Source organism: Blautia faecis, from assembly GCF_020554845.1.
GTDB lineage: Bacteria > Bacillota > Clostridia > Lachnospirales > Lachnospiraceae > Blautia_A > Blautia_A faecis.
Genome location: NZ_JAJCIA010000010.1, coordinates 1 through 104,843, shown reverse-complemented (window position 1 = coordinate 104,843; position 104,843 = coordinate 1). Strand labels below are relative to the sequence as shown.

At 42.6% G+C, this 104,843-nt stretch carries 85 protein-coding genes, 2 tRNA genes, 1 other RNA gene and 6 pseudogenes; 76 read left to right on the top strand and 18 right to left on the bottom strand.

Features of this window, described 5'->3' with window-relative positions:
• Positions 1 to 173 precede the first annotated feature (173 nt).
• Positions 174 to 523, top strand: a transfer-messenger RNA (tmRNA) gene (gene ssrA, locus LIZ66_RS07200).
• Positions 524 to 537: 14 nt separating this feature from the next.
• On the opposite strand, the gene LIZ66_RS07195 is transcribed toward ssrA, so the two are convergent.
• Positions 538 to 678, bottom strand: coding sequence for a hypothetical protein (locus tag LIZ66_RS07195; protein WP_195983318.1), 141 nt, complete (start codon positions 676 to 678; stop codon positions 538 to 540).
• 190 nt (positions 679 to 868) lie between these two features.
• Here LIZ66_RS07195 and LIZ66_RS07190 point away from each other — a divergent pair, with 190 nt between their 5' ends.
• Genes LIZ66_RS07190 through LIZ66_RS07180 form a run of 3 tightly spaced genes read left to right on the top strand, consistent with a single transcriptional unit; the run spans position 869 to position 5,684 of the window.
• A complete protein-coding gene (locus LIZ66_RS07190) occupies positions 869 to 2,011 on the top strand; it encodes a Fic family protein (RefSeq protein WP_118700151.1) in 1,143 nt (380 codons plus the stop codon).
• Between the two features lie 27 nt (positions 2,012 to 2,038).
• On the top strand, positions 2,039 to 5,011 hold the full coding sequence (locus tag LIZ66_RS07185) for an HsdM family class I SAM-dependent methyltransferase (protein ID WP_118700150.1): 2,973 nt from the start codon (positions 2,039 to 2,041) through the stop codon (positions 5,009 to 5,011).
• A 4-nt stretch (positions 5,012 to 5,015) separates the two neighbouring features.
• Positions 5,016 to 5,684: a hypothetical protein gene (locus LIZ66_RS07180; RefSeq protein WP_118700149.1), complete on the top strand. Its 669-nt coding sequence runs from the start codon at positions 5,016 to 5,018 to the stop codon at positions 5,682 to 5,684.
• A 200-nt stretch (positions 5,685 to 5,884) separates the two neighbouring features.
• Here LIZ66_RS07180 and LIZ66_RS18550 read toward each other — a convergent pair whose 3' ends face one another.
• On the bottom strand, positions 5,885 to 6,016 hold the full coding sequence (locus tag LIZ66_RS18550) for a hypothetical protein (RefSeq protein WP_255610623.1): 132 nt from the start codon (positions 6,014 to 6,016) through the stop codon (positions 5,885 to 5,887).
• Between the two features lie 390 nt (positions 6,017 to 6,406).
• Positions 6,407 to 6,715 carry a helix-turn-helix domain-containing protein gene (locus tag LIZ66_RS07175; RefSeq protein ID WP_148461842.1) on the bottom strand — a complete coding sequence of 103 codons (309 nt, stop codon included), beginning with the start codon at positions 6,713 to 6,715 and terminating at the stop codon, positions 6,407 to 6,409.
• Between the two features lie 159 nt (positions 6,716 to 6,874).
• Between LIZ66_RS07175 and LIZ66_RS07170 the strand changes: the two genes are divergently transcribed.
• Both LIZ66_RS07170 and LIZ66_RS07165 read left to right on the top strand, forming a co-directional pair.
• Positions 6,875 to 7,081: a hypothetical protein gene (locus LIZ66_RS07170; protein WP_118584274.1), complete on the top strand. Its 207-nt coding sequence runs from the start codon at positions 6,875 to 6,877 to the stop codon at positions 7,079 to 7,081.
• A gap of 126 nt (positions 7,082 to 7,207) precedes the next feature.
• Positions 7,208 to 7,480: pseudogene (locus LIZ66_RS07165) on the top strand (transposase domain-containing protein); the annotation flags it as partial.
• Between the two features lie 141 nt (positions 7,481 to 7,621).
• Here the strand turns inward: LIZ66_RS07165 and LIZ66_RS07160 are convergent.
• Complete coding sequence (locus tag LIZ66_RS07160; protein ID WP_118584275.1) at positions 7,622 to 7,855, bottom strand: hypothetical protein; 234 nt, start codon at positions 7,853 to 7,855, stop codon at positions 7,622 to 7,624.
• Positions 7,856 to 7,911: 56 nt separating this feature from the next.
• Between LIZ66_RS07160 and LIZ66_RS19150 the strand changes: the two are divergent.
• Positions 7,912 to 7,992 (top strand): annotated as a pseudogene (locus LIZ66_RS19150) (DUF6783 domain-containing protein); the annotation flags it as partial.
• On the opposite strand, the pseudogene LIZ66_RS19145 reads toward LIZ66_RS19150, so the two are convergent.
• Positions 7,954 to 8,034: pseudogene (locus LIZ66_RS19145) on the bottom strand (DUF6783 domain-containing protein); the annotation flags it as partial. The pseudogenes LIZ66_RS19150 and LIZ66_RS19145 overlap by 39 nt on opposite strands.
• A 183-nt stretch (positions 8,035 to 8,217) precedes the next feature.
• On the opposite strand from LIZ66_RS19145, the gene LIZ66_RS07155 reads away from it, so the two are divergent.
• From LIZ66_RS07155 to LIZ66_RS07130, 6 genes are all read left to right on the top strand, one after another.
• Positions 8,218 to 8,895 (top strand): response regulator transcription factor, encoded by a 678-nt coding sequence (locus LIZ66_RS07155; protein WP_118584277.1) that lies wholly within the window; start codon positions 8,218 to 8,220, stop codon positions 8,893 to 8,895.
• Complete coding sequence (locus LIZ66_RS07150) at positions 8,895 to 10,412, top strand: sensor histidine kinase (RefSeq protein WP_118584278.1); 1,518 nt, start codon at positions 8,895 to 8,897, stop codon at positions 10,410 to 10,412. The genes LIZ66_RS07155 and LIZ66_RS07150 overlap by 1 nt, the downstream gene beginning before the upstream one ends.
• Before the next feature lie 309 nt (positions 10,413 to 10,721).
• Entirely contained in the window at positions 10,722 to 11,339 is a 618-nt protein-coding gene (gene hisH / locus LIZ66_RS07145) for an imidazole glycerol phosphate synthase subunit HisH (protein WP_195591202.1), read from the top strand.
• A 2-nt stretch (positions 11,340 to 11,341) separates the two neighbouring features.
• Positions 11,342 to 12,100 carry an imidazole glycerol phosphate synthase subunit HisF gene (hisF, locus tag LIZ66_RS07140; RefSeq protein WP_173717557.1) on the top strand — a complete coding sequence of 253 codons (759 nt, stop codon included), beginning with the start codon at positions 11,342 to 11,344 and terminating at the stop codon, positions 12,098 to 12,100.
• A gap of 645 nt (positions 12,101 to 12,745) precedes the next feature.
• Complete coding sequence (gene ung / locus LIZ66_RS07135; RefSeq protein WP_148461839.1) at positions 12,746 to 13,432, top strand: uracil-DNA glycosylase; 687 nt, start codon at positions 12,746 to 12,748, stop codon at positions 13,430 to 13,432.
• Positions 13,433 to 13,435: 3 nt separating this feature from the next.
• Positions 13,436 to 15,055, top strand: coding sequence for a putative polysaccharide biosynthesis protein (locus LIZ66_RS07130; RefSeq protein WP_227200730.1), 1,620 nt, complete (start codon positions 13,436 to 13,438; stop codon positions 15,053 to 15,055).
• A 181-nt stretch (positions 15,056 to 15,236) separates the two neighbouring features.
• Here the strand turns inward: LIZ66_RS07130 and LIZ66_RS07125 are convergent, their stop codons facing one another.
• A complete protein-coding gene (locus LIZ66_RS07125; RefSeq protein WP_227200731.1) occupies positions 15,237 to 19,490 on the bottom strand; it encodes a 2-hydroxyacyl-CoA dehydratase in 4,254 nt (1,417 codons plus the stop codon).
• Positions 19,491 to 19,945: 455 nt separating this feature from the next.
• Between LIZ66_RS07125 and tgt the strand changes: the two genes are divergently transcribed.
• The 7 genes from tgt to LIZ66_RS07090 all read left to right on the top strand — a co-directional run bounded on the left by tgt (position 19,946) and on the right by LIZ66_RS07090 (position 28,682).
• Positions 19,946 to 21,103, top strand: coding sequence for a tRNA guanosine(34) transglycosylase Tgt (gene tgt / locus LIZ66_RS07120; RefSeq protein ID WP_227200732.1), 1,158 nt, complete (start codon positions 19,946 to 19,948; stop codon positions 21,101 to 21,103).
• 117 nt (positions 21,104 to 21,220) lie between these two features.
• A complete protein-coding gene (yajC, locus tag LIZ66_RS07115; protein ID WP_118584184.1) occupies positions 21,221 to 21,520 on the top strand; it encodes a preprotein translocase subunit YajC in 300 nt (99 codons plus the stop codon).
• A 239-nt stretch (positions 21,521 to 21,759) separates the two neighbouring features.
• Positions 21,760 to 22,842 carry a 3-isopropylmalate dehydrogenase gene (leuB, locus tag LIZ66_RS07110; RefSeq protein WP_227200733.1) on the top strand — a complete coding sequence of 361 codons (1,083 nt, stop codon included), beginning with the start codon at positions 21,760 to 21,762 and terminating at the stop codon, positions 22,840 to 22,842.
• 133 nt (positions 22,843 to 22,975) lie between these two features.
• Positions 22,976 to 24,649: a dihydroxy-acid dehydratase gene (gene ilvD, locus LIZ66_RS07105; RefSeq protein ID WP_227200734.1), complete on the top strand. Its 1,674-nt coding sequence runs from the start codon at positions 22,976 to 22,978 to the stop codon at positions 24,647 to 24,649.
• Between the two features lie 108 nt (positions 24,650 to 24,757).
• A complete protein-coding gene (ilvB, locus tag LIZ66_RS07100; RefSeq protein WP_227200735.1) occupies positions 24,758 to 26,440 on the top strand; it encodes a biosynthetic-type acetolactate synthase large subunit in 1,683 nt (560 codons plus the stop codon).
• The gene (serC, locus tag LIZ66_RS07095) at positions 26,437 to 27,519 is read left to right on the top strand and encodes a 3-phosphoserine/phosphohydroxythreonine transaminase (protein WP_148461832.1); all 1,083 of its coding nucleotides are present in this window, start codon (positions 26,437 to 26,439) and stop codon (positions 27,517 to 27,519) included. The genes ilvB and serC overlap by 4 nt, the downstream gene beginning before the upstream one ends.
• On the top strand, positions 27,519 to 28,682 hold the full coding sequence (locus tag LIZ66_RS07090; protein ID WP_118584301.1) for a phosphoglycerate dehydrogenase: 1,164 nt from the start codon (positions 27,519 to 27,521) through the stop codon (positions 28,680 to 28,682). Before serC ends, LIZ66_RS07090 begins: the two co-directional genes overlap by 1 nt.
• Before the next feature lie 488 nt (positions 28,683 to 29,170).
• Here LIZ66_RS07090 and LIZ66_RS07085 read toward each other — a convergent pair whose 3' ends face one another.
• Positions 29,171 to 30,145 (bottom strand): carbohydrate kinase family protein, encoded by a 975-nt coding sequence (locus LIZ66_RS07085; protein ID WP_227200736.1) that lies wholly within the window; start codon positions 30,143 to 30,145, stop codon positions 29,171 to 29,173.
• Positions 30,146 to 30,360: 215 nt separating this feature from the next.
• On the opposite strand from LIZ66_RS07085, the gene glgB reads away from it, so the two are divergent.
• Entirely contained in the window at positions 30,361 to 32,643 is a 2,283-nt protein-coding gene (gene glgB, locus LIZ66_RS07080; RefSeq protein ID WP_227200737.1) for a 1,4-alpha-glucan branching enzyme, read from the top strand.
• 181 nt (positions 32,644 to 32,824) lie between these two features.
• Here glgB and LIZ66_RS07075 read toward each other — a convergent pair.
• Positions 32,825 to 32,897 (bottom strand) — tRNA-Thr (locus LIZ66_RS07075).
• Positions 32,898 to 33,025: 128 nt separating this feature from the next.
• Positions 33,026 to 33,511: an ureidoglycolate lyase gene (locus LIZ66_RS07070; protein WP_227200738.1), complete on the bottom strand. Its 486-nt coding sequence runs from the start codon at positions 33,509 to 33,511 to the stop codon at positions 33,026 to 33,028.
• A gap of 201 nt (positions 33,512 to 33,712) precedes the next feature.
• Between LIZ66_RS07070 and LIZ66_RS07065 the strand changes: the two genes are divergently transcribed.
• From LIZ66_RS07065 to LIZ66_RS07020, 10 genes are all read left to right on the top strand, one after another.
• Entirely contained in the window at positions 33,713 to 33,934 is a 222-nt protein-coding gene (locus tag LIZ66_RS07065) for a hypothetical protein (RefSeq protein ID WP_227200739.1), read from the top strand.
• A gap of 198 nt (positions 33,935 to 34,132) precedes the next feature.
• Positions 34,133 to 35,281: an ABC transporter ATP-binding protein gene (locus LIZ66_RS07060; RefSeq protein WP_227200740.1), complete on the top strand. Its 1,149-nt coding sequence runs from the start codon at positions 34,133 to 34,135 to the stop codon at positions 35,279 to 35,281.
• Between the two features lie 152 nt (positions 35,282 to 35,433).
• On the top strand, positions 35,434 to 36,258 hold the full coding sequence (locus LIZ66_RS07055) for an ABC transporter permease (protein WP_195392015.1): 825 nt from the start codon (positions 35,434 to 35,436) through the stop codon (positions 36,256 to 36,258).
• Positions 36,259 to 36,377: 119 nt separating this feature from the next.
• Positions 36,378 to 37,160 carry an ABC transporter permease gene (locus tag LIZ66_RS07050; RefSeq protein WP_227200763.1) on the top strand — a complete coding sequence of 261 codons (783 nt, stop codon included), beginning with the start codon at positions 36,378 to 36,380 and terminating at the stop codon, positions 37,158 to 37,160.
• A gap of 124 nt (positions 37,161 to 37,284) precedes the next feature.
• Positions 37,285 to 38,328 carry a spermidine/putrescine ABC transporter ATP-binding protein gene (potA, locus tag LIZ66_RS07045; protein WP_195379445.1) on the top strand — a complete coding sequence of 348 codons (1,044 nt, stop codon included), beginning with the start codon at positions 37,285 to 37,287 and terminating at the stop codon, positions 38,326 to 38,328.
• Positions 38,328 to 39,149, top strand: a complete 822-nt coding sequence (locus tag LIZ66_RS07040) for an ABC transporter permease (protein ID WP_148461825.1) — start codon at positions 38,328 to 38,330, stop codon at positions 39,147 to 39,149. The genes potA and LIZ66_RS07040 overlap by 1 nt, the downstream gene beginning before the upstream one ends.
• A 9-nt stretch (positions 39,150 to 39,158) precedes the next feature.
• On the top strand, positions 39,159 to 41,006 hold the full coding sequence (locus tag LIZ66_RS07035; RefSeq protein ID WP_227200741.1) for an extracellular solute-binding protein: 1,848 nt from the start codon (positions 39,159 to 39,161) through the stop codon (positions 41,004 to 41,006).
• 73 nt (positions 41,007 to 41,079) lie between these two features.
• Positions 41,080 to 42,108 carry a polyamine ABC transporter substrate-binding protein gene (locus LIZ66_RS07030; protein ID WP_227200742.1) on the top strand — a complete coding sequence of 343 codons (1,029 nt, stop codon included), beginning with the start codon at positions 41,080 to 41,082 and terminating at the stop codon, positions 42,106 to 42,108.
• 282 nt (positions 42,109 to 42,390) lie between these two features.
• Positions 42,391 to 44,091, top strand: coding sequence for a phosphoenolpyruvate--protein phosphotransferase (gene ptsP / locus LIZ66_RS07025; protein ID WP_173716825.1), 1,701 nt, complete (start codon positions 42,391 to 42,393; stop codon positions 44,089 to 44,091).
• Between the two features lie 90 nt (positions 44,092 to 44,181).
• Positions 44,182 to 45,489, top strand: a complete 1,308-nt coding sequence (locus tag LIZ66_RS07020) for a DUF362 domain-containing protein (RefSeq protein WP_227200743.1) — start codon at positions 44,182 to 44,184, stop codon at positions 45,487 to 45,489.
• Positions 45,490 to 45,623: 134 nt separating this feature from the next.
• Here LIZ66_RS07020 and LIZ66_RS07015 read toward each other — a convergent pair whose 3' ends face one another.
• Positions 45,624 to 46,505, bottom strand: coding sequence for a homocysteine S-methyltransferase family protein (locus tag LIZ66_RS07015; protein ID WP_227200744.1), 882 nt, complete (start codon positions 46,503 to 46,505; stop codon positions 45,624 to 45,626).
• 314 nt (positions 46,506 to 46,819) lie between these two features.
• On the opposite strand from LIZ66_RS07015, the gene LIZ66_RS07010 reads away from it, so the two are divergent.
• Positions 46,820 to 48,466: an LCP family protein gene (locus LIZ66_RS07010; RefSeq protein WP_227200745.1), complete on the top strand. Its 1,647-nt coding sequence runs from the start codon at positions 46,820 to 46,822 to the stop codon at positions 48,464 to 48,466.
• A 178-nt stretch (positions 48,467 to 48,644) separates the two neighbouring features.
• Positions 48,645 to 49,025, top strand: a complete 381-nt coding sequence (locus LIZ66_RS07005; protein ID WP_227200746.1) for a hypothetical protein — start codon at positions 48,645 to 48,647, stop codon at positions 49,023 to 49,025.
• Between the two features lie 340 nt (positions 49,026 to 49,365).
• Here the strand turns inward: LIZ66_RS07005 and LIZ66_RS07000 are convergent, their stop codons facing one another.
• The gene (locus tag LIZ66_RS07000) at positions 49,366 to 50,508 is read right to left on the bottom strand and encodes a tyrosine-type recombinase/integrase (protein ID WP_227200747.1); all 1,143 of its coding nucleotides are present in this window, start codon (positions 50,506 to 50,508) and stop codon (positions 49,366 to 49,368) included.
• 374 nt (positions 50,509 to 50,882) lie between these two features.
• Here LIZ66_RS07000 and LIZ66_RS06995 point away from each other — a divergent pair, with 374 nt between their 5' ends.
• The 26 genes and pseudogenes from LIZ66_RS06995 (at position 50,883) to LIZ66_RS06870 (ending at position 77,440) form a co-directional block, all read left to right on the top strand.
• The gene (locus LIZ66_RS06995; protein WP_227200748.1) at positions 50,883 to 52,061 is read left to right on the top strand and encodes a transposase; all 1,179 of its coding nucleotides are present in this window, start codon (positions 50,883 to 50,885) and stop codon (positions 52,059 to 52,061) included.
• Positions 52,062 to 52,326: 265 nt separating this feature from the next.
• Positions 52,327 to 54,396 carry a nucleoside-diphosphate sugar epimerase/dehydratase gene (locus LIZ66_RS06990; protein ID WP_227200749.1) on the top strand — a complete coding sequence of 690 codons (2,070 nt, stop codon included), beginning with the start codon at positions 52,327 to 52,329 and terminating at the stop codon, positions 54,394 to 54,396.
• A gap of 45 nt (positions 54,397 to 54,441) precedes the next feature.
• On the top strand, positions 54,442 to 55,650 hold the full coding sequence (locus tag LIZ66_RS06985; protein WP_227200750.1) for a DegT/DnrJ/EryC1/StrS family aminotransferase: 1,209 nt from the start codon (positions 54,442 to 54,444) through the stop codon (positions 55,648 to 55,650).
• A 16-nt stretch (positions 55,651 to 55,666) separates the two neighbouring features.
• The gene (locus tag LIZ66_RS06980; protein WP_227200751.1) at positions 55,667 to 56,131 is read left to right on the top strand and encodes a sugar transferase; all 465 of its coding nucleotides are present in this window, start codon (positions 55,667 to 55,669) and stop codon (positions 56,129 to 56,131) included.
• Between the two features lie 365 nt (positions 56,132 to 56,496).
• Positions 56,497 to 58,452: pseudogene (locus LIZ66_RS06975) on the top strand (polysaccharide biosynthesis protein).
• A gap of 45 nt (positions 58,453 to 58,497) precedes the next feature.
• Positions 58,498 to 58,761: a hypothetical protein gene (locus LIZ66_RS06970; protein WP_087273338.1), complete on the top strand. Its 264-nt coding sequence runs from the start codon at positions 58,498 to 58,500 to the stop codon at positions 58,759 to 58,761.
• 34 nt (positions 58,762 to 58,795) lie between these two features.
• The gene (locus tag LIZ66_RS06965) at positions 58,796 to 59,998 is read left to right on the top strand and encodes a DegT/DnrJ/EryC1/StrS family aminotransferase (protein ID WP_087273379.1); all 1,203 of its coding nucleotides are present in this window, start codon (positions 58,796 to 58,798) and stop codon (positions 59,996 to 59,998) included.
• A gap of 27 nt (positions 59,999 to 60,025) precedes the next feature.
• The gene (locus tag LIZ66_RS06960; protein WP_087273340.1) at positions 60,026 to 60,709 is read left to right on the top strand and encodes a sugar transferase; all 684 of its coding nucleotides are present in this window, start codon (positions 60,026 to 60,028) and stop codon (positions 60,707 to 60,709) included.
• Positions 60,710 to 60,718: 9 nt separating this feature from the next.
• On the top strand, positions 60,719 to 61,471 hold the full coding sequence (locus LIZ66_RS06955; RefSeq protein WP_087273341.1) for a glycosyltransferase family 2 protein: 753 nt from the start codon (positions 60,719 to 60,721) through the stop codon (positions 61,469 to 61,471).
• Positions 61,472 to 61,481: 10 nt separating this feature from the next.
• Positions 61,482 to 62,261: a glycosyltransferase family 2 protein gene (locus tag LIZ66_RS06950; protein WP_087273343.1), complete on the top strand. Its 780-nt coding sequence runs from the start codon at positions 61,482 to 61,484 to the stop codon at positions 62,259 to 62,261.
• Positions 62,236 to 63,285, top strand: coding sequence for a polysaccharide pyruvyl transferase family protein (locus LIZ66_RS06945; protein ID WP_087273345.1), 1,050 nt, complete (start codon positions 62,236 to 62,238; stop codon positions 63,283 to 63,285). The genes LIZ66_RS06950 and LIZ66_RS06945 overlap by 26 nt, the downstream gene beginning before the upstream one ends.
• Positions 63,286 to 63,287: 2 nt before the next feature.
• On the top strand, positions 63,288 to 64,397 hold the full coding sequence (locus LIZ66_RS06940; protein ID WP_087273347.1) for a radical SAM family protein: 1,110 nt from the start codon (positions 63,288 to 63,290) through the stop codon (positions 64,395 to 64,397).
• An 8-nt stretch (positions 64,398 to 64,405) separates the two neighbouring features.
• Positions 64,406 to 65,587 (top strand): hypothetical protein, encoded by a 1,182-nt coding sequence (locus LIZ66_RS06935; protein WP_227200752.1) that lies wholly within the window; start codon positions 64,406 to 64,408, stop codon positions 65,585 to 65,587.
• A 2-nt stretch (positions 65,588 to 65,589) separates the two neighbouring features.
• The gene (locus tag LIZ66_RS06930; RefSeq protein WP_227200753.1) at positions 65,590 to 67,050 is read left to right on the top strand and encodes a lipopolysaccharide biosynthesis protein; all 1,461 of its coding nucleotides are present in this window, start codon (positions 65,590 to 65,592) and stop codon (positions 67,048 to 67,050) included.
• A complete protein-coding gene (locus LIZ66_RS06925; protein ID WP_227200754.1) occupies positions 67,047 to 67,910 on the top strand; it encodes an esterase-like activity of phytase family protein in 864 nt (287 codons plus the stop codon). The genes LIZ66_RS06930 and LIZ66_RS06925 overlap by 4 nt, the downstream gene beginning before the upstream one ends.
• Before the next feature lie 15 nt (positions 67,911 to 67,925).
• Positions 67,926 to 69,164: a nucleotide sugar dehydrogenase gene (locus tag LIZ66_RS06920; RefSeq protein WP_087273381.1), complete on the top strand. Its 1,239-nt coding sequence runs from the start codon at positions 67,926 to 67,928 to the stop codon at positions 69,162 to 69,164.
• 3 nt (positions 69,165 to 69,167) lie between these two features.
• A complete protein-coding gene (locus LIZ66_RS06915; RefSeq protein ID WP_087273355.1) occupies positions 69,168 to 69,803 on the top strand; it encodes a TRADD-N-associated membrane domain-containing protein in 636 nt (211 codons plus the stop codon).
• A gap of 24 nt (positions 69,804 to 69,827) precedes the next feature.
• On the top strand, positions 69,828 to 71,696 hold the full coding sequence (gene glmS / locus LIZ66_RS06910) for a glutamine--fructose-6-phosphate transaminase (isomerizing) (protein ID WP_087273357.1): 1,869 nt from the start codon (positions 69,828 to 69,830) through the stop codon (positions 71,694 to 71,696).
• Positions 71,693 to 72,022, top strand: a pseudogene (locus LIZ66_RS06905) (SIS domain-containing protein); the annotation flags it as partial. The gene glmS (LIZ66_RS06910) and the pseudogene LIZ66_RS06905, both read left to right, overlap by 4 nt.
• A gap of 81 nt (positions 72,023 to 72,103) precedes the next feature.
• Positions 72,104 to 73,492 carry a phosphoglucosamine mutase gene (glmM, locus tag LIZ66_RS06900; protein WP_227199041.1) on the top strand — a complete coding sequence of 463 codons (1,389 nt, stop codon included), beginning with the start codon at positions 72,104 to 72,106 and terminating at the stop codon, positions 73,490 to 73,492.
• Positions 73,493 to 73,706: 214 nt separating this feature from the next.
• Complete coding sequence (locus tag LIZ66_RS06895) at positions 73,707 to 74,399, top strand: hypothetical protein (RefSeq protein ID WP_187566195.1); 693 nt, start codon at positions 73,707 to 73,709, stop codon at positions 74,397 to 74,399.
• Positions 74,386 to 75,321 (top strand): nucleotidyl transferase AbiEii/AbiGii toxin family protein, encoded by a 936-nt coding sequence (locus LIZ66_RS06890; protein ID WP_187566196.1) that lies wholly within the window; start codon positions 74,386 to 74,388, stop codon positions 75,319 to 75,321. The genes LIZ66_RS06895 and LIZ66_RS06890 overlap by 14 nt, the downstream gene beginning before the upstream one ends.
• Before the next feature lie 316 nt (positions 75,322 to 75,637).
• The gene (locus tag LIZ66_RS19900) at positions 75,638 to 75,808 is read left to right on the top strand and encodes a hypothetical protein (RefSeq protein ID WP_330608504.1); all 171 of its coding nucleotides are present in this window, start codon (positions 75,638 to 75,640) and stop codon (positions 75,806 to 75,808) included.
• Between the two features lie 70 nt (positions 75,809 to 75,878).
• Entirely contained in the window at positions 75,879 to 76,328 is a 450-nt protein-coding gene (locus tag LIZ66_RS06880) for a hypothetical protein (RefSeq protein ID WP_187566197.1), read from the top strand.
• Positions 76,329 to 76,719: 391 nt separating this feature from the next.
• A pseudogene (locus LIZ66_RS20330) lies at positions 76,720 to 76,878 on the top strand (AAA family ATPase); the annotation flags it as partial.
• Positions 76,879 to 77,059: 181 nt separating this feature from the next.
• A complete protein-coding gene (locus tag LIZ66_RS06870) occupies positions 77,060 to 77,440 on the top strand; it encodes a hypothetical protein (RefSeq protein ID WP_227200755.1) in 381 nt (126 codons plus the stop codon).
• Between the two features lie 85 nt (positions 77,441 to 77,525).
• Here the strand turns inward: LIZ66_RS06870 and LIZ66_RS06865 are convergent, their stop codons facing one another.
• The 4 genes from LIZ66_RS06865 to LIZ66_RS06850 form a co-directional block, all read right to left on the bottom strand.
• On the bottom strand, positions 77,526 to 78,119 hold the full coding sequence (locus tag LIZ66_RS06865; RefSeq protein ID WP_227200756.1) for a hypothetical protein: 594 nt from the start codon (positions 78,117 to 78,119) through the stop codon (positions 77,526 to 77,528).
• Positions 78,120 to 78,242: 123 nt separating this feature from the next.
• Positions 78,243 to 79,010 (bottom strand): CpsD/CapB family tyrosine-protein kinase, encoded by a 768-nt coding sequence (locus tag LIZ66_RS06860; protein ID WP_227200757.1) that lies wholly within the window; start codon positions 79,008 to 79,010, stop codon positions 78,243 to 78,245.
• Positions 79,010 to 79,759 (bottom strand): YveK family protein, encoded by a 750-nt coding sequence (locus LIZ66_RS06855; protein ID WP_227200758.1) that lies wholly within the window; start codon positions 79,757 to 79,759, stop codon positions 79,010 to 79,012. The genes LIZ66_RS06860 and LIZ66_RS06855 overlap by 1 nt, the downstream gene beginning before the upstream one ends.
• Before the next feature lie 75 nt (positions 79,760 to 79,834).
• Positions 79,835 to 80,845 carry an LCP family protein gene (locus LIZ66_RS06850; RefSeq protein ID WP_227200759.1) on the bottom strand — a complete coding sequence of 337 codons (1,011 nt, stop codon included), beginning with the start codon at positions 80,843 to 80,845 and terminating at the stop codon, positions 79,835 to 79,837.
• Between the two features lie 448 nt (positions 80,846 to 81,293).
• Between LIZ66_RS06850 and LIZ66_RS06845 the strand changes: the two genes are divergently transcribed.
• From LIZ66_RS06845 to selB, 3 genes are all read left to right on the top strand, one after another.
• A complete protein-coding gene (locus tag LIZ66_RS06845) occupies positions 81,294 to 82,676 on the top strand; it encodes a sugar transferase (protein ID WP_173717140.1) in 1,383 nt (460 codons plus the stop codon).
• 24 nt (positions 82,677 to 82,700) lie between these two features.
• Positions 82,701 to 84,539: a glutamine--fructose-6-phosphate transaminase (isomerizing) gene (gene glmS / locus LIZ66_RS06840; protein WP_226838087.1), complete on the top strand. Its 1,839-nt coding sequence runs from the start codon at positions 82,701 to 82,703 to the stop codon at positions 84,537 to 84,539.
• A 153-nt stretch (positions 84,540 to 84,692) separates the two neighbouring features.
• Positions 84,693 to 86,324 (top strand): selenocysteine-specific translation elongation factor, encoded by a 1,632-nt coding sequence (gene selB, locus LIZ66_RS06835; protein WP_227200760.1) that lies wholly within the window; start codon positions 84,693 to 84,695, stop codon positions 86,322 to 86,324.
• A gap of 99 nt (positions 86,325 to 86,423) precedes the next feature.
• On the opposite strand, the gene LIZ66_RS06830 is transcribed toward selB, so the two are convergent.
• Positions 86,424 to 86,520: transfer RNA gene (locus tag LIZ66_RS06830), tRNA-Sec, on the bottom strand.
• A gap of 261 nt (positions 86,521 to 86,781) precedes the next feature.
• Here LIZ66_RS06830 and plsX point away from each other — a divergent pair.
• From plsX to queA, 13 genes are all read left to right on the top strand, one after another.
• Positions 86,782 to 87,807 (top strand): phosphate acyltransferase PlsX, encoded by a 1,026-nt coding sequence (gene plsX / locus LIZ66_RS06825; RefSeq protein ID WP_118578869.1) that lies wholly within the window; start codon positions 86,782 to 86,784, stop codon positions 87,805 to 87,807.
• A gap of 79 nt (positions 87,808 to 87,886) precedes the next feature.
• Positions 87,887 to 88,570, top strand: coding sequence for a ribonuclease III (rnc, locus tag LIZ66_RS06820; protein ID WP_118578867.1), 684 nt, complete (start codon positions 87,887 to 87,889; stop codon positions 88,568 to 88,570).
• Between the two features lie 18 nt (positions 88,571 to 88,588).
• Positions 88,589 to 92,149, top strand: coding sequence for a chromosome segregation protein SMC (smc, locus tag LIZ66_RS06815; protein ID WP_226838089.1), 3,561 nt, complete (start codon positions 88,589 to 88,591; stop codon positions 92,147 to 92,149).
• 14 nt (positions 92,150 to 92,163) lie between these two features.
• On the top strand, positions 92,164 to 93,105 hold the full coding sequence (gene ftsY, locus LIZ66_RS06810; RefSeq protein WP_173717145.1) for a signal recognition particle-docking protein FtsY: 942 nt from the start codon (positions 92,164 to 92,166) through the stop codon (positions 93,103 to 93,105).
• A gap of 29 nt (positions 93,106 to 93,134) precedes the next feature.
• Positions 93,135 to 94,346 carry a threonine ammonia-lyase gene (ilvA, locus tag LIZ66_RS06805; protein WP_118578861.1) on the top strand — a complete coding sequence of 404 codons (1,212 nt, stop codon included), beginning with the start codon at positions 93,135 to 93,137 and terminating at the stop codon, positions 94,344 to 94,346.
• A 181-nt stretch (positions 94,347 to 94,527) separates the two neighbouring features.
• Positions 94,528 to 95,589, top strand: coding sequence for a tryptophan--tRNA ligase (gene trpS, locus LIZ66_RS06800; protein WP_118578859.1), 1,062 nt, complete (start codon positions 94,528 to 94,530; stop codon positions 95,587 to 95,589).
• Between the two features lie 460 nt (positions 95,590 to 96,049).
• On the top strand, positions 96,050 to 96,373 hold the full coding sequence (gene ylxM, locus LIZ66_RS06795; protein WP_118578857.1) for a YlxM family DNA-binding protein: 324 nt from the start codon (positions 96,050 to 96,052) through the stop codon (positions 96,371 to 96,373).
• Positions 96,374 to 96,376: 3 nt separating this feature from the next.
• On the top strand, positions 96,377 to 97,729 hold the full coding sequence (gene ffh / locus LIZ66_RS06790) for a signal recognition particle protein (RefSeq protein ID WP_118578855.1): 1,353 nt from the start codon (positions 96,377 to 96,379) through the stop codon (positions 97,727 to 97,729).
• A 54-nt stretch (positions 97,730 to 97,783) separates the two neighbouring features.
• Complete coding sequence (gene rpsP / locus LIZ66_RS06785; protein WP_117852013.1) at positions 97,784 to 98,029, top strand: 30S ribosomal protein S16; 246 nt, start codon at positions 97,784 to 97,786, stop codon at positions 98,027 to 98,029.
• Between the two features lie 160 nt (positions 98,030 to 98,189).
• Positions 98,190 to 98,420, top strand: coding sequence for a KH domain-containing protein (locus LIZ66_RS06780; protein ID WP_021926512.1), 231 nt, complete (start codon positions 98,190 to 98,192; stop codon positions 98,418 to 98,420).
• Between the two features lie 104 nt (positions 98,421 to 98,524).
• Entirely contained in the window at positions 98,525 to 99,028 is a 504-nt protein-coding gene (gene rimM, locus LIZ66_RS06775) for a ribosome maturation factor RimM (RefSeq protein WP_226838090.1), read from the top strand.
• Positions 99,029 to 99,793, top strand: a complete 765-nt coding sequence (gene trmD, locus LIZ66_RS06770) for a tRNA (guanosine(37)-N1)-methyltransferase TrmD (RefSeq protein ID WP_204452991.1) — start codon at positions 99,029 to 99,031, stop codon at positions 99,791 to 99,793. It abuts the gene before it with no gap.
• Entirely contained in the window at positions 99,780 to 100,805 is a 1,026-nt protein-coding gene (gene queA / locus LIZ66_RS06765; protein ID WP_227200761.1) for a tRNA preQ1(34) S-adenosylmethionine ribosyltransferase-isomerase QueA, read from the top strand. Before trmD ends, queA begins: the two co-directional genes overlap by 14 nt.
• A gap of 54 nt (positions 100,806 to 100,859) precedes the next feature.
• On the opposite strand, the gene LIZ66_RS06760 is transcribed toward queA, so the two are convergent.
• Positions 100,860 to 102,092 carry a CapA family protein gene (locus LIZ66_RS06760; protein WP_227200762.1) on the bottom strand — a complete coding sequence of 411 codons (1,233 nt, stop codon included), beginning with the start codon at positions 102,090 to 102,092 and terminating at the stop codon, positions 100,860 to 100,862.
• Between the two features lie 119 nt (positions 102,093 to 102,211).
• Positions 102,212 to 103,585 carry a sodium-dependent transporter gene (locus LIZ66_RS06755; RefSeq protein ID WP_204452993.1) on the bottom strand — a complete coding sequence of 458 codons (1,374 nt, stop codon included), beginning with the start codon at positions 103,583 to 103,585 and terminating at the stop codon, positions 102,212 to 102,214.
• Between the two features lie 369 nt (positions 103,586 to 103,954).
• Between LIZ66_RS06755 and LIZ66_RS06750 the strand changes: the two genes are divergently transcribed.
• Positions 103,955 to 104,788 carry a deoxyribonuclease IV gene (locus tag LIZ66_RS06750; protein WP_173771390.1) on the top strand — a complete coding sequence of 278 codons (834 nt, stop codon included), beginning with the start codon at positions 103,955 to 103,957 and terminating at the stop codon, positions 104,786 to 104,788.
• The last annotated feature ends 55 nt before the right edge of the window (positions 104,789 to 104,843 follow it).

Below are 104,843 nucleotides of genomic sequence, written 5' to 3'. Positions count from 1 at the left end.
ACGCGCGGCGGTGAATATACATTGTGAAATCGCGTCCGGAATAACGACCAACACACTAAATAGCAAAACACCATCTTGACAACTTTGCAAAAAATGCATATAATAATATCTCAGCGAAAGCACAATTACACAAACTTCGTCTGCGCACCAGCAATACCTATTATATACGATTAGGGCTTGTACTGGTTTCGACGGGGGTTTTGAAGTTGTGGAAGCCATCCGCAGTCTCCCGAACTGCGTAATAACGGGAAATTCTAAATATAAACGCTGACGATCAGTTAGTAATGGCAGCCTAAGTGCTGCCCGTCAGTCCTGTTGCACTCACACTTCAGGAGTCTGGTGTCGACCTTGTGAGAAACCTTGCCGGGTAAGCTTTGCCCCGGTAGATGTATCATGAAGCTACTGAAGCAGTAAGCCTGTCGGTGGGCGTGCTGTGGAGGGAATGTTAATACAGCGACTGTGATGGGAGATGCCGCAAGGGATAGACTTTCGGACGCGGGTTCAATTCCCGCCAGGTCCATAGTGAAAACGCCGTATTTACGGCGTTTTTTCTTTTTCGTGTTGCATAGTTGTGAAATGCGAATTAATTTTATCTGTAAATTTCTTTTGCTCATCGTTGATCACATTTCTGTATACAGCCTTTAGAACGGTATCTGTTTTCCATCCACCTCTTGCCATAATGTACTGATCCAGAATACCAATCGCGTGCATGATCGAAGCAGAGTAATGCCTAAGTCATGAAAGTTAAATTAGTTATTTTATTTCATTTTTTTAGCGCATTATTGAAATTAATACTGTGATGTCACTTTTATTGTTTTTAGTTATCTGCTATAATTGAAATAAATAAAATAGATACTGAGGGATAAAAATGCATCCATATACAGGAGATTACACCGAACAAAGAAAAAATGGAAAGTTGAATTTTATATACTATACTTTCACACCGCGTCCATTGAAAGGTAATACATTTTTCAAAATAGATGATGAACTGATGGCGCTTTTGATTGAGACATATCACACTCTTGGATTATTAGAAGGGTTGCTTCAGTATGCACCAAATAAAAACTCATTTTGTGAATTGATGCTCTTAAAGGAATGCACTTATTCCAAAATGATAGATTATTATGGTGCATTAGATTTTAGAAATATATTAGTTAAAAGAGAGGCTGGAAAGGGTAATATAGAGTCTATAAAAAATTTAATGTCAGCTTATAAATCAGCCGTAGATATGCAGTTTGCAGCTCAGGAATATAGCAAAATATGTAGCATCGCTTTATATGGTGATAAAGCAGAACAACAAATAAGTATACGCAACACCCAAACATTTTTACAACGCGCAATATCAAACTTAAAAACCTATAACCCAACAGCTCCAGAAGATGTTTTGCCATCATTGGCCGATATTTCTGCTTACCTCTATGACAGTGAGGATGATCCTTTGATTCAAGCTGCGTTAGTACACTATCAATTTGAAATGATACATCCATTTGAGAAATATAATGGAATTGTTGGACGTATTCTAATATTCATGGTACTGAAAAAAATTGCAGGCAAAGCGTTATCTGGGCTGTGTCTATCTGAGCACCTATTCTTTAATAAAAACGAGTATTTTGATATACTCAGTTCAACGCAATACAGCGGCGGTTACGTGCGTTGGATCAAGTATTTCATACGGATTATCAATGAAGCAACTCAAACTAGTGTAGATCTGCTCAAAAAATACGAAGAAACAATTAAACTAGATGAGGAAAAGTTAAGAGCCAAAGTACCGAAAACAAAAAGTGTTTGGAGTGTGTATGAATACCTTAAAGTATCTCCTGTTACCAGTATTCCTATTACAGCAGAGCATTTAAACTTATCATATAATTCAGTTTCTAAGGCATTTGCTACATTGAAAAAATATAATATAATTATGCAAAGAAACAATAGCACGAGAAATCGAATATGGGAATATACTTGTCTTGATTTTATATTTACTTTACCAAGTATCAATCAAGTAACATGTAACTAGTTGGAAAAATAATGTGGAGGCAGAAATATGAGTGAATTACTAAATGGCATATTCGAATGCCTTGATATAAATAGCGGTACTGGTTTGGCTACAGAAGACAATTTGCAGAGCATGACTTCCTTTCAAAGACTATTTTATACACAAGTTCATGAAAAGATAGGAATTGACGCTGTATATTTTCTTCGCGATGTAAACGGAATTGCTAAAGTTCCGCTTATCTATTTTTCCGTTATTCAAAAATATGATGCGAAACAAGTCGCAGAGTTACATCGTCTTTCTTGGAATCTCGGAGAGGCTCCGTTGTTATTCGTGGTGACTCCAGATGAAATTTTGATTTATAACAACTATGAAACACCGCAAGTCATTGAGAATGGAAATCTTGATCCTACTGCAGGGATAATTGAAACGTTAAGTTTAACAGATGGATTGGTTTCACAGCAACTTGCCTTAAAGAAGTATCATCGTTCCTTGCTTGAAAGTGGCGAATACTGGCGTCAAAGCATGACGAGGTTTAATGCTCAAAATCGAGTTGATGCCACACTAATATCAAATTTGAGAATAATGCGCAGAACATTGATCAATCAAATCAGTAAAAGATGCGATAAGAGCAAAGAAATAATTACGGGTGTAGTTCACGCTTTGCTCAGCCGGTCGATTTTTATTAAATATCTGGAAGAACGAAAAGATTCAAACGGAGAAACCGTATTTCCACAAGATTTTTATTGCAATTTTATGGAGTCAGCGAAATGGTATACTGATGTGCTGAACAGTAAAGAAGCAACTTATAACTTATTTTTAACACTTAAAGACAAATTTAATGGTGATACGCTGCAAGTCTCAGAAATTGAAACAGAGATCATTACTCAAGATGATTTGGATGAGCTTCGCACATTTATTTTAGGTAACAGCGAATTGGAGAGCAGACAACTTACCTTATGGCCGCTTTATAGTTTTGACATTATCCCCATTCAGTTAATCAGTAGTATCTACGAGTTATTTTTTCATTTGTCAGACGAAGAGGATGAGAAAGGAACATATTATACACCTCTCCATCTTGTCAACTTGGTCATGGATGAAGTGTATCCTTGGGAAGGCGAATATAAAGATATATCATTTTTTGATCCATCATGCGGTTCGGGCATTTTTTTAGTTGAAGCATATAGAAGACTGGTTTGTAGATGGATGTCACAAAACGCTGTTCAAGCAATCACCTGTGATCGACTAAATCTTCTCTTGAAAAATAGTATTTTTGGTGTAGATATTAATGAAGAGGCAATTCGAGTCGCCTCGTTTAGCCTTAGTTTAGCAATGTGTGACTTCCTAGACCCACGAAGCATCTGGGATAAGCTTTCATTTCCTTCTCTATTAGGTAAGAACTTGATTTCAAGTGATTTTTTCGATGAGGATAAGTCTTTTAATAAAGAAAGATATGATGTCATTGTTGGTAATCCACCTTGGCAGAGTAACATTACCGAAAAAACGAAAGAGTACTTGAAGAAAGTAAATCGTGTTATAGGTGATAAGCAAATTGCACAGGCATTTTCTATCAAGTGTTCAGAGTTGTGCAAACAAAACGGAATTATCTGTCTCCTTATGCCTAGTAAGGGATTGCTTTTTAATAGGTCTGATAAAAGTAGGATGTATAGAGCAAATCTTTTTTCGGATAACAATGTTCTAGCGATTATAAATTTATCAGTATATAGAAAATTTTTATTTGATCACGCTAGTGGACCCGCTGCTGCCATTATCTATACTCCCAAAAGGGAAGAGCTCAAGCAACCAATAATTTATTGTACACCAAAGCCAATTTATACAATTGAAGATACCAGGAAGTTTTCTATTGATCCTACCGATATATGTAGAATTCCGCATGACATTATTGATGACGATAGAATCTGGAAAATTGCAATGTGGGGAGCACCTAGAGATCTTGAATTAATAGGAAAAATGCAAAGTACTTTTGCACCTATGGCATCATTTATTGAAGAAAATCACATGACAACTGCTGAAGGGTTCAAAAGAGGAAATCGGAAACATCAATGTTATGACTTCACAGGTCTTCCATTGATAGAAGCAAAATCCTTTAAACCATATTATGTTTCATCCGACGAACTTCCGATAGTTGATTTCCATGACTTTGAGTGCGTTGTCAAAAATGCTAGAGAGATTTTTGCTGCTCCACATTTGATAATTAAACAGAGCCATAAAAATGGAACATTTCTTTCAGAAGTGTTGGATTATGATGCTGTGTTTAACCATAGCCTTTTGGGAATTCACGGTGAAATTGAACAGCTTAAGTACTTGAGCGTGATAATAGGTTCAAGAGTATTTTCGTATTATCATATACTTACAAATAGAAAGTGGCTAGTAGAACGGGACGAGTTAGAGGCCGGGGACATTTGGCAGACGCCAATCCCCAAACCCAACGATGCTGAACTCACAGAAGCTTGTAACATCTTTGATAAATTAGTAAACTCACCAAAAGAGAATTACCTGTTGGAACAGTTTGCACGAAATATGTATCGTTTAAAGGAATATGAGTGCTACCAAATAGATGATGTTATTGACTATGTTTACGACTATTTTAAAAATAAAAATCGTTCAGTATCTTTTTTCAGACCGAGCATTGATAACTACAAACTATATTACGCTTCTCTAAAAGGGATACTGACTAGGACATTTGGAACTGGCATGGGCTTTTCTGGCGACCTATATTTTGGCAATGCTCCACTATCTGTTCTTGTGTTAAATGTTGAGCATTCCACCACAAAGGATCTAAATGTTATAACCAACAATGATCAGCTTAATGAAATACTCCTAAACTTGGACCGTTCATTGGTCGATAATCAACAAATGGTTTTCGTGAGAAGAAACCTCCGTATTTATCAGAGAGAAAAGATTTTCATTGTTAAACCAGCGCAACGCAAATATTGGACATATTCTGCTGCCTGCAGAGATGCAGATGAAATATTCGAAGATATTTCCAAAGCATGGAGGTGATTTTATGAGCAGTATAAGAAATATAACAGCATCTTCAGCTGTGCCGGACGATTTGGCAAAGCGACTTGGTCCTGCTGGTATCAACGAAATATTATTGACTCTATGGCAGGGGTATCATGACATGATTGCCGATACAAGCATTACCATCACTGAAAACACTGAAGAAGATGATATTACACAGGAATGGTATGGGAAAATATCGCTACGATGGACCAGTGAAAATAGAGCTACTATTCTACGAATAAACAGCATTGGCCCAGTACATCAATATCAAGATCCTACATTAAAAAAGAAGCGTGGATATAAGCCCACCATTGATTTTTGTTTTCGTGATTGGGATACTTCAAACAGTTATTTTGGCGCAGAATGCAAGAATCTATATAATCATAAGAAAGATAAAATCAAAAGATATGTTGAGACAGGAGTTAAAAATTATATCTCAGGACGGTATGGTTCACAGTCATCAGAATCTTCAATTATTGGGTATGTGTTAAGTGGCAAGATTCCAGAAATTGTAAACGAACTTGTTTCTGAAATTGCAAAAGTTACGCCAGTAAGCAATTTGTCCCGCGAGTTACGCTATATGGAACCGCAGTACTCTTCACAGCATATGCGGAATCTTGATAATCAGGAAATAACCATACATCATTTGTTTTTTGATTTTTCTCATTAAAATATATGTGTTTTGTTTGAAGAATAATGTTTCTGCCTATTATGTTCTACTCGTATAGATAGTGAGTAAAAAGTAGCGATTTCAAGCTATCAAATCTATGTTGGTAGCTTGGATTTCTGCTTTTCAGAATTATATTTTTTGTCTTGGGCTTGACATACGGGTGTCGGAGATCATGAAAACGGAATGGTATAACCATTCCTTCAAATGGACTTATTGATTGTTACAGTGCTGTTACAATATAAGCCTTTTATGTTTGGACTATTAAATTTATAGTCCATTACGTCTATACCGTCCGCGCAGGTCTGGTCTTGTAATTCCTCATATGTGCTCATGTAAACACCTCCCGCTTTAGTATATCTCAATACGTGTACAAAAATCTGTACAGTTGCTTCCACAAAAAGAAAATTGACAAATATTTCGGAGTGACATATAATATATTTAACAAGAGAACCGTTGGTCAGTGCACACCTGACCGCCGGATAAAGCATCAGCTAAAAATAGCGCCTTACTTTACCAGAGCAGGGGCGCTATTTTTTATGCGAAAAAGTAATAACAAGAGTTATGACTGCACAAAGCATAATTACAAAAGTAAATAAATCACTGTATGTAACCATCAGCACCAGCCTCCTTTCACAAAAGTGTCCGGCGGCTGACATAACACCCCAACAGTTCCCTGGGTAAATATATTATATTGTCAATGTACATTCTGGCAGATATGCCGATTATTTCCTTTTGTTTTTCACAAATTCAGCAAACTGGCGAATTTCATTCAATTCGTCTTCGGTGTATTCTTTGCCATCAAAATGAGCGGCAAGAGTGGTAAGTTCGTCATTAAGTCCGAGGAGAGTATCAGCAGAAACATTTAAGCAATCAGCAATTTTCTTTATTGTATTTACGTTTGGTTCTCTATTTCCACTCTCATATAATGAATATGTAGATTTTGCTACGCCAATATTTTCTGCCACTTCTTTCTGGGATAATCCAGATCTTAAGCGAGCTTCTTTTAAATTGTCATTAAAATTGTCACCCATAATTGGTACCTCCTGATAATTCGATTATAGTTGCATATTGAAAAAACTGTCAACAGAAAAGTTTGCAAAATGAAAAGAAAAGTATTGATAAATTTGCAAATAGAAATTATAGTATAATTTCAGTTTGCAAAACGCAAATAAGCGAAAGGAGGAAATGAGATGTTTAGAAATTTAGAAGCGGAACAAGCCAGATTTGGTTATACAAATCAGCAGATGGCAGACAAGTCAATGATGTTTGCAACTGACAACGAACCAAGAGAGAAAGGAGGTGACAACGATCGTAATGACGGTTATTTTTGGTTATCAGTGTCTTCGGTCGATTTGGAATTATCAGTACCTTCTTCAACAGGTGAGCATGTGTCTTGAGTCTGTGAATACTGTTTATGCAGCTCTTCGACAGTTTCTTTTAACTATGACATTTTTCTTGAAATATGTTAAGAGCACATAACTAAGTTCGGCACATAATTACGGTTATGTTCTTAAGCACATAACCGTAAAAACTGGCTGTTCTGTGACACACCAAGCGGAGCCCAGGCCAGCGCTATTGTGTACACAATGGTAGAAATGGCAAAAGCCAATGGAGTAAACGTCTATCATTATCTTACCTATCTGCTGGAAAAACTGCCTGATGATTGGATGAGTGATGATGAATTAGAACTTCTGGCGCCATGGAACGAAACTGTCAAAGCTGAGATCGAACGTCGTGCAAACGAATCAAATCAATCATATGTGAATTGTCAAGGTGCTCCGGCTACTGAAAAGTAGTCGAGGATTTTTCTTACAGAGAATATTTAAATAAATATGATGTAAACAAAGACGCATGAGTGTGGAGTGTGTGATTGAGAAATTTCAGAAAAAGTGAAAATCAGTCAGGGCCCCCTTTGGGGAGTCCCTGACTAAATGTAGCTATTCCTCAAATTCCGCAATCACCACATACCCACTAAGCGGTGCCTTTTCCACACTGACAATGGTTCCTTCCTTTGCCTTGATTCTCTGTGAGTTCGGATAGCAGCCGGACATGGCTACAGCAGGCTCAATGATATAGCTGTAGTTCATGTAGGACTGATATTCCGTGATCTGAATCTTATCTCCCGGTTTCACCAGTCCCGGACGCTCCATTTTAAAACTTTCCTGACGCATGTGAATTCCCTCTTTTCAAAAATTGATTTATATTTTACACTGTACTTAGAGCGTGTTTGAAAAATCATTCCCGCAACCTGCACGCCCCACTTTGCGGGAGATTTCACCCGAATTCGGTTGCCGTAGCCCGCTACGGCGCCCTCATCCGAGCGAAATCTCCCACAAATTGTGACGCACATCTTGCAGAAAGCCTTTTTTAAACACGCTCTAGCATAGCACAAAACAGAAAAAAAGTCATCTGTAAGAAAATGTGCTGGCGTTCACAAAATCATCATACCCCTGTGTTAAGATACAGGTAAATCGTACAAAAAGGTATAAAAACCATGCGATAAATGAGGTTGACCAAAAAGGGAGGACAAGATATGGATACATTAAAAATCCTTGTAGTGGATGATGAAAGCCGAATGAGAAAGCTTGTAAAAGACTTTTTAACAAAGAAGAATTTTCAGGTGCTGGAAGCAGGAGATGGCGAGGAAGCCATGGATATCTTTTATAAGGAAAAAGATATTGCCCTGATCATCCTGGATGTAATGATGCCAAAGATGGACGGCTGGGAAGTATGCCGTGAGGTGCGCAAGAATTCTAAAGTACCGATCATCATGCTGACAGCAAGAGGAGATGAGCGTGATGAGCTTCTTGGTTTTGACCTGGGTGTGGATGAGTATATTTCCAAGCCATTCAGCCCGAAGATCTTGGTAGCCAGAGTAGAAGCTATCCTTCGCCGTACCGGACAGACCGGAGCGGAAGATGTGCTCAGCGCAGGGGGAATTGTGATCGATAAGGCTGCCCATCTTGCAACAGTCGATGACAAGCCTATGGATCTTAGCTTTAAGGAATTTGAGCTTCTTACTTACTTTTTGGAAAATCAGGGAATTGCTCTTTCCAGGGAAAAAATCCTTAATTCTGTTTGGAATTATGATTATTTCGGAGATGCCAGAACCATTGACACACATGTGAAGAAATTAAGAAGTAAAATGGGGGATAAAGGTGAGTACATCAAGACCGTATGGGGAATGGGTTACAAGTTTGAGGTAGAGTGATGAAGAAATCAAAGAAGCCAAAGAAAATCCGCTCCATAAAGCACCAGATCACGTTTACATTTATAGGTCTTTTATTCCTTTCCATTCTCACGATTTCCATGATCAACGGAGCATTTCTGGAAAAATATTATGTGTCAAAAAAGACGGAAACTCTTCTGGAAGCAAGGGAAGTGCTGAGTCAGATCAACACGGATTCTATGACAGAGGACGATGTGGAAAGCGAGCAGGAAGAATTGTCTTCTGAGATCATTCAGGAAAGCTCCAGGAATAATCTGACCTGGGTGGTTGTCAATGAGGATAATACGAAATATCTGTGCTGGCCGGAGAATGAAGATCAGCTGAGAAGCAAGCTGTTTTTTGGTTATGCCAGTGATCTTGACATGGATAACGGAAAAGGCACAATTCTGAAACAGACGGATAACTGTGTGGTTCAGCAGGTATATGACCGTTTCGTGGGTATGGATTATGTAGAGTGCTGGGGGAAATTTGACAATGGCAATTATTTCCTGATCCGAAGCCCTCTGGAAAGTATCCAGGAAAGCGCAAATATTTCCAATAAGTTTTATTTCTTTGTAGGAATTGTCATTATTGTTATAAGTGGAATGTGTATTATGGCAGTAACCAGAAAGCTGACCAGACCTATTTCCGAGCTGACGGAGCTTTCCCGTAAGATGACAGATCTTGATTTTGAAGCCAGATATAAAAGCAAGGCCGGCAATGAAATTGATGTGCTGGGAGATAATTTTAACAAGATGTCCAGTCAGCTGGAGCATACTATTTCCGAGCTGAAATCTGCAAACAATGAGCTGCAGAAGGATATTGAGAATAAGGTGAAAATCGATGAAATGCGAAAAGAGTTTCTGGATAATGTTTCCCATGAGCTGAAGACACCCATTGCTCTTGTGCAGGGGTATGCAGAAGGTCTGAAGGAGAACATTAATGATGATCCGGAAAGCATGGATTTTTACTGTGACGTCATTATTGATGAAGCTGCCAAGATGAATAAGCTGGTAAAGAATCTTCTTACGCTGAATCAGCTGGAATCCGGAAAAGACGCAGCTGTTATGGAGCGTTTTGACCTGACTGCATTGATCAAAGGCGTTCTTTCCACCATGGATATCATGATCAGGCAGAAAGAAGCCCGGGTGATTTTTAATGAGACAGAGCCTCTTTATGTCTGGGCAGATGAGTTTAAGACAGAAGAAGTTGTGACGAATTATGTAAGCAATGCCTTGCATCATCTGGATGGAGAAAAAATTGTGGAGATCAAAGTCCAGAAACAGGAAAACAGAGTGAAAGTAACGGTATTTAATACTGGAACCCCAATCCCGGAAGCCGATCTCCCGAATCTGTGGAACAAGTTCTACAAGGTAGACAAAGCCCGCACCAGAGAGTATGGCGGAAGCGGAATCGGACTTTCTATTGTAAAGGCTATTATGGAAGGTATGAATCAGCAGTACGGTGTTCAGAACTTTGATAACGGGGTGGAATTCTGGTTTACCCTGGATCGGAAATAAAGTAAAAATAGTCAATCTTCAGGCTGGAAATCTGGTGCTTGAAAGAGAAGATAATTGTAATTTTTCATAAAAAAAACAGTGTTAATCTGGAAAGACAATACAAACTAACAAAACAGGCGGCAGCATGGAATTAGCTCTTTGCAACCGCCTGTTTTTGCGTTATACTGTAAGAATATGAAAGTGTATGTTCAGCAATATTGTGCTTTGGGAAGGCAGTATTTGCTGATTAAAAGCATTTATATGATGGCAGAAAATGCTGCACACAATAGACGCAGTATTGACGAAAAACAGACAACAGGAGGAGCCCGAATGATAGCAATAATTGACTATGATGCAGGCAATATAAAAAGTGTGGAAAAAGCCCTTCATTACCTTGGAGAGGAAACTGTAGTTTCCAGAGATCCTCAGGTATTACTGAGTGCAGATAAAGTAATTCTTCCAGGTGTTGGAAGCTTTGGAGATGCCATGAATAATCTGAATAAATTCGGACTTGTTCCTGTGATCCGGGAGCTTACAGAGAAAGAAACTCCATTCCTTGGAATCTGTCTGGGTCTGCAGCTCCTTTTCGAATCCAGTGACGAAACTCCGGGAGTGGAGGGACTTGGAATTTTGAAAGGTAAGATCGTGAAGATTCCCCCGGCCCCTGGACTTAAAATTCCTCACATGGGATGGAATTCTCTTCACCTTCAGAATGATGGCCGCCTGTTTAAAGGAATTCCGGAAGAGACTTACGTCTACTTTGTTCATTCCTACTACCTTCAGGCAAAAGAACCTGAAATCGTGAAGGCGACTGCGCAGTATGGCGTAACTATTCATGCCTCCGTTGAAAAGGACAACATATTTGCCTGCCAGTTCCACCCGGAGAAGAGCAGCAAGTACGGTCTGAAAATACTGGAGAATTTTGCGAAGCTTGGGAAGGAGGCATAATTATGTTTACAAAGCGAATTATTCCCTGTCTGGATGTAAATAATGGACGAGTAGTGAAAGGTGTTAATTTCGTAGACCTGAAGGATGCAGGAGATCCTGTGGAAATTGCGAAAGCATACGACGCAGCAGGAGCAGATGAAGTGGTATTTCTTGACATTACAGCTTCCTGTGAACAGCGTGACACAGTAGTAGATATGGTGCGAAAAGTTGCAGCCAACGTATTCATTCCATTTACAGTTGGCGGCGGGATCCGTACTGTAGATGATTTCCGGAAGCTGCTCCGCGAAGGTGCAGACAAGATTTCTGTAAACTCCGCAGCCATTGACCGTCCGGAATTAATCCGTGAGGCAGCAGATAAATTCGGCAGCCAGTGTGTAGTAGTTGCCATTGACGCTAAGCGTCGTCCTGACGGCGGCTGGAACATCTATAAGCATGGCGGTCGTTTGGATACAGGCATTGATGCCATTGAGTGGGCGAAGAAAGCAGAAGCCCTTGGTGCAGGAGAAATCCTCCTTACCAGCATGGACTGTGATGGTACCAAGGCTGGCTACGACATCCCATTAACCCGCGCAGTATCTGATGCCGTATCCATCCCGGTCATCGCTTCCGGTGGTGCCGGTACCCTGGAACACTTCTACGAAGGCCTTACCGACGGCGGTGCCGATGCAGTTCTGGCAGCTTCCCTGTTCCACTATAAAGAACTGGAAATTTCTCAGGTGAAGGATTACCTGGCTGAAAAAGGTGTTCCGGTAAGACGATAGAATATTAAAATTGCTATTTAGTGTGTTGGTCGTTATCCCGGACGCGATTTTACAATGTATATTCACCGCCGCGCGTCGCAACGTTCCGGCAAGCTAATGACTAACTACGACTAAGACGCTCAGGAAAGCCTTCGCGCCTAAGTCTCCGTAAGTCATGGATCTCGCCTCCACTAAAACCGCTCCTAAAATGCGCGGCTTGCGAATATACATTGCAAAATCGCTGGTTACTGGAAAGGGAAGAAAGAAACAGTAACGACAACAACGCGGGTGGGGTGAAGTAGTTGGTATCCCGCAACTTTATTGTTTTTTGCCAATCTATCATTGCCAAGAAAGTATCGGGAAACCAATCACTCCCCCTCTGTCGAAAGTTCCTATGAACAAATAAGTCCCAGACAGTACACAGCATTCGGGCAATGGTGATTGCTCTAGCGAGCCATTTCAGGCGCGGTTTTAGCGTAGGCGAAATCCACTGCTTACGGAGACTTAATCGTGAAGGCTCTCCTGAACGATTTAGTCGCAGTTAGCAGTTAGTTCGCTGGAGCGTTGCGCCGGCGAGTGAGCAATCACCATTGTCCGAATGCGTCCGCCTTGAACAACTTTCAACACACTAAATAGCAAAATACAAAAGATGAGGTGACAATTAAAATGGGCCAGATAACAGGAGACTGGCAGGCCGCGCTGAAGAATGAATTTCATCAGCCCTATTATGCCAAACTATATAAAACAATAATGGAAGAATACCGCACCAGAAAAGTATTCCCACCGCCCCAGGATATGTTTAATGCTTTCGAATACACACCGTTAAACGATGTAAAAGTAGTTATTCTGGGTCAGGATCCTTATCATAACGATGGACAGGCCAACGGCCTTTGCTTCTCTGTAAGAGAAGATATAGACATTCCCCCGTCTCTGGTAAACATTTATAAAGAACTCCACAGCGACCTGGGCTGCTATATTCCTGACAATGGCTGCCTGGAAAAATGGGCAAAACAAGGCGTATTTCTTCTGAACACAGTATTGACCGTTCGCGCCCATCAGGCATTTTCCCACAGAGGAATCGGCTGGGAACAGTTTACCGATGCGGTTATCCAGACCCTGAATGATCAGGACCGCCCGATCGTATATCTTCTCTGGGGAAGACCTGCCCAGATGAAAAAAGCAATGCTGAACAATCCGAAGCAGCTGGTACTCACAGCTGCACATCCAAGCCCGCTGTCTGCGTCAAGAGGATTTTTCGGATGCAGGCATTTCAGCCAGACCAATGAATTTCTGGAGAAAAACGGGCTTGCCCCCATTGACTGGCAGATTGAAAATATCAAAAAGGAACAATAAGAAATGGGGAAAAAGAACGATAACACACTTGTAAAAAATGCTTCATTCCTGATGATCGCGGCATTGATCTCCAAGATCATCGGAATGCTCTATAAAAGTCCGCTTTCCAATACTCTTGGAAATAACAGTATGGGTCTTTTCAATTATGCCCAGAATGTTTACTTTATCCTGCTGATGATCGCTTCTTTCAGCATTCCGCAGGCAGTATCCAAGATTATGGCAGAAAAGCTGGCTTTTAAACGTTACAGAGACGCCCAGAAGGTATTTCACTGTGCGCTGTTATATGTAATCATAATGGGAGGCGTAGTAGCACTTTTTTGTCTTTTCGGTTCGTCCATTCTGGTGCCGGAATCCATGTCCGGAGCCAGACTTGCACTGAAAATGCTGGCACCAACCATTTTCCTGTCAGGAATTCTTGGTACCTTCCGAGGCTATTTTCAGGCATATCGAAACATGCTCCCTACCTCATTGTCCCAGATTGTGGAACAGTGTTTTGTAGCGGTTTTTGCAATCCTGATGTCTACTGTCATGCTGAATAAATTCAGCGGTGCGGAGGAATCTGTACGAAATGCCTGGGGTGCTGCCGGAGCTACTATGGGAACCGGTGCCGGAGTTGCATCAGCATTGCTTTTTATGCTTTTTGTATATTGGGTAAACCGAAAGAATATCAAAAAGAGACTGGCAAGGGACACTCATTCCCGTGATGAAGCTACCGGCGAGGTTATGAAGAATATCGTTCTCATTGTAATGCCGATCATTCTCAGCTCTTTTATTTACAATGTAAACGGTTTTATTAACAGTTATATGTATTCCGGTATTCAGGGCTTTAAGGGAATTGACCATGACACTATTACAAGCCTTTATGCGGAATATGGTTATTATATGACCCTGATCAATATTCCCCTTACGCTTGCAAGCACAGCCCCCACATCCATGATTCCGGAGGTTTCTGCCCAGTATGCCAAGAGGGACATGGACAGTGCCAGAGATAAGATCGACCGCGCAACCTGGATCAGTATGTTTATTTCCATTCCATGTGCAGTGGGACTTGCAGTTCTTGCAGGTCCGATCACAAGACTTCTGTTCCCACGGACGGAGGGGGCAGCAGCTCAGTTGATGATGCTTGGTGTCATTACCATTATTCTCAATGGAAATTCCAATATTTCCAATGGTGTGCTTCAGGGAATCGGAAAGCCCAATATCCCCATGATCAATGCCGCAATTGCTCTGGTAGTGGATGTGATTGCCATGGCAATCCTGCTGTTTGCAACTGACCTTGGTGTATATGCCATTGTAGTGGCAATGATTATTTATGCAGTAGTTATGTGCCTGCTGAATGAGCGGGCGATGAAACAGTATATGCAGTACAAAAATCCATGGAGAAGCGCTTATCTGAATCCGCTTCTGGCATCCGTACCAATGGCTGTAGTGGCAGGCTTTTCCTATTATGGAATTTATAAGCTGATCCATTCCAATTTCATCAGCCTTGGAATCGCAGTGGTTCTTGGAATGGCTGTCTATTTTATTGTATATCTGGCAGTGAGCAAGCCATCTGATGAGCAGTTTGCCATGATGCCAGGCGGAGCCTACCTGAAGAAAATTGCAGGGAAACTGCCGTTTTAAAATATGGTTTTTAAACATGCTATTAAAATTGAAAATATAGTATATTGATTTTTAGATATGCATATGCCACAATGCCATCAGGCAAAAAAAGAAGCGATATGTTCAATGTATGCAACAAGAAAGCCCTCAGAGCGGCAACTCTGAGGGCTTTCTTTTGCTGTGATTTTTTGGAATATGACTGCTAGTTGTTATTTTTTGCCTCTTCTTCTGCCTTCAAATTCTTCTGTGCAGTAGAAAGCATCAATTTAATTCGGTTCAGCTGGTTTACTTCACTTGCACCTGGGTCGTAGTCGATGGCTGCAATATTTGCCTTCGGGTACTGACGGCGGATCTCTTTGATAACACCCTTACCAACAATGTGGTTCGGCAGGCAGCCGAACGGCTGGATACAAACAATATTCGGAACATCATCATGGATCAGCTCCATCATTTCACCGGTCAGGAACCATCCCTCACCGGTCTGGTTACCCTCGGAAACAATGGGACGTGCCATCTTCGCCAGATCACGGATATCTGCAGTAGGATGGAAATGACGGCTTTCCGCAAGTGCCTCATTTGCAGTCTTACGAACCCAGTCGATTGCCTTAATACCTATATTTCCAAAGAATGCCTTGGATTTCTTAAATCCAAGATTGTCGACCTTGAAATTCTGATTGTAGAAGCAGTAAGATATAAAGTCGATCAGATCCGGTACCACAGGCTCAGCCCCTTCGGCTTCCAGAAGCTCTGCAAGGTGATTGTTTGCAGCCGGAAGGAATTTAACCAGAATCTCACCTACAATACCAACACGAGGCTTCTTCTCATCACTGATCGGGATGGTATCGAAATCGTGAACCATTTCCCGGCACATTTTCTTAAACTGGCTGTGGCTTAAGGCGCTTCCGGAAACAAATGCAATCACACGTTTTTCCCAGATCTTGTGCTTGCGGTTTACAATGCCCTTCTCCAGCTCGTATGGGCGCATGCGGTAAATACACTTCATAAGAATATCACCAAACACAGCGGCATACACAACAGCCTTCACCAGCGGAAGAGTAAGCTTAAATCCAGGATTGCTCTCCAGACCGCTAAGGTTAAGGGAGATAACCGGAACCTGCTCCATTCCTGCCTTCTTAAGGGCACGGCGGATAAAAGCAATATAGTTGGATGCACGGCATCCGCCGCCTGTCTGGGACATGATAACTGCAGTCTTGTTCAGGTCGTATTTGCCTGATAAAAGAGCGTCCATAATTTGTCCGACAACGATCAGGGAAGGATAGCAGGCATCATTATTTACATATTTCAGACCTACATCAACAGCATGCTTATTGTCATTTGGAAGCACCTCCAGATGATAGCCGTTTGCATTAAAAGCAGCTTCAAGTAAGGAGAAGTGTACTGGTGACATCTGCGGGCAGAGGATAGTGTAATCCTTGCGCATCTCCTTAGTAAACGAAACCTTCTCAATAGAGGATGGTTTAATGGTGCGCTCCTTTTTCTGTGCATCCTTTGCACGGAGGGCTGCAAGAAGGGATCTGACACGGATCCTTGCGGCACCAAGGTTGTTTACCTCGTCAATTTTCAGACAGGTGTAAATTTTGCCGCTGCCATCCAGAATTTCGTAAACCTCATCAGTGGTGACCGCGTCAAGTCCGCAGCCAAAGGAGTTCAGCTGGATCAGATCCAGATCGTCACGGGTTTTCACAAAGTTTGCTGCTGCATACAGTCTGGAATGATACATCCACTGGTCATTGACACGGATCGGGCGCTCAACAGGTACCAGATGGGAAACAGAATCCTCAGTGAGAACTGCCACTCCATAGCTGTTGATCAGATCCGGGATACCATGATGAATCTCAGGGTCAATATGGTAAGGGCGGCCTGCCAGAACGATGCCCCGGCGGCCTGTCTCCTTCAGATACTGAAGCGTCTCCTCACCCTTTTTCTCAATGTCCTTATGTACGGCAGCCATTTCCTCCCATGCCTTATGGGTGGCTTCCTTCACCTCAGATGCCGGGATATCCGGGAAAATCTCAGTCAGTCTCCTGGTAACGATCTCCTCAGAGGTCAGAGCCAGGAATGGATTCATAAAGGTAATGGACGGATCGTGAAGCTCGTCCACATTGTTCTTAATATTCTCTGCATAAGAGGTAACGATAGGGCAGTTGTAGTGGTTGACTGCGTCCGGGAATTCATTTCGCTCGTAAGGGATACACGGGTAGAAAATGAATTTCACACCATTTTTGATCAGCCAGGTCACATGTCCGTGGGCAAGCTTGGCCGGATAGCACTCGGATTCACTTGGAATGGATTCAATGCCCAGCTCATAAATCTTTCTGGTGGAGGTAGGAGAAAGCACTACCTGATATTTCAGCTCAGTAAAGAAAGTATACCAGAAAGGATAATTCTCAAACATATTCAGAACGCGGGGGATACCTACCTTTCCACGCACTGCCTTATCCGGTGAAAGAGGCGGATAGGAGAAAAGCCGTTTGTACTTGTATTCGTAAAGGTTGGGGATATGATCCTTATTCTTCTCCTTACCAATACCGCGCTCACAGCGGTTGCCGCTTACAAACTGACGTCCACCGGTGAATTTGTTGATGGTAAGACGACAGTTATTGGTACATCCGTGGCAGTTGGCCATGGAGGTAGTGTATTTCAGCTCATTGATCTTTTCAATGGAAAGCATGGTAGTCTCACGGCCTTCTGCATGGTAGCGCTCTTTGGCAATGAGGGCAGCGCCGAAGGCTCCCATAATACCGGCAATGTCAGGACGAATAGCCTCACAGCCTGCTATACGCTCAAAGCTTCGAAGTACACCATCGTTGTAGAAGGTTCCGCCCTGCACTACAATATGACGTCCCAGCTCTTTGGCATCGGAAACCTTGATAACCTTGTAAAGCGCATTCTTGATAACAGAGTATGCAAGACCTGCGGAAATATCAGCTACGGATGCGCCTTCCTTCTGGGCCTGCTTTACCTTGGAGTTCATAAATACGGTACATCTTGTTCCAAGATCAATCGGGTGTTCTGCAAAAAGAGCAGCCTTGGCGAAATCCTGTACGGAGTAGTTCAGAGACTTGGCGAAGGTTTCGATAAAGGAACCACAGCCAGAGGAACATGCCTCGTTCAGCTGTACACTGTCTACAGTCTGATTACGGATCTTGATACATTTCATATCCTGTCCGCCGATATCTACGATACAGTCAACCTCAGGGTCAAAGAAAGCAGCCGCATAGTAGTGGGAAACGGTCTCAACTTCCCCCTCATCCAGCAGCAGAGCAGCCTTCATCAGTGCCTCGCCGTAGCCTGTGGAACAGGAAAACGCAATGTGTGCATCCTCAGGAAGAATGCTGTAGATCTCCTGAATGGAGCGGATGGCAGTTTTAAGCGGGCTTCCGTTATTATTGCTGTAAAAGGAGTAAAGCAGAGTTCCGTCCTCACCTACAAGAGCGGTCTTGGTGGTGGTAGAACCTGCATCAATACCCAGATAGCAGTTGCCGTGATACTGGGAAAGGTCGCCCTTCTTTACCTGATAGGCGCTCTGACGCTTATTAAATGCTTCATAGTCTTCCTCTGTGGCAAAAAGAGGCTCCATACGTTCCACCTCAAAATCCAGTTTGATGGAGTTCTTCAGGCGGTTTGTCATATCCGTAAGGGAAACTGTTACTTCATCCTTTGCATTCATGGCAGAACCCATGGCTGCGAAAAGATGGGAATTCTCTGGTGTGATGGCGTGTTCATCATCCAGCTTCAGGGTACGGATAAAGGCAGCCTTCAGCTGATCCAGAAAGTGAAGGGGACCACCGAGAAATGCAACATGGCCGCGAATCGGCTTGCCGCAGGCAAGACCGGAAATGGTCTGGTTTACAACTGCCTGGAAAATGGAAGCGGAAAGATCCTCCTTGGTGGCACCATCATTGATCAGAGGCTGGATGTCAGTCTTGGCAAATACACCGCAGCGGGCTGCGATGGGGTAAAGCGCTTTGTAATTCTTCGCGTATTCGTTCAGCCCGGTGGCATCTGTCTGAAGCAGGGATGCCATCTGATCGATGAAAGAACCGGTACCTCCTGCGCAGATACCATTCATACGCTGTTCAATATTGCCGCCTTCGAAGTAGATGATCTTGGCATCCTCACCGCCAAGCTCGATGGCAACATCAGTCTGGGGTGCAATCTTCTGAAGAGAAGTGGATACCGCAATTACCTCCTGTACAAAAGGAACGCCAAGGTGGTTGGCGAGGGTAAGTCCGCCGGAGCCTGTGATTACCGGATGAAGGGTAAGCTCTCCAAGTTTGCCGTAGGCTTTCGCCAGAAGCTCTGCCAGTGTTTCCTGGATGTTGGCGAAATGACGCTGGTAATCTGCGAAAAGCAGGGTGTCGTTTTCGTCAAGTATTGCAATTTTGACAGTGGTGGAACCAATGTCAATTCCTAATGTGTATTTGTTGCTCATGTAAAGAATATGCCTCCTCATCTGTTGCATATGTGCTTAAATCGTTACTGTTCACTCCGTTCACAGTAACGCGCTTCGCGATGCACAGAAATCATGCATTCGCATGATTTCGCGCCGCATTTCTCGGGTTTTCTGTGAACTTTGTTCACAAAAAACACTTCGCGGAACGTTACCAGTGAACAGTAATCTTAAATCTTCTTATTTATATGTGAAAAATTCAAATGCAAATATTCCGTAATATTATACGATACCCCGGCTTAAATGACAATGTAAAAGTTTAACAAGGATTCTTCGCACAAGTGTTGAATTTTCGGTTATTTCGGGCTATAATATATGGAGTTTTCTGCTGTTGTTTTACACTCTTTGGTAAGTGTAAAAAAGAAAAATGCCTTTGCAGGGCTGCAGAAACAGGAATTTTTTTGAAGATAAAGACTTAAAAAAGAAAGGATTCACATATGGCAAAATATACACTTATGAAAACAGAAGGCCGTGCCAAGCGTGCCCAGTTTGAGACTGTACATGGAACCATCCAGACACCTGTGTTTATGAACGTGGGAACTGTTGGCGCCATCAAGGGTGCAGTATCCACCATGGATCTGAAGGATATCGGAACCCAGGTTGAGCTTTCCAATACCTATCATCTCCATGTAAGAACAGGAGACAAGCTGATCAAGGAATTTGGCGGACTTCACAAGTTTATGGTCTGGGACAGGCCGATTCTCACTGATTCCGGCGGCTTTCAGGTGTTTTCCCTGGCAGGACTTCGTAAGATCAAGGAAGAGGGCGTTTATTTCCAGTCCCACATTGACGGTCATAAGATTTTTATGGGACCGGAGGAAAGTATGCAGATTCAGTCTAATCTGGGATCCACCATTGCCATGGCATTTGACGAATGTCCAAGCAGCGTGGCAAGCAGAGAATATGTACAGGCTTCTGTAGACCGCACTACCAGATGGCTGGAGCGCTGTAAGGCTGAGATGGCCAGACTGAATAGTCTGCCGGATACAGTGAATAAAGAGCAGCTGCTTTTCGGAATCAATCAGGGAGCTATTTATGCAGATATCCGTATTGCGCATGCAGATACCATTTCCAAACTGGATCTGGACGGCTACGCAGTTGGCGGTCTTGCAGTTGGGGAAACTCATGAGCAGATGTATCATATTCTGGACGAAGTCGTGCCTCACCTTCCGCAGAACAAACCTACCTATCTGATGGGAGTAGGTACTCCTGCCAATATTCTGGAAGGAGTCGCAAGAGGAATCGACTTCTTTGACTGTGTATATCCAAGCCGTAACGGACGTCATGGACATGTTTACACCAATCGCGGCAAGCTGAATCTGTTTAATGCGAAATATGAATTGGATCCGTCCCCAATCGAAGAGGGATGTCAATGTCCTGCCTGTCAGCATTACAGCAGAGCCTATATCCGCCACCTTCTGAAAGCGAAAGAAATGCTGGGAATGCGTCTTTGCGTGCTTCACAATCTTTACTTCTACAACCACCTGATGGAGGAGATCAGGGATGCGCTGGATCAGGGCAATTTTGCAGAATATAAGGAAATGCGTCTGGCTGGTTTTGAAGAGGGAAAAATCAACAGCAGATATAGTAAATGAAATTAATATAAAAAATCGGAAAAATACTTGAAGAATCAAATTATTTTGTGTATTATATACTATAATGCGCTGGTGAAAAAGACAGGGCGTGATAGTAAGATACAGGAGGAATAGCAAATGGACGCATCAAGCGGAATGAGTATGGGATTTACCATCGTATGGCTGGTTGTACTTTTCGGTATTATGTATTTTCTGATGATCAGACCTCAGAAGAAAGAGCAGAAGAGAGTACAGGCGATGCTCAGCGATATGGCTGTAGGTGACAGTATTGTAACTACAAGCGGTTTCTACGGTGTCATCATCGACATGACAGAAGAAGACGTGATTGTAGAGTTCGGTAATAATAAGAACTGCCGTATCCCTATGAGGAAACAGGCAATTGCCGAAGTTGAGAAAGCAGAGCAGGCTTCTGCATAATCAGATTCATCCGAATATGACAGAAACTAAGAACAGGCTTCATTCCATAAAGGGATGGGGCCTTTTTTCTTCCGTGAATGTTTTTTGAGAATGGGAAAAAAGGCAGTTTTTTGACAGTTTTTTACTTTAACATGTTGAAATATTAAAGAAAGTGCGTTATTATAATAACAATTATCCATTGGTGTCAGGCGAGAGGTGATTTTCCGCTGGCATTCAGAAACGAAGGAGAGGAAATTACTATGAATTACAACATTTCACTGATCCCCGGAGACGGAATCGGTCCGGAAATCGTTGCAGAAGCAAAAAAAGTTCTGGACAAAGTATGTGAGAAATATGGACATACTTTTTCTTATTCTGAAGTACTTTTAGGCGGAGCTTCCATTGATGTACATGGAGTACCGCTTACAGACGAGGCAATCGCTACAGCGAAAGCTTCTGATGCAGTTCTTATGGGCTCTATCGGTGGAGATGCCAAGACATCCCCATGGTATAAGCTGGAGCCATCCAAACGCCCGGAGGCAGGACTTCTTGCCATTCGTAAGGCACTGAATCTTTTTGCAAACCTTCGCCCTGCATATTTATACAACGAACTTCGTGCAGCATGCCCACTTCGCGATGAGATCATTGGAGACGGATTTGACATGATCATCGTAAGAGAGCTTACAGGCGGTCTTTATTTTGGCGAGAGAAAAACAGTAGAAGAGAACGGTGTAAAGAAAGCCATCGATACCCTTTCCTACAACGAAAACGAGATTCGCAGAATTGCTATCAAAGCATTTGACATTGCTATGAAACGCCGCAAAAAAATAACAAGCGTTGACAAGGCAAATGTTCTGGATTCCTCCAGACTTTGGAGAAAAGTAGTAGAAGAAGTAGCGAAGGATTACCCGGAAGTTACTCTTGAGCATATGCTGGTTGACAACTGTGCAATGCAGCTGGTAAGAGATCCGAAGCAGTTCGACGTGATCCTGACGGAGAACATGTTCGGTGATATTCTTTCCGATGAGGCAAGTATGGTTACCGGTTCTATCGGAATGCTTTCCTCTGCCAGCCTGAACGAGACCAAATTTGGCCTTTACGAGCCAAGTCATGGCTCTGCACCTGATATTGCAGGCCAGAATAAGGCCAACCCGATCGCAACCATCCTTTCCGCAGCCATGATGCTTCGTTTTTCCCTGGATCTGGATGAGGAAGCAAATGCAGTTGAGGCTGCTGTACAGAAGGTTCTGACTGCCGGATACCGCACTGGTGACATTATGTCTGAGGGATGCACTCTGGTTGGAACGAAAGAGATGGGTGACCTGATCGCTAAGGAAATTTAGAATTCGAAAGAAACAAAATGATTTATCAGCAGTGGAAAATGCTTATCCAGGAAATTGCATGAGCTGGGTGATATCCGCTTATAAGCAAATGGATCATTTTTTTCCGGCTATGAAGCAAAAGGAGATACAAGTTATGAAAAGTGACGCAGTAAAAACAGGCACACAGCAGGCACCTCACCGTTCCCTGTTCAATGCCCTTGGAATGACAAAAGAAGAAATGGAGCGCCCATTAGTAGGAATCGTTTGTTCCTACAATGAGATTGTACCAGGCCACATGAACCTGGATAAAATCGCACAGGCTGTAAAGCTTGGCGTGGCAATGGCTGGAGGAACTCCGGTCATGTTCCCTGCAATCGCTGTCTGTGACGGTATTGCAATGGGTCACATCGGAATGAAATATTCTCTTGTAACAAGAGATCTGATCGCAGATTCCACAGAGGCCATGGCACTGGCTCACCAGTTTGATGCCCTTGTTATGATCCCGAACTGTGACAAGAACGTCCCAGGACTTCTGATGGCAGCAGCCAGAATCAACGTTCCTACCGTATTCGTAAGCGGCGGCCCGATGCTGGCTGGTCACTTAAACGGACACAAGACAAGTCTTTCCAGCATGTTTGAGGCTGTTGGTGCTTACGCAGCAGGCAAGCTTACAGAGGAAGGACTGACTGAGTGTGAGAACAAAACATGTCCGACCTGCGGTTCCTGTTCCGGTATGTACACTGCAAACAGCATGAACTGCCTTACTGAGGTTCTTGGTATGGGACTGAAAGGAAACGGAACAATCCCGGCTGTATATTCTGAGCGTATCCGTCTTGCAAAGCATGCAGGAATGCAGGTTATGGAAATGTACCGCCGCAACATCCGTCCAAGAGATATTATGACGAAAGAGGCACTTCTGAATGCCCTTACTGTAGATATGGCTCTTGGCTGTTCTACAAACAGTATGCTTCATCTTCCGGCAATCGCACATGAGATTGGCTGGGATTTCGATATCAGCTTTGCAAATGAAATCAGTGCAAAGACTCCGAACATCTGCCACCTTGCACCTGCAGGCCCTACTTACATGGAAGACCTGAACGAAGCAGGCGGCGTATACGCAGTTATGAACGAGCTGAATAAAAAGGGACTCCTTCACACAGAGTGCATGACTGTAACCGGAAAAACAGTAGGTGAGAATATCAAGGACTGTGTAAACCTGAACCCGGAAGTAATCCGTCCGATCGATAATCCATACAGCACCACAGGAGGACTTGCTGTACTTCGGGGCAACCTTGCACCAGACGGAAGTGTTGTAAAACGTTCCGCAGTTGTTGCTGAGATGATGGTTCATGAAGGACCTGCAAGAGTATTTGACTGCGAGGAAGACGCGATTGCGGCAATCAAAGGCGGAAAGATCGTAGAAGGTGACGTTGTTGTCATCCGTTATGAGGGACCGAAGGGTGGTCCTGGAATGAGAGAAATGCTGAATCCTACCTCTGCAATCGCAGGTATGGGACTTGGTTCTTCTGTAGCACTTATTACAGACGGACGTTTCAGCGGTGCATCCAGAGGCGCTTCCATTGGACATGTTTCACCGGAGGCAGCAGTAGGCGGTCCCATCGCCCTTGTTGAGGAAGGTGATATCATCAGCATCAATATTCCGGAGCTGAAACTGGAACTGAAGGTTTCTGATGAAGAGCTTGCAGCAAGAAAAGCAAAATGGCAGCCGAGAGAGCCGAAGGTTACAACCGGATATCTGGCAAGATATGCAGCAATGGTTACTTCCGGAAACCGCGGTGCGATCCTCGAGGTTCCAAAAGCGAAATAATAAGATTCTTATCCGGACAATAACTGTGAATGGAATTATGGTTCATGAAAGTATGGTTCTTTCATAGCAAATGTCCTGGATTTTTACAGTATAATATACCAGGAGGAAATGAAATTGCAGCTTACAGGAGCGGAGATCATCATAGAATGTTTGCTGGAGCAAAGCGTGGATACCGTTTTCGGTTATCCAGGTGGAGCTATTCTGAACGTTTATGACGCCCTTTACCGATACAGTGATAAAATCAAACATGTACTTACTTCCCATGAGCAGGGAGCTTCCCACGCAGCAGACGGTTACGCCCGTGCGACAGGAAAGGTCGGCGTGTGTCTGGCAACTTCCGGCCCAGGTGCAACCAACCTGGTAACCGGAATTGCCACCGCGTGTATGGACTCTGTTCCTGTGGTAGCAATTACCTGTAATGTTGGAACTGCCCTTCTTGGAAAAGATTCCTTCCAGGAAGTTGATATCGCAGGCATTGTAATGCCTGTGACAAAACACAGCTATATTGTCAAAGATGTAACAAAGCTTGCAGACACCATCCGCAAAGCTTTTATCATCGCCAAAAGCGGTCGTCCTGGTCCGGTACTCGTAGACGTGCCAAAGGACGTAACCGCAGCAAAATGTGAATATATCCGTCACACCATCACAGCCGTAGAGCCGAAGGTTGACACCATCCGTCCGAAGGATGTGGATACAGCAGCACAGATGATCGCAGCAGCAAAGAAGCCATTTATTTTTGTTGGCGGCGGTGCTGTGATCGCAGATGCATCTGAAGAAGTCCGTGCACTTGCCCACAAGATCCAGGCTCCGGTCTGCGACAGCCTTATGGGAAAAGGGGCTTTTTCCGGAGAGGATGAGCTTTACACAGGCCCGGTTGGAATGCATGGAACCAAAACTTCCAATTACGCAATGTGCGAGTGTGACCTTCTGATCACTCTTGGTGCACGTTTCAGCGACCGTGTGACAGGAGATACAAAGACCTTTGCACCGAAGGCAAAGATCCTGCAGATCGATGTAGATGCAGCTGAGATTAACAAGAATATTGTGGTTGATGCCTCTGTGATCGGAGATCTGAGGGAAGTGCTGAAGCTTCTCCTTGAGAAAATTCCGGAGAAGCGCCATGATGAATGGGTGCAGCATATTCAGGATATGAAAGAAAAATATCCCTTAAATTACGATCATTCTCAGCTTACCGGACCCTACGTGATCCAGAAGCTTTATGAACTGACAGGTGGAGATGCAATCATTTCCACAGATGTAGGACAGCACCAGATGTGGGCTGCCCAGTATTTCAAATTTAAGGAGCCGAGAACCTTCCTGACATCAGGAGGGCTTGGTACCATGGGCTATGGCCTTGGCGCAGCAATCGGAGCAAAGATGGGCTGCCCGGACAAAACCGTGGTAAATATAGCAGGAGACGGCTGTTTCCGTATGAACATGAACGAGATCGCCACAGCGGTTCGCTGCGGCAAACCTCTTGTCCAGATCATTCTGAACAATCATGTTCTGGGAATGGTACGCCAGTGGCAGACTCTGTTCTATGAACAAAGATATTCTCAGACCATCTTAAATGATGGTGTGGACTTCGTGAAAGTTTCTGAAGCAATGGGAGCAAAAGCAATCCGCGTTACGAAGATGGAAGAAGTAGAGCCTGCACTTAAGATGGCGCTTTCATCAGAGGGTCCGATAGTTCTCGATTGCTGGATCGACCAGGATTTAAGCGTATATCCTATGGTTCCTGCAGGAGCAAGTTTAGACGAGGTATTTGATGAGGAGGATGTGAAGAAATGAGCAGAGTGTACAATTTTTCCGCAGGACCGGCGGTCCTTCCGGAAGAGGTGTTGAAAGAAGTCGCAGATGAAATGATGGATTACAATGGTACCGGTATGTCCGTTATGGAAATGAGCCACAGAAGTGCTGCATTTCAGGAAATCATCGACACAGCTGAGAAGGATCTTCGTGAGCTGATGAATATTCCGGACAACTATAAGGTACTTTTCCTTCAGGGCGGCGCTTCCCAGCAGTTTGCCATGATCCCAATGAACCTTATGAAAAATAAGGTGGCTGACTATATTGTAACCGGTCAGTGGGCAAAGAAAGCATATCAGGAAGCACAGAAATACGGAAAAGCAAACAAGATTGCTTCTTCCGAGGATAAGACCTTCTCTTACATTCCGGATTGCAGCGATCTGCCGATCAGCCCGGATGCAGACTATGTTTATATCTGTGAGAACAACACCATTTATGGAACCAAGTTCAAAGAACTTCCAAATACAAAGGGCAAAACACTTGTGGCAGATGTATCCTCCTGTTTCCTTTCCGAGCCGGTTGATGTAAGCAAATATGGTATTATCTATGGTGGCGTTCAGAAGAACATCGGACCTGCAGGTATGGTAATCGCCATTATCCGCGAGGATCTGATCACAGAAGATGTTCTTCCGGGAACACCTACCATGCTTACCTATAAGACACATGCAGACGCTGGTTCTCTTTATAATACACCGAATGCATATTGCATCTACGTATGCGGTAAAGTTTTCAAATGGCTGAAGAAAATGGGCGGTCTGGAAGAGATGAAGAAACGCAATGAGGAGAAAGCAAAGATCCTCTACGATTTCCTTGATTCCAGCAAGCTTTTCCATGGCACCGTTGTTCCGAAAGACCGTTCTCTTATGAATGTTCCTTTTGTAACAGGAGATAAAGAGATGGATGCGAAATTCGTTGCTGAGGCTGCCAAGGCAGGTCTTGTGAACCTGAAAGGCCACAGAACTGTTGGCGGTATGAGAGCAAGCATTTACAATGCAATGCCAAAGGCTGGCGTGGAAGCGCTGGTTGCATTCATGAAAAAGTTTGAGGAGGAAAATGCCTGATGTTTCAGTATCATTGCCTGAATCCTATTGCCCAGAAAGGCCTGGACATTTTTGATGATAATTATAAAAAAGCAGATACTCTGGATGACTGCCAGGCAGTTCTTGTAAGAAGTGCCAAGATGCATGACATGGAGCTGCCGGAGAGTGTTGCTGTGATCGCACGTGCCGGTGCCGGAGTCAATAACATTCCGGTGAAAGAGTGTGCAGAGAAAGGTATCGTTGTATTTAATACTCCTGGAGCCAATGCAAATGGTGTAAAGGAGCTGGTTCTTGCCGGTATGCTTCTTGCTTCCCGTGACATTGTGGGAGGTATTGAGTGGGTACAGAGAGAAAAAGACCAGGAAGATATTGATAAGCTTGCTGAGAAACAGAAGAAACAGTTTGCAGGCTGTGAGATCATGGGCAAAAAGCTTGGTATCATCGGTCTTGGTGCTATCGGAAGCATGGTGGCAAATGCAGCAGCTTCCCTTGGTATGGAGGTCTATGGATATGATCCATACATTTCCATCGATGCAGCATGGAACCTTTCCCGTACTATTAAACACAGCAAGAGCTTAGATGAGATTTACAGCAAGTGCGATTATATCACTGTACATGTACCGCTTCTGGATTCCACAAAGAAGATGATCAACAAAGAAGCTTTCGAGAAGATGAAAGACGGTGTTGTACTTCTGAACTTTGCCCGTGACCTTCTGGTTGACGAGGATGCGCTGATTGAGGCGCTGAACAGCGGCAAGGTGAAAAAGTATGTAACAGACTTTGCCAACCATACAGTTGCAGGTCATGAGGGCATTCTGGTAACTCCTCATCTTGGAGCATCCACAGAGGAATCTGAGGAGAACTGTGCAGTTATGGCTGTGAAGGAGGTTCGTGATTTCCTTGAGAATGGTAATATCAAAAATTCTGTAAATTTCCCGAACTGTGATATGGGTACCTGCGTAGCAGTTGGACGTATTGCCATTACACATAAGAACATTCCAAACATGATCAGTCAGCTGACCAAGATCCTTGGTGCTGAGGGCCTGAACATTGCAGATATGACCAACAAGAGTAAAGGAGAGTATGCGTATACTCTGATCGATCTGGAGAGTGCAGCTTCCGCAGAAGCGCTGGATGCACTGAAGGCCATTGAGGGTGTTTCAAAGGTTCGCGTGGTGAAATAAATTCGAATATAGATAATTGACATTAAGACAACAGAATGTTAATATAAGTATAGAAAAAGAGTGTTGCCGATAGACGGTTAGCCCATATACTGGTTAGCAAAAATTGCCGCTTAGTTTACAGACAGGGCGGCTATTTTTGTGTATTATTTACATCTTTACCCAATGTGTATCCTATTGTAAAGCAGGTTAAGCCGAAGCTTACAACTGCTATAAGGTCAACAATACTCATTGGCTTAGCCCTCCTTTCCACTGAATTCCCTTACGGGTTTCTATGTAATCAGAGGGTCACAGTCCCTCTGTTGAAGGACTAACCGCCTACCGTTATGGCAACACCCATATAATAATTATATCAGCTTTGGTAAGGAAACACAACCTGGATATTTAACAATAGAATAAAAAATATTTTAATAATAAAAACAGAAACACCTAATTCGAAAGAATTAGTTGTTCCTGTTTTTATTGTTTATATGTTTTATTTTTTATGTGGATTATCTGCCACTCTTTGCAATAAATTCCTCAACCTCTTCGCGAGTTGGCATCACGCGGAGAGCACCCTTGCGGGTAGTGATAAGAGATGCGCCTGCGTTTGCGAAGGTAAGCATTTCCATCAGGTTCTCGTCGGAGAGGTCTTCCAGACCGTGGTCGAGAACATAGTTCAGGATGCTGGCACAGAAGGTGTCTCCGGCACCTGTGGTCTCAATGGTGTGCTCCTGAAGGAATGGAGCGCACTCTACGCGGCGTCCCTTGTAATAAGCGCGGCTTCCGTCTTTACCCAGTGTAATGAGAACCAGCGGGATGTGATATTTCTCTTCGATCAGTGCAGCACCCTTGTCGTAGTCGGTGGTATCGAAAAGGAATTCCACTTCGTTGTCAGAAATCTTCAGAACGTCACATTTGGTAAGGCCGTATTCAATCTCGACACGGGCATCCTCAAGGGATTTCCAGAGTGGCGGGCGCAGATTGGGGTCAAAGGTGATGATACAGCCGGCCTCTTTTGCCACCTCAATGGCATGACGTGTAGCTTCACGTACGCCCTCATGGGTAGAAGAGAGAGTTCCGAAATGGAAAATACGGGAGTCGCGGATCAGGTCATCCGGAACCTCATCCTTTGTCAGCATCATGTCAGCACCTGGATTACGATAAAAGGAGAAGTCTCTGTCTCCATCCGGATAGGTGTGGACAAATGCCAGTGTGGTATGTACTTCTTCATCCATAATAAGAGCTCTTGTATCAATTCCAACTTCTTCCACAGCGGCCTTCAGCTGGTTTCCGAACATATCCTTTCCAACTTTTCCGATAAAAGCGGTCTTCTTGCCAAGGCGCTCAAGCATAGCCAGAACATTACATGGAGCTCCGCCTGGGTTCGCTTCCATGATCGGGTTGCCCTGTGCGCTGGTTCCATTCTCTGTGAAATCAATAAGAAGCTCGCCAAGTGCAGTTACGTCGTAGTTTCGATTACTCATTGAAAAATCCTCCTTAGGTGTTTTCAAAATTATATACCAATAATTTAACGCAGAGGGGTGTATTTGTCAAACAAATTTCTTTCTTTTTCCTGCTTAAAATGGTAAAATAGAACTATCAAAATTGTGGTCGGATTGACGGGAAAATTATAACAATATTAACATATTTTCTAAAAATCCGACAGTCCGTGAAAATTGGCGGGGAAATGGAGAGACTTATGAGCAAAACAGTATATGATTATATGGACTGGCCAGAAATTGAAGCGGTTGTATACGGGGAAGAGACAGCGCCAAGAGATGTGATGGGACCGAGACTGACACCGGATGGTGTGCTGATACAGGGCTTTTTTCCGGAAGCCAGAGCTGCGGCAGTGGTTACAGGGCGCACGAAATATGAAATGGAGCTGGAGGACGAGGCTGGCTATTATGCAGTGCTGATCCCAGGCAGAAGAATTCCGGATTATGAATTTCAAGTAGAGTTTGAGAAGGAGACGAAGAACTTTAAGGATGCCTACGCATTTGGCGGACTTCTCACAGAAGAGGATGAAAGAGCCTTCCTTGGCGGCGTATATTATGAAGCCTATAAGAAAATGGGCGCACATCCCATGGTGATGAATGGGGTAGCAGGCACTCATTTCGCAGTGTGGGCACCCAATGCAGTTCGGGTAAGTGTGGTTGGCGAATTCAATAATTGGGATGGCAGAGCACTCCCCATGCATAAGATGCCCATGTCAGGCCTTTTTGAACTTTTTATCCCGGGAGTAAAGGCGGGAGATGCCTATCGTTATGAAATTAAGGCGAAAGGGGATGTGCTCCTTCAGAAGGCAGATCCTTATGGAAACAGAACCCAGCCTGCACCGTTGTGGAATTCTGTTGTGGCAGATGTTTCTGATTTTACATGGAACGACAGCGGCTGGATGGCTGAACGTAAGAAATACGATGACCGCAGGCAGCCGGTTTCCATTTATGAGACAAGTCTGGGACAGTGGAAATCAGGAAAAGAGCTGGTGGCTTTTGCGAAAGAAAAGGGATATACTCATGTGGAACTTCATCCGGTTATGGAATTTCTGGAGGATGGCTCAGACGGATACCCTACATCTGCATACTTTGCAGTCAGCACACGTTATGGCACACCAGCAGAATTTGCAGCGCTGGTAGATGAGCTTCATCAGGTGGGAATAGGCGTGATCCTTGACTGGTCACCGGCTCAGTTCCCGAGATACGCAGGCGGTCTGGAGAAATTTGACGGAACGTCTCTTTATGAAGTGAAAGACCCGGAAATGGCTGTCCACCCGATGTGGGGCACCATGCTTTATAATTATGACAGTCCTATGGTAATGGATTTCCTGATTTCCAATGCCTGTTTCTGGCTGGAGGTTTTCCATGTGGATGGACTTCGCATGGATGATGTGGACGCCATGCTATATCTGGATTATGGCAGAAAAGATGGTTGGACACCGAATATGTATGGCTCCAATGAGAACCTTCATGCTATTGAATTTCTGAAGCATCTGAATTCTATTTTGAAGAAGCGTGATCCAGGAGCACTTCTGATCGCACAGGAGGATGGTCTGTGGCCGGAGCTGACAGACAGTGTGGAGAATGACCACATTGGATTTGATTATAAATGGAGTGGCGGATGGACAAGAGATTTCCTCTTTTATCTGTCTGTGGATCCGATCTTGCGGAAGAATTATCATGATCAGCTGACGTTGTCCACTTTATATGCATATTCTGAGCATTATATTCTGACTCTTGGAAGCAGAGATGTGGGAAGCCTGGATGAGTTTATGGCAAAACTTCCGGGGGATGAGAAGCAGAAGCTGGCACAGGTGAGAGAGGCTTATTCCTATATGATGGTGCATCCTGGTTGTAAGATGATGGCACCAGGGGCTGATATGCCTGAGGAACTTGGGAAATGCATTCAGGCATTGAATGCTCTTTATAAGAATTCACCTGCACTTTATCAGATGGATGATGAGTATGACGGATTTGAGTGGGTTCAGCTGATGAAATATGAGGAGAATGTGATCACCTTCCTGCGTAAGACAGAGAAACCAGAGGAAACTCTGCTTGTAATCTGTAATTTCGCCGCAATTCCCTACGAGAATTACCAGGTGGGCGTGCCCTTTGCTGGAAAATATAAAGAAATCTTTAATAGCGATGCAACAGAATTCGGCGGCGAGGGTGTAGTAAATTCTCGTGTGAAGACAGCAAAAGCAGAAGAGTGCGATGAACGGGAGCATTCTATTAAGGTGAAACTGCCGGCACTTGGTGTAAGCATCTACAGCTGCACTCCCGGGAAAGCCCCAGCCAGGAAGAAAGTGACCGCAGCGAAAACTGCGAAAGATAAGACTGCAGGAAAACTGGTAAGGACTGTGAAGGCAAAAGCTCCGGCAAAGAAGTCAGTAAAGGAAGAAAAAGCTGCGAAAGCAGAAGAAGCTGTCAAGGCAGAGAAAAAGGCAGAAACAGTGAAGAAAAGAGCCACAGCAAAAAAATGACAATAACAAAGCAGACAGAAATAGCAAATGAGAAATAAATAGCCAATAAGTAATAAAATAGCAAAAAAGACTGCATTTACATATCTGAATTTCAGATGTGAGGAATGCAGTCTTTTTGAATCTTTTTACAATAAGCAAGTAGCGAAGCGAATCTGGAATATCCGTTTGATCAAATAAAAAAAGCTGGAAATGAGACTCGAACTCACGACCCCTTCATTACGAGTGAAGTGCTCTACCGACTGAGCTATTCCAGCTTATGGAATGATAAGTGTATAAAAATTTATACACTTATCAGACACAAAAAATATTTTAAGTTATAAGCAGCCATTTGTCAAGAAAATCTTGGGTAAAAATTCTGATTTATCGTGGGAGAAAATTCTGATTATACGATTTTAAACCAGTCTTTTTCCTCAAACTCAACTACCGTACAGTCATTTGCATAAGTACATTCCGGTAAAATGATCATTGCATGAAGGACATCGTTGTTTACCGGCAGAGGACATAAATGCCAGATAGCAGCATTGATCTTTACCATATGTCCTTTGGGAACAATGAAGGCCTTTGTAAGTTCCGGGACTGGCGTACCGGCAGATGCAGGAGCAACATGAATGATCATATCATCATCCAGAGCTACAATGCCTTCCCAGGTGGTTGTGTGGTATTCTGCCATCTTAACGATTCGCTCATCTTTGCGTACGGCAATGGGAGAAAATCCCATACTTCCCATACAAGTACCTGAGATACGATCCGGATAAAATTTGTGGATTTCGCCCTGTAAAGGATAACCTTCCGGCTCAGTCATGGAACAGTAGGTGCCAAAGGGAGCAAAATCTGTTGGATTAATTTTTACAGCTGTAATTTCTTTCATGGAAAACCTCCTCAAATGTAGTAAAAACCCTTAAAGCTATTGTATCATGGTGTTGGAAAAAGCTCAATAAATATCATAAGGTAAAATAGCATTTCACAAAACATTTCACAAAAGTTTTATGCCAATGGGAAAATAACTGTTTTCAAATGATTCATTCTATGATAGAATACACTTTGATTGCAAACAAAGGAGATGAGGTACATGTCAGGTTATTCCGCCCCAGGCTTTTTTGAAAAGAAAATAGAGAGAGAGACTGCAGCAAGAGTTGCAGCTTTTTTAGGCGGGCTTGGAAGAGGTTCCGAAAATCTTGGAGCTACCGGGGTACGTTCTGACTGGATGGAGCAGGACGGACCTGCTGTTGTTGTACCTTTTTTTGAAGAATTATATGGGAATACGGGTTACCGATATAGCAATATACAGTAATGGCGCTGTATAAACATGCACCGTGTTTATACAGAGATTTTCTGAATGTATGGCTATAGGGGTATCCCGTATTTTTTTCGTACTTCACTTAACATTACAGCAGAGCGTGTTAAAAAAGGCTTTCTTCAAAATGCGTGTCACAATTTGTGGAAGCCTGCAGGAATATTTTTTAAACACGCTCCAGAAAGGGGGAGACAAATGTCTGACTCATTTCTTGAATTAAGAAATCTGAAAAAAAGTTTTACATCAGAAGAATATGTTCTACAGGGAATCAATCTGCAAATTGATCAGGGGGAATTCGTCACCTTGCTGGGTGCTTCCGGCTGCGGAAAGACGACCACTCTTCGCATTATTGCCGGACTGGAGCAGCCGGATAGCGGAAGTGTATGGCTGGAGGGGGAAGATGTGACGAATCTGGAGCCAAACCAGAGAGATGTGAACACGGTATTTCAGAACTATGCCCTTTTTCCCCATATGAACGTGGCGGATAACATCGGGTATGGTCTGAAAATACGAAAAGTACCAAAAGCGGATATAAAGAAAAAGGTTAAGGAAATGCTGGAGCTGGTTCAGCTGGAAGGCTTCGAGAAACGAAAACCTGCGGAGCTCTCCGGCGGACAGAAGCAGCGTGTAGCCATTGCAAGAGCATTGGCAAATAATCCACGTGTACTGCTTCTGGACGAGCCTCTCGGAGCTCTGGATCTGCAGCTTCGGCGGACGATGCAATTGGAACTGAAGCGACTGCAGAAGAAGCTTGGAATTACCTTTATCTATATCACCCACGACCAGGAAGAGGCCATTAATATGTCCGACCGGATCGTGGTAATGAATCAGGGGCAATTTGAGCAGATCGGCACTCCGGATGAGATTTACAACCATCCGAAGACAAGTTATGTGGCAACCTTTGTGGGAAATGCCAATATTTTAAAAGGAAAAGTTGTAGAAATAAATGGTTCTTATGCACAGGTTCAAATAGGTAATGACACTGTTTCCGTTTATACAGAAGAGATTGTAAAGGTGGGAGAGCAGCTTACCCTGGCTGTGAGAAGCGAAAATATTCTGCTGGATGAAGCTGAAATGGAAAATGTAGTTGAGCAAAATGAAGCTGAGGGAACTGGCAGACATCTTCACGCAACTGTGAAGGAGAAGAATTTCGCTGCAGGTCAGCTGCGAGTTCTGCTTGCTTTGGCTGACGGCACAGAAATCACAGCCAGCCGGTTTGGCATGAATGCAAACATTCAGCCAGGTCAGCAGATAAAATGGTATTTTGATCCGCGAAATGCAATTGTAGTAGATCGGGAGTTTAAGACGAAAGAGCCTGCTGATATGTCAGGAGGAATTCAGTGATGGGCGGTCTCAGTAACAGCCGTGGCAACAGCCGGAAATTTGCACCTGTAAAGAACAGCCGCGGCAACAGCCAGGAATCTGCGCCTGTAAAGAATATCCGCGGCAATAGCAAGAGTGCTGCATCCACCAGGCATACCCGCGCCACCATCTGGATGATTCTGCCACTCTACATTTTTACCCTGATTTTTGTGGCTTGTCCTCTTATCTATATGGTTGCCTTAAGCTTTGCCACTCCCGGAGAAGTCCACGGTGTACAGTGGATTTTTACACTGGATAATTACAGGAATATTTTGGAACCAGTGTACCTGGACACCTTTGTCCAGTCCTTCCAGCTGGCCATTACAAGTACTGTTTTTATCACCCTGATCGGATATCCCTTTGGCTATTTTATGGCGAAATTACCAGCAGGCGGTAAAAAGAAAGCTATGCTTCTTCTTATGCTTCCCTTCTGGGTAAATTCCCTGATCAGACTTTACGGCTGGATCATCATCCTTCAGAAAAAAGGCGTTCTGAATTTTGTGCTGAAAAAGCTTGGCCTGATCGAGAAGCCGCTGAAAATCATGTACAGCTACCCGGCAATCGTCATTGGTATGATATATGTGTTATTGCCATTTATGATTCTGTCAGTATATTCCAGTGCGGAAAAACTGGACTGGTCACTGGTAGAAGCTGCCCGTGATCTGGGGGCAGGTAAGGCGAAGGCCTTCTGGACAGTGAGCTTTAAGCTGACCCTGCCAGGACTTTTGTCCGGTGTGATCCTTACCTTTATTCCATCTATGGGACTGTTTTTCATAGCAGATATCCTGGGCGGAAACAAAGTTGTGCTGGTAGGTAGCCTGATACAGGATCAGATGACCCGGGGAAATAACTGGCCCTTTGCGGCAGCTCTGGCAGTGATCATGATGATCCTTACCACTTTGATGATTCTGCTATACCGCAAGGTCACCAATGCGAAAGAAGTGGAGGGGCTGGGATGATAAAAACACAAAATAATGAAATAGAAGTGCTGAATCCGAAAATGCAAGGTGAAGGCGCCGAGGCTAAAAACGGTACATTAGTTAAAAAGTTTGGAAAGAAGAGAAATACAGGCTTTGGCATGAAACGGAGCACCCGCTTTGAGAAGATATACCTTGGTATCATTTTCTTCTTAATGTACCTCCCAGTAGCCGTAGTCATCATTTTCTCCTTCAATGAGTCCAAGCTGCCTGTCCGTCTCACCGGATTTTCCCTCCAGTGGTACGAAAAGCTTTTCGCAGACAGTGCCATGATGGAAGCACTGGTAAACAGCCTGATCCTTGGCGTGGCCAGCTGCGCGGTTTCAGCAGTTATCGGAACTTTAGGCGCTGTAGGCCTGTCACGGATTCACTGGAAAACAAAAGGCGCATTGGAGTACATTTCCATTTTGCCCCTTATGATACCGGAAATTATTCTGGGTATGGTGCTGATGGCATTTTTCTACATGCTGAACCTGCCCTTCGGAATGCTTACTCTGCTGATCGGACATACGGTATTTTGCATTCCTTATATATTGATGGAAGTAAAAGCCAGACTTGTGGGCATGGATCCTTCCCTTGAGGAAGCTGCCCGGGATCTTGGAGCTACTTCCATGAGAGCCTTTCTTGACGTTACGCTGCCACTGATCATGCCAGCTGTTGCGTCCGGCTCATTGCTTGCCTTTGCCATGTCCATGGACGACGTGGTAATCAGTATTTTTATTAACGGTCCGAGATTGTCTACCTTGCCAATTAAGGTGTACACTCAGATCAAAACCGGTGTTACGCCGGAAATCAATGCCTTGTGTACGATTATGCTGGCTTTTACGGTAGGAATTCTGCTTGTATATTCCCTTGTGAAAAAGCTGCGCCGGAGATCGCAGTAGATTTGCGGATTGAATATTTCTTACTGGACTGTATCCATGGAATCAAGGCGAGATCAGATACATTCCGGGGAATGGAAAGGGTTGCTGAACGTTATGCAGACAGTGACCGGAAAGGAGCACACGAATGAACAAACTCATAGAGTTGAAAAACCTCACAAAAAACTTTGATGACCAGCAGGTTCTCCGCGGAATCAATCTGGACATCTATGAGAACGAGTTTCTCACCCTTCTGGGACCAAGTGGCTGTGGAAAGACCACAACCCTTCGTATTATTGCAGGCTTCGAGGAGCCAAGCGGCGGCGAAGTATTGTTTAACGGAATTGAGATTTCCAAGCTGCCTCCATATAAGAGAGAGGTAAACACCGTTTTCCAGAAATATGCCCTTTTTCCCCATCTGAATGTGGCAGAGAACATTGGATTCGGTCTGAATCTGAAAAAAGTGGACAAGGACGTGATCGCCCAGAAAGTCACCAGAATGCTGAAAATGGTAGGTCTGGAGGGTTTCGAAAAAAGAGATGTCACCTTGCTCTCCGGCGGACAGCAGCAGCGAGTTGCCATTGCCCGTGCTCTGGTAAATGAGCCGAAAATCCTTCTTCTTGACGAGCCTCTTGGCGCCCTGGATGCGAAAATACGAAAACAGATGCAGATCGAGCTGAAAAAAATCCAGCAGGAGGTTGGAATTACCTTTATTTATGTTACGCATGACCAGGAGGAAGCCCTTTCCATGTCTGATACCGTGGTCGTTATGAATAACGGTGAAATTCAGCAGATCGGTTCTCCTACCGATATTTACAACGAGCCCGAAAACCGTTTCGTAGCAGGCTTCATTGGAGAGTCCAATATTATAGAAGGAATTATGATCAGAGATTATCTGGTTCAGTTTGACGGATTTGAATTCGAATGTGTGGACAAAGGCTTTGAGGATAATGAAGAAATCGAGGTTGTGCTTCGTCCTGAGGACCTTGACATTGTGGAACCATCTCAGGCGAAAATCAACGGTGTTGTCCGAAACGTCACCTTCAAAGGCGTTCATTACGAAATTCTCGTAGAAACAGAACTGCGCACCTATAAAGTTCAGACCACCGATTATGCGGAAGTGGGCCGCCAGGTAGGACTGAAATTCGGACCGGAAGACATTCACGTCATGTACAGAATGGGAGCTTATTGATGAAACAGTTTAAGCGACTGATCATTCCTTACTTTATCTGGGCAATTGTTATCCTTGTGATCCCACTGTTTCTCATTGCCCTGTATGCGTTCACCACAGAAGGAAATGAAGTAATGACACTTTCCTTCACCTGGGGGAATTTTGCCAAATTCCTGGAAGCTACCTACCTGAATGTAATCCTGAAATCCTTCTGGCTGGGACTTCTCACCACCTTTATCTGCCTGGTGCTTGGCTATCCCCTTGCCCTGATCATTGCAAGATGCTCTGAGAAAGTCCAGGGACTTCTCATTATGCTGGTAACCATCCCAATGTGGATCAACATGCTTCTTCGTACCTATGCATGGATGAATCTTCTTGCAGATAACGGAATCATCAACAATCTTCTGGCAAAAATCGGACTGGGACCTATCAGCATGATGTATACGGATTTTTCCGTAATGGTAGGTCTGATCTGCAACTTTATGCCCTTTATGATCATTCCTATCCATACTTCCTTAAATAAAATGGACAAATCCCTGATCGAGGCAGCCTACGATCTGGGAGCCAACCGTTTCCAGACCTTCTGGAAGGTAATCTGGAAGCTGTCCCTGCCAGGGGTGGTAAATGGTATTATGATGGTTTTCCTTCTTGCCATTTCCTCCTTCGTTATCCCGAAGCTTCTGGGAGGTGGACAGTACATGCTCATCGGTAACCTGATCGAGTCCCAGTTTATCTCAGTTGGAGACTGGAATTTTGGAAGTGCCATTTCCATGATTCTGGCGGTGATCATTTTGATCTCCATGAGTCTGATGAAGCGGATGGACAAGGAAAAAGGAGAGTAGGAGAGTATCATGCAGAAAAAAACAAGCTTTTTTCAGAGATTTTATGTGGCCATCTGTCTGGTATTCTTTTACCTGCCAATCCTGGTGACCATGATTTTTTCCTTTAATTCCTCCAAATCCCTGACCAGGTTTACGGGATTCTCCATGAGATGGTATACAGAGCTGCTGCACAATACAGAAGTCAGCAAAGCGGTTTACGTGTCTGTGACCATCGCCATCCTGGCAACTGTGATCTCCACAGTGCTGGGAACCATCACTGCAATTGGTCTTTCCAAGTCCAGGAAGGTGTTAAAGGAAACACTTTTAAATATCAACAACCTGCCCATTTTGAACCCGGATATTGTTACTGCAATCGGACTGATGCTTCTGTTTTCTTCACTGGGCTTCCGGAAAGGGTACTTTACCATGCTGCTGGCGCACATTTCTTTTTGTACGCCATATGTGATCACCAGTGTTTATCCCAAGGTGCGAAGCCTTGATCCGAACCTGGCAAATGCAGCCATGGACCTTGGAGCAACTCCGTTCCAGGCATTGACCAAGGTAATCGTGCCCATGATCAAGGATGGCATTTTCGCCGGTGCGCTGCTGGCGTTTACCATGTCCTTTGACGATTTCGTAATTTCGTACTTTGTATCCGGAAACGGTGTAAAGAATATTTCCATCGTGGTTTACAACATGACCAAGCGAATTAACCCTACCATCAACGCTTTGTCAACCATCGTAATCGTAGTCATTGTGCTGGTAATGGTTTTCGCAAATGTACTTCCGAAGATCCTGGAAAAGCATGCCAGCAAGCATGCGAAAAAGATTCAGCGTGTGATCGCCCTTCTGCTGGTTTTTGCCCTTGGCTTCGGACTGATCAAGTGCGGAGGCGGTGCAGCGGAGAACCATGTCCTGAAGGTTTATAATGCAGGAGAATATATGGATCTGGATCTTCTGACACAGTTTGAGCAGGAATATAATTGTACAGTAGTTTACGAAACTTTCGAATCCAACGAAATGATGTACACCAAGCTTTCCGGCGGTGAGTCCTATGATGTGCTGATCCCTTCGGATTATATGATCGAGCGTCTGATTAAAGAGGATTACTTACAGTATATTGACTGGGATCTGATCCCGAATAAGGGCAGCCTGATGGATGAGGTCATGAATAAAAGCTATGATCCGGGAAATCGTTATTCCTGTCCATACTTCTGGGGAACGGTTGGTATTCTTTATGATACGACTGTGGTTGATCCGGCAGATCTTCAGGAGGGCTGGGATCTTCTCAGGGATACCAAATATAAAGGAAATATTTACATGTATGATTCTGAGCGGGATTCCTTTATGATCGCACTGAAGGCTCTTGGATATTCCATGAATACTACAGATGAGAATCAGATTCAGGAAGCTTACCAGTGGCTGGTTGACCAGAGAAATACCATGGACCCGATTTACGCAGGTGATGACGTCATTGACAATATGATTTCCGGAAACAAGGCTATGGCAGTTGTTTATTCTGGAGATGCTTCTTATATTATAAGCGAAAATCCGAATATGGATTACTTCACACCGAGCCAGGGAACCAATAACTGGTATGATGCAATGGTTATCACGAGGGACTGCAATGAGACAGAGCTTGCCCATCAGTTTATTAATTTTATGCTAAATGAAGAATCTGCTCTTTCCAATACGGAAGAAGTAGGTTATACTTCTCCTGTAAAGAGTGTTTACGAAACTATGATCACCGGAGAGTATGAGGGCGTTTCCTCCTACATCCCGGATTTTGAAAATCCAAACAGCGAGATCTTCCGTTATCAGGAACCGAAGATCAAGCAGAAATATGCGGAGCTGTGGACGAAGATCAAGGCAGAGTAAACATGGAAATTTATAAAAACGGAAACGTGGCTGGCAGAAGCCGGCTGTGTTTTTGAAGAAGAGGAGAATGATTATGAAGAAAAAGGTATTTGCGGTAATTCTTGCTGCAACAGCAATCTGTGGCAGTCTGTCACCTGTATACGCAGCTGACTCCGAGCTGGTCCTCTATACCTGGGAAGGAATGTTCCCGCAGGAGGTTCTGGACGGATTTGAGGAAGAAACCGGCTGTAAGATCGTATATTCCAACTTTGACACTGACGAAACCATGCTGGAGAAAGTTTCCATGGCAAAAGGCGGAGACTATGATGTGGTAATCGCAGATGACTACATTCTCGAGAAAATCGTGGAAGAGGGTCTTGCTACCAAGCTTGACAAAGACAAAATCTCCAATTGGGGAAACATCAATCCTCTTTATCAGGGACAGTTCTATGATGAGAAGGACGAGTACACCGTACCATATGGTGCAGGTATTCCGCTGATCGTATACGATCCGGAGGAGGTTGATCTTGACATTAAGGGCTATTCTGATCTGTGGGATCCGTCTCTGGAGGACAGCATAGCGCTGATCGGCAACTACCGTGTGATCAACGGCATTGCTCTTCTCACCATGGGTAAGAGTATGAATGAAGAAGATGTGGATACCATTGCAGAAGCTGGTGAAAAGCTGGTAGAGCTGGCACCCAATGTGCGTATGATCCAGGATGACAACACCCAGAACGCACTGCTGAACGGAGAGGCTTCTGTAGCATTCCTTTACACCTCCCAGGTAACTGCAGCTCTGGCAGAGAACCCGGATCTGAAGGTGGTTTATCCGGAGGAAGGTCTTGGCTTCGGTGTTATGGGAATGTTTATTCCAAGCGAGGCTCCAAATGCAGATGCAGCTTACCAGTTTGTAGATTATATTTTAAGACCGGAGGTTGCTGCACAGTGCTTCAATTATATCGGTTACTACTGCACCAACAAGGCAGCAGACGAGCTGGTAGACGAGAGCCTGGTGGTTCCGGACAGTGTAACAAGCGGTGAGAGTATTAAGAATGTAAGTCAGGAAGCTGAGGAACAGTATAATAAGAACTGGACTGAGTTTAAGGCTGCCTGCGATTAATTGAATTAATTCAGTAAAAGGATAACATCAGGAAAGAGCCTGTGAGTGAACCATTCGGGAGAAAAACGGATAAATCACTGTGCAGGCTCTTTTTTTATGTAATAGAAAAGTCCTACCGGGCAGGATTGCACTGCGGAGAAAGGAGAGAGGTCGCTGGAGGTGGAGAATGCTTGCACATATATGTTTCCGGGGCCAGAGCGAACAACACGGATATTGACAAAGCTTCGCCAGTGTGTGATTATTATTTACAGAAATAAATGAGTTTTTTAGAGGAGAAACAAAATGGAAATATACAAGGGAGCTTCCGCCTTTGCGGGGATTGCCATTGGGAAAATCAGGTTTTATCGGAAAGGTGAATATCAGATCCGACAGCATCAGGCAGATGATGTAAAAAAGGAACTGAAGAATTTTGATGTGGCTCGTCGGCATGTGATGCAGACTTTGAAGGAAGAGTATGACAGAATGTCAGAAAAGCAAATGGACACAGCTGATCCTGAATTGGATATGGAACCCCAACCTTTGGATAGAATTGTGAAAGTGAATGGGGAAAATGGAACAAACCAGATCCTGGAGCAGGCAGAGCTTCTGGGCTCTGGCAGCTTTCTCCGTGCGGTACAGAGTATGATCACAGGGGAAAAGGTGACTGCTGCTTATGCAGTGCAGACCACAAGAGATGAGATGCAGAGTACTTTTTCCAGGCTGAACGATCCGACCATAAAGGAACGAATCCACAATGTAAGCCGCATCTCCAGTCTCCTTCTGGAAATTCTCGGGGAAGATGAGAACAAAATTGATCTGGGAGAGGAACCAGTCATTCTGGCAGCAGATGCCCTTTCTCTTGCAGAACTGATGGAAATGGATAAGGAGAAGCTTCTGGGTATTGTCACCCGCAAAGGTTCTGCTACCTCTCACGCTGCAATCCTTGCGAAAAATATGGATATTCCCTGTGTTACAGGTATTGGGATTCCACAGTCAGAAGAAGAGTGGGAAGACAGCATTGCCATTATTGACGGATATACGGGAACCATCTATCTGGAGCCGGATAATGAGGTACGAAAAGAATACGAGATTCGCCGAAAAGCAGATCTGGTAGAGCGGGAATCCCTTTTGAAGCTGAAAGACAAGGGCGATATTACGAAAGATGGACGTGAAGTGGGAATCTACGCGAATATTGGCAGTCTGGATGATTTAAACAGCGCCCTTTATTATGGAGCAAAGGGAATCGGACTGCTGCGAAGCGAGTTCCAGTATCTTGGCAGGGAGAATTATCCCGGGGAAGAAGAACTTTTTCAGGCATATAAAAAAACTGCTGAGACTATGGGCGACCGCCTGGTAGTTATCCGCACTGCCGATCTCGGGGCTGATAAGCAGGCTTCCTACCTTGAAATTCCGGTAGAAACCAACCCTCTCATGGGTAATCGCGGAATCCGTCTCAGTCTGGACCGGAAGAACCTGTTTAAAACCCAGATCCGTGCCATTTACCGTGCAAGCTGGTATGGAAATCTGGGGATGATGTACCCTATGATCTGTTCGGAAGAGGAAATGGATGAGGTTGAAGCTCTGGTGACGGAAGTAAAAGAAGAGCTGAAGGCAGCTGGTGTACCATTTAAGGAAATCCGGACTGGAATTATGATGGAGACTCCGGCAGCAGTGATGATTGGGGAAGAGCTGGCGAAACGTGTGGACTTTCTGGGAATCGGAACCAATGACCTGACTCAGTACACCTTGGCCATGGATCGTCAGAATCCGCTTTTACAGAAGAAATATGATGATCATCATCCTGCAATTTTGAAAATGATAAAGATGATTGTAGATGCAGGACACGCGCAGAATTGCAAAGTATGTCTCTGTGGGGAACTGGCGGCGGATACCAGATTGACGGAGACTTTTTTGCAGATGGGGGTAGATGCATTGTCTGTGGTACCGGCATGTATATTGCCAGTGCGGAAGGCACTGAGGGCGGTTTGCATCGCAGAAATGTGATCTTAGCTTATCCTCTGCGACTGTATTAAGGCGTGCATGTATGTGTGAAACATTGCAGAATAATTACAAAATAAAACGAGAGCACCAGACATGCAGATCCAGATTACAGGCTGTATGTTTGAAAATATGGGTAGAAACATGAACACAAAAAGCAAAGTAATTGTACTTCCCTGTGAAGCTTACAACGAAGAACGAATTTATACACTTATGAAAAATGGTCTGTCTCAGCTGGGAGGTCTGGACAACCTTATAAATAAAGAAGAAAAAATCCTTTTGAAGCCTAATCTTTTGAAAAAAGCAGAAGTGGAGAAAGCGGTCATCACGCATCCGGTTGTGGTGGGTGCCTTTGCCAGGATTCTACGTGAGGAAGGTTATAAGAATATTGTGCTTGCGGATTCCTGTGGCCACGGAACTACGAAACAGGTGATTCAGGGCACCGGAATGGACACTTATCTGGAAAAGTACCAGATCCCGGCCATTGACTATACGAAGGGCGTGCGTGTGGAAAATCCGGAGGGTATCCAGGCGAAGGAATTTATCCTTCCGAAAGAACTGCTGGAGGCAGAGTGTGTGATTTCTCTTTCCAAAATGAAAACCCACGCTCTGGAGCGAATTACAGGAGCAGTGAAGAACAGCTATGGATTTGTATATGGGAAAAATAAGGCCATTGGTCATACCAAATATCCCAGCGCAGACAGCTTCGCCCGGATGCTTATTGATCTGAACCAGTATGTGAAGCCGAGACTTTACATTATGGATGGAATCACTGCAATGGAGGGAAATGGACCGGGCTCCGGAGACCCGGTAGCCATGAACCTGATTCTGATGTCCACAGATCCGGTGGCACTGGACAGTGTGTTTGCAAGACTGGTTTATCTGAAACCGGAGATGGTTCCTACCAATTACCATGGGGAGAAGATGGGACTGGGAAATTACAGGGAAGAAAATATTGAGATTGTGGTAGTTGAGGAGAATCTTTCGGCATCAGTAGTGCGTGATGAAGGAAGTGAAATAACTGGGCGAGAGAAGCAACACCAGAATGCAAATGTCTCTGTAGATAAAAAGCAGATTGGTATTGATGTGGTTTGTAATGTGATTTCGATGGAAGCCTTAATAGAAAAATACGGCAATCCCAATTTCAACGTAGACCGCACGAAAGTACGAAACAATGTCTGGACAAAGCTTGCCAAGGCTCTGAATATTTTCCAGAAGAAACCATACATTGAGCCTGACAAATGTATCCGTTGTGGAATCTGTGTAAACAGCTGTCCCGTGCCTGGAAAAGCAGTAGATTTTCGAAATGGCAAAAATAATCCGCCTGTTTATGATTATAAGAAGTGTATTCGATGCTTCTGCTGTCAGGAAATGTGCCCGAAGAAGGCAATTAAGGTGAAGTGAGTGTAAAATACTCCGAAGGGAATATCGGAGAAACATCGGAGAAAATATCGCATCAGAGGAATTTCGGAGATAAAGAAGAAAAGCCACTACTGAGCGTCAACTAAGTTGTGACGTTCTATAGCGGCTTATGTATTTTATCGTCCGATCATCTTCGCCACTTCCCTGATATATTCCGGTGTAGTACCGCAGCAGCCCCCTACAATACCAGCGCCTGCATCAATCAGAGCTTTCACATGTCTGGCAAAATCCGGCGCTTTCATGGAATAAACGGCGTTTCCATTATCATCAATGAACGGCATGCCGGCATTCGGCTTGGCAATGACCGGGATGGAGACATTTTCTTTAATATTGCGGATAACAGAAACCAGCTGATCCGGACCAACAGAGCAATTCACGCCCACAGCATCTGCACCTGCAGCCTCCAGGGAAACAGCAGCCTCGATAGCATTTCCACCGCTGAAAATACTTCCGTCTGCGTCTACCGTCATGGTACACATAATCGGCAGCCCGCAAACTGTGGAAGCAGCATCCACAGCGGCCAGAGTCTCTTCGATATTGATCATGGTCTCAGCAACGATCAGATCCACGCTGGAATCCTTCAGAATTCCAATCTGCTCCTGATACATTTCGAAAGCTGCCTCATAGGTCATCTCCCCGGCAGGAGCCATCATTTTACCACTGGTGGTAATATCCGCAGCAACGTAAACCTTATGGTCTGCCGTATCCGCGACTTCTCTTGAATAGGAAACCAGAGTGCGGTTGATCTCCTCCATACGGTCCTGCAGACCATGCATGGTAAGGCTTACACGGTTGCCGCCAAAAGTAGGAGCGTAGATAATATTGCTTCCCGCTTCGATATAAGCTCTCTGAAGCTTCTGGATCACATCCTTATGTGCCAGCACCCATTCCTCTGTGCATACACCCTTCGGCATACCGGTAGCCATCAGGTTGGAACCTGTAGCGCCGTCCAGAAGAACAATATTCTGTGTCAGTTCCTGAAACTCTTGTTTTGTCATATTGTAATTCCTCCTTAAATTGGCAGAATATTGCATTCAAAAGATATTTGCATAACATGCCGCCCATTGTGGTCTGCAACCATCTGGCGAACATTTATCCTGCCGGATACGGTTGATTTCGTCATATTCCTGTCCGCGTCCTGGAAGTTATAACGTTTTCATAAAAAAAATTTTATAAATCTTTCGTATTATAACACTATTTAACTTGATTTTCCAGTTGTCAGCGTATAAAATATAAGATATGCTTTTGATGGGGCTGGCTATAAAGTAAGCAGCAGCCCTTAATGACAAAAGAAATAAAAAGGAGCTAAAAGATGAGTAGAAGGAGAAGAAGAAACGACTGGATACCAGGCGCGGTGATCACCATCATCGTCATTATGCTTTCTGTTGTTTTTATGGGACTTCTGGCAATGACCAAGATGGTTCCCACCATTTATATGCTGATTATCGGCATTGTACTTGCGGTGATCGCAGCGATAATCTGGCTGCTGGTATGGCATACCAGATACACAGGCCGCTTTATTGGCGGAACTGTTTTGGCAGTGATCATGATTGCCATTCTGGCATTTGGCGGTTTCTATATTAATAAGACAAGATCCGCCATCAGCAATATTTCCGGTGAGACCACTGAGGTCACACAGATGGCTGTTTATGTAAAGAACGATGACGCCGCTGATTCTGTTGAGGCAACTGCCGGATATACTTATGGTATTCTTTCCTCACTTGACCGTGAGAACACAGATGGCGCTGTAGCACATCTGAACAGCGAATTCGGCACAGAGGTACAGACGAAAGAGTACGCAGGTCTGACCGAGCTTGCTGACGGAATCCTAAACGGTGAAGTAAATGCCATGCTTCTGAACAGCGGATATCTTAGTGTATACGAGGATATGGACGGATACACAGATTTCAGCACCAAGATAAAAGAGGTTGGAACAGTAGACGTTGAATCCACAATTCAGTCTGCAGAAGAGTCCACCCCTATAGAGCCGATCACCACTGCTAATGGCGGTAAGGTTTACACCATCTATCTCAGTGGTATTGATACCAGAGGTGAGATGACAGCTAAGAGCCGAAGCGATGTAAATATTATTGCCACTGTGAATACAGATACACATGAGATCCTGCTGGTTTCCACACCTCGTGATTACTTTGTACCGCTTTCTATTTCCGGAGGTGCACCGGATAAGCTGACACATGCCGGTATTTATGGAATCGATGTGTGTATGGATACTCTGGGAATGCTGTATGATATTGACATTAATTATTACTTCCGAATTAACTTCGGTGGATTTGTGAAGGTAATCGATGCACTTGGCGGAATTACCGTTAATTCAGATTATGATTTTGATTCCAAGAATATTCTGGGTTATCATTTTAACAAGGGTGAGAATTATGTGAATGGTGAGCAGGCGCTTATCTTTGCAAGAGAGCGTTACGCATTCCAGGAGGGTGACCGCCAGCGTGGTAAGAACCAGATGGAGGTTATCCGTGGTGTTGTGAAGAAGGCTCTTTCTCCGGAAATCCTTACCAGCTATTCCTCCATTCTTTCCAGTCTGGATGGATGCTTCGGTACTAACATCACATATGAAGAGATCGCACAGATCCTTCAGCAGCAGCTTACCAACGGCGGCGACTGGACAATCGTTTCCTACAGTGTAAATGGTACCGGTGCTACTGAGAAGCCATATTCCATGAGCCAGAAGGCATATGTTATGGTTCCGGATTATAACACTGTTGATAAGGCTAAGAGCCTTATGGAAAAGGTTCGCAACGGCGAGGTGGTAACGCAGGATGAGGCTGATGCACCGGTTAGTGGAAGCACAAGCACTGACAGCACCTCCACAGAAGCTGTGACCGAGCCAGGTACAGTAGCATCTGAGACACAGGCTGCGACAGATACCACTGCAGCAGATGGAACTACAACCGAAGGCACAGCTGATACTACTACACAGCAGTAAAGAGAATGAGATTCCTCTGGTGAGAGGGATATCAATATAGAAAGAAGCAAATCATTATATAACGTGGTTTGCTTCTTTTTTTGATAAATTTATAAACTTTTAAGATGATTTTTATATTACATTGTGATAAAATGGGGATATAGAAGAAGGAAAAGCGGGTGAATCTGAGCTTACATTCTTGGATTTTACAGAAGATGACATCGCACAGCTTAGTATGACACCACTTATGGGTGGCCAGATGAGCCGTAAGGATAAGATTAAAGAAGGAATTCTAATAGCGAAAGAAGAGCATAATGATATGGCGGATAAAGTGATGGCTATGTTGTATACTCTGGCAGATAAGTTCTTGGATGGAGCAGAACTTGATGAGATTAAGGAGGCGATGACAATGACGAGATTGGGACAGATGATAGAGAAAGATGGACGTGAAAAGGAGCGTATAGCCTTAAATACGCTGAATAAAAAATTACTTTCTTCCAATCGCATTGAAGATTGTATAAAAGCTACAGAAGATGAAGAATATCAGAAAAAACTCATGAAAGAATTTGGTATAAAATAAATAAAACCTGGCCGGGACATCACTTACCTGATCGTTCCCGGCCCTAACTATGTTAGAAACATATAGAAGCAAATTTGAATAACCCACCACCCAACCGGAAACAATAAAAAAAGATGACCTCCAAGTCGCATTATTTCAGTAATGCGTATTTGCGCTGCAAACGCACAGAAAATCAGTACAATTTGGACTATCGACCACGAATAAAGACCCCTTATTTTAGAAATTGAGATTTTTCAGTATCCGGTCACCTTTTCCAGACAGCAAAAAAGACAGTCACACCAGAGCTCTCTCAAAAGAGATTTCTCTGGCATAACTGCCTTTTCTGAAATTGTTCATTCTGTTATATTGCCTGCTCCATCATCTGATTCATATACTGTCGCTTCGTTTCCGCCTGGATATGCACATACAGATCCAGTGTGGTTCGCACGGAAGTATGTCCAAGTATTTCGGACAGGGACTTGGTATCGAAGCCATGCTCTACCCAGCGACAGGAAAACTGATGCCGGAGAGCATGGATTTTAATGGGGGGAATTCCACAGGTTTTTAGCAGTGCTGCATATCTGCGCTGGATGACCCGCGGCTCCATGCATCTGGCAGTTCCAGACAAAATATATGCGGAGCCATCTTTACGAAAACGTTTCGCATAAAACAACAGCTTGTCTGGCAATGGAATTTCCCTGTTGGAATGTTCTGTCTTCGGCGGGCCTATATACAGAATGGTTTTTGGGATTTTTCCAGTGTCCGGATTGGCGGTCTGATCCAGATTTTTGATACGGATCACAGTACGCTGTATGCGGATTTTGTGCTGGGTGAAATCCACATCTTCCCAGCGCAGGCCGCTGAGTTCGCCTACACGGATGCCGGTATGCATGCAAAGCAGCAGACCGAAATGGAAATCACTGATATTGTCAATAAGAAATTTCTCCAGCTGGTTATAGTTTGTAAGCTTCATAATCTGCACCTTCTGGCTGGTGCCAGCCAAATGGGGGTAGCGGATTGGTTCACTGGTATAGGCGCCTCCCTTTGCTGCAAAGTTCAAAATGCTGTGGAGTACGCTTAAAATTACATGAATGGTTCCTGCAGACAATGCCAGCTCTTTTTTCTTATGAATAAGCTGCGTGATCTGAGAATTGCTGATTTTCCGTATCTGGGTGCTGCCAAGCTCCGGAAGAAGCTGATTCTTCAAGATCGCTTCATAATTGGAAAAAGTACTGTCCTTGATGGTATAGCGGATTTCCTGTTTCCAATGTTCTGCGGCTGTTTCGAAGGTAGCCTGATAATTTAAAATGCCAGAATTTCGCACCAGATGTCCATAGCCTGGCACTTCTGCAATTTTTTTGTTTCGTTTGTCCTTTACTTCTCCATATGTTTTGCCATAGAGGGAACCGTAGTGGATTTTTCCCTCCGGATCACGGTATTTGATATAACGGGCTTCCCAGCGCCCGTCCTTGCGTTTGCGTATGTTTTCACCTTTTCTGCACATAGCTGCCTCCTTATTCTATAAGTATGTACCAATTATATGACCACGCAATTATTTTATATCAAAAAAATCCCTTTGAAAAACTAATGGAAAAAGGTGAATTTGGAACAAATTATGGTATAATTCGACAAAAAGAGTCTATAGTCGCTATAATCGGTTGACTTTCCCTGTTATTCGCGATAGAATGTAAAACGACGATGGGAAAGAAAGCAGAAAAACTGCCTGGATGACCGTCGCATTACTGAAATATTACGAAAGAAACTAGTACATCGAATATTAAGTAACTGCCATATTGACTTGTCTGATTTTTCATCTGCTGCGCCAATATAGCAGAAACTTAATTTTCGATGTACTAGCAGAAATCACAGACAAAATTTATGAAAACAGGATACAGCATCCGAACCTGGCGCATGCGCCTGGTTTGTCCGGAGCCTATATGGCTGGACAGAACAGAAGAATATTTTCAGAACGTGGTGGAGTTTTACTACCACCTTCTGAGACAGCATGAAGAACTGTGGAACAGCAGCCTCTTCGACATCCAGCGCAGTCTGGAGCTCCTGACCCTGGCCGGTCGGGACGGCAGACAGCCCACTAACCCCTTACCAATGGGAAAAGTACCTGTCTACCTGAGACGCGCAGCCATTAACAAAGCATCTGCCACAGTAAAAAGCACCCAGGAGCTTCAGTCCGGATTCCCTGAGAAGCTGGAAGCCAAGGTTACCTTTTTTAAAGGAATGTATTCCGACCTCACCGACAGATCCATTTGCCTGAAGCTGTGGAACGGTGAGAAATGGATCTGGACAGACTGCAAGCTGAAAGGACGCCCCTTTCCCCAAGATGGTCAGCTGATGTCGCCCACCCTGGTAAAGGAGGGCAGGCGCTACCTGCTGAATATCCCGGTGAAACAGGAGAACAGCGACGCCCGCACTGCCAAAGAACGAATGGCAGAAGGCACGAACCTGTGCAGTGTCCGCTTTACAAACACAGACACCTTCGCAGTGTGCTGCATTCTGGATGAACAGGGAAATCAGCTGGCTGTACACACCTGCCGGGGCGGAGATGCGTACCGTCACCGCTGCAAGCTGCTGGAGACCAGAATACAGAAATCCAGACCAAACACAGTGGGAGACAATAGTCCCCAGCCAAATCGGAAGTACTACATGCACCTGAAGAACCTGTCGGAGCACTACGCCCATCAGGTTAGCCGTGAGATCCTGAACTTCTGCAAAGAGAATCAGGCAGGAATCATTGTCCTCCCCGATTACGACCAGAACTTCACCCGGATGGCAATGGTAAAAAGCGGCAATTTTTCCCCGCTTCACTTAAGCAGTAAGATCCGGACCAACCTGCAGTACAAAGCCTGGGCAGAAGGAATTCTGGTACTGGAAACCAGAACAGACGGACTGAAGGACAAATGTGCCATCTGCGGCGGCAAGGTTCGCCGGAAGGGAAATGAATTCCTCTGTGAAAATGGTCATCAGGGAAACCGCTTCCTGAATGACGCCAGAAATCTTGGCAGGAAATGCCAGGACAGTTTTTTCGCGGAAGTAGAATAAAATAATTATTGACAACAAAGATAAAAATGATAATAAGCAGCGTTACGAACGCGCTTATCTATAAAACCGGGTAACCGGGCAAAGAGGCTGCGCCAGTGACGCAGGCTTTTCGGCAGACCACCGCCGGTGCGGGTTCCGGACTTCCCCAAGATATCTTGGGAGTCGCCGAAGCACCAGACAGGAAGCTATCTGGTAAGTGGTCAAAGTTATGAAAAAATGGGAGGAAAGGACTGGGGGGGGGTAACTCCGTCCATATGATTAAGAAATGACAACGAAAAAACAAAAAATCGAACGCAAAAAAAGAAAGTTAGAGCATTGGCAGGTAATCGCACTTTACCTGATGATTTATGATGTGATCGCCGTAAACGCCGCATACTTTCTCGGACTGTGGTTCCGCTTTGATTGTACATACTCCGCAATACCCGGAGAATATTTGTCTGCCTATCTGAAATTTGCACCATGGTATACAGTATTCTCTGTTTTTGTCTTTTGGGCATTGCGTCTCTATAACAGCGTATGGCGCTTCGCAAGCTACAGTGAGCTGTTAAGAATTTGCTTATCTACTGTAATTACATTCTTGTTCCAGATAATTGGAATCACATTTGCCATTCAGAGAATGCCAATGTCCTATTATCTCTTCGGAACCATTATTCAATTTTGCCTGATTACAGGAATCCGTTTTTCATATCGATTTGTTCTTCTGGAAAGAACACGGAAACAGAAGGAAGAGGAAGGTCCGCTGCATCACATTATGCTGATCGGAGCCGGACAGGCAGGACAGATTATTCTCCGCGACGTTGAACGTGCCAAAGAGCCGAAAGGAAAGGTCTGCTGTATTATTGACGATAACCCCAACAAATGGGGACGTTATATGGAGAGTGTGCCCATTGTAGGCGGTCGTGATGACATTCTTGCAAGCGCAAAAAAATATAAAATTGACCAGATTCTTCTGGCAATTCCAAGTGCAAGTGCGGCAGAGCGAAGAGATATCCTGAACATCTGCAAAGAAACCAAATGTGAAATGAAAATCCTTCCAGGCGTATATCAGTTCGTCACCGGAGAAGTGTCCCTCAGCAAAATGAAAGACGTGGCAGTGGAAGACCTTCTTGGAAGAGAGCCTATCAAAGTAAATATGGATGAGATTTTCCGCTACATCAGTGGAAAAACCATTCTGGTAACTGGTGGCGGCGGTTCCATCGGAAGTGAGCTTTGTCGTCAGATCGCAGCCCACGCTCCGAAACGCCTGGTAATCTTCGATGTCTATGAGAACAATGCATACGACATTGAACAGGAGCTTCGCTCCAAATATCCACATCTGGATCTGGTGGTACTGATCGGTTCCGTGCGCGATACCAGAAAGATTAATGATGTATTTGAAACATACAAGCCAGACATTGTTTATCATGCAGCTGCACATAAGCATGTACCACTTATGGAGACAAGCCCATGTGAGGCAATCAAGAACAATGTGATGGGAACCTATAAAACTGCTCATGCAGCTTTGAAAAATGGCTGCCAGCGTTTCGTACTGATCAGTACAGACAAAGCTGTGAATCCAACCAACATCATGGGTGCCAGTAAGCGTCTCTGCGAGATGGTCATCCAGACCATGGATAAGATCAGCAGAACTGGAAGAGAAGATTTGCTTCCGTTACTGGGAAGCCACTATGAGGATAGTGAGGAAGCACTCGCTGAGGTGGCAGCTACTGCTGATAATGCAGGGGAAAATGGTGAGAGAAAATTCAGAACGGAATTTGTTGCGGTTCGTTTCGGAAACGTACTGGGAAGTAACGGATCTGTTATTCCACTGTTTAAGAAGCAGATTGCAAAAGGCGGTCCTGTGACTGTTACCCATCCAGATATCATCCGCTATTTCATGACAATCCCAGAAGCAGTAAGTTTGGTACTTCAGGCTGGAACCTATGCAAAGGGCGGAGAGATTTTTGTACTTGATATGGGAGCTTCGGTGAAGATTGATACACTGGCTAGAAACTTGATTAAGATGTCTGGTTTGACTCCGGATGTGGATATTAAAGTGGAATACACTGGTTTGAGACCTGGTGAGAAGCTTTATGAAGAGAAGCTGATGGCAGAGGAAGGCCTGACAAAAACAGATAATGATCTGATTCATATTGGGAAGCCGATTCCGTTTGATACGGATGAGTTCCTGCAGCAGATGGAGAAACTGGCTGTGGTGGCTTATGGAAATGATCCGAATATTAGAGGTTATGTGGAAGAGATTGTGCCGACTTATCATGCGGCGAAAGATGATTTGAAGCTGCATGGGGAGACATATAAGAAATTATTCAATAAAGCAACTGAAAATAATCATTAATTTATTTGAGCATATATTATTAAATTTAAAGAGAGGCAGAGAACAATGAGAATACCATTTTCACCACCAGATATTACAGATGCAGAGGTTGAACAGGTCGCAGAAGCACTTCGTTCCGGTTGGATTACTACCGGACCGAAAACAAAAGAATTAGAGCGTGAAGTTGCTGATTTTTGTGGCGTCAACAGAGCAGTATGTTTGAATTCACAGACAGCCTGTGCGGAAATGACACTGAGAGTTTTAGGAGTAGGAGAAGGTGATGAAGTAATTACCTGCGCTTATACCTATACAGCAAGTGCATCTGTAGTATGCCATGTAGGTGCAAAGCTTGTATTAATTGATACACAAAAAGATTCTCTTGAAATGGATTATGAGAAACTTGCAGATGCAATTACAGAAAAAACTAAAGTAATTATTCCTATTGATCTTGGTGGTGTACCATGCGATTATGACAGAATCTTTTCTATAGTTGAAAGTAAGAAACATCTGTTCCATCCGTCAAACGATATTCAAAAAGCAATAGAAAGAATTATTGTAATGACTGATGCAGCTCATGCGTTTGGAGCAGAGTGGCATGGCAAAAAGGTTGGAAGTATTGCTGATTTTAGTAACTTTAGTTTTCATGCAGTGAAAAATTTTACAACTGCAGAAGGCGGAGCTGCTACGTGGAAAGATATTGAGGGAATTGATAATGAAGAATTATATCATAAATATCAATTGCTTTCCCTTCATGGACAGTCAAAAGATGCTCTTGCTAAGACTCAGCTTGGTGCATGGGAATATGATATCGTCGGTCCATGGTATAAATGCAATATGACAGATGTTGTTGCAGGGATTGGTCTTGCACAGATGAAGCGTTATAAAGGCTTACTTGCCAGAAGAAAAGAAATTATTGGAAGATATGATGATGCATTTAAGCCATTAGGAATTGAAGTCCTGAATCACTATGCAGATGAACATCAGTCATCAGGTCATCTTTATATTACAAGAATTCCGGGGATTACTTTGGAACAGAGACATGAGATTATTGTAAAAATGGCGGAAAAAGGAATTGCATGTAATGTACATTATAAGCCATTGCCAATGATGACTGCATACAAGAATCTTGGGTTTGATATTAAAGATTATCCAAACGCTTATAAGAGATTTGAAAATGAAATTACACTGCCACTTCACACTAAATTGACCGACGAAGAAGTGGAATATGTAATTGAAAATTATTGTGAGATTGTAAAGAACTATATTGAAAAATAATTAGGAGAAACAGCTAATGATTTTGAAAAAATGGGATGACCTTCCTGAATTTATGAAATGTGATGAAGTAAAAGTTTATTATGATATTTTATCACGAAAGAAAGGAAGTCTGGTTCTGAAACGGATTTTTGATATTGTAGTGGGGGTTATCCTGTTGATTCTCCTGGCTATACCTATGTTGATTATTGCATTGATGATAAAAATGGATTCAAAAGGGCCTGTTTTTTATCGTCAGGAGCGTGTGACCAGATATGGCAAAAAATTTAGAATACATAAATTCCGTACTATGGTTAATAACGCTGATAAAATTGGATCTGCTGTAACAGTAGGTGGTGATTCAAGAATCACCAAAGTGGGAGCAAAAATTCGAGATTATCGGTTGGATGAGTTGCCGCAGGTTTTTGATGTGTTAAGTGGAGATAGCGGTATAATAGGGACAACCAAGAAAAACCTTGATTTTACAAGGGTTTCGCTGGCTTAGTCGAATCTGGTTATGATGATTTTTCTGCATGGTTGTGTCGGTTAAGCTAGGAAATTATGTACAAATAAATGGTTTCTTGGATGCTTATTTTGACCCACACTATAAGCCGAAAAATTATGATAAGGAGGTTTGACCTAGCCTGCGGATGCTCTTCAAAAAAGAACATTCACAGGCTAGTTGTCGTGTTAAGGACTCCAAAATTGTTGGGGGGGGGTAATGGACTATATGAAAAGGAAAAATTGTGAGAATGAATATGAGAAGCAAGTAAGAAAAATTATCTTCATTGAACGATGAAAATTTAAGTTTTTAACAAAAAAGAAAATGCAGGAAAAGTAAGATTAAAACCTGCGGATGGAGAAATACAAATGAAATATAAGAAGCGTAATGTTCGATGGATGCTGGTTGTATATGATTTGCTTGTGTATGAATTATCAGCGGTGTTGCTTTTAGGACTTTATGGTGGAAATGATAAACTTTCCATTTCAGGTATGTTGCAACAGATGGTTCTTGCACTGTTATGTGTATTTTCAATTAGATTGATTGGAAATGTATATGGACAGATTTGGAGATATGGCGGTATTCAGTGTTATATTCGACTGTTATATACAGATGCAATAGCATTTTTTGTCTATTTGATTTTAGAACTGGTTCTTCCAGTTGAGAAAATTACATTTGCGAGAATGCTGTGTTTGATCAGTATAAATCTCTTAGGCGCATTGGCGTTAAGGATGATGTACAGATATGCATATAAATGTAGCAATCAGGAAACGAAGCAGGGGAGATTTTTAGCTTCCTTATTATACACATTCGGTAGAGTAAAGAAAGGAAATGATAAAGAAGTCCAGAAAATAAAAATAGCAATAATTGGAGCTGGACGTGTAGGAGTAAGTTTTGCGGAAGATCTTCTGAATAGTGATGAAGCGGCATACATTCCGAGATGTTTTATTGATATTAATGAAAATAAAGTAGGTCGTGAAATTCAGGGATTACCGGTATGGTCAGAAGATGAAGCAACATTTAGAAAATTGAATGAGTATGAAGTACAGGAAATTGTATTTGCTATACCGTCAATGGATGCAGAAAAGAAGAAAACATTATATGAATACTATAAAAATGCTGGATATAAATTAAAAGTTTATGATTATCCGACTGTTTATGCGGCAGGAGGAAAGCGACATTTAAGAGAATTTGATATTGAGGAATTACTGTTCAGAAAGCCATTGGTGGTATCTGATGAGCATACAAATGAATATTACAAAGGCAAAGTTGTTTTGATTACAGGTGGTGGCGGTTCCATTGGATCGGAGCTGTGTCGTCAGTTGGCAAAGATGCAACCGAAACAGATTGTTATTTTGGATATTTATGAAAATGGCGCATACGATGTTCAGCAAGAATTAAAAATTGCATATGGAAATACTTTAAATCTTCAGATTGAAATTTGTTCTATTACACACAAGAAAGCACTGGAACGTGTATTTGCTAAGTATCATCCACAGATTGTAATTAATGCAGCAGCACATAAGCATGTGCCTTTAATGGAACATAACTGTATCGAAGCCATCTATAACAATGTATTTGGAACACAGAATCTGGTAGAACTTTGTGAAAAATATGAAGCGGAACGTTTCATGATGGTGTCAACGGACAAAGCGGTTAATCCTACGAATGTTATGGGGGCTACCAAGAGAATGTGCGAAATGATTGTACAGAGTGCCAGTACGCATGGAAAAGTGAAGTACAGTGCGACACGTTTTGGAAATGTATTAGGTAGTGCGGGTTCAGTTATTCCGTTATTTAAACGTCAGATAGCTAATGGAGGACCGGTTACAGTTACTGATAAGCGAATTATCCGATATTTTATGACTATCCCAGAAGCATCACAGCTTGTACTTCAAAGTGGTGCTATGGCAAATAATGGAGAGCTTTTCGTATTGGATATGGGACAGCCTGTAAAAATAATGGATTTGGCAGAGAATATGATTCGATTGTCTGGTGTATAGGGAATTGAAATTGTGGAAACCGGATTAAGACCGGGAGAAAAGTTATATGAAGAATTGTTGGTTAAAACAGAAGAATTAGATAAAACAAGTAACAGTATGATATTTATTGAGCGTGATTCAGCATTAAGTGCGGAAGAAATTAATACTCGTCTGAATATGCTTAGAGAAGTTTGTGAAACAGGAGATGATTCACAGGCAAGAGAAGTATTAAGAAAAGCTGTACCAACATTTAAAAAGCCGGAAGAAGTTAATCGAGCTGCTGAATTTGCCGTACATCAAAAAAAGAGCGAGCCTGAAAGGGAAGAAGCAGTAGCTATATAAAATATAACAAGATTGTATTTTTACAAAAATACGGGAAGGACGCATATGCATTACGAAACAAAATCAATATTAGACAAAATTAAAGGTTCTATTATTTTGGCAACAGAAGAGGGCGAACAGGAATATGCAAATGTTGATGCAATTCCAGAGAATCTATTGGATGCTGAAATGATTGTTAGTGCTATTGAGGCAAGAGATAGCAAAATTGTTCTTTATTTGAAAAAGAATGAAATAGTTAAAAATGATCTGAATGCAGATTGGGTAAAAGAAGAGGTAGGAAGAACGGGTGTTGAGCCAGGATTTTTCTAAAATAATCAGTCAGATAAAAGGAGAAAACAATATTATGAAGATTCCATTTTCACCGCCAGATATAACAGAAAAAGAAATTGAACAGGTGTCAGAAGCATTAAGATCTGGATGGATTACAACTGGGCCTAAGACAAAAGAATTAGAGCGAGAGGTTGCAGATTTATGTGGAGTAAATCGTGCAGTTTGTCTTAATTCGCAGACAGCTTGTGCAGAAATGACTTTGCGCTTATTAGGAGTTAAAGAAGGCGATGAAGTCATTACATGTGCGTATACATATACTGCAAGTGCGTCTGTAGTATGCCATGTAGGGGCAAAACTTATTTTAATTGATACTCAGAGAGATTCTCTTGAAATGGATTATGAGCAGTTGGAAAATGCGATTACTGAAAAAACAAAAGTAATTATTCCAGTAGATCTCGGTGGAGTGCCATGTGATTATGATAGGATTTTTTCTATTGTAGAACGTAAGAAAGGCTTATTCCATCCGGCAAATAAAATACAGGAAAGCATCGGCAGAGTGATTGTTATGGCAGATGCAGCACATGCTTTTGGTGCAACCTGGAAAGAGAAACCAGTTGGAAGTATTGCAGATTTTTCAAATTTCAGCTTCCATGCAGTTAAGAATTTTACAACTGCAGAAGGTGGTGCTGCTGTTTGGAAAGATATTGATGGAATTGATAACGAAGAAATTTATCATCAGTATCAGTTGTTATCACTTCATGGTCAGTCAAAAGATGCACTTGCGAAAACGCAGCTTGGGGCATGGGAGTATGACATCATTGGACCTTGGTTTAAATGTAATATGACTGATGTTGTAGCTGGAATCGGACTGGCACAGATGAAGAGATATAAAGGTTTGCTTGAACGTCGAAAAGAAATCATAGGAAAATATGATGCAGCATTTAAGCCAATCGGAATAGAGGTATTAAATCACTATACAGAAAACCACCAGTCATCTGGTCATTTGTATATAACAAGAGTTCCGGGAATTACGTTGGAGCAGAGGCATGAGATTATTGTGAAAATGGCAGAATCAGGCGTTGCCTGCAATGTGCATTATAAGCCGTTGCCAATGATGACTGCATACAAAAATATGGGATTTGATATTAAAGATTATCCTAATGCATATAAGAGATTTGAAAATGAGATTACTTTACCGCTTCATACAAAACTTACAGATGAAGAAGTGGATTATGTGATCGAGCAGTTTAGTAGAATCGTGAAAGAATATATTTAAATGTGATAGAAGAAATAGGAGATACAGATGTTACGAGAATGGGAGAAATTACCAAAATTTATGCAGACGGAGGAAGTTCGTCCATATTATGACAGTTTAAAAAAGAAAAAAATTAGTTTGGCTTTAAAAAGAGGATTTGATGTATTTGCTGCATCTGTTATGCTCGTAACATTTTCTCCTGTATTAATTACTATTTCAATTATGATTGTAAGAGATTCTAAAGGAGGAGTGTTTTATCGTCAGGAGCGTGTTACACAATATGGAAGAAAATTTAAAATATTTAAATTCCGAACAATGGTTGCTAATGCAGATAAAATTGGCACCCAGGTTACCGTATCCAATGACAGTAGAGTTACAAAGGTAGGCGAAAAACTTCGTAAATATCGTTTGGATGAATTGCCGCAGTTAATAAATATTATTTTAGGCGATATGACGCTTGTAGGAACCAGACCGGAAAGTACGCATTATGTAAAGAAGTATACACCAGAAATGTATGCTACGTTGTTATTACCGGCGGGAGTTACATCTGAGGCGAGTATAAAATATAAAGATGAAGCAGAGTTATTGGATAAAGCAGACGATGTGGACAAAGTATATGTAGAAAAGGTTCTTCCTGAGAAGATGAAATACAATCTTGAAAGTATTAGAAAATTTAGTTTTATACATGATATAGGAACAATGATAAAAACAGTTTTTGCAGTGATTAGGTAGGGAGTGTGTATGGAAAAAGGATTAGTATCAGTTATTACGCCGACATATAATTGTGCGAAGTTTATAGGGGAAACAATTGAATCTGTTCAGGCACAAACGTATCAGCAATGGGAAATGATTATTGTTGATGATTGCTCGACAGACAATACAAAAGAAATTGTCGATAAATATATAAAAGAAGATAGTAGAATAAAATATTTTTGTTTAGAAAATAATTCTGGAGCTGCCGTTGCAAGAACAAAAGCAATGGAATTGGCAAATGGGGAATATATGGCTTTTTTGGATTCTGATGATATTTGGCCAGAAGAAAAATTGAAAAAGCAATTAGCATTTATGAAAAAGCATGATGTTGCATTTTCTTGTACAGCGTATGAACAAATTGATGAAAATGGGAAATCATTAAATAAAATTATAAAGACAGTACCAAAGGCTGATTATAATCGAGTGCTTTTAGATTGCCCGGTAGGAAATTCTACGGTTATGTACAACGTAGAAAAGATGGGAAAATTTGAAGTACCTAATATTAGAAAACGAAACGATGATGCTTTGTGGCTTCGAATGTTAAAAAAAGAAAAGTACATTTATGGTATGAAATCGGTGCTTATGAAATATCGAATAAGACAGAATTCTATTTCAAGTAATAAATTCAAAGTGATTAAATATCATTGGATTTTATATAGAAATATAGAACATCTTAGTATAGTTAGAAGTGTTTTTCATATTGCATATTGGTGTGTGATTAAATTGCTAAAAATTAAGTAAGGAAATAAATATGAAAATATCAGTATTAGTTCCTACGTTAGGAACAAGAGAAAAGGAAATTAGACGATTATTAGAAACACTGGAAAAACAGTCATATAAAGACTTTGAAATTATATTTGTAACACAGGATAATCATGAAATTGTAAAAGATATAATTTGTAAATATAGTAATTTGGATATAAAGCAAATTGAAATGAGTGTAAAAGGATTATCACGAGCTAGAAATAGAGGATTAGAGCAGGCATTAGGCGAGATAGTAGTATTATCCGATGATGATTGTTGGTATCCTGCAAATGCATTTGAAATTATTGTAAATGCATTTAAAAAAAGACAATGTGCTAAAATTGTATTATCACAGATTTTTGATCCGGAAAAAAATATTCCATATAAAAATTATACTTCCAACGAAGAGTATGTAAGAAACAAATTACAGCTCATGTCAAAATCGTCTATTGAAGTTGCATTCAAGAAAGATTTAGTGCTGAATAAAAAATTTGATGAACGGTTAGGTTTGGGAAGCGAATTTGTTTGTGGAGAAGAAGTGGATTTCCTTTTAAGTAATTATGAAAAAAATGCAATCTTTTATATACCAGAGGTAACGGTTTATCATAAAAAGAAAGAAAATGGTAGTAGCAACAAACAAATTATTGCTAAAGGGGCAATTTATGGAAAGAATTTTAATATATTTATTTGTTTATTAGTTTTACTTAGAGATTTGATGTTAAAAAAAGAAAATAATTTTAAATACTTTTTTGAGGGATATAATGAATATTTTAAAAGAACAAATTAAACTGTCAGTAGCTTATCCTGGATGGCGTTCGGCAATAAAAAAATTAAAATCAAATAAAAATAAAAAGATTTTTTTATTTGGAACACCTATGCATGGTAATTTGGGGGATCATGCAATCGCAATCCAAGAACAATATTTTTTTGAGGATTTTTTCCCGGACTATGAATATTTTGAAATATTGATGCCTATGTATCATACACAAAAAGAAATAATAAAAAATACAGTAACACCTGAAGATTTAGTTGTAATTTCGGGTGGTGGATGGATGGGGAACTTATGGATACATAATGAATGTGTTATACGTGAGATTGTGCAGAACTATCCCAATAATAAAATTATTATTCTTCCACAAACAGTATATTATACTTCAGACGAACTGGGAGAGAGGGAATACAGAATAACAAATGAAATATTAAAAAAACATAGTAATTTACATATTTTTGTAAGAGAAAGGAAGTCTTACAATTTTATAAAACAAAAATTTGAATTTACAGGAAACTCGGATGTATATTTAGTACCAGATATGGTTTTGTATGGGAAAAATATGATAACAAAGGAAAAATGTACTGGATATGAGAAAGTGATAAATGTATGTATTCGAGAGGATTGCGAATCCGAGCAAGAAAATATTGATGATTTCTATGAAAAAATAAAACAAAATTATAATATTAGAAAAGTTAGTACTGTTATAAAATCGCCAGTTGTTTTAAGAAAGCGAATAAGTGAGTTGCAAAAGTCGTGGGAAACTTTTGAAAATGCAGAAATTACTATAACAGATCGTTTACATGCAATGCTGTTTTCTGTATTAAATGGGACTCCATGCATTGTTTTAAATAATAAAACTGGTAAAGTTTTTGGAGTGGCAGATTGGCTTGATGATACAAATATGATTGTAAGAGCTAATTCGTTAAGTGAAGTGCTTGAAAAATTAAAGAGAACAACTATATGGGAACATAAAAAATATGATAGAGAAAAATTGCTAAACTATTTTGAAGAAATGGCAGACGTAATACGAAAGGATTAAGTATGGAAATTAAAAGATTGTTAGTTATCAATGTACCAATTAAAAATTGTAATCTTAAATGTGAATATTGTTATATTTCAGCATTGAAAGAAAATGAAAAAGGAGCAGCTAAATTTTTATATACTCCAGAGCATGTTGGCAAATGTCTTTCAAAAGAGAGGTTAGGAGGCACTTGTATTATAAATCTAACGGGAGGAGGAGAAACTCTTATTCCGAAAGAAATGCCGCAATATATTTACCAATTATTATTACAAGGACATTTTTTAGAGGTTGTAACAAATGGAACATTGACAAGTCGATTTGATGAAATTGCTGAGTTTCCAAGAAATTTGTTAGAGCATTTGGAATTCAAATTCTCTTTCCACTATGCAGAGTTAAAGAAAAAAGGATGGCTAGATAGATACTTTTCAAATGTGAAAAAGATGTGGGAAAAGGGATGTTCGTTTACTGTTGAGTTAATGCCTTATGATGGATTGATTGATGATATTGATGAAATTATAAATCTTTGTAAATCAGAACTAGGAGCAGCATGTCAAATTACAGTAGGACGAAATGATTTGACTGAGAAAAAAGATCTTTTGACATCTATGTCAAGAAAAGAGTATGAGTCTGTTTGGAGAAAATTTGATTCTACAATGTTTGATTTCAAATTGGATATTTTTCAGAAAAAAATAGATGATTTTTGTTATGCGGGAGCTTGGACTTTGTACGTTGATTTAGGAACTGGGGCTGCTAAGCCATGTTATGGACAGCTTAGTAATCAAAATATATTTAAAAATCCTGAACAACCAATAATCTTTAATCCAGTGGGAAAACATTGCAGACAGCCATATTGTTATAATGGGCATGCATTTTTAACCTTGGGAGTAGTTCCAGAATTAGAAACACCAACATACGCTGATATTCGTAACAGAGTATGTGAAGATGGTAGAGAATGGTTATCGAAAGAAGTTAAAGATGCATTTTCACAAAAATTAGCTGATAACAATGAAGTATGGGATGAAAAGAAAAAGAATAGTTATGAAAGAAAGTATCCGTTTATATTTTTTAAAACGGCATTATATGACTGGAAAGAAATATATAATAAAGTTATAAGAAAACGTAAGAAATAAGGTGCAATATGAGTAATGGACAAAGAAATATAAAACAGAAAAGTACAATACTTGCAATTATATTGGTGATATATATTTATGTTCCATACTTTGCGAATATTTTAGAAAACACTTTTAAAATTTCATCGTTATATGAATATATAATTTATATGATGCTTGCGATAATAGCAATAGGAACGACAATGAGCATGAATAAACGTGTGCTTATATTTTTGTTTGTCTTTTGTTCTGCGATAATCATTAATTATATAGTAGTGCCTTATCGGTATTATGTATTTATAGAAGGTATACAAGCGTTGGTTGGCATAGCAGTTCCATGTTTGTGTGTTTCAAATAATATATTTGATTTAAGAATATTTGTTGAAAAATGGTGGAAATTTTCTAAATTAAATTTACCGTTGGTATTAGTTGCAGTTGTCTTACTTAAACAAGGGCTAGTGCATTATTCAATATTTACAAGTATATGTGTACCAAATGTATTTATTGGTTCTTACATGGTACTTCAGGGAATTGAAAAAAGAAAATGGTTATATATTAATGTTGCCATTAATATTCTTGTGACTGCTGTTTTGGGTGGACGTATGTCTGCAGTAATATCAGCGTGCATGATTTTATTTGCATATGTATATTCAGGTAAAATAAAGTTATGGAAGAAATTAATAATTATTGTAGGACTGGTAGTATCGGCATATATTTTGCTAAACAATTTAATAGATATTTTATATTGGGTAAGCCAAAAACTAGCACAATATGGAATGCAATCTCGAAGTGTTACTTTGTTGATAAATCAAATAAAAAGCAATGAGATATACTTGACCAACAGAGATTATATTTATACGGCATGTGTAGAGTATATAAGAGGTAGAGTCGGTTTGCCAGGAGGATTTGGAATTCCGCTATATATTACTTCGGGTGAATATTATTATGCGCATAATGTTGTTTTGCAATTTTTGACATTTTTCGGAATATGGGGAACTATCATTATTCTTGGAATTACATTGATTCGTGCAAGAACGATAAAGTATATTGCACCTTTAAAGTGTAAAAAATTTATGTATTTTATGCTGCTATGTTATATAGGCATTGGAATGACAGGATCGAGTATATGGATTCATTATTTATCAACTATTTTTATTGCTATTTTCTTTTTTGGAAATAGCAAGATTTATCAGTCAATAGAAGTGAGTTAGATATGAAACTTTTTCTTAAAAAAATCATAAAAAAATATAGAGATATGTCAGTAGAAATGAAAGCTGCGTCTTGGTATGCAGTGGGAAATATAATACAAAAAATTGCGCCTTGGTTGGTAATGATTATACTGACGCATTACTTAGCTACTGAGGAATATGGAATATATAGTATATTTATGTCCTGGCTAGAAATATTTGAGATTATTATAACATTGAGAATATACAGCAATGGTTATGTTGCAGGATTAGTAAGGGACGATGAAAATAGGACAATATATACAGCAACTATGCAATCGTTGAGTATTGTATTGATTGTGATTTGGACGTTAATGTATTTAATGTTTCACAAGGGCATTAATTATATTACTGGAATAAGTACTCCGTTAAGTATACTGATGATATGTTCTTTTATAGGAACTATCAGTTTCGGATTGTGGTCATCAAGACAAAGAGTTGATAACCAATATAAGAAAATGTTATTTGCAATAATTGTATATGGTCTTATCGGACCTATCGTTGGTGCATTAACCGTTTTCCTTAATTTAGATAATCCTATATTTTATGTTATAGCTACAAGGACAGTAATCCAGTTAGGGGTTGCAATTCCGTTTTTTATATCAAATTATAAAGGTACGTCCACATTATGGAAAAAAGACTATGCAATAGATGCATTGAAATATAATTTGCCATTGATGCCATATTACTTATCGATGATATTATTAAATCATTCGGATCGTTTAATGATACAAAAAATTGATGGTTATGAAGATGCTGCTTTATATAGTGTATCATATAGTGCAGCCATGGTCATCTTTGTTATAAGTGGTGCCTTGAATTTATCTTTACAGGCATGGCTGTTTAAGGAATTAAAATTAAAGGATTCGTCGAAAGATAAAAGTAAATTGATAACAGTCGGTACAATTATAGTTGCTTTTTGCGCTATTGCGGAAATTGTGATGGCTCCAGAAATAATTTTGATTTTAGGAGGGAAAAAATATTTAGAGGCAATATGGGTTATGCCACCATTAGCAATTAGTGTTATTGTTATGTATATATATCAACAATATGTAAATATCTTGTTCTATTATAAAAAGACGAAATTTATTTTGTTTGCGTCAGTATTTGCAGCAGTGTGTAATATAATTTTAAATGCTATTTTTATTCCGATTTTTGGATATGTTGCTGGTGGATATACGTCATTAGTAAGCTATTTAATAGTCATGATTTTATATTTTGTATTAGCAAGAAAAGAATGTATTGATAATGAGATACAAATGAAAAATTATTTTAATACAAAATTGCAAATGACAATACTTATAGGTACGAGTATTGTGGCATTGTCTATGGTTGCTGTATATAAAAATGCAGTTGCTAGATATTTGTTGGCTTTAATGATGTTTGTATTATTGGTTGCAACAAGGAAAAAATGGATACCAGAACTGAGAAAAGGAAAGAAAGTATGAAAAAGAAAAAACAATTAATTTTTATGTTATTTTTTCTCATAATACTTTTTACAGTAGGATATATAATTTTACCACGTATTAGAGTAAAAATTGAACAAGAGAAATGTGACAAAATATATGCAAATAAAATATTAAAATTGCCGGACAAAGAAAAAGCTAATGTAGGATTTACGTGTACAGGGCTTTATTGGGATAAAGAAGAAGAGAGTTTTTTTATAGGGAATGCAGGTAAATATAAGCCTAATGATAAGACTTTCCAGGCTTCTATCGAAATAGTTGAAAAGGATTTTTCGGCTATTAAAGGAGATATACCTTGTTATTTAAAATTTGAGAATATGAGAGATATACAAGGAGTTACTAAGTCAACAGATGGAACTATCTGGTTATGTTCTTATGGAGAAAACAAAGTTCGCCATATAGACGAAAAAGGAAATGAATTAGGAAATTTTGATATAAAAGAACCATCTGGCATTGCAAATGATAGTAGGAGTAACACGCTTTGGATTTTGACGAATAATTATTTATATAATTGTTCATATGATGGCGTAGTACAAAAAACAATTAAAATACATATAAAAGGACAAGATCAATTGTTTTTAGACGAAAAAAATGATTTGATATATTTTTCAGCAGGTGCAGACTATCATGGAGATAGCTATATTTATACAGTTGACTTAAAAACAAGTAAAGTTAAACCATTATATGTATTGAAAGATTCATATGCAATTGAAGGGATTACGATTGTTGATGATGTATTGTATGTGCTAAATGATGGTTATTATCATGACGCTGAAACGCCAATCAATCAAGTTAATATGTATTTTTTAAATAAGATACAAACCAAAGAAAATTATCAGTAAATGGGGGGAAATATAATGAAAATAGCAGTAGCAGGAACAGGATATGTAGGACTTTCTATTGCCACATTGTTATCTCAAAATCATGAGGTAATGGCAGTTGATATTATCCCGGAAAAAGTCGAGAAGATCAATAAAAGGATTAGTCCGATTCAGGATGAATATATTGAAAAATATTTGAAGGAAAAAGAGTTAAATCTGACAGCTACGTTAGATGCGGAATCTGCGTATAAGGATGCTGATTTTGTTGTTATTGCTGCACCTACAAACTATGACAGCAAGAAAAATTTCTTTGATACGTCAGCAGTAGAAGCTGTGATTAAGCTGGTTATTGAATATAATCCAGATGCAATTATGGTAATTAAATCTACAATTCCGGTAGGGTATACTGCAAGCATTAGAGAGAAATTCCACTGTGATAATATTATCTTTAGTCCGGAATTTTTACGAGAGTCAAAAGCATTATATGATAATCTGTACCCATCCAGAATTATTGTGGGAACAGATGTTGAAAATGCCAGATTGGTAAAAGCTGCGAACACGTTTGCTGGATTGCTGCAGGAGGGCGCAATTAAAGAAAATATTGATACTTTGATAATGGGATTTACAGAAGCAGAAGCGGTGAAGTTGTTTGCTAATACATATCTGGCTCTTAGAGTATCATATTTTAATGAGCTTGATACTTATGCAGAAATGAAGGGACTGAATACACAGCAGATTATTAATGGGGTATGCCTTGATCCTAGAATTGGTTCTCATTATAACAATCCGTCATTTGGTTATGGTGGATATTGCTTACCAAAAGACACAAAACAGCTTCTGGCAAATTATGCAGATGTTCCTCAGAATATGATGTCTGCAATCGTTGAGTCTAATAGAACAAGGAAGGATTTTATAGCAGATCGTGTATTACAAAAAGCTGGATATTATGCTTATGGAGATGAAAATACATATGATGCTTCTATGGAAAAAGAGGTTGTAATTGGTGTATACCGTCTTACTATGAAATCAAATTCAGACAATTTCCGCCAGTCTTCTATACAGGGAGTTATGAAGAGAATTAAGGCTAAAGGGGCATCGGTTATTATTTATGAACCAACATTGGAAGATGGAAGCACTTTCTTTGGAAGCAAGGTTGTGAATGATCTGGATAAATTTAAAGAACAGAGCCAGGCAATTATAGCAAATAGATATGATAGTTGTTTGGATGATGTGAAAGACAAAGTATATACAAGAGATTTGTATGGCAGAGATTAAAAGATGATTGGAAATGCATTGCAATTTATACATCGATTGATAGTGCAGTATTGTGAATCGCCGGTTTCATCTCCGATAACATGGTGTTTGGGGATTATTTGGATAATAAAATCAATACATGCTCTGTACAAAATGAAAGTAAAAACAGATGAGTTGGTTGCTGAAAAGGAAGCAAAAGAGGTTTCAGAAGCCATTAAGGATCTGGATATTTTAACTGAAAAAAGCAAGGAAGAGAATCAGGATATTAGAACTTTAATGTTTGAAAATTTAAAAGAATTGAAGGAGTTCTATGTTATCTGTAAACAGCAAATTAGAAAATCTTTTTCAGCAGCTATGTTCTCATGCTTTGCAGGATTTATGCTTTTTGTTTTGGCAGTCATTATATTTTTATTAGGTGGAAATAATTCAGCATCATTTATGGCTGGTTTATCTGGAGCGATAGTAGAGATTGTGTCTGGTCTTTACTTCTGGATGTATAGGGAAACATCTAAACAACTTGCAAAGTACCACAAACGATTGGAGGCAACCGAGAAATATTTAATTGCTTTGCAGATTATCGAAATGTTGCCAGAAGAAAATAGAATCGAACAATATGGAAAATTAATGGATTATATTTTTGAAAATGTAAATAAACAATAGTATTTACGGGGAGATAAAAATAAAATGTGTGGAATAGTTGGTTTTACTGGAAGACAGCAGGCAGCACCTATTTTATTAAATGGTCTGTCTAAATTAGAGTACCGAGGGTACGATTCGGCTGGAATCGCTGTGCGAGATGGGGAGCGTCTGGCACAGGTGGTTAAAGCCAAGGGAAGATTAGGCAATCTGATTGAAAAAACAGATGAAGGAAAAGCACTAATAGGAACATGTGGAATCGGACATACACGTTGGGCAACACATGGCGAGCCAAGTCAGATTAATGCACATCCGCATGTATCTGGAAATTGTACAAGATCAGGTTCTGGAGAAGTAGAATCAGAAGTGGTTGGAGTACACAATGGCATTATCGAAAATTATACGGAGCTTAAAGAAAAATTATTAAAGCATGGTTATACTTTTTATAGTCAGACTGATACAGAGGTAGTAATCAAATTAGTGGACTATTATTATAAGAAGTATAATCTCGGACCGATTGATGCGATTGCCAAAACAATGGTTCGTGTGCGTGGTTCTTATGCCTTGGAACTTATGTTCAAAGATTATCCGGGAGAAATTTGGGTAGCAAGAAAAGACAGTCCAATGATTATTGGAGTGACAGACGGCGAAACTTATGTGGCTTCTGATGTTCCGGCTATTCTGCAATATACCAGAAATGTTTATTATATTGGTAATCTGGAATTTGCCAGATTGACACCTGGAGAAGCTCATTTCTTTAACCTTGATGGGGATGAGATTGAAAAGCAGACAACAGAAATTAAGTGGGATGCCGAGGCAGCAGAAAAAGCAGGATTTGAACACTTTATGATGAAAGAGATCCATGAACAGCCGAAAGCCGTTCAGGATACTTTGGGTTCTGTCATAAAAAATAATTGTATTGATTTATCATCAGTTGAAATTACAGAAGAAGAAATTCGGAAATTTGAACAGATATATATTGTTGCATGTGGTTCAGCTTGGCATGTTGGAATGGCAGCGCAGTATGTGATAGAGGACTTGGTGGATGTTCCAGTAAGAGTGGAGCTTGCATCTGAATTTAGATACAGAAAAATGCCAATAAATAAAAATTCATTGGTTATTGTCATCAGCCAATCGGGGGAAACAGCAGATACTTTAGCAGCTTTGCGTTTGGCAAAGGAAAAAGATATAACAACTCTGGCAATCGTAAATGTGGTTGGCAGCAGTATTGCTCGTGAGGCAGATAAAGTATTCTATACTCTTGCTGGTCCGGAAATATCAGTGGCAACGACAAAGGCTTACAGCGCTCAGCTTGTAGCAATGTATTGTCTTGCTGTTCAATTTGCCAGAATTAGAAATACCATTACAGAAGAGCAGTATAGTAATTACATTACTGAGTTATTGACAATTCCAGATAAGATTCAGAAAATCTTGCAGGATAAGGAAAGACTGCAATGGTTTGCTGCGAAATATGCTAATGCACATGATGTGTTCTTTGTGGGCAGAGGAATTGATTATGCGATTTCCCTGGAGGGTAGTTTAAAGCTGAAAGAAATTTCTTATATTCATTCTGAAGCATATGCAGCCGGGGAATTAAAGCATGGTACAATCAGTCTGATCGAGCCAGGAACATTGGTAATTGGTGTATTGACACAGAGTGATCTTTACGAGAAAACCATCAGTAATATGTTGGAGTGCAAGAGTCGTGGTGCGTATTTGATGGGACTGACAACATATGGAAAATATGAGATTGAAGATCAAGTAAATTTTGCAGTTTATGTTCCGAAGATAGATGAACACTTTGTAGGAAGTCTGGCGGTTGTTCCGTTGCAGCTAATGGGATATTATGTCAGCGTGGCTAAAGGGTTAGATGTAGACAAACCTAGAAATCTGGCAAAAAGTGTTACTGTAGAATAACGCTGAAGCATGGCACTATTAGTCTCATTGAGGACGGCACTCTTGTGATCGGTGTGCTCACCCAGTCTGAGCTTTATGAAAAAACCATTTCCAATATGGTAGAGTGCAAAAGCCGCGGAGCTTATCTCATGGGGCTGACTACCTATGGAAATTATAATATTGAAGATACGGCTTCCTTTACCGTTTATGTTCCAAAGACAGAGGAGTGCTTTGCCACAAGCCTTGCGGTGATTCCGTTACAGCTTATGGGATATTACGTCAGCGTGGCAAAGGGACTTGACGTGGATAAGCCGAGAAATCTGGCAAAGAGTGTTACGGTAGAGTAAATTTGCAGCAGTCTTATGGGTGCGGTGAACAGAAACGGCAGATGTTTTTCGGGGGAAAAACAACAGGATGAGGTTATAAAAATGGGAAAATATTTTGGTACAGATGGCTTCCGCGGAGAGGCAAATGAAAACCTGACAGCAGATCATGCATATAAAGTAGGCCGTTTTCTCGGCTGGTATTACGGAGAACTGAAACGCCGGAACGGTGACGACACGCCGGCGCGTATCATAATAGGAAAGGATACCCGCCGTTCCAGCTATATGTTCGAGTATACACTGGTTGGCGGACTGGTGGCTTCCGGTGCGGATGCATATCTTCTCCATGTCACGACCACACCTTCTGTGGCTTATGTGGCAAGAGTGGATGAATTTGACTGCGGTATTATGATTTCCGCAAGCCATAATCCATATTTCGACAATGGAATCAAGCTGATCAACGGAAACGGGGAGAAGATGGACGAGGAGACCATTTCACTTGTGGAAGCCTATCTGGATGGAAATCTGGAAGTTTTCGGGCAGAAATGGGAGGAGATTCCTTTTGCAAAGAAGGAAAAAATCGGCTGTACAGTAGACTATGTTTCCGGAAGAAACCGTTACATAGGGTATCTGATCTCTCTGGGTGTCTATTCCTTCCGCGGCGTGAAGGTGGCGCTGGACTGTGCCAACGGAAGCTCCTGGAACATTGCCAAGGCTGTTTTTGATGCTCTCGGCGCCAAAACCTACGTGATCAACGCCCAGCCGGATGGCACCAACATCAATAACAATGCTGGTTCTACCCATATCGGTGGACTGCAGAAATACGTGGTGGAGAATGGAATGGACGTTGGTTTTGCCTATGATGGCGATGCAGACCGCTGTCTCTGCGTAGACGAGAAGGGCAACGTGATCACCGGCGACCACATTCTCTACATCTACGGAAAGTATATGAAAGAGCGCGGCAAACTGCTGACCAACACCGTTGTCACCACCGTCATGTCCAACTTCGGTTTGTACAAGGCCTTTGATGAGCTTGGAATCGACTACGCGAAAACAGCCGTGGGAGACAAATATGTATATGAGTACATGATGAAAAACGGCTGCCGTATCGGCGGTGAGCAGAGCGGGCATATTATTTTCAGCAAATACGCCAGTACCGGTGACGGCATTCTCACCAGCCTGAAGATTATGGAAGTTATGATGGCAAGAAAGAAAAAGCTCAGTGAGCTGGCAGAAGGTTTTACCGTTTATCCTCAGGTGCTCACCAATGTGAGAGTGACCGACAAGAAGGCAGCGCAGGATGATGCAGATGTGCAGGCTGCGGTGAAGAAGGTTACAGAGGAACTGGGCGATACCGGAAGAATCCTGGTACGCGAGTCTGGAACAGAGCCGGTTGTGCGTGTTATGGTGGAAGCGGAGAGTGAAGAAATCTGCCAGAAGTATGTGGATATGGTTGTGAATGTAATTAAAGAAAATGGGTATGTGGCCGGGTAAGGGCTGGATGCCGTGGATGCCGCCGCCCGGCGTGTGCCGGGCGGCGGTGGTGTGTATAAGATAAGTTATAATATAATAATTTCGTATAGAATATTTAGAGATTAAATTGTTATAAGTTTGCAGCATCTGAATGTCGAGTAAAAACAAAATCTACTTGACATTCGATCTATGTCTGTTTATTATTTAAATAAAATAATTAGAAGGAGCAGGAGTGATGAATAGTAGAGAGCGGATAGAATTGTTTCTTTGCAATATTAAAGAGAATACTGTAATTGAAGCAAGCCGTATATATACTTTCTTGGCAGATGACATGACAGAAGCAGCATTTTATAAAACACTTGAACGCTTCTGCCAAAGTGGTTCACTTGTCCATTTGACTAAAGGGTTATATTATAAGCCGAAGAAATCCAGATTTGGAATTGTTCCGATCAGAGAGCAGGATATTGTTACTCATTACATTGGGAATCAGAAGGGATTGGTTGTAGGCTATAAACTGTATAATGAGAAAGGACTTACTACACAAATAAGTAAGCAGACGGAAGTTTTTTCAAATCATGTGCCAGGGCAAAGGAAAACAATTCAGAATGTGGTTGTAAAAAATATCTCTTGTGATCTGAATGAAGAGCGCGTAGCAGTAATTGAAACTCTGGAGATTCTTCAAAATTATTCTAAGATAGAAGATGTAAACAAAAAAGCGCTGATTACTTATATGGAGAAGTTTGCACAGTCTTATTCTGATAAAGCTGCGGTCTATGTCCTGGAGCATATGAAATATAAAAAGGCAACAATTGCTTTTTTGGAATCCTTTTTGGAGTATCTAAATGTTAATAACTCATTAAAACAATTTTTATCATCAATGTCTGTTTATGCAATTCCAACCATGGAGGAAATATATGAGACTGCATGAGAATGAAGAGGATTTTCGAGATCTTTGTAGTATAACAGCTGGATACATTGGCATTCCAGAAGACGCTGTTAGAAGAGATTATTACATTGTGAGTATGCTTCAAAAACTTGAGAAGAGTGAGTTTGCAGACTGTTGTGTGTTCAAAGGTGGAACTTCACTTAGTAAATGCTATCCAGGCTCAATCGAACGGTTTTCAGAAGATATAGATTTGACATTTTTGGCTTCTGGTTTGTCTAAAAAGCAGTATGATAAAAGTTTAAAGAAGATAGAGAAGATAATGACAAACACTTATAAAGTGGAAATTATCCCAGAAGAGCGAAACGATAGGAATAAAAGCTCTTATGTTTTCTTTGGTAATAATGATAATATTAAAGTGAAATTGGAAATTGGCTCCAGTGTTAGACCAGATCCATATTCTAAAAGAGTATTGAAGACATATATTCAAGAATACCTGGAAAAACAGGAAATGGAAGATGTTATAGCTGAATATGAATTAAAAGAAGTGGTAATAAATGTGTTGGCTATTGAACGTACATTTCTTGATAAGGTGATGTCAGTTAAAAGACATGCAATATGTGGAACATTAGGAAATAAAGTACGTCATATTTATGATGTTACCAGGCTTTTTCAGCGCGAGGATATTCAGGAATTTTTAAAAGCATCGGAAGAGCTAAAATCCCTTTTAAGAAAAACAAAGGATACAGATAGTTACTATCTGCAGAAAAGAAATATTTCCGAAGAATATGATCCTACTGGGAAATATGATTTTAACTCATGGAAAGAATACTTTAATGAATCAATACAAAGACGTTATGAAACTTTGCATGAGGATTTGCTGTATACTGATCAGAAACAGAATTTTGAAGATGCAGTAAATACATTCGAGGAGATTAACAGGATTTTTGCTGCGATTGATGAATGAAATAAAAAAAGTTTTTTGAAGGAAGAAGAAACATATTGTTTGGAGAAAATATCTTGATATATTTTTATAATATGGAAAAAGAGGACTAATGGTATTATTATGAGAGAATTTGTAAAAAATGGGAGGTTCTTATAACTGTAATTATTTCTATTACAAGTATTTTTTTGGCTACAAAAGCGAACGAGATGACATTTCCAATGCATGCACAGGCAATAGAATCCTGACTAGCTTGAAAATCATGGAAGTTATAATAACGAGAAAGAAGCTTAGTGAACTGGCATAAGGGTTTACGGTGTATCCGCAGGTGCTTACCAATGTGAGAGTAACCGATAAGAAGGCCGCACAGGACGATGTGGACGTGCAGGCAGCGGTGAAGAAGGTTACAGAAGAGCTGGGAGATATCGGCAGGATCCTGGTCCGCGAGTCCGGAACAGAGTCGGTGGTACACGTTATGGTGGAAACGGAAAGTGATGGATTCGAGCTATAAGATATAAAGTTAGGAAATTCGGATGAGACAGAATAGTAAAAATAATTAGGAGAGATAGGGGAGAAGGTATATGGTAGAAGCTTTACTTAAAGAAGTAGTATCTGCAGGTCGCACTGAAATTATATTGGCGGCAGGAGAACATTTGGCTGGTAAAATTAAAGCCGGTTATGACATAAAGAAATTGTTTGTTGAAACTGGGGAGTTTTTTATTGATTTTGAACCACAAGCAGAGCAATTATTTGAAGATTTGGCGTTAGTTTTTTCTAAAGAAAATATGACTAAATTGGCAAATGAGATGAAAGGAGATTCTGGCTATACTCTTAAAAAAAGTTTGCTTGATTCAATTATAAGATTGATGAACAAATATGATATTCCTAGAGAGCAGGCAATTTTATACGCTAATGAATTTCTTTTTGCTGTTCTGGGACAATTACCTGAAGTAGCACCGAAACAGTATGATAGATATTTTCAGAGTGAATGGAGAGAGGAACAGGAAAAGACACTAAATGATAGAAGTTAGTGTTGCAAACCTCTTGATATCTAGTTATAGTTGTGGGTCAGCAATAGAATCCGGATGGCGTTATCCAAGGAGAATATCATGAAGCATAAAACAACTTGTTTCTAATAGTAAATTCCAGTTTTGAAGAACTTTGCAAAACTAACTTCCATAAAAATCATGATATTTTGATTTGCCAGAATTTACTTTTGCAAGCGATTAGCTAAATCAGAACTTAAACTTGCAAACTGGAAGCAAGGTATTAAATATGTTTTCTTTCTTAAATTTGAAGAGGTAGTATTAGATATATTAGAGGAGGGACGTGCTGCTGGAAAATCTGAAGGAATCCAGATTGGCGCAGAGCATGAGCAGCGACTTACCAAAGGATGCTGATTTGGTGGAACGGGCTGTTGATATTAAAGCATGGTATGATGGCTACCATTTTGGTGATTTTGATGTATATTGCCCCTGGGATGTGATGAATTATCTGCTGGAATTGCAGCGTGATCCAAAGGCAACCCCTATCAGCTATTGGAAAAATACCAGTGACAATGCGATCATTCGCTCTTTTATACAATCATCCACTGTATAGTTCTGGTATGAAGATCTATAGTGCTGCGTCAGAAAAAAATCTCGAAATTTTTAGATAAAAACAGACAGATAAAACTTGTGAAGCTCCTGTTTCCGTGCTATTATGAGCATAGAAATTTGAAGCAGCAAACAGCTGCGAAAATAAAGGAAAGATGTGAGAGAAAATGAAGGAAACAATACAGGACGTACTTCAGCTGATTTTACAGGCCGATGATATCAAATATGTAAAAAATAGCGGTATATTGAATTATGGACTGGATTTGAAACAGGTGGTGGAACGTGAAATTGAATTGTCTGTTTGCAAGGATGATAAGGAAATATTGCTTGCGATGAATTATGACATAGAGCAATGCTCTGTTCAATTTCAGATTGTAGACTGCACGGAGGAAGAGGAGAAGAAGATTATAGATCTGGATTTTGCTTTAAACGGCGCCGAAGCTACGGGGGATTTTACAAAAGCGCTTAATTTATATTTGCTAAGTATCGGTTATATTGATGAAGGCGACCTGGAAGAGTATCGTCAGAAGGTCAGCCGCCTAAGCTGAGGATAATATGTGAGGCGAAAATCAGTAACAAAATAAAAACAGCTCCCTGCGTGGTCAGAGAGCTGTTTTTTATTATACACCAGAATTATTTAACTGTAACGGTGATGTATTTGCTTACTGTCTTGTAGTTTTTAGCTTTAACAGTAACTTTTACCTGATAGGTACCTTTCTTGGTTCCCTTAGCAACTACGATCTTACCGTTTTTGTTAACTTTGATCTTGGAGTTGTTTGTTGTGTAAGAAACTTTACCAGTTTTCTTAGTTACTTTGATAGCTTTCTTAAGAGTCTTGCTGTTCTTCTTAACTGCAGAAGCCTTTACAGTATACTTGTCAGTAGACTTTAAGGTAACCTTCTGAGTTTTAGCTTTGATCTTGTAAGTAAGAGTCTGTGTATATCCGGCATATTTTCCTTTACCGATGATGGTAACTTTGTATGTTCCGGCATTCTTACATGTTTTAACTTTTACTGTGTAGTATTTAGCTTTGATTGTTTTTCCAGCTTCATTCTTAACTACAACCTTTGGCTGCTGTTTCTTACCAGTGTAAGTTACAGTCTTCTTTGTAAGAGAAGCATTGAAAGATGTTTTTACAGGTGAATCTGCTGCAAAAACAGTAGTGCTGATGAGAAGCATCATTACTGCAGCCAGGATGGTTACAGCTACTTTTTTGAATGATTTCATTGGTAACACCCTCTATTTCTTAATTTAATGTATTTAATAAACGGTCTCCCCACGCAGACCCGTTTATCCGGAAGTTGGATTGCTGTGAATAAAGTTCACAGCCGGTAAAAATAGCACAAACGGTTATTTTTCGGTAGAATTCTTATCTGCGGCAGCGGAGTCAGAGCTGTTTTTCTTATCCTTAGGCTCATAACCATAGCCGTATCCATAACCATAACCGTATTTTCCATAGCCATACTTGCCATAAACACGTCCCTTTACATCGGCACGGTTCAGAACTGTACCGAGGAGCTTGCAGCCAGACTGCTGGATCTCATAAAGAGACTGCTTGATCAGAGTACGCGGTGTAGTACCGGCACGTACGACCAGAACTGCGCCGTCGCACAGAGAAGCGATAAGCGCTCCATCTGATACACTGCCAAGCGGCGGGGAATCTATAATAACAAAACGATAATTCTCTGAAAGGGTATTCAGAAGCTCTTTGAAACGAACATCTTCCAGAAGAGCGGAAGGATTCTCAAGGAGCTGTGTACACGGAACCATATAGCCGTTTGGAATATTGGTACTGTATACAACGTCCTCATATTCTGCCATACCGGAAAGATAGTGGTTCAGTCCCATGGTAGTGTCATCGTCATAGTCCATCTGAAAACGTGTTTTCATAACAGATTTACGAAGGTCAACGTCTACCAGAACAGTAGGAAATCCTGCTTCTGCAAGCATTTTCCACAGGTAGGAGGAAATGGTACTCTTACCTTCATTAGGCTGGCAGCTGGTCAAAAGGATCTTGCGGGTATTTTTACCGCAGAATTTAATATTAATACGAAGTCGGTTCATCGCTTCGGAAACTGCATAGGGCAGCTCCGGAAGGTTTACATTAAGCTGGTTCATTATTTCTTACGACCTCTCTTTCTGCCGCGTCTGCGGTGCTGCTCCTCATCCAGATCGATTACCTGATCGCTGTCAGGGATAGTGGTAAGAGGTACCAGTCCAAAATATTTTTCCATATCATCTGCAGTATGGATGGTGTCATCCATCAGATATTTTACAATAAAGAATGCTGCACAGATGAGAAGACCAAGCAGAGCACCGATCATGGTGAACTTGGTATAGCTTGGAGCTACCTTACTCTCAGGAAGCTTGGCATGCTGCGCCAGATTCGGAGCAAGTGTGCTCATGGTATCCGGGAGATAATCAATAGCTTCCTCTGCCATAGTTTCAGCCAGATCCATAGCCATCTGCGGATCGGTAGAAGTAGCAGTGATCTCCAGAATACGGGTATCGCTTGGGTTGTTCAGTGAAAAAGCTTTAGCCAGTTCATCAGATGTGGCATCCAGATCCAGACGGTCAATGACACGGTTCAGTACCGGATAGCTGAGCATCAGCTGTTCATAGTCTGCAGTCAGGGAAGTACCAAGATTCAGGTCACTTAAATTGACTACAGAATCGTCTGAGGCAGATACTACGTAAAGCTTGGCTGTGGATTCATAGGTAGGTGCGATAAAGAAAAAGGAATACGCACCCAGAAGTACAGCGCCTGCAATTAGACTGATCAGCAGATAACGCCATTTGTCTAACAAGGCGTAGCCTAGATCCACAAGGTCGATTTCCACCTCGTCGTTTGTGAGTTCTTCGTTCATGTCGGGTCTCCTTAATTTTGTTTATTGTAGCTGTTCAGAATTTTCCCAGCTACGATTTATTTTCTAACAGGAAAATTATTTCTTTTCCTTATAAAAAAGCGAAAGGATCGCTTCCTGAAGGCTGTCCGGATCAGGAGTGAAAGTCTGCCAGCCATCCTCGTCGAAGTCTGCAGTTCCCTCTATGGATACTTTCTCCTCCTCTTTCTCATCGGAAAGAAGAAGGGCAAGACGGGAAAACTTCTTGGCACTGATGTTGGTAGTCATGTAGTCCTCAAGTGCATGATAAAGATCCAGCGGGAACGTCTTATCTTCACTGCATTTCGCCTGGAAAACAGGCTTGAAAGCTTCCTCGTACTGGGCCTGACGGCTCATCCGGTTCTCATTCAGTCCGTCGGCAACGGTCTTGCGCTCACGGATGAAGCGCTCAGCGTCCTTACCGTGCAGAGTTACGGTCTGTCCCTTGATCAGTGTGTCACTGTCCGGGAAATCATCCTCGATGGTGACGGTGACACCGCCAACCATATCATTTACCACTTCGATGGCGCTCATGTTTACCATTGCAAAGCCGTCGATCTTGTGACCTCCAAGGAGCGTGGAAACTGCATCCACAGTATTCTCTGCACGGGTCTCATGATCCAGGCTCATGGCGTGTGCCAGGGATATCTGGCATTCTGTGGTATCTATGTAAGAGCCGTCATCTGCAAGGCTCTTCACCGGAGTCATGGTGTTCCGGTCGATGGTGAGAAACTTGCAGGTGTCTGTGCTTCTGTCGCGGACAAGCACAAGCAGCACGTCGCACTGACCGGTGCCGTCGTATTCCTTGATCTCGGTTACCTTATCCGGAGAATCAATTCCGGCGAAAAGGTAAGTCTCAAGATTCCCTTTCGGAACATAGGTAACACCTTTATAAGTGATCTGGTCAGTATCCTGTGTGGAAGAGGATGCACTCTGGGTCACAGCATGGCTGTTGGCAGAAGTGAGAACACCTGCAGCTGAGCCTATGCCAAGAACGCCAGCGGCAAGTCCTATGGCGAGATATTTTATTTTTTTATTTTTATTCTGTCTGGAAATTTGATTATGACGCATTGATTCCTTTCTGCAGACCGAGGTATACTTCGCAGCTGTTCACTCCGTTCACAGCAACACGCTCCGTGATGCACAGAAATCATGCATTTGCATGATTTCGCGCCGCAATTCTCGGGTTTTCTGTGAGCCTTGCTCACAAAAAACACCTCGCGGAACATTCCCTGTGAACAGTAACGGAACAGTACCTGTAAACCGTCACTCTGAAAATTACATATTGACAAAACTTAGAATCTGTTATTTACTTCACATTATAAAATATCATATTGTATAAATATTATATTGCTTTACCACAATGTGTACTGATTTTATCACGGTTTGGGGTGGATATCAACCCGCTCTGTCATTTTTTGTCAAAAATGAGTGACGAAAAAAATCGTTTTCCTCTGGGATTTTTTGTGCTATACTTATACAACGTATAGATTTCAGAGGAAATTTACTGGAGGAAAAAATGGAAAATCGCGAACGATATAAGAGACTGATCATGTTTTTGGCGTCTGCGGTGATCATCGCTATTGAAACATTGCTTTTCGCCTATATCTGGTATAAATTTTATGCCCACAAGGAGGTCATCGGCAGACGCTTTGACAGAGGTAATCAGGTAGTCATCGGTTTGTATGTGCTGATGATATACTTCTTTTACAAAATTTACGGTGGTTTTAAGGTGGGTTATCTGCGGGTATTTGAAGTAATCTATTCCCAGATCCTGTCTGTGTGCTGCGTGAATTTTATTACCTATTTACAGTTGTGCCTGATCGGTCGCTGGCGTCTGGGAGAGCATCTGACACCTATGCTGGCTATGACGGGGATTGACCTGGTGATCGTTGTCATATGGGTGGTTGGTATGCGTTATGTGTACACCAGACTGTATCCGCCCAGACAGATGCTGATGATTTATGGCGGACGTAATCCGGGAGATTTAAGGAATAAGTTTGAGACCAGAGAGGATAAATATGCCATTAAAGAGATGGCATCCCTTTCCCTTGGCCTTGACGTGATCAAGGAGAAGATCAACGGATATAAAGCAGTTGTGATCGGGGATATCCCGTCCCACGAACGAAATCTTCTCCTGAAATACTGCTTTGAGAAGGATATCCGCTGTTATTCTATTCCGAAGCTTTCTGATATTATGCTCCGGAATGCAGACGATATTCATTTATTTGATACCACGCTTCTTCTTTCCAGAAACCTGCGTCTGACAGCAGAGCAGCTGTTTTTCAAAAGAATTGTGGATATTATATTTTCCCTGGCAGGGCTGGTGATTGCATCTCCGTTTATGATTCTGATCGCACTTGCTATTAAGCTTTATGATGGCGGTCCTGTTTTTTATAAGCAGCCGCGTCTTACGAAGGATAAGCAGATCTTTATGATCCTGAAATTCAGAAGCATGAAAATGGACTCTGAAGTGAAGGGTGCCCAGCTGGCGAAGAAAGAGGATGACAGGATCACACCGGTCGGGAAGCTTATCCGCCGGATCCATTTCGATGAGCTGCCACAGATTTTTAATATCCTGAAAGGTGATATGTCTCTGGTAGGCCCAAGACCGGAGCGGCCGGAAATTGCTGCACTGTATAGCGAGAGGATCCCTGAATTTGATTACCGCCTGAAAGTGAAGGCCGGACTTACCGGTTATGCCCAGGTTTATGGTAAATACAACACGACACCTTATGATAAGCTGAAACTGGATCTCACCTATATTGAGACCTATTCTCTGAAGCTGGATCTGAAGCTTTTGATGCTTACCTTCAAAATCCTTTTCCAGAAGGAAAATACAGAAGGGGTTGAGGCATGGCAGAAGACAGCTGGCCAGGAGAAAAACGAGGAGAATGATTAAGACTGAGACTGAGGAGGAAATTTTATGTGTGGAATTGTTGGTTATGTAGGAGATGAACAGGCGGCACCGATTTTGCTGACAGGCCTTTCCAAGCTGGAATACAGAGGCTATGATTCAGCAGGTATCGCAGTTCGAAACGAGGCAACTGATAAGATCGCAATCGTAAAGGCGAAAGGGCGTCTGAAAACTTTGATCGAGAAGACAGACGGCGGTTCAGCCGTACCGGGTACCTGCGGTATCGGTCATACCCGCTGGGCGACTCATGGAGAGCCTTCTGAGACAAATGCCCATCCTCATTGTACAGATGATAAGTCCGTAGTACTTGTTCATAATGGAATTATCGAGAATTATCAGGAGCTGAAGGCGAAGCTTCTTCGTTCCGGTTATACGTTCTATTCACAGACAGATACAGAAGTGGCTGTGAAGCTGGTAGATTACTACTATAAGAAAACCGGAACTCCGTTGGAAGCAATCTCCAGAGCAATGCTCCGTATCCGCGGTTCTTATGCATTTGGTGTTATTTTCAAGGACTATCCGGGCAAACTGTTTGCAGCCCGCAAGGACAGTCCGCTGATCATTGGAAAGAGCGAGAACGGAAGCCTTATCGCTTCTGATGTTCCTGCGATCCTGGATCAGACCAGAAGAGTTTATTATATCGGCAATCTTGAAATTGCGGAGCTTTCCCGTGATGAGATCCATTTCTACAATATCGACCGTGAAGAGATTGAGAAAGACGTTGTGGAGATCCAGTGGGATGCAGCTGCTGCTGAGAAGGGCGGCTATGAGCACTTTATGCTGAAAGAGATCCATGAGCAGCCGAAGGCCGTTCAGGACACCATTGGCGCTTATGTAAAAGAGGGACACATTGATTTTTCTGAGACAGGGCTTACAGATGAGAAGCTGGCTTCTCTTAAGAGAATCTATATCATCGCCTGCGGTTCTGCTTACCATGTTGGTATGGTTGGCAAATATGTGATCGAATCCATGGCGAAGATCCCGGTTGAGGTGGATGTGGCTTCTGAGTTCCGTTACCGTGATCCGATCCTTGTGGAGGATTCCATGGTGGTTATTATTTCCCAGTCTGGAGAGACCGCAGACAGCCTGGCTGCCCTTCGTCTTGCCAAGGATAGAAATGTTCCGGTACTTAGTGTAGTCAATGTTGTAGGCTCCAGCATTGCAAGAGAGAGCGATTATACGTTATATACTTATGCAGGACCTGAGATTTCTGTTGCCACCACCAAGGCTTACAGCACCCAGCTGATCGCCATGTATCTGCTGGCTATCCAGAGTGCTTTTGTCCAGGGAAAGCTTGAGGAGGGGAATGTGACCCGTCTGCTTGCTGAGATGGAGACCCTGCCGGACAAGATCAGCCGTGTTCTGGATGATAAGGAGCGTATCCAGTGGTTTGCAAGCAAGTATGCAAATGCCCATGATATTTTCTTCATTGGACGAGGAATTGACTATGCTATCAGCATGGAAGGAAGCCTGAAGATGAAGGAAATCAGTTATATTCATTCTGAGGCTTACGCAGCAGGTGAGCTGAAGCACGGAACGATCAGCCTTGTAGAGGATGGTACTCTGGTGATCGGTGTGATGACCCAGAAGGATCTTTTTGAGAAGACACTGAGCAATATGGTTGAGGTAAAGAGCCGTGGAGCTTATCTGATGGGACTGACCAGCTATGGCAATTACAGTATTGAGGATACCGCTGATTTCTCCGTATATGTTCCCAAGACGGAGAAGTATTTCACAACCAGCCTTGCAATTGTTCCGCTGCAGTTGATGGGATATTATGTCAGCGTAGCGAAGGGCCTGGATGTGGACAAGCCGAGAAACCTGGCAAAATCTGTTACTGTAGAATAATGTTATTAAATTACTGAATTATATTTCCAAACAACAGAAAAAAGACAATATTGTTATAAACGTAAACATGGCGCGGAGAAGTGGCTTCTTCGCGCTGTTTATTTGGAAACGAAAAAGTGGGATTGTTCGAACAAAATGGGGCGTGAAAAAGATATGGAAGAAAAAAGGCACAGGATCATAGGTACTGCCGGACATATTGATCATGGTAAAACCTGGCTGGTCAAGGCGCTGACAGGCACGGATACGGATCGCCTGGCAGAGGAAAAAAGGCGGGGGATTACAATTGAAAATGGTTTTGCGTTTCTGAAATTTCCGGATGGCAGGGAAGCAGGGATTATTGATGTGCCAGGTCATGAAAAATTTATAAAGAATATGCTGGCCGGAGCTGGCGGAATGGACATTGCCATGGTAGTGATTGCAGCGGATGAGGGAGTTATGCCTCAGACCAGGGAACATCTGGCAATACTTTCCCTGCTTGGTATTCGAAAGGGTGTGATTGTACTCACCAAAGGTGACCTGGAATGGAAAAAGGGACTTGACCAGGAAATCAAGGAATTTGCAGAGGGAACGTTTCTGGAAAATGCGGATGTGGTAGTGACCAGTGCTGTGGATGGGCGTGGGATTGAGGAACTGCGCAGGGTGTTGTGGAAACTGTGCACCGTCGGAAAAAACACGGGAAATCAGAAGCTTTCCCGAAAAGAAGGTGACAGCTGCACAGGCAGAATGGGGACAAAAGCATCTGCGTTTCGCCTGCCCATAGATCGTGTGTTTTCTTTAAAAGGCTTTGGAACCGTAGTGACAGGGACGCTGCTTGATGACAGTTTAGGCTTGAATTATGACACTATGCTTTATCCCAGAGCTGAAAGGGTAAAAATCCGGGGAATTCAGGTGCATGGACAGGAAGTATCCGAAGCTGTTCCGGGACAGCGGGTGGCAGTGAACCTTCCGGGAATTGGAAAAGAGCATATCTCCCGGGGAGAAATTCTGGCAGCAGCAGGAAGTATGGAAGGTACCATGATCGCAGATGTACGGCTGCAGCTGTTGAAATCAGGACAGCGTTCTTTAAAAAGCGGTACCCGTGTTCATCTTTATCATGGGGCAGCAGAACTGGTGTGTAAAATAATTCTGTTTGACAGAGAAGTGCTGAAGCCCGGTGAAGAGGCCGTAGTCCAGCTTCGGATGGAGCAGGTGACGGCAATGAAAGCAGGGGATCATTTTGTTATAAGATTTTATTCGCCGGTAGAAACCATCGGCGGTGGAGTTGTGCTGAATCCCAATGGGGTAAAAAGGAAAAAAAGACAGAATGCAGATGCTGTTGTTCATTGCGCATGTACCGGAAAGGAAAGAAAAAAAGCACACGCTTCAGGAAAAATAACAGAAGAAATATGTGGGAATTCTGTCTTTTTGCAGCTGCAGGAATTATATCTGAAATCGGGCTTTATGCCTCCGCTGACAGATGAAGTGAAGAAAGTATTTTCCGGTGAGCGGGATTTTTCAGAAGTGTTCTTTGCCATGGTGCGGGAGGGTGTTCTTGTACGGTTTGACGAGAAGCATTATATGCACTGGGAAATACGGCAGAAAGCTCTGGATATGGCGTATCTGTTATATGAAGAAAAGGGGATGATCCAGACTGGAGAATTTCGTGACCGTCTGGGAATATCCCGTAAATGTGCGATCATACTGCTGGAGGGGTTTGACAGAGAGCGGATTACAGCTATGGAAAATGGAGGAAGAGTATTAAAACGAAACTTGCAGCAGACAGATCGGCTGCGTCGAGGCTTTTAGACCTGCGCAATCGGATTCACAGACAAGTGAGTGGTATGGTTATTTCGAAAACGTAGTCTCCATGAGAAGAGTAAGAATGGAAAGCTGGGTATGCTTTTTTGGCGGGAACATATGGGAATCGAACCCATCCGGGACGGGATTAGCGCCCCACACTGGTTTTGAAGACCAGGAGGCACACCGGCACCTATCTGCTCCCAGTGAGAGTATAGCGGAGATTGGAAGCTTCGTCAACCACAGTCTTTGGGGCAGGAAGCTTTCTTTGATTTCCTATTGACTAAGAGGGGGCAGATAAAGTAGAATAGTATTATTCGGGATAGTGTACCTTGTAGCCTTTTTCAAACATGCTCTGGTATGGAGGAGCTGTTGAATTGGGCTGTGTTTTGCATATCCCGATTATAATGGATGTTTTTGCATTACCAGAGTACAGTGTTGAAAAATATCCGAAGAGGAGAAAAATATGGCAGAGACAGTTAGAGTTGTAGTAGATGCCATGGGCGGAGACAACGCTCCGGCAGAACCAGTGAAAGCAGCCGTAGAGGCTGTTGCCGAGAGGGAAGACATTGATGTGATCCTTACCGGCAGGCAGGATGTAATTGAGAAAGAGCTGAGTAAATTTCAGAATTACCCCAAGGAAAGAATCCAGATCGTGAATACCACAGAGGTGATCGAGACAGCAGAGCCTCCGGTTCTGGCAATCCGTAAGAAGAAAGATTCTTCCATTGTGGTAGGACTGAATCTTGTGAAGAAGCAGGAAGCAGAAGCATTTGTTTCCTCTGGAAGCTCAGGCGCCATTTTAGTAGGTGGTCAGGTGATCGTAGGAAGAAGCAAAGGAGTACAGCGTCCGCCGCTGGCACCCTTGATTCCTACCCAGAATGGTGTGTCACTTCTTATTGACTGCGGTGCGAACGTAGATGCCAGACCAGAGCATCTGGTACAGTTTGCGAAGATGGGTTCCATCTATATGGAAGACGTGGTTGGAATCAAGAACCCTCGTGTTGCTATTGTAAACATTGGTGCAGAGGAGGAGAAGGGAAATGCCCTTGTGAAGGAGACGTTCCCTCTTTTGAAGGAATGCCCGGGGATCAATTTTATTGGAAGTATTGAAGCAAGGGATATTCCAGCTGGTTATGCAGATGTGATTGTCTGCGAGGCTTTTGTCGGGAACGTGATCCTGAAGCTTTATGAAGGACTTGGAAGTACCTTTATGAAGATGCTTAAAACCGGTCTTATGAAAGACACCCGCAGCAAGGTTGGAGCTCTTCTGGTGAAACCGGCCGTCAAAGAAACTATGAAGGCATTTGATGCAAGTGAGTACGGCGGAGCCCCTCTTCTGGGTCTTAAGGGACTGGTTGTGAAGACACACGGCAGTGCCAGGGCGGTTGAGATTCGTCACGCTATTTTTCAGTGTGTTCAGTTCAGACAGCAGAAGATCAATGAGAAAATCGCTGCCCATATGGTGGAAGAGACACCAGAAAAAGCATGATCATCCATGCATTGCAGCAGACTCTTCGGCAAAGACCTGCCGGAGGGCTGCCAGCTAGTCAGAGGGAAGGAAGTTTATCATGGAAAAAAAGTTAAAAGCATTGGAGAACCGGATCGGTTATGAGTTCAGGAACAGGAACCTTCTGATCCTTGCACTGACACATAGTTCCTATGCAAACGAGAAGAAGCTTGGTAAGGCAGGCTGCAACGAGCGTCTGGAGTTTCTTGGAGATGCAGTTCTGGAGCTGATCAGCAGTGATTTTCTCTATAAGAAGTTCACCCAGATTCCAGAGGGCGAATTGACCAAGAAGAGAGCCAGCCTGGTTTGCGAGCCCAGTCTTGCTTATTGTGCAAGAGATTTCGGACTGCCACAGTATCTGCTCCTTGGAAAAGGTGAGGACATGACCGGTGGAAGAAACCGTGACTCTATTGTTTCTGATGCAACAGAGGCTCTGCTTGGAGCTATCTATCTGGACGGTGGTTTTGCTAGCGCAAAGGAGTTTGTTCTGAAATTCATTCTGAACGATCTTGAGAATAAACAGCTCTTTTATGATAGCAAGACCATCCTGCAGGAAATCGTACAGGAGAAGGGAACCCATCTTGTGGAGTACCATCTGATAAAAGAAGAAGGCCCGGATCACAATAAAAGCTTTACCGTGGATGTGCTTGTCAGCGGTCATGTGATGGGTACCGGAGTAGGACATACCAAGAAAGCTGCCGAACAGGAAGCTGCTTACCAGGCAATCCGGAAGATGAGAAAATAATAACAAGGATTCGAATACATGTATTTAAAAAATATTGAAGTGCACGGGTTTAAGTCCTTTGCACAGAAAATCAATTTCGAATTTCATAATGGAATTACGGGAATCGTTGGCCCCAACGGCAGTGGAAAAAGCAACGTAGGTGATGCGGTCCGCTGGGTCCTTGGAGAACAGAGCGCCAAGCAGCTTCGAGGCGGAAACATGCAGGATGTTATTTTTTCCGGCACGGAGACCAGAAAGCCCCTTAGCTTTGCTTCTGTTGCCATTACTCTGGATAACAGCGATCACAAGCTTCCGGTTGATTTTAATGAGGTTACGGTTACCCGAAGACTTTACCGTTCCGGTGAAAGTGAATATCTTATTAATGGAAGTGCCTGTCGTCTGAAGGATATTAATGAGATGTTTTACGATACCGGTATTGGGAAAGAGGGCTATTCCATCATCGGGCAGGGACAGATCGATAAGATCTTAAGCGGTAAGCCGGAAGAGCGCCGTGAGCTTTTTGACGAAGCTGCCGGAATCGTAAAGTTTAAGCGAAGAAAGGCAACTACCATTAAGAAGCTGCAGGACGAGCAGGCGAACCTGGTGCGTGTTACCGATATTTTAAGTGAGCTTACCAGACAATTGGGCCCTTTGGAGCGCCAGTCCGAGACAGCCAGAATTTATCTTGCCAAAAGAGACACTTTGCGGGAATTGGATGTGAACAGTTTTCTTCTGGAAAACGAGGAGACCAGCCGTGAATTAAAAGAGCTGGATACCAAGAATACCCGGGCTGCTGAGGAGCTGGAGGAGAATCAGAAGGCTTACGAGCAGACGAAAGTGGAATATGATCGTCTGGAAGAGGAACTGGAACAGTTGAATTCCCAGATGGATCAGCTGCGTGAAGAGACGCAGAATAAGGCAATCCGCAGGCAGCAGCTGGATGGCGAGACCAAGGTACTTCGGGAACAGATTTTGTCCGGAGTGCAGAGTGAAGAACATTACAAGAGCCGTCTGCAGTCCATTGAGGCGGATCTGAAGGAACGCCAGGAGTCTCTGGAGAGGCAGGAGGCGGAGAAATCCCAGCTCCATGCAGCTCTTCTGGAAGCAAGGAAGCGCCAGGAGGCAGAAGAGGACCGGATTTCCAATATTCAGGCACAGATCGAAGAGTGCTCCCAGGCAGTGGAGAATGGCAAGAACGAGATTATCGAGCTTCTCAATACCCGTGCCACTACCAAAGGAAAAGCCCAGCGTTTCGATACCATGATGGAGCAGATCGATATCCGTAAAGCGGGAATCAGTCAGAGACAGCTTCATTTGAAAACAGAGGAAGCCCAGCAGCAGAGTGAGCTGGAGAGGGCAAAGGAGAAGTTTCAGGGAATTACCACACTTATCCAGGACATGAATGCAGAGTGTCAGCGCCTGGATAATGAAGTACATAAAATTACAGATGAATTAAAGAAACAGAACGGCCAGATGGAAATCGGCCAGAGCGCATATCACCGTGAGGCTTCCAGGCTGGAATCTTTGAAAAATATTACAGAGCGCTATGACGGATACGGAAACAGTATCCGCCGTGTAATGGAACAGAAGGACCGAGTACCGGGAATTAAGGGTGTTGTAGCAGATCTGATCCAGGTAAATAAGGAGTATGAGATCGCCATTGAGACGGCTCTTGGCGGAAGTATTCAGAACATTGTCACAGACAATGAACAGACTGCCAAGCACATGATTGAATTTCTGAAGAAAAACCGTTTCGGCCGTGCTACGTTCCTTCCGCTTAACAGTATCAATACCAGAAGTGGTTTTACCCAGAGGGATGCGCTGCAGGAGCCGGGAGTGATCGGGCTTGCCAGTGAACTGGTAACTACAGGTCCGGAGTATGTTGGACTTGCTACTTATCTTCTGGGTCGTGTGCTTGTGGTGGATCACATTGACAATGCCATTGCCATTGCGCGAAAGTACCGGCACAGTCTTCGTATGGTAACTGTGGAGGGTGAATCCTTCAGTCCGGGCGGTTCTATGTCAGGCGGTTCTTTTAAGAATAACAGCAACCTTCTTGGCCGCCGCCGTGAGATCGAAGAACTGGAATCCAGTGTGAAGGCTCTTCGAAAAGACATGGATGACATGCAGACTGCTATTAATGATAATCGAAGCAAGCGCAATGTTATGCGTGACACCATTGCAGATCTGCAGGAAAAACTGCGTCAGCAGTATGTTGCCCAGAACACGGCGAAGATGAACATTAACCAGGTAGAAGCCAAGACAAAGGAAATCCAGGCTGGCTACGGAGAGATTCAGAGAGAGCAGATGGAAATCCGCCGTCAGATCGAGGAGGCAGAGGCTGATCACAGCAAGATTGCCGAAGAATTGAAGGCTTCTGAGCAGGATGAGAAAGAACTGGAGACTTTTATCCAGAATAAACAGGAAGAATTAGAGACCTGGAGGGCTTCTGAGCAGGAGGTTTCCAGGAAACTGGAGGCTCTTCGTCTGGAAGCAAGTACAGCCCAGCAGAAAGAAAGCTTCGCAGCAGAGACTCTGGGCCGTCTGACCCATGAGATGGAAGCTCTTCGCCAGGAGGAAGCAGATATTCATGAAACGCTGGAGCTTGGCGGCGAAGAGAATGAGAGAAAGCGCCAGTCTGTAGAGAACCTGGAGGCAGTAATCCGGACTTTGGAAGAGGATGAAACCAAGGCGAAGGCTCAGATGGAGAGCTGGCAGAGTGTGAAGGATGAAAAAAATGCCAGCCACAAGGCATTTTTTGAGAAGCGGGATCAGCTGTCCGGCAGGATTTCACTTCTGGACAAAGAGTGTTACCGTCTGAAAAGTCAGATCGAGAAGCTGGAAGAGCACAGGGAATCTCAGATTTCCTATATGTGGAATGAGTATGAGATCACCCCGAACAATGCCCTTCAGTACAAAAAAGAAGAGCTGAACGATCTGAAAGCCATGAAGAAAGAAATTGCCCAGGTGAAGGATGAAATCCGTAAGCTTGGTAACGTTAATGTAAATGCAATTGAGGAATATAAGGAGATTTCAGAGCGTCATGCTTTCCTTTCCGGACAGTATGAGGATCTGAAAACCGCAGAGGCACAGCTGGAGAACATTATCCAGGAACTGGATGAGGGAATGCGTAAACAGTTTACGGAGAAATTCCAGGATATCCAGAGAGAGTTTGACAAGGCTTTCAAGGAATTGTTTGGAGGCGGTAAGGGGACTCTGGAGCTTGAGGAAGACGTGGACATTCTGGAAGCAGGAATTCGTATTATTTCCCAGCCGCCGGGCAAAAAGCTTCAGAATATGATGCAGCTTTCCGGTGGTGAGAAGGCACTTACTGCAATCGCACTTTTGTTTGCAATCCAGAATCTGAAGCCGTCGCCATTCTGTCTTCTTGATGAGATCGAGGCGGCACTTGACGATTCGAATGTAGGCCGTTTCGCAGGCTATCTTCAGAAGTTGACGAAGAACACGCAATTTATTATAATAACACACAGGCGTGGTACTATGAATGCCGCAGACAGACTTTATGGTATTACCATGCAGGAGAAAGGCGTCTCCACGCTGGTTTCCGTTGATCTTGTGGAAAACCAGCTTACGCAGTAAAAGGAGGAGAGGAAATGGCAGAGGAAAAGAAGGGCTTTTTTAAAAGACTTGTCAGTGGCCTGACAAAAACAAGAGACAACATTGTGGCAGGATTTGATTCTCTTTTCACCGGCTATTCAACAATAGATGATGATTTTTATGAGGAGCTGGAAGAAATCCTGATCATGGGTGACATTGGAATCAATGCCACCACAGCCATTCTGGACAAATTAAAAGACCAGGTGGAAATCCGAAATATCAGGGATCCCAAGGAGTGCAAGCAGCTTCTTATTGATACCATCAAGGAGCAGATGACGGTAGACAGCACAGAGTACGAGTTTGAAAACCGTAAATCCGTTATTCTTGTGATCGGTGTCAATGGTGTTGGAAAAACAACTTCCGTTGGAAAACTTGCCGGCAAGCTGAAGGACCAGGGCAAAAAGGTTATTCTTGGAGCTGCGGATACTTTCCGTGCAGCGGCAGGGGAACAGCTGACCCAGTGGGCGAACCGGGCAGGAGTGGAAATCATTGGCGGTCAGGATGGAGCAGATCCGGCATCAGTTGTCTATGATGCAGTGGCAGCAGCCAAGGCCCGCAATGCAGACGTTCTGATCTGTGATACCGCAGGAAGACTTCATAATAAGAAGAATCTTATGGAAGAGCTTCGCAAGATTTACCGCATTCTGGAGAAGGAATATCCGGAAGCGTATCTGGAAACTCTGGTGGTTCTGGATGGAACGACAGGACAGAACGCACTTGTGCAGGCAAGACAGTTTGCAGAGGTGGCAAATGTAACCGGTATCATTCTTACCAAGCTTGATGGTACAGCCAAGGGTGGTATTGCGGTGGCAATCCAGTCTGAGCTTGATATTCCGGTGAAATATATCGGCGTTGGTGAGAGCATTGACGATTTACAGAAATTCGATGCAAATTCTTTTGTGGATGCGTTGTTTGATATTCGTCCGGATGAAAACTAACCCCACAGACTACAGGAGGAAAAATAAAAATGCTTACATTAGAGAGTTTTGAAGAAGCGGCAGAAATAGTTAAGCAGGTAACCCAGGAGACCAAGTTGGTGAAGAGCAGTTATTTCTCTGAACTCACTGGAAACAAGGTTTTCTTCAAACCAGAGAACATGCAGAGAACAGGTGCGTATAAGGTGCGTGGAGCTTATTATAAGATCAGTACTCTTTCCGACGAAGAGAGGGGCAAAGGCCTGATCACAGCTTCCGCTGGAAACCATGCACAGGGTGTGGCATATGCAGCACACAAATACGGTGTGAAGGCCGTGATCGTAATGCCGACCACTACACCGCTTATTAAAGTAGAGCGTACAAAAGGGTATGGCGCAGAGGTTATTCTTCATGGTGATGTTTATGATGAGGCCTGTGCATATGCTCTGGAGCTTGCTGAAGAAAAGGGCTATACCTTTATTCATCCTTTTGACGATCCTGCAGTTGCTACCGGACAGGGAACCATTGCTATGGAGATCATTCAGGAGCTTCCTCTTGTAGATTATATTCTGGTGCCAATCGGTGGAGGCGGACTTGCAACAGGTGTATCCACACTTGCCAAGCTTCTTAATCCTCATATTAAAGTAATCGGTGTAGAGCCGGCAGGTGCAGCCTGCATGAAGGCTTCTCTTGAGAAAGGGGAGGTTGTTACACTGCCCCATGTAAACACCATTGCAGATGGTACTGCAGTTCAGACTCCGGGCTCTCATATTTTCCCATATATCCAGGAGAATCTGGATGAAATCATCACGGTTGAGGATGATGAGCTGATCGTTGCATTCCTGGATATGGTAGAGAATCACAAGATGATCGTTGAGAATTCAGGACTTCTGACAGTGGCTGCGCTTCGTCATCTTGATTTCAAGAATAAAAAGGTTGTGTCCATTTTAAGTGGTGGAAATATGGATGTGATTACCATGTCTTCTGTAGTACAGCATGGCTTGATCCAGCGTGACAGAATCTTTACAGTATCTGTTCTTATCCCGGATAAGCCTGGTGAACTGGTACGTGTGGCTTCTATTATTGCAGAGAATCAGGGAAATGTTATCAAGCTGGATCATAACCAGTTTGTAAGCACAAACCGTAATGCAGCTGTAGAACTGAAGATCACTCTGGAGGCGTTTGGTACAGACCATAAGAATCAGATCGTGAAAGCACTGGAGACTGCCGGATGCAGACCGAAAGTAATTCGCGCAAGTCTGTAATTGAAAAATAGAAGCATTTCCCCAGCTTGCAGTTAATAACTAAAGTTAATCTATGTGCTTTGGACGTTTTGCATATTCATGTAAAAAAATGGGGAGTGTTTGCTGAAATGATTATAAATAAGTACAACTGTGTTGGTTAAAAAAGGATCGGCATGGCGGTGAATATAAGGAGTAGCAAACTATGAAAAAAGTAATTTTAACAGGAGACCGCCCTACAGGCCGTCTTCATGTGGGACATTATGTAGGCTCTTTATCTGAGCGTGTAAAGCTTCAGAATTCCGGAAATTATGACGAGATTTATATTATGATCGCGGATGCCCAGGCGCTTACTGATAACGCAGAGCACCCGGAGAAGGTTCGTCAGAATATTATCCAGGTAGCACTTGATTATCTGGCTTGCGGGATTGATCCGGAGAAATCCACAATTTTCATCCAGTCTATGGTTCCGGAGCTTACAGAGCTTACCTTCTATTATATGAATCTGGTTACAGTGGCCCGTGTTCAGCGTAACCCTACTGTGAAATCTGAGATCCAGATGCGTAATTTCGAAGCCAGCATTCCGGTTGGATTCTTCTGCTATCCTATCAGCCAGGCTGCTGATATTACAGCCTTCCGTGCAACAGCAGTTCCGGTTGGAGAGGATCAGCTTCCTATGCTGGAGCAGTGCAAAGAGATCGTACACAAGTTTAACACAGTATATGGTGAGACACTTACAGAGCCGGAGATCGTACTTCCTTCCAACAAGGCGTGCCTGCGTCTGCCAGGTATTGACGGTAAGGCAAAAATGAGTAAATCTCTTGGAAACTGCATTTATCTTTCCGATGAGGCAGATGAGGTTAAGAAGAAGGTTATGTCCATGTTCACGGATCCGAATCATCTTCGTGTTCAGGATCCGGGAAATGTTGATGGCAACCCGGTATTTATTTATCTGGATGCTTTCTGCAAACCAGAATACTTCCCGGAATTTCTTCCGGATTATCAGAACCTGGACGAGCTGAAAGACCATTATAAGAGAGGCGGACTTGGAGATGTTAAGGTTAAGAAGTTCCTGAACAACGTTCTCCAGGCTGAGCTTGGCCCGATCCGCGAGCGCCGTAAAATGTGGGAACAGCGTATTCCGGATGTTTATGACATTTTAAGAGAGGGCAGTAAGGTGGCTGAGGCAAAGGCAGCTGAGACTCTGAAGGATGTAAAGGCTTCTATGAGAATTAATTATTTTGATGATGATAGTTTGATTCAGTAAAATATGTGGATTTTAAGTGTCAGTAAAATATGTGAATTTTAAGTTGACATTTCGTTGGTTATGGCATATCCTAATAGTAGCTAAGGATTAGAGCAATAGTCCATCGAAAGCAAACGAAAACCCCGGAGGTGTGCGAGACTTCCGGGGTTTTCTATTCCGTTTATGTAGGTGGCTTATGCCTTAGGCTGTTATGCTGCCTATTTGTCTTTTCTGTCCAGCCATTTGTAAATGCAGTAGCTAATTACATTTACTGCGACAGGGACAAGGATTAGAGCAATAATATTATCCATCGAATTCACCTCCTTTCTGCTGGAGGCTCGGCAGCTTTTATAGTATAACATAAGGGCAGACAATTAGAAATAGCGTATAATAAATTTGGACATATAAAAAATATTGCGTGTAAAGAAAAAACACTTGACACACACCACAAAATACGGTATGATACCCAAGGTGATAACGAATGGAAAAGTTTGTGGAACGTACTTTGCTCTATGATTTTTACGGAGAGCTTCTTACGAAGAGACAGCAGCAGATCTACGAGAGTGTAGTTCTGGAGGATTATTCTTTAAGTGAGGTTGCAGAGGAACTGAATATCAGCCGTCAGGGCGTACATGATATGATCAGACGCTGTGACAAGGCACTGGAAGGATATGAAGAGAAGCTGCATCTGGTGGAGAAGTTTGTGAATATCCGGGGACAGGTACAGAAGATACATGAGCTTGCATCCGGATATCACGCTGATGATATTGAGGCAATATCCAATGTGATTTTAGAGGAGTTATAATTCATGGCATTTGAAAGCTTAACAGATAAACTTCAGAATGTATTTAAGAAGCTGAGAAGCAAAGGCCGTCTGACCGAAGAGGATGTTAAGATTGCTCTTAAAGAAGTTAAGATGGCACTCCTTGAAGCAGACGTTAACTTCAGAGTCGTGAAACAGTTCACGAAATCTGTACAGGAACGTGCAGTTGGACAGGACGTTATGAACGGACTGAACCCAGGCCAGATGGTCATCAAGATTGTAAACGAAGAGCTGGTTAATCTTATGGGAAGCGAGACTACAGAGCTTCCGATCAAGCCTGGCAATGATCTGACTGTCATTATGATGGCAGGTCTTCAGGGAGCCGGTAAGACTACTACCGCAGCCAAGCTTGCAGGTAAGATCAAGTCGAAAGGTAAGAAACCTCTTCTGGTAGCCTGTGACGTTTACAGACCCGCAGCGATCACTCAGCTGCAGGTAAACGGTGAGAAACAAGGCGTGGAAGTCTTTACCATGGGTGATAAGCAGAGCCCGGTAGACATAGCCAAGGCGGCTGTTGCACATGCCAAGGCGAATCAGCAGAATGTAGTGATCATTGATACAGCAGGTCGTCTTCATGTCGATGAGGATATGATGCAGGAGCTTGCTGATATTAAGGCTAATATTGAGGTAGATGCTACAGTCCTTGTAGTAGATGCCATGACCGGACAGGATGCAGTCAATGTAGCCCAGACTTTTGCAGAGAAGGTTGGAATTGATGGAGTGATCCTGACCAAGATGGATGGTGATACCCGTGGTGGTGCAGCTCTTTCCATCAAGTCCGTAACTGGCAAGCCAATCCTGTATGTAGGTATGGGAGAGAAGTTATCCGATCTGGAACAGTTTTATCCGGAGAGAATGGCATCCCGTATCCTTGGTATGGGAGATGTAATGAGCCTGATCGAGAAGGCAGAAGCAGCCGTAGATCAGGAAGCAGCCCAGGAGATGTCCAAGAAGCTGAAGAAGATGGATTTTGATTTCAATGACTATCTTACCAGCCTTGAACAGATGAATAAGATGGGCGGAATCTCCAGTATCCTGAATATGCTCCCAGGTGTGGGAAGCAAGATGAAAGATGTGGAGAGCATGATCGATGAGAAAGCAATGGACAGAACCAAGTCCATTATTCTTTCCATGACCCCACAGGAGCGTTCCAATCCGGGAATTCTGAACCTTTCCCGTAAGAACAGAATTGCCAGAGGCGCAGGTGTGGAGGTTGCAGAAGTCAATCGCCTTGTGAAGCAGTTTGAGCAGAGCAAGAAGATGATGAAGCAGATGCCGGGTCTCATGGGCGGCGGCAAAATGGGTGGTAAAAGAGGCGGCTTTAAGCTCCCTTTTTAACATAAAATAATTAAATTAACTAATAAAGAGAAAGTAAATTGGAGGAAAATTAAAATGGCAGTTAAGATCAGATTAAGAAGAATGGGACAGAAGAAAGCACCTTACTATAGAATCGTTGTTGCAGATTCCCGCAGCAAACGTGACGGAAGATGTATCGAAGAGATCGGAACATATGATCCGAACCAGGAGCCAAGCGTATGCAAGGTTGACGAAGAGGCAGCTAAGAAATGGCTTGCAAACGGTGCTCAGCCTACAGAGGTTGTTGCTAAGATCCTCAAACAGGCCGGAATCGAGAAATAATTTAAGGAGTATCTTAGAGGTTGCCAGAATGGTTCAGACTGCACAGTATTTCCTGTGAAAGTCGTGAACTGTAACCGGCAATTTTCAGGGGGTATTTCTGTGACGTCCAGATGAGGGCATTTTTTGAATATGCTCCGGGGCGGGATCAGGGAGGTGTGTAATGAAAGAATTAGTAGAAGTAATTGCAAAATCTCTTGTTGAAAATCCGGACGAAGTAGTCGTTACCGAAACAGAAAAGGATGACGCTGTTGTTATCGAACTGAAGGTAGGACCATCTGATATGGGTAAGGTGATCGGACGTCAGGGCAGAATCGCCAAGGCCATCCGTACCGTAGTAAAAGCGGCTTCTTCCAAAAGCAGCAAAAAAGTGATTGTAGATATTCTGCAATGATAAGCAAGATATATGGATGCAGGAGCTGTGGAGACATGGCTCCTGTTTTTACTTATGAAAGTCCTGGACGGCAGACATATTCGTTTTTTGTAGAGGAGTTTTGAATGGAAGATTTATTAAAGGTTGGAGTAATTACCACCACTCATGGCGTGCGGGGAGAAGTAAAAGTATTCCCTACCACAGATCCGGAGCGTTTCCTGGATCTTGAATACGTGATTCTGGATGCTGGCAGAGAGATGAAAAAGCTGGAAATCCGTAACGTGAAATTTTTTAAGAATCTTGTGATCCTGAAATTTGACGGGATTGATAATATAAATGATATTGAAATGTACAAAGGCAGAGACCTGTGGGTTCCCAGAGAAGAAGCCCAGGAACTGGATGAAGATGAATATTACATCGGCGACCTGATTGGCATGGAAGTGGTTCTGGAGGACAACACCCATTTCGGAACCCTGAAAGATGTTATGGAGACAGGAGCCAATGATGTTTACGTAGTAGAGCTTCCTGATCATCAGGAAGTACTTCTCCCGGCAATCAGGGAATGCATCCTTGATGTTGACCTGGAGGAGAATGTGATGACGGTATATTTGATGAAAGGACTTTTGTAAATGAAATTCCATGTTTTGACCCTTTTTCCGGAAATGATCCGGAATGGAATGAACACCAGCATTACAGGACGTGCCATTAATGCAGGAATCCTTTCTGTGGAGGCCATAAATATCCGCGACTATGCTTTTAACAAGCACCAGAAAGTAGATGATTATACTTACGGCGGCGGTGCTGGAATGCTGATGCAGGCAGAACCGGTTTACCTGGCTTATGAAGCGATTGCCGAGAAAGCAGGGAAGCGCCCCCGTGTGGTTTATCTCACCCCGCAGGGACAGGTGTTTAATCAGCAGATGGCAAGAGATATGGCGGAAGAGGAAGACCTGGTTTTCCTTTGCGGTCACTATGAGGGGATTGATGAGCGTGTTCTGGAGGAAATTGTGACGGATTATGTGTCTATCGGAGATTATGTGCTTACAGGCGGCGAGCTTCCGGCCATGGTTATGATGGACTCTATTTCCCGCATGGTTCCAGGCGTGCTCAGCAATCAGGAGTCTGGCGAGACCGAGTCCTTTGCAGGAAACCTTCTGGAATATCCCCAGTACAGCCGCCCGGAAGAGTGGCATGGTAAAAAGGTTCCGGAGGTTCTTATGTCCGGTCATCATGCAAATATAGAGAAGTGGCGCAGAGAGCAGTCTATCATTCGTACAGCCAGAAGGCGCCCGGATCTGCTGAAAAAGGCAGATCTCACCAACAAAGAATGGAATTTTGTGCGGCAGCTGAAAAAGCAGTGGAAAGAGGAGGAATCCAAAGATGAGAACATCTGATTTTTACTATGAGCTCCCTCAGGAGCTGATCGCCCAGGATCCGCTAGAGGACAGAAGTTCTTCCAGACTTATGCATCTTTCTATGGCAGATGGCAGTATTGAGCATCGCCATTTCAGGGATATACTGGACTATCTGAATGAAGGTGATACTTTGGTTATCAATGATACCAAGGTTATTCCGGCAAGGCTTTACGGTCACAAGGAAGAGACTGGCGCAGTGATCGAAATCCTTCTTCTGAAAAGAAGAGAGAACGATATCTGGGAATGCCTGGTAAAGCCTGGCAAAAAGGCTCGTCCAGGTGCCAAAATCACATTTGGTGATGGCATTTTAGAGGGCGATATCATCGACGTGGTGGACGAAGGCAACCGTCTGATCCAGTTCCATTATGAAGGCATTTTTGAGGAGATTTTGGACCAGCTGGGAGAGATGCCGCTGCCTCCATATATCACTCATAAATTAAAGGATAAGAATCGTTACCAGACCGTTTATGCAAAGAATGAGGGCTCTGCAGCAGCACCTACAGCAGGTCTGCATTTCACAAAAGAGCTTCTGGAGCAGGTGAAGGCCAAGGGAGTAAATATTGCCCACGTAACGCTTCACGTGGGTCTTGGTACATTCCGTCCGGTTAAGGTGGACGATGTAGAGCAGCATCACATGCATTCTGAGTTTTACATTGTAGAAGAAGACCAGGCGAAGCTGATCAATGACACTAAGAAAAATGGCGGCCGCGTGATAGCAGTTGGAACTACCAGCTGCCGTACACTGGAGTCTGCAACAGGTGAGGACGGAGTCCTGAAATCCGGAAGTGGTTGGACTGAAATTTTCATCTATCCAGGCTATAAATTTAAGATGATCGACGGTCTGATCACCAACTTCCATCTGCCGGAATCCACACTGGTTATGCTGGTGTCTGCACTGGCTGGAAAAGAGAATATTCTGCATGCCTATGAGGTGGCAGTGCAGGAGAAGTATCGGTTCTTTTCATTTGGAGATGCGATGCTGATATTATAATCAAAAAATACCCCCGGAGCTTTCGCTCTGGGGGTGCTGAACAACATATTTTTTCTATCCGATCCAGGAGCTTCTTTCCTGGATTTTTTCCATAATTCTGGTCTTTTCATCCCCTTCAGCAGGCGTTGGCTGGTAATTGTTATAGCCGTAAGCGGAGGAGATGGAACATGGGATGATATTTGTTACATTATCTGTTTTTACGCCGTCGTTTGAGATGGTAAAGGTCTGCTGGAAAATCATACTGTCCATGTCACTTGGGGCGCTGTTTCCGCCGAAGCAGAAGTTTCCAAGGCTGTATACAATATTCTTTCCTTTATATTCTTCAATTCCCTGAAGTACATGAGGATGATGTCCACACACAAGATCAGCACCAAGGTCAATGGCAAGATGTCCAAGTGTGGTCTGATTGGAGTCTGGAACGGTTTCTTTTTCATTTCCCCAGTGGAAGATAACGATGATCAGCTCTGCGCCATCTTCTTTTACCTTAGCAATGTTGTCTTTCAGCTGCTGTTCACGCTCTAGATGATCGTATAACTCATAGATTCCCACAAGACCTACTTTTACCCCTTTTATATCCATTACAGCCGTCTCATCATAGCCGAAATGAACAATTCCCTGGGCATCCAGGGCATCCATGGTATCCTGAAAGCTCTGCTCGCCGTAATCATGGCTGTGGTTGTTAGCTGTGTTCACTGCTTCCACAGAACTGCTGGAGTAAATTCCTGCAAAAGATGCGGGTGCTTTGAATGCGAAGGTTTTATCCTCGCGGCTGCTGCTGTCTGTGAAGGTTCCTTCATTGTTGGCGATAGTCAGGTCATCTGCTTCAAAAATGCTCTTTACATTCTGTAAAAAGTATTCTTTTCCATAATTTTCAAAATATGCATTCAGGCTGGTACTGTAATCGAAGGCCTCATCTGTACCAAGGGTACAGTCTCCAACTACACTTACGGTAAGGGTGACAGGGGTGTCGTGCTTTGATTTGGCAGAGGCGGTATCACTGCTGTCGGAAGATTCTGCATCCGGCTCAGCTCCATCAGTGGATGAAGAATCGCTGTTTTTGCTGTTGGAAGAAATGGAATCTGTCTCAGCTTTGTCCGGATTGGCAGCGGATATGTTATTTACACTGGAGGAGTTTGCTTTTTCGGTTTTTCCCGTGCATCCACGGACAATCAGAAGAAGTATGATCAGCAGCAATAAGCCACCTGCTGCCACGCAGAGCTTCTGGATTTTTACCTGTCTTTGCCGGTAATATCTGGATTTTTTGTATAAGTTCTTTTTCTTTTGCATACGTTTATCCTCATGTGGCTTTTTATATAAGAAGTGAGGCAAAAATCCTGAATAGCAGGATCCTTTCTTGCGGATGATCCTGTGAATTTTTGCCTCTGATCTACAGTGTAAAAATAGTATTATCTGAAGAATTTATCGTAATAACCCATTACGAAAATCAACAGTACAATAAGCGGCAGTACATAGGTAAGATACGGACGTGCCCACTTCGGGAATTTAATGCCGTTTCCTGTATCCGCTTCTTTGATGAAATTGTCCCATCCCCATCCGTAGCGGGTTACGCAGAACAGCAGGTAAACAAGGCTTCCAAGCGGAAGCAGGTTATTGGAGATAATGAAGTCCTCCAGATCCTGGATGGTGCTTCCTGCGCCCAGTGGCTGAAATCCGCTCCATACGTTGAAACCAAGTACGCATGGCATGGATAAAACAAAGATTGCAATTCCGTTTACCAGAACTGCCTTCTTACGGCTCCAGCCCCACAGATCCATGGCAAAGCTTAAGATATTCTCAAATACTGCTATGATGGTGGAGAGGGCTGCGAATGTCATAAAGATGAAGAACAGTGCACCCCAGAAACGGCCGCCCATCATCTGGTTAAACATGTTCGGCAGTGTTACGAATACAAGTCCAACACCCTGTGTAGGGCTTACATTGTAAGCAAAGCATGCGGGGAAAATAATAAGTCCGGCCATCAGTGCCACGAAAGTATCCAGAATACCAATCTGGATGGATTCGCCCATAAGGCTGCGGTCTTTGTCGATATAACTTCCAAAGATTGCCATTGCGCCGATCCCAAGGCTCAAGGTGAAGAATGCCTGTCCCATAGCGGCATAAATACCGGAAAGCAGTCCGTTCTCTTTCAGACGGCCAAAATCCGGGAGAAGATAGAACTTAATACCCTCGATGGCGCCTGGAAGCGTACAGCTCTTAACGCAAAGAACTACCATAATAGTAAGAAGACATACCATCATAACCTTTGTGATACGCTCAACACCTTTTTGCAGTCCCATGCAGCAGGTACCAAAACCGAATGCAGTTACGATTACCATCCAGAAGGTCATTTCTCCAGGATTGGAGAGCATGGTGTTAAATACGTTTCCTACCGCTTCTGTATCAAGACCTGTGAAGGTGCCGCTTGCCATTTTAAAGAAGTAAGCCAGCATCCAGCCGCCTACAGTGGTGTAAAACATCATCAGCATATAGTTGCCAAGCATGGCTCCATAGCTGTAAAGGTGCCATTTGGTGCCCTTTGGCTCAAGGAGATGGAAGCTTCTGGCAGCGGACTTGCGGCTTGCGCGTCCGACAGCAAATTCCATAACCATAATAGGCAGTCCAAGAATTACAAGGAACAGAAGATAGATCAGTACAAATGCTGCGCCGCCGTACTGTCCTGTTATATAAGGGAAGCGCCATACATTGCCGATTCCAATGGCGCAGCCGGCTGAAATGAGAATAAATCCAAGCCGGGATGAAAACTTTTCACGTTCTTTCATGTTGATTTCCTTCCTTTTTTCTATGTATGAATTCTGTGAAAAAGTATGGGACAAAAGTCTTTTTTACAGAAGAGCACACCTTTTAACAGTATAAGAATAAAATGGGTTTTCGTCAATAAATATCTTGAAAAAGAAGGGGGAAATGCTAAAATATATAGGATGTACTTAAGGAGTGCCTGAGAGTCAGCTGTTTCGCGCCTATGGCGCTCCCGCAGCTGCCGACCGCATTCGTAATCCGGGCCATCGCCCTACTTACTCATACGGTCTAGCCCGTTTGATATCCAAGAGTTCGCTCGTGCAAGCATGGCTCATTTTTGGCTACCGTACGGGATTTTCATAATAAAATAGTAAATAAGAAGGGAAAACGACATGTTATATATAGGAAATCATACTTCATCATCCAAAGGCTACGCAGCCATGGGACGCCAGATTGTAAAAAATGGCGGCAACACGTTTGCATTTTTTACCAGAAATCCAAGAGGAGGGAATGCCAAAGCTATTGACCCTGCAGATGTGGCGAAGTTTCAGGAGATTGCCAGGGAGCATGAATTCGGCAAAATCGTGGCGCATGCGCCTTATACCTTAAATGCCTGCGCGGCCAAAGAAAATCTGCGGGATTTTGCCAGAAATACTTTTTCGGATGATCTGAAACGCATGGAAGCCACACCAGGAAATTATTATAATTTCCATCCAGGCAGCCATGTGGGACAGGGAATAGAGGTTGGAATTCAGAAGATTGCAGAAGTGCTGAATGCAGTTCTTACTGAAGAACAGACCACTACAGTTCTTCTTGAAACCATGGCTGGAAAAGGCTCTGAGGTGGGAAGCCATTTCCAGGAGCTTCGTGCCATCATGGACCTTGTAGAAAAACGCGATAAACTTGGAATCTGCCTGGATACCTGCCATGTGTGGGATGGCGGCTACGATATTGTAAACGACCTGGACGGTGTCTTAACTGAATTTGACCGCATCATCGGTCTCGACCACTTAAAAGCCATCCACCTAAACGACAGCCTCAACCCTCTTGGCAGTCACAAAGACCGCCACGCCAGAATCGGGGAAGGCCAGATTGGTCTTGATGCCCTTGTCCGTGTCATCCGGCACCCGGCATTGGAGGGAAAGCCTTTTATTCTGGAAACGCCTAATGATGATGAGGGTTGGACAAGAGAAATTGCACTTCTTAGGGAAAGATATTCAGAATAAATTGCTATTTAGTTGATTAAAAGTTCTTCAATGCGGACGCATTTGGACAATGTGT

Coding starts and splice junctions, on each gene's coding strand:
- LIZ66_RS07020 (WP_227200743.1), top strand. CDS start 44,182: ATGCAGATCCAGATTACAGGCTGTATGTTTGAAAATATGGGTAGAAAC.
- LIZ66_RS07000 (WP_227200747.1), bottom strand. CDS start 50,508: ATGTGCAGAAAAGGTGAAAACATACGCAAACGCAAGGACGGGCGCTGG.
- ilvB (WP_227200735.1), top strand. CDS start 24,758: ATGAAATTGCAGCTTACAGGAGCGGAGATCATCATAGAATGTTTGCTG.
- LIZ66_RS07050 (WP_227200763.1), top strand. CDS start 36,378: ATGAAACGGAGCACCCGCTTTGAGAAGATATACCTTGGTATCATTTTC.
- LIZ66_RS06965 (WP_087273379.1), top strand. CDS start 58,796: ATGAAGATTCCATTTTCACCGCCAGATATAACAGAAAAAGAAATTGAA.
- LIZ66_RS06870 (WP_227200755.1), top strand. CDS start 77,060: ATGAAGGAAACAATACAGGACGTACTTCAGCTGATTTTACAGGCCGAT.
- LIZ66_RS06925 (WP_227200754.1), top strand. CDS start 67,047: ATGAAAAAGAAAAAACAATTAATTTTTATGTTATTTTTTCTCATAATA.
- LIZ66_RS07010 (WP_227200745.1), top strand. CDS start 46,820: ATGAGTAGAAGGAGAAGAAGAAACGACTGGATACCAGGCGCGGTGATC.
- LIZ66_RS07060 (WP_227200740.1), top strand. CDS start 34,133: ATGTCTGACTCATTTCTTGAATTAAGAAATCTGAAAAAAAGTTTTACA.
- selB (WP_227200760.1), top strand. CDS start 84,693: ATGGAAGAAAAAAGGCACAGGATCATAGGTACTGCCGGACATATTGAT.
- LIZ66_RS07180 (WP_118700149.1), top strand. CDS start 5,016: ATGAGCAGTATAAGAAATATAACAGCATCTTCAGCTGTGCCGGACGAT.
- queA (WP_227200761.1), top strand. CDS start 99,780: ATGAGAACATCTGATTTTTACTATGAGCTCCCTCAGGAGCTGATCGCC.
- LIZ66_RS06980 (WP_227200751.1), top strand. CDS start 55,667: ATGATTTTGAAAAAATGGGATGACCTTCCTGAATTTATGAAATGTGAT.
- potA (WP_195379445.1), top strand. CDS start 37,285: ATGAACAAACTCATAGAGTTGAAAAACCTCACAAAAAACTTTGATGAC.
- LIZ66_RS07040 (WP_148461825.1), top strand. CDS start 38,328: ATGAAACAGTTTAAGCGACTGATCATTCCTTACTTTATCTGGGCAATT.
- LIZ66_RS07070 (WP_227200738.1), bottom strand. CDS start 33,511: ATGAAAGAAATTACAGCTGTAAAAATTAATCCAACAGATTTTGCTCCC.
- LIZ66_RS07030 (WP_227200742.1), top strand. CDS start 41,080: ATGAAGAAAAAGGTATTTGCGGTAATTCTTGCTGCAACAGCAATCTGT.
- LIZ66_RS06895 (WP_187566195.1), top strand. CDS start 73,707: ATGAATAGTAGAGAGCGGATAGAATTGTTTCTTTGCAATATTAAAGAG.
- hisH (WP_195591202.1), top strand. CDS start 10,722: ATGATAGCAATAATTGACTATGATGCAGGCAATATAAAAAGTGTGGAA.
- trmD (WP_204452991.1), top strand. CDS start 99,029: ATGAAATTCCATGTTTTGACCCTTTTTCCGGAAATGATCCGGAATGGA.
- LIZ66_RS06955 (WP_087273341.1), top strand. CDS start 60,719: ATGGAAAAAGGATTAGTATCAGTTATTACGCCGACATATAATTGTGCG.
- LIZ66_RS06760 (WP_227200762.1), bottom strand. CDS start 102,092: ATGCAAAAGAAAAAGAACTTATACAAAAAATCCAGATATTACCGGCAA.
- ilvA (WP_118578861.1), top strand. CDS start 93,135: ATGCTTACATTAGAGAGTTTTGAAGAAGCGGCAGAAATAGTTAAGCAG.
- LIZ66_RS06960 (WP_087273340.1), top strand. CDS start 60,026: ATGTTACGAGAATGGGAGAAATTACCAAAATTTATGCAGACGGAGGAA.
- LIZ66_RS06880 (WP_187566197.1), top strand. CDS start 75,879: ATGGTAGAAGCTTTACTTAAAGAAGTAGTATCTGCAGGTCGCACTGAA.
- LIZ66_RS06750 (WP_173771390.1), top strand. CDS start 103,955: ATGTTATATATAGGAAATCATACTTCATCATCCAAAGGCTACGCAGCC.
- LIZ66_RS06915 (WP_087273355.1), top strand. CDS start 69,168: ATGATTGGAAATGCATTGCAATTTATACATCGATTGATAGTGCAGTAT.
- LIZ66_RS06845 (WP_173717140.1), top strand. CDS start 81,294: ATGGAAAATCGCGAACGATATAAGAGACTGATCATGTTTTTGGCGTCT.
- LIZ66_RS07085 (WP_227200736.1), bottom strand. CDS start 30,145: ATGAGTAATCGAAACTACGACGTAACTGCACTTGGCGAGCTTCTTATT.
- LIZ66_RS07175 (WP_148461842.1), bottom strand. CDS start 6,715: ATGGGTGACAATTTTAATGACAATTTAAAAGAAGCTCGCTTAAGATCT.
- LIZ66_RS06930 (WP_227200753.1), top strand. CDS start 65,590: ATGAAACTTTTTCTTAAAAAAATCATAAAAAAATATAGAGATATGTCA.
- trpS (WP_118578859.1), top strand. CDS start 94,528: ATGAAAAAAGTAATTTTAACAGGAGACCGCCCTACAGGCCGTCTTCAT.
- rpsP (WP_117852013.1), top strand. CDS start 97,784: ATGGCAGTTAAGATCAGATTAAGAAGAATGGGACAGAAGAAAGCACCT.
- rnc (WP_118578867.1), top strand. CDS start 87,887: ATGGAAAAAAAGTTAAAAGCATTGGAGAACCGGATCGGTTATGAGTTC.
- rimM (WP_226838090.1), top strand. CDS start 98,525: ATGGAAGATTTATTAAAGGTTGGAGTAATTACCACCACTCATGGCGTG.
- ilvD (WP_227200734.1), top strand. CDS start 22,976: ATGAAAAGTGACGCAGTAAAAACAGGCACACAGCAGGCACCTCACCGT.
- ftsY (WP_173717145.1), top strand. CDS start 92,164: ATGGCAGAGGAAAAGAAGGGCTTTTTTAAAAGACTTGTCAGTGGCCTG.
- leuB (WP_227200733.1), top strand. CDS start 21,760: ATGAATTACAACATTTCACTGATCCCCGGAGACGGAATCGGTCCGGAA.
- glmS (WP_087273357.1), top strand. CDS start 69,828: ATGTGTGGAATAGTTGGTTTTACTGGAAGACAGCAGGCAGCACCTATT.
- hisF (WP_173717557.1), top strand. CDS start 11,342: ATGTTTACAAAGCGAATTATTCCCTGTCTGGATGTAAATAATGGACGA.
- ylxM (WP_118578857.1), top strand. CDS start 96,050: ATGGAAAAGTTTGTGGAACGTACTTTGCTCTATGATTTTTACGGAGAG.
- LIZ66_RS07190 (WP_118700151.1), top strand. CDS start 869: ATGCATCCATATACAGGAGATTACACCGAACAAAGAAAAAATGGAAAG.
- LIZ66_RS07130 (WP_227200730.1), top strand. CDS start 13,436: ATGGGGAAAAAGAACGATAACACACTTGTAAAAAATGCTTCATTCCTG.
- LIZ66_RS06890 (WP_187566196.1), top strand. CDS start 74,386: ATGAGACTGCATGAGAATGAAGAGGATTTTCGAGATCTTTGTAGTATA.
- LIZ66_RS06935 (WP_227200752.1), top strand. CDS start 64,406: ATGAGTAATGGACAAAGAAATATAAAACAGAAAAGTACAATACTTGCA.
- LIZ66_RS06990 (WP_227200749.1), top strand. CDS start 52,327: ATGACAACGAAAAAACAAAAAATCGAACGCAAAAAAAGAAAGTTAGAG.
- tgt (WP_227200732.1), top strand. CDS start 19,946: ATGGCAAAATATACACTTATGAAAACAGAAGGCCGTGCCAAGCGTGCC.
- LIZ66_RS06940 (WP_087273347.1), top strand. CDS start 63,288: ATGGAAATTAAAAGATTGTTAGTTATCAATGTACCAATTAAAAATTGT.
- LIZ66_RS06865 (WP_227200756.1), bottom strand. CDS start 78,119: ATGAAATCATTCAAAAAAGTAGCTGTAACCATCCTGGCTGCAGTAATG.
- LIZ66_RS07170 (WP_118584274.1), top strand. CDS start 6,875: ATGTTTAGAAATTTAGAAGCGGAACAAGCCAGATTTGGTTATACAAAT.
- LIZ66_RS07125 (WP_227200731.1), bottom strand. CDS start 19,490: ATGAGCAACAAATACACATTAGGAATTGACATTGGTTCCACCACTGTC.
- LIZ66_RS07155 (WP_118584277.1), top strand. CDS start 8,218: ATGGATACATTAAAAATCCTTGTAGTGGATGATGAAAGCCGAATGAGA.
- LIZ66_RS07195 (WP_195983318.1), bottom strand. CDS start 678: ATGGCAAGAGGTGGATGGAAAACAGATACCGTTCTAAAGGCTGTATAC.
- LIZ66_RS07035 (WP_227200741.1), top strand. CDS start 39,159: ATGCAGAAAAAAACAAGCTTTTTTCAGAGATTTTATGTGGCCATCTGT.
- ung (WP_148461839.1), top strand. CDS start 12,746: ATGGGCCAGATAACAGGAGACTGGCAGGCCGCGCTGAAGAATGAATTT.
- LIZ66_RS06985 (WP_227200750.1), top strand. CDS start 54,442: ATGAGAATACCATTTTCACCACCAGATATTACAGATGCAGAGGTTGAA.
- LIZ66_RS07055 (WP_195392015.1), top strand. CDS start 35,434: ATGATTCTGCCACTCTACATTTTTACCCTGATTTTTGTGGCTTGTCCT.
- LIZ66_RS06755 (WP_204452993.1), bottom strand. CDS start 103,585: ATGAAAGAACGTGAAAAGTTTTCATCCCGGCTTGGATTTATTCTCATT.
- LIZ66_RS06970 (WP_087273338.1), top strand. CDS start 58,498: ATGCATTACGAAACAAAATCAATATTAGACAAAATTAAAGGTTCTATT.
- ffh (WP_118578855.1), top strand. CDS start 96,377: ATGGCATTTGAAAGCTTAACAGATAAACTTCAGAATGTATTTAAGAAG.
- LIZ66_RS06920 (WP_087273381.1), top strand. CDS start 67,926: ATGAAAATAGCAGTAGCAGGAACAGGATATGTAGGACTTTCTATTGCC.
- ptsP (WP_173716825.1), top strand. CDS start 42,391: ATGGAAATATACAAGGGAGCTTCCGCCTTTGCGGGGATTGCCATTGGG.
- LIZ66_RS06855 (WP_227200758.1), bottom strand. CDS start 79,759: ATGAACGAAGAACTCACAAACGACGAGGTGGAAATCGACCTTGTGGAT.
- LIZ66_RS07015 (WP_227200744.1), bottom strand. CDS start 46,505: ATGACAAAACAAGAGTTTCAGGAACTGACACAGAATATTGTTCTTCTG.
- LIZ66_RS06860 (WP_227200757.1), bottom strand. CDS start 79,010: ATGAACCAGCTTAATGTAAACCTTCCGGAGCTGCCCTATGCAGTTTCC.
- LIZ66_RS06945 (WP_087273345.1), top strand. CDS start 62,236: ATGAATATTTTAAAAGAACAAATTAAACTGTCAGTAGCTTATCCTGGA.
- LIZ66_RS07185 (WP_118700150.1), top strand. CDS start 2,039: ATGAGTGAATTACTAAATGGCATATTCGAATGCCTTGATATAAATAGC.
- yajC (WP_118584184.1), top strand. CDS start 21,221: ATGGACGCATCAAGCGGAATGAGTATGGGATTTACCATCGTATGGCTG.
- plsX (WP_118578869.1), top strand. CDS start 86,782: ATGGCAGAGACAGTTAGAGTTGTAGTAGATGCCATGGGCGGAGACAAC.
- LIZ66_RS06950 (WP_087273343.1), top strand. CDS start 61,482: ATGAAAATATCAGTATTAGTTCCTACGTTAGGAACAAGAGAAAAGGAA.
- LIZ66_RS07090 (WP_118584301.1), top strand. CDS start 27,519: ATGTTTCAGTATCATTGCCTGAATCCTATTGCCCAGAAAGGCCTGGAC.
- glmM (WP_227199041.1), top strand. CDS start 72,104: ATGGGAAAATATTTTGGTACAGATGGCTTCCGCGGAGAGGCAAATGAA.
- LIZ66_RS07150 (WP_118584278.1), top strand. CDS start 8,895: ATGAAGAAATCAAAGAAGCCAAAGAAAATCCGCTCCATAAAGCACCAG.
- LIZ66_RS07065 (WP_227200739.1), top strand. CDS start 33,713: ATGTCAGGTTATTCCGCCCCAGGCTTTTTTGAAAAGAAAATAGAGAGA.
- LIZ66_RS06995 (WP_227200748.1), top strand. CDS start 50,883: ATGAAAACAGGATACAGCATCCGAACCTGGCGCATGCGCCTGGTTTGT.
- smc (WP_226838089.1), top strand. CDS start 88,589: ATGTATTTAAAAAATATTGAAGTGCACGGGTTTAAGTCCTTTGCACAG.
- serC (WP_148461832.1), top strand. CDS start 26,437: ATGAGCAGAGTGTACAATTTTTCCGCAGGACCGGCGGTCCTTCCGGAA.
- glmS (WP_226838087.1), top strand. CDS start 82,701: ATGTGTGGAATTGTTGGTTATGTAGGAGATGAACAGGCGGCACCGATT.
- LIZ66_RS18550 (WP_255610623.1), bottom strand. CDS start 6,016: ATGAGCACATATGAGGAATTACAAGACCAGACCTGCGCGGACGGTATA.
- LIZ66_RS07160 (WP_118584275.1), bottom strand. CDS start 7,855: ATGCGTCAGGAAAGTTTTAAAATGGAGCGTCCGGGACTGGTGAAACCG.
- glgB (WP_227200737.1), top strand. CDS start 30,361: ATGAGCAAAACAGTATATGATTATATGGACTGGCCAGAAATTGAAGCG.
- LIZ66_RS06780 (WP_021926512.1), top strand. CDS start 98,190: ATGAAAGAATTAGTAGAAGTAATTGCAAAATCTCTTGTTGAAAATCCG.
- LIZ66_RS06850 (WP_227200759.1), bottom strand. CDS start 80,845: ATGCGTCATAATCAAATTTCCAGACAGAATAAAAATAAAAAAATAAAA.